83 protein-coding genes, 5 pseudogenes and 1 riboswitch are annotated in these 115,343 nt (G+C 46.7%); of the genes and pseudogenes, 25 read left to right on the forward strand and 63 right to left on the reverse strand.

Features of this window, described 5'->3' with window-relative positions; genetic code table 11:
* Nucleotides 1-172 precede the first annotated feature (172 nt).
* The 14 genes from DMB88_RS27230 to DMB88_RS27295 all read right to left on the reverse strand — a co-directional run bounded on the left by DMB88_RS27230 (nucleotide 173) and on the right by DMB88_RS27295 (nucleotide 15,468).
* On the reverse strand, nucleotides 173-766 hold the full coding sequence (locus DMB88_RS27230) for a TIGR01440 family protein (RefSeq protein ID WP_128103797.1): 594 nt from the start codon (nucleotides 764-766) through the stop codon (nucleotides 173-175).
* A 139-nt stretch (nucleotides 767-905) separates the two neighbouring features.
* A riboswitch (ZMP/ZTP riboswitch) is annotated at nucleotides 906-987 on the reverse strand.
* A 235-nt stretch (nucleotides 988-1,222) separates the two neighbouring features.
* On the reverse strand, nucleotides 1,223-1,795 hold the full coding sequence (locus tag DMB88_RS27235) for a low molecular weight protein arginine phosphatase (protein ID WP_128103798.1): 573 nt from the start codon (nucleotides 1,793-1,795) through the stop codon (nucleotides 1,223-1,225).
* A gap of 381 nt (nucleotides 1,796-2,176) precedes the next feature.
* The gene (locus tag DMB88_RS27240) at nucleotides 2,177-2,737 is read right to left on the reverse strand and encodes a manganese efflux pump MntP (RefSeq protein ID WP_128103799.1); all 561 of its coding nucleotides are present in this window, start codon (nucleotides 2,735-2,737) and stop codon (nucleotides 2,177-2,179) included.
* Between the two features lie 252 nt (nucleotides 2,738-2,989).
* A complete protein-coding gene (locus DMB88_RS27245; protein ID WP_368028227.1) occupies nucleotides 2,990-4,453 on the reverse strand; it encodes an L-threonylcarbamoyladenylate synthase in 1,464 nt (487 codons plus the stop codon).
* A gap of 384 nt (nucleotides 4,454-4,837) precedes the next feature.
* Nucleotides 4,838-5,494 carry a stage II sporulation protein R gene (gene spoIIR, locus DMB88_RS27250; protein WP_128103800.1) on the reverse strand — a complete coding sequence of 219 codons (657 nt, stop codon included), beginning with the start codon at nucleotides 5,492-5,494 and terminating at the stop codon, nucleotides 4,838-4,840.
* Between the two features lie 1,071 nt (nucleotides 5,495-6,565).
* Nucleotides 6,566-7,861, reverse strand: coding sequence for an FtsW/RodA/SpoVE family cell cycle protein (locus DMB88_RS27255; protein ID WP_128103801.1), 1,296 nt, complete (start codon nucleotides 7,859-7,861; stop codon nucleotides 6,566-6,568).
* Between the two features lie 250 nt (nucleotides 7,862-8,111).
* Nucleotides 8,112-9,335 (reverse strand): FtsW/RodA/SpoVE family cell cycle protein, encoded by a 1,224-nt coding sequence (locus DMB88_RS27260; RefSeq protein ID WP_128103802.1) that lies wholly within the window; start codon nucleotides 9,333-9,335, stop codon nucleotides 8,112-8,114.
* 91 nt (nucleotides 9,336-9,426) lie between these two features.
* Nucleotides 9,427-10,308: a peptide chain release factor N(5)-glutamine methyltransferase gene (gene prmC, locus DMB88_RS27265; RefSeq protein WP_128104628.1), complete on the reverse strand. Its 882-nt coding sequence runs from the start codon at nucleotides 10,306-10,308 to the stop codon at nucleotides 9,427-9,429.
* A gap of 24 nt (nucleotides 10,309-10,332) precedes the next feature.
* Nucleotides 10,333-11,400 carry a peptide chain release factor 1 gene (gene prfA, locus DMB88_RS27270; RefSeq protein WP_128103803.1) on the reverse strand — a complete coding sequence of 356 codons (1,068 nt, stop codon included), beginning with the start codon at nucleotides 11,398-11,400 and terminating at the stop codon, nucleotides 10,333-10,335.
* A 431-nt stretch (nucleotides 11,401-11,831) separates the two neighbouring features.
* Nucleotides 11,832-12,236 (reverse strand): VOC family protein, encoded by a 405-nt coding sequence (locus DMB88_RS27275; RefSeq protein ID WP_128103804.1) that lies wholly within the window; start codon nucleotides 12,234-12,236, stop codon nucleotides 11,832-11,834.
* 76 nt (nucleotides 12,237-12,312) lie between these two features.
* On the reverse strand, nucleotides 12,313-12,720 hold the full coding sequence (locus tag DMB88_RS27280; RefSeq protein ID WP_128103805.1) for a hypothetical protein: 408 nt from the start codon (nucleotides 12,718-12,720) through the stop codon (nucleotides 12,313-12,315).
* A gap of 285 nt (nucleotides 12,721-13,005) precedes the next feature.
* On the reverse strand, nucleotides 13,006-13,605 hold the full coding sequence (locus DMB88_RS27285; protein WP_128103806.1) for an SUKH-4 family immunity protein: 600 nt from the start codon (nucleotides 13,603-13,605) through the stop codon (nucleotides 13,006-13,008).
* Nucleotides 13,606-13,787: 182 nt separating this feature from the next.
* Complete coding sequence (ychF, locus tag DMB88_RS27290; protein ID WP_056702168.1) at nucleotides 13,788-14,888, reverse strand: redox-regulated ATPase YchF; 1,101 nt, start codon at nucleotides 14,886-14,888, stop codon at nucleotides 13,788-13,790.
* A gap of 109 nt (nucleotides 14,889-14,997) precedes the next feature.
* Nucleotides 14,998-15,468: a GNAT family N-acetyltransferase gene (locus DMB88_RS27295; protein WP_128103807.1), complete on the reverse strand. Its 471-nt coding sequence runs from the start codon at nucleotides 15,466-15,468 to the stop codon at nucleotides 14,998-15,000.
* A 190-nt stretch (nucleotides 15,469-15,658) separates the two neighbouring features.
* Here DMB88_RS27295 and DMB88_RS27300 point away from each other — a divergent pair, with 190 nt between their 5' ends.
* Nucleotides 15,659-16,087: a hypothetical protein gene (locus DMB88_RS27300; RefSeq protein WP_128103808.1), complete on the forward strand. Its 429-nt coding sequence runs from the start codon at nucleotides 15,659-15,661 to the stop codon at nucleotides 16,085-16,087.
* 118 nt (nucleotides 16,088-16,205) lie between these two features.
* On the opposite strand, the gene DMB88_RS27305 is transcribed toward DMB88_RS27300, so the two are convergent.
* The 4 genes from DMB88_RS27305 to DMB88_RS27320 all read right to left on the reverse strand — a co-directional run bounded on the left by DMB88_RS27305 (nucleotide 16,206) and on the right by DMB88_RS27320 (nucleotide 19,709).
* Nucleotides 16,206-16,376, reverse strand: coding sequence for an aspartyl-phosphate phosphatase Spo0E family protein (locus tag DMB88_RS27305; protein ID WP_128103809.1), 171 nt, complete (start codon nucleotides 16,374-16,376; stop codon nucleotides 16,206-16,208).
* Between the two features lie 236 nt (nucleotides 16,377-16,612).
* Nucleotides 16,613-16,954, reverse strand: coding sequence for a hypothetical protein (locus tag DMB88_RS27310; protein ID WP_128103810.1), 342 nt, complete (start codon nucleotides 16,952-16,954; stop codon nucleotides 16,613-16,615).
* A gap of 20 nt (nucleotides 16,955-16,974) precedes the next feature.
* Entirely contained in the window at nucleotides 16,975-17,976 is a 1,002-nt protein-coding gene (locus tag DMB88_RS27315; protein WP_128103811.1) for a transcriptional regulator, read from the reverse strand.
* Between the two features lie 389 nt (nucleotides 17,977-18,365).
* Nucleotides 18,366-19,709 (reverse strand): transcriptional regulator, encoded by a 1,344-nt coding sequence (locus DMB88_RS27320; protein ID WP_254438360.1) that lies wholly within the window; start codon nucleotides 19,707-19,709, stop codon nucleotides 18,366-18,368.
* A 336-nt stretch (nucleotides 19,710-20,045) separates the two neighbouring features.
* Between DMB88_RS27320 and DMB88_RS27325 the strand changes: the two genes are divergently transcribed.
* Nucleotides 20,046-22,064 carry a leucine-rich repeat protein gene (locus tag DMB88_RS27325; RefSeq protein ID WP_164848799.1) on the forward strand — a complete coding sequence of 673 codons (2,019 nt, stop codon included), beginning with the start codon at nucleotides 20,046-20,048 and terminating at the stop codon, nucleotides 22,062-22,064.
* A 257-nt stretch (nucleotides 22,065-22,321) separates the two neighbouring features.
* Here DMB88_RS27325 and fni read toward each other — a convergent pair whose 3' ends face one another.
* From fni to DMB88_RS27370, 9 genes and pseudogenes are all read right to left on the reverse strand, one after another.
* Nucleotides 22,322-23,389, reverse strand: coding sequence for a type 2 isopentenyl-diphosphate Delta-isomerase (gene fni, locus DMB88_RS27330; protein ID WP_128103813.1), 1,068 nt, complete (start codon nucleotides 23,387-23,389; stop codon nucleotides 22,322-22,324).
* 438 nt (nucleotides 23,390-23,827) lie between these two features.
* Nucleotides 23,828-25,312 (reverse strand): phytoene desaturase family protein, encoded by a 1,485-nt coding sequence (locus DMB88_RS27335; RefSeq protein ID WP_128103814.1) that lies wholly within the window; start codon nucleotides 25,310-25,312, stop codon nucleotides 23,828-23,830.
* Nucleotides 25,309-26,469, reverse strand: coding sequence for a glycosyltransferase family 2 protein (locus tag DMB88_RS27340; RefSeq protein WP_128103815.1), 1,161 nt, complete (start codon nucleotides 26,467-26,469; stop codon nucleotides 25,309-25,311). Before DMB88_RS27340 ends, DMB88_RS27335 begins: the two co-directional genes overlap by 4 nt.
* The gene (locus tag DMB88_RS27345) at nucleotides 26,466-27,233 is read right to left on the reverse strand and encodes a lysophospholipid acyltransferase family protein (RefSeq protein WP_128103816.1); all 768 of its coding nucleotides are present in this window, start codon (nucleotides 27,231-27,233) and stop codon (nucleotides 26,466-26,468) included. The genes DMB88_RS27340 and DMB88_RS27345 overlap by 4 nt, the downstream gene beginning before the upstream one ends.
* Nucleotides 27,202-27,969 carry a carotenoid biosynthesis protein gene (locus DMB88_RS27350; protein WP_128103817.1) on the reverse strand — a complete coding sequence of 256 codons (768 nt, stop codon included), beginning with the start codon at nucleotides 27,967-27,969 and terminating at the stop codon, nucleotides 27,202-27,204. Before DMB88_RS27350 ends, DMB88_RS27345 begins: the two co-directional genes overlap by 32 nt.
* Nucleotides 27,969-28,841, reverse strand: coding sequence for a phytoene/squalene synthase family protein (locus DMB88_RS27355; protein WP_128103818.1), 873 nt, complete (start codon nucleotides 28,839-28,841; stop codon nucleotides 27,969-27,971). Before DMB88_RS27355 ends, DMB88_RS27350 begins: the two co-directional genes overlap by 1 nt.
* Nucleotides 28,838-30,301, reverse strand: coding sequence for a phytoene desaturase family protein (locus tag DMB88_RS27360; RefSeq protein WP_128103819.1), 1,464 nt, complete (start codon nucleotides 30,299-30,301; stop codon nucleotides 28,838-28,840). The genes DMB88_RS27355 and DMB88_RS27360 overlap by 4 nt, the downstream gene beginning before the upstream one ends.
* Nucleotides 30,298-31,847, reverse strand: a pseudogene (locus DMB88_RS27365) (phytoene desaturase family protein). Before DMB88_RS27365 ends, DMB88_RS27360 begins: the two are co-directional and overlap by 4 nt.
* Nucleotides 31,848-32,177: 330 nt before the next feature.
* Entirely contained in the window at nucleotides 32,178-33,110 is a 933-nt protein-coding gene (locus DMB88_RS27370) for a MerR family transcriptional regulator (RefSeq protein ID WP_128103820.1), read from the reverse strand.
* Nucleotides 33,111-33,503: 393 nt separating this feature from the next.
* On the opposite strand from DMB88_RS27370, the gene DMB88_RS27375 reads away from it, so the two are divergent.
* The 8 genes from DMB88_RS27375 to DMB88_RS27410 all read left to right on the forward strand — a co-directional run bounded on the left by DMB88_RS27375 (nucleotide 33,504) and on the right by DMB88_RS27410 (nucleotide 43,015).
* A complete protein-coding gene (locus DMB88_RS27375) occupies nucleotides 33,504-34,898 on the forward strand; it encodes a phospholipase D family protein (RefSeq protein WP_254438673.1) in 1,395 nt (464 codons plus the stop codon).
* Between the two features lie 167 nt (nucleotides 34,899-35,065).
* Nucleotides 35,066-35,689, forward strand: a complete 624-nt coding sequence (locus tag DMB88_RS27380) for a TetR/AcrR family transcriptional regulator (RefSeq protein WP_128103822.1) — start codon at nucleotides 35,066-35,068, stop codon at nucleotides 35,687-35,689.
* The gene (locus tag DMB88_RS27385) at nucleotides 35,686-36,030 is read left to right on the forward strand and encodes a DMT family transporter (RefSeq protein ID WP_128103823.1); all 345 of its coding nucleotides are present in this window, start codon (nucleotides 35,686-35,688) and stop codon (nucleotides 36,028-36,030) included. The genes DMB88_RS27380 and DMB88_RS27385 overlap by 4 nt, the downstream gene beginning before the upstream one ends.
* Entirely contained in the window at nucleotides 36,030-36,344 is a 315-nt protein-coding gene (locus tag DMB88_RS27390) for a DMT family transporter (RefSeq protein ID WP_056702138.1), read from the forward strand. The genes DMB88_RS27385 and DMB88_RS27390 overlap by 1 nt, the downstream gene beginning before the upstream one ends.
* A 29-nt stretch (nucleotides 36,345-36,373) precedes the next feature.
* Nucleotides 36,374-36,559 (forward strand): hypothetical protein, encoded by a 186-nt coding sequence (locus tag DMB88_RS27395; protein WP_128103824.1) that lies wholly within the window; start codon nucleotides 36,374-36,376, stop codon nucleotides 36,557-36,559.
* Nucleotides 36,560-36,700: 141 nt separating this feature from the next.
* Entirely contained in the window at nucleotides 36,701-37,648 is a 948-nt protein-coding gene (locus tag DMB88_RS27400) for a TetR/AcrR family transcriptional regulator (protein WP_128103825.1), read from the forward strand.
* Between the two features lie 37 nt (nucleotides 37,649-37,685).
* Nucleotides 37,686-40,946 carry an efflux RND transporter permease subunit gene (locus tag DMB88_RS27405; protein ID WP_128103826.1) on the forward strand — a complete coding sequence of 1,087 codons (3,261 nt, stop codon included), beginning with the start codon at nucleotides 37,686-37,688 and terminating at the stop codon, nucleotides 40,944-40,946.
* Between the two features lie 374 nt (nucleotides 40,947-41,320).
* Nucleotides 41,321-43,015, forward strand: a complete 1,695-nt coding sequence (locus tag DMB88_RS27410; protein ID WP_164848800.1) for a PucR family transcriptional regulator — start codon at nucleotides 41,321-41,323, stop codon at nucleotides 43,013-43,015.
* A gap of 5 nt (nucleotides 43,016-43,020) precedes the next feature.
* Here the strand turns inward: DMB88_RS27410 and DMB88_RS27415 are convergent, their stop codons facing one another.
* The 11 genes and pseudogenes from DMB88_RS27415 to DMB88_RS27465 form a co-directional block, all read right to left on the reverse strand.
* Nucleotides 43,021-43,248: a hypothetical protein gene (locus tag DMB88_RS27415; RefSeq protein ID WP_128103828.1), complete on the reverse strand. Its 228-nt coding sequence runs from the start codon at nucleotides 43,246-43,248 to the stop codon at nucleotides 43,021-43,023.
* A 5-nt stretch (nucleotides 43,249-43,253) separates the two neighbouring features.
* Nucleotides 43,254-44,690 carry a dihydropyrimidinase gene (hydA, locus tag DMB88_RS27420; RefSeq protein ID WP_174715319.1) on the reverse strand — a complete coding sequence of 479 codons (1,437 nt, stop codon included), beginning with the start codon at nucleotides 44,688-44,690 and terminating at the stop codon, nucleotides 43,254-43,256.
* Nucleotides 44,687-45,982 carry an NAD-dependent dihydropyrimidine dehydrogenase subunit PreA gene (gene preA / locus DMB88_RS27425; RefSeq protein WP_128103829.1) on the reverse strand — a complete coding sequence of 432 codons (1,296 nt, stop codon included), beginning with the start codon at nucleotides 45,980-45,982 and terminating at the stop codon, nucleotides 44,687-44,689. The genes hydA and preA overlap by 4 nt, the downstream gene beginning before the upstream one ends.
* 200 nt (nucleotides 45,983-46,182) lie before the next feature.
* Nucleotides 46,183-47,528 (reverse strand): annotated as a pseudogene (locus tag DMB88_RS27430) (NAD(P)-dependent oxidoreductase).
* Between the two features lie 119 nt (nucleotides 47,529-47,647).
* Nucleotides 47,648-48,532, reverse strand: coding sequence for a nitrilase-related carbon-nitrogen hydrolase (locus tag DMB88_RS27435; RefSeq protein WP_128103830.1), 885 nt, complete (start codon nucleotides 48,530-48,532; stop codon nucleotides 47,648-47,650).
* A 14-nt stretch (nucleotides 48,533-48,546) separates the two neighbouring features.
* Nucleotides 48,547-49,824 carry a M20 family metallo-hydrolase gene (locus tag DMB88_RS27440; RefSeq protein WP_254438361.1) on the reverse strand — a complete coding sequence of 426 codons (1,278 nt, stop codon included), beginning with the start codon at nucleotides 49,822-49,824 and terminating at the stop codon, nucleotides 48,547-48,549.
* Nucleotides 49,811-51,244: an aspartate aminotransferase family protein gene (locus DMB88_RS27445; RefSeq protein WP_128103831.1), complete on the reverse strand. Its 1,434-nt coding sequence runs from the start codon at nucleotides 51,242-51,244 to the stop codon at nucleotides 49,811-49,813. The genes DMB88_RS27440 and DMB88_RS27445 overlap by 14 nt, the downstream gene beginning before the upstream one ends.
* Nucleotides 51,245-51,261: 17 nt before the next feature.
* The gene (locus DMB88_RS27450; RefSeq protein ID WP_128103832.1) at nucleotides 51,262-52,326 is read right to left on the reverse strand and encodes an ABC transporter substrate-binding protein; all 1,065 of its coding nucleotides are present in this window, start codon (nucleotides 52,324-52,326) and stop codon (nucleotides 51,262-51,264) included.
* A gap of 79 nt (nucleotides 52,327-52,405) precedes the next feature.
* A complete protein-coding gene (locus tag DMB88_RS27455; protein WP_254438362.1) occupies nucleotides 52,406-53,341 on the reverse strand; it encodes an ABC transporter permease in 936 nt (311 codons plus the stop codon).
* Nucleotides 53,338-54,150 (reverse strand): ABC transporter permease, encoded by an 813-nt coding sequence (locus DMB88_RS27460; RefSeq protein WP_128103833.1) that lies wholly within the window; start codon nucleotides 54,148-54,150, stop codon nucleotides 53,338-53,340. The genes DMB88_RS27455 and DMB88_RS27460 overlap by 4 nt, the downstream gene beginning before the upstream one ends.
* Nucleotides 54,131-54,952 carry an ABC transporter ATP-binding protein gene (locus tag DMB88_RS27465; RefSeq protein WP_128103834.1) on the reverse strand — a complete coding sequence of 274 codons (822 nt, stop codon included), beginning with the start codon at nucleotides 54,950-54,952 and terminating at the stop codon, nucleotides 54,131-54,133. The genes DMB88_RS27460 and DMB88_RS27465 overlap by 20 nt, the downstream gene beginning before the upstream one ends.
* 438 nt (nucleotides 54,953-55,390) lie before the next feature.
* On the opposite strand from DMB88_RS27465, the gene DMB88_RS27470 reads away from it, so the two are divergent.
* Entirely contained in the window at nucleotides 55,391-57,622 is a 2,232-nt protein-coding gene (locus DMB88_RS27470) for a methyl-accepting chemotaxis protein (RefSeq protein WP_128103835.1), read from the forward strand.
* Nucleotides 57,623-57,771: 149 nt separating this feature from the next.
* Here the strand turns inward: DMB88_RS27470 and DMB88_RS31815 are convergent, their stop codons facing one another.
* Nucleotides 57,772-60,483, reverse strand: a complete 2,712-nt coding sequence (locus DMB88_RS31815; protein WP_164848801.1) for an S-layer homology domain-containing protein — start codon at nucleotides 60,481-60,483, stop codon at nucleotides 57,772-57,774.
* A gap of 357 nt (nucleotides 60,484-60,840) precedes the next feature.
* Here DMB88_RS31815 and DMB88_RS27480 point away from each other — a divergent pair, with 357 nt between their 5' ends.
* From DMB88_RS27480 to DMB88_RS31820, 5 genes are all read left to right on the forward strand, one after another.
* Nucleotides 60,841-63,150 (forward strand): AraC family transcriptional regulator, encoded by a 2,310-nt coding sequence (locus DMB88_RS27480; RefSeq protein WP_128103837.1) that lies wholly within the window; start codon nucleotides 60,841-60,843, stop codon nucleotides 63,148-63,150.
* 75 nt (nucleotides 63,151-63,225) lie between these two features.
* On the forward strand, nucleotides 63,226-63,429 hold the full coding sequence (locus tag DMB88_RS32245; protein ID WP_368028228.1) for a hypothetical protein: 204 nt from the start codon (nucleotides 63,226-63,228) through the stop codon (nucleotides 63,427-63,429).
* 154 nt (nucleotides 63,430-63,583) lie between these two features.
* Nucleotides 63,584-64,828 carry an extracellular solute-binding protein gene (locus tag DMB88_RS27485; RefSeq protein WP_368028229.1) on the forward strand — a complete coding sequence of 415 codons (1,245 nt, stop codon included), beginning with the start codon at nucleotides 63,584-63,586 and terminating at the stop codon, nucleotides 64,826-64,828.
* 168 nt (nucleotides 64,829-64,996) lie between these two features.
* Entirely contained in the window at nucleotides 64,997-65,998 is a 1,002-nt protein-coding gene (moaA, locus tag DMB88_RS27490) for a GTP 3',8-cyclase MoaA (protein ID WP_128103838.1), read from the forward strand.
* A 426-nt stretch (nucleotides 65,999-66,424) separates the two neighbouring features.
* Nucleotides 66,425-67,261 carry a methyl-accepting chemotaxis protein gene (locus DMB88_RS31820; RefSeq protein ID WP_128103839.1) on the forward strand — a complete coding sequence of 279 codons (837 nt, stop codon included), beginning with the start codon at nucleotides 66,425-66,427 and terminating at the stop codon, nucleotides 67,259-67,261.
* A 153-nt stretch (nucleotides 67,262-67,414) separates the two neighbouring features.
* Here the strand turns inward: DMB88_RS31820 and DMB88_RS27500 are convergent.
* Nucleotides 67,415-68,025: pseudogene (locus DMB88_RS27500) on the reverse strand (LysE/ArgO family amino acid transporter).
* A 149-nt stretch (nucleotides 68,026-68,174) separates the two neighbouring features.
* Here DMB88_RS27500 and DMB88_RS27505 point away from each other — a divergent pair.
* Nucleotides 68,175-69,674, forward strand: coding sequence for an aminotransferase-like domain-containing protein (locus DMB88_RS27505; RefSeq protein ID WP_128103840.1), 1,500 nt, complete (start codon nucleotides 68,175-68,177; stop codon nucleotides 69,672-69,674).
* Nucleotides 69,675-69,828: 154 nt separating this feature from the next.
* Here DMB88_RS27505 and DMB88_RS27510 read toward each other — a convergent pair whose 3' ends face one another.
* The 6 genes and pseudogenes from DMB88_RS27510 to DMB88_RS27535 all read right to left on the reverse strand — a co-directional run bounded on the left by DMB88_RS27510 (nucleotide 69,829) and on the right by DMB88_RS27535 (nucleotide 78,386).
* Nucleotides 69,829-70,656: a carbohydrate ABC transporter permease gene (locus DMB88_RS27510; protein ID WP_128103841.1), complete on the reverse strand. Its 828-nt coding sequence runs from the start codon at nucleotides 70,654-70,656 to the stop codon at nucleotides 69,829-69,831.
* Complete coding sequence (locus DMB88_RS27515; protein ID WP_056702097.1) at nucleotides 70,653-71,537, reverse strand: carbohydrate ABC transporter permease; 885 nt, start codon at nucleotides 71,535-71,537, stop codon at nucleotides 70,653-70,655. The genes DMB88_RS27510 and DMB88_RS27515 overlap by 4 nt, the downstream gene beginning before the upstream one ends.
* Nucleotides 71,538-71,765: 228 nt before the next feature.
* Nucleotides 71,766-73,046, reverse strand: a complete 1,281-nt coding sequence (locus tag DMB88_RS27520; RefSeq protein ID WP_128103842.1) for an ABC transporter substrate-binding protein — start codon at nucleotides 73,044-73,046, stop codon at nucleotides 71,766-71,768.
* Between the two features lie 157 nt (nucleotides 73,047-73,203).
* On the reverse strand, nucleotides 73,204-74,301 hold the full coding sequence (locus DMB88_RS27525; protein ID WP_254438363.1) for a response regulator transcription factor: 1,098 nt from the start codon (nucleotides 74,299-74,301) through the stop codon (nucleotides 73,204-73,206).
* A complete protein-coding gene (locus DMB88_RS27530) occupies nucleotides 74,298-76,088 on the reverse strand; it encodes a sensor histidine kinase (protein WP_254438364.1) in 1,791 nt (596 codons plus the stop codon). The genes DMB88_RS27525 and DMB88_RS27530 overlap by 4 nt, the downstream gene beginning before the upstream one ends.
* A gap of 289 nt (nucleotides 76,089-76,377) precedes the next feature.
* Nucleotides 76,378-78,386, reverse strand: a pseudogene (locus tag DMB88_RS27535) (beta-galactosidase).
* A 309-nt stretch (nucleotides 78,387-78,695) separates the two neighbouring features.
* Between DMB88_RS27535 and DMB88_RS27540 the strand changes: the two are divergent.
* Nucleotides 78,696-79,679: an AraC family transcriptional regulator gene (locus tag DMB88_RS27540; RefSeq protein WP_128103843.1), complete on the forward strand. Its 984-nt coding sequence runs from the start codon at nucleotides 78,696-78,698 to the stop codon at nucleotides 79,677-79,679.
* A 206-nt stretch (nucleotides 79,680-79,885) separates the two neighbouring features.
* Here the strand turns inward: DMB88_RS27540 and DMB88_RS27545 are convergent, their stop codons facing one another.
* Nucleotides 79,886-80,497 carry a molybdenum cofactor guanylyltransferase gene (locus DMB88_RS27545; protein WP_164848802.1) on the reverse strand — a complete coding sequence of 204 codons (612 nt, stop codon included), beginning with the start codon at nucleotides 80,495-80,497 and terminating at the stop codon, nucleotides 79,886-79,888.
* Between the two features lie 116 nt (nucleotides 80,498-80,613).
* On the opposite strand from DMB88_RS27545, the gene DMB88_RS27550 reads away from it, so the two are divergent.
* Complete coding sequence (locus DMB88_RS27550; RefSeq protein WP_128104634.1) at nucleotides 80,614-81,840, forward strand: MFS transporter; 1,227 nt, start codon at nucleotides 80,614-80,616, stop codon at nucleotides 81,838-81,840.
* A 1,278-nt stretch (nucleotides 81,841-83,118) separates the two neighbouring features.
* Here the strand turns inward: DMB88_RS27550 and DMB88_RS27555 are convergent.
* The gene (locus tag DMB88_RS27555) at nucleotides 83,119-84,858 is read right to left on the reverse strand and encodes a glutamine--tRNA ligase/YqeY domain fusion protein (protein ID WP_128103845.1); all 1,740 of its coding nucleotides are present in this window, start codon (nucleotides 84,856-84,858) and stop codon (nucleotides 83,119-83,121) included.
* A gap of 262 nt (nucleotides 84,859-85,120) precedes the next feature.
* Here DMB88_RS27555 and DMB88_RS27560 point away from each other — a divergent pair, with 262 nt between their 5' ends.
* Together DMB88_RS27560 and DMB88_RS27565 are read left to right on the forward strand one after the other, a co-directional pair.
* Entirely contained in the window at nucleotides 85,121-85,378 is a 258-nt protein-coding gene (locus DMB88_RS27560) for a DUF2164 domain-containing protein (RefSeq protein ID WP_128103846.1), read from the forward strand.
* Nucleotides 85,379-85,411: 33 nt separating this feature from the next.
* Nucleotides 85,412-85,960, forward strand: coding sequence for a GNAT family N-acetyltransferase (locus tag DMB88_RS27565; RefSeq protein WP_056702081.1), 549 nt, complete (start codon nucleotides 85,412-85,414; stop codon nucleotides 85,958-85,960).
* Between the two features lie 212 nt (nucleotides 85,961-86,172).
* Here DMB88_RS27565 and DMB88_RS27570 read toward each other — a convergent pair whose 3' ends face one another.
* Together DMB88_RS27570 and DMB88_RS27575 are read right to left on the reverse strand one after the other, a co-directional pair.
* Nucleotides 86,173-86,961, reverse strand: a complete 789-nt coding sequence (locus DMB88_RS27570) for an SDR family oxidoreductase (RefSeq protein ID WP_128103847.1) — start codon at nucleotides 86,959-86,961, stop codon at nucleotides 86,173-86,175.
* 19 nt (nucleotides 86,962-86,980) lie between these two features.
* Nucleotides 86,981-87,478 (reverse strand): GNAT family N-acetyltransferase, encoded by a 498-nt coding sequence (locus DMB88_RS27575; RefSeq protein WP_128103848.1) that lies wholly within the window; start codon nucleotides 87,476-87,478, stop codon nucleotides 86,981-86,983.
* A gap of 336 nt (nucleotides 87,479-87,814) precedes the next feature.
* On the opposite strand from DMB88_RS27575, the gene DMB88_RS27580 reads away from it, so the two are divergent.
* Nucleotides 87,815-89,017, forward strand: coding sequence for a methyltransferase domain-containing protein (locus DMB88_RS27580; RefSeq protein WP_164848803.1), 1,203 nt, complete (start codon nucleotides 87,815-87,817; stop codon nucleotides 89,015-89,017).
* A 182-nt stretch (nucleotides 89,018-89,199) separates the two neighbouring features.
* On the opposite strand, the gene DMB88_RS27585 is transcribed toward DMB88_RS27580, so the two are convergent.
* Nucleotides 89,200-92,595, reverse strand: a complete 3,396-nt coding sequence (locus DMB88_RS27585) for a GH36-type glycosyl hydrolase domain-containing protein (protein ID WP_128103850.1) — start codon at nucleotides 92,593-92,595, stop codon at nucleotides 89,200-89,202.
* 207 nt (nucleotides 92,596-92,802) lie between these two features.
* A complete protein-coding gene (locus DMB88_RS27590; RefSeq protein ID WP_128103851.1) occupies nucleotides 92,803-93,828 on the reverse strand; it encodes a LacI family DNA-binding transcriptional regulator in 1,026 nt (341 codons plus the stop codon).
* A gap of 484 nt (nucleotides 93,829-94,312) precedes the next feature.
* Between DMB88_RS27590 and DMB88_RS27595 the strand changes: the two genes are divergently transcribed.
* Together DMB88_RS27595 and DMB88_RS27600 are read left to right on the forward strand one after the other, a co-directional pair.
* Nucleotides 94,313-95,968, forward strand: a complete 1,656-nt coding sequence (locus tag DMB88_RS27595) for an AraC family transcriptional regulator (RefSeq protein WP_128103852.1) — start codon at nucleotides 94,313-94,315, stop codon at nucleotides 95,966-95,968.
* Nucleotides 95,969-96,060: 92 nt separating this feature from the next.
* Nucleotides 96,061-97,095: an ABC transporter substrate-binding protein gene (locus DMB88_RS27600; RefSeq protein WP_128103853.1), complete on the forward strand. Its 1,035-nt coding sequence runs from the start codon at nucleotides 96,061-96,063 to the stop codon at nucleotides 97,093-97,095.
* A 121-nt stretch (nucleotides 97,096-97,216) separates the two neighbouring features.
* Here DMB88_RS27600 and DMB88_RS27605 read toward each other — a convergent pair whose 3' ends face one another.
* From DMB88_RS27605 to DMB88_RS27655, 11 genes and pseudogenes are all read right to left on the reverse strand, one after another.
* Complete coding sequence (locus DMB88_RS27605) at nucleotides 97,217-98,797, reverse strand: hypothetical protein (protein WP_128103854.1); 1,581 nt, start codon at nucleotides 98,795-98,797, stop codon at nucleotides 97,217-97,219.
* A 239-nt stretch (nucleotides 98,798-99,036) separates the two neighbouring features.
* Complete coding sequence (locus DMB88_RS27610; RefSeq protein ID WP_251383380.1) at nucleotides 99,037-100,332, reverse strand: ABC transporter substrate-binding protein; 1,296 nt, start codon at nucleotides 100,330-100,332, stop codon at nucleotides 99,037-99,039.
* The gene (locus DMB88_RS27615; RefSeq protein ID WP_128103855.1) at nucleotides 100,308-102,080 is read right to left on the reverse strand and encodes a sensor histidine kinase; all 1,773 of its coding nucleotides are present in this window, start codon (nucleotides 102,078-102,080) and stop codon (nucleotides 100,308-100,310) included. The genes DMB88_RS27610 and DMB88_RS27615 overlap by 25 nt, the downstream gene beginning before the upstream one ends.
* Nucleotides 102,081-102,487: 407 nt before the next feature.
* A complete protein-coding gene (locus DMB88_RS27620) occupies nucleotides 102,488-104,140 on the reverse strand; it encodes a type 2 periplasmic-binding domain-containing protein (protein ID WP_128103856.1) in 1,653 nt (550 codons plus the stop codon).
* 24 nt (nucleotides 104,141-104,164) lie between these two features.
* Nucleotides 104,165-105,034, reverse strand: coding sequence for a carbohydrate ABC transporter permease (locus DMB88_RS27625; RefSeq protein ID WP_056702053.1), 870 nt, complete (start codon nucleotides 105,032-105,034; stop codon nucleotides 104,165-104,167).
* 15 nt (nucleotides 105,035-105,049) lie between these two features.
* Nucleotides 105,050-105,991 (reverse strand): ABC transporter permease, encoded by a 942-nt coding sequence (locus DMB88_RS27630; protein WP_251383546.1) that lies wholly within the window; start codon nucleotides 105,989-105,991, stop codon nucleotides 105,050-105,052.
* A gap of 403 nt (nucleotides 105,992-106,394) precedes the next feature.
* Nucleotides 106,395-107,945, reverse strand: a complete 1,551-nt coding sequence (locus tag DMB88_RS27635) for a response regulator (protein WP_128103858.1) — start codon at nucleotides 107,943-107,945, stop codon at nucleotides 106,395-106,397.
* A gap of 486 nt (nucleotides 107,946-108,431) precedes the next feature.
* Complete coding sequence (locus DMB88_RS27640) at nucleotides 108,432-109,349, reverse strand: class I SAM-dependent methyltransferase (RefSeq protein ID WP_128103859.1); 918 nt, start codon at nucleotides 109,347-109,349, stop codon at nucleotides 108,432-108,434.
* Between the two features lie 117 nt (nucleotides 109,350-109,466).
* Nucleotides 109,467-110,689, reverse strand: a pseudogene (locus DMB88_RS27645) (MFS transporter).
* Between the two features lie 152 nt (nucleotides 110,690-110,841).
* On the reverse strand, nucleotides 110,842-112,905 hold the full coding sequence (locus DMB88_RS27650) for a molybdopterin-containing oxidoreductase family protein (RefSeq protein ID WP_128103860.1): 2,064 nt from the start codon (nucleotides 112,903-112,905) through the stop codon (nucleotides 110,842-110,844).
* Between the two features lie 663 nt (nucleotides 112,906-113,568).
* Nucleotides 113,569-114,411 (reverse strand): formate/nitrite transporter family protein, encoded by an 843-nt coding sequence (locus tag DMB88_RS27655; RefSeq protein ID WP_128103861.1) that lies wholly within the window; start codon nucleotides 114,409-114,411, stop codon nucleotides 113,569-113,571.
* Nucleotides 114,412-114,887: 476 nt separating this feature from the next.
* On the opposite strand from DMB88_RS27655, the gene DMB88_RS30380 reads away from it, so the two are divergent.
* Nucleotides 114,888-115,031 carry a hypothetical protein gene (locus DMB88_RS30380; RefSeq protein ID WP_164848804.1) on the forward strand — a complete coding sequence of 48 codons (144 nt, stop codon included), beginning with the start codon at nucleotides 114,888-114,890 and terminating at the stop codon, nucleotides 115,029-115,031.
* The last annotated feature ends 312 nt before the right edge of the window (nucleotides 115,032-115,343 follow it).

The raw sequence follows: 115,343 nt of genomic DNA on the forward strand, positions 1-115,343 counted from the left end.
AAGATTACACTCCAGACTTCGATTGCATCACCATCTTTCGATCGCTGTTATCCCCAGATTTCTTTGAATCCCTTTTACAAAGGGGAAATCCGGTGATAAACGCGAACGCTCTGCTTCTCCAGATTGGCGTTGCACTCTCCGTTTACGTGTAAACATAATTTCACTTTATACGTTAGTCACAAAATGTCGAATCAGGCTGTTCTTCCATACGATACACTGCACGTTCCCCACCAATCAACTTCGGACGCGTTAACGCTGTCGTCACGCGGGCATCTCCGATGTACCGAAGCGATGTACGGAAAGGAACTGCTACATGCCGCAAATGCATGCCAATCATCGTCTCTCCGATATCCAATCCTGCGTGTGCCTGCACATGTTCCGCCAGACATGCATCGGTAAGTGATCGATAAGCTGCAGATGCCATTGAACCACCCGCTGTAGGCACAGGTACTGCACCCACCTCGGTCAATCCCAGACGTAATAACACAGAACGTTCCATCACCAGCGCACGATTCAAATGCTCACAGCATTGAAAGACGGGTTCAAAACCGAATTCCTGCTGCACCTCACGAATACCCGCAAGAAGCTGCTGTGCCACTTCAATCGCACCACTCGTACCAATGCGTTTACCTGCCACCTCACTCGTGCTCGTACCAATGACAACGATCTGTCCTGGACCTAGCTTCCCTGCAATGGCCAGTTCACGCAAAATGGATGCGGTCTGTTCCTGCAATCCGGGTTGTTCCGAATCTAACTCAATAGTCATCCTATCGCCTCCCGATATCATCATGCCCAGCTTCCGATTGGTAGCCTTTCGTATTCCAACATGGCATTTCAGGTACTATTATAGCGAATAAACAGATGAAAGACGAAAAAAAGAGCAGTCTGCGGGTATCGCAGAATTGCTCTTTTGCCCAGGCGACCGGCCGTTTGTTCCGGTGCTCCATTGTGGTTGTGCCCACTTCGTCGCCAGTTACACCGGATCCCTGTTTTCCCCTTCATCATAAAACAACCTGCGCTTAAAATCAACGGGTAATTTACATCCCATGTTCTGTTTCTATATGGCATTTCAAGTACGTGAGGCATGTCTATCAATAATATTAAGGTTCAACCTTGGATGGCTAAGCTGCGCTATGATCGTATGATCAAGCTGATCACCGATCTCAGCTTCCCAGGTTTACATTATTGATACGTTGTTTACATTACCCCTGTGCACTCTGCTTTATTCCAATTTATCCAGAAGTCGATCAAGCGCGGTTCGAATCTCGGCAGCCGTTACGTTGTAATCATCTCGATTGCCGCCAAACGGATCGGAGATGTCGAAGCTTGGAATTCGTTGTCGAATCTCAATGACACGTTCCCGCTCGGATGCTAATATCTCTTGACCAAGTGCACGCTTCATCTCCAGTGTCGCGAATAGGCTGTCCAGTTCCTGCAGATCATTCATCACTTGCTCGTCATCTTCCACGTATTCTTTGAGTGTATAGGTTTTGTGGACGGAGTCTGGGAAAACTTGCAGCACATGCTGCTTATGACTGCGAGTAAGTGTTAGGATCAGATCAGCCCAACCAACAAGCCCTGCACTCAGCTGTGTGGAGTGTGGCGGCCCCTCTACACGATGATCTCTCAGTACCGCCTCGGCGTGACGTGAAATCGGCATTCCCTGTGTCGCAGCAACACCTGCTGAACGCACCTCTACTTGAATGCCACGCTCCGAAGCAAGCTTACGCAAAAGCCCCTCTGCCATGGGGCTGCGGCACGTATTACCTGTACATACAAACAAAATATGTTTCATTGTGGTAGCCTCCCCATTTTATATATGTTAATAAATGTATACATTATAGCTTAAGAAATCCAACCAGGATTACACAACGATTACACAACATTAGTTGCATGAAGTCCATGTTCAGAAAAAAGGGATAAAGCTAGAAATGGATGAACAGGGCGTAGGCTAAACTACGTGGACAACTATATTTTCCCCCGGAGGAAACCAGCTTCGTATGCTTCTATTTATTTCGGCTGAGAAGTTACTTAAGGCATCCACCGTAAACAAAGCGTACTGTCTGCACAATCTCTTTCATTCGATTATACTCGCACCAGAATGATATACAACCGTCCGGCTCTGAACCAGCCAAAAGTGGAGTCCAATGCGGTCATTGAAAACATCGATTACAGCTCAAAAGATAAACAACAACCCAAAGGCGAGCAGGATTGCTCCACCTACAGCTTCACCATAATCCCCAAGGTTATGACTCACTCGTCGTCCAAGCAACAGCCCCATCATGGACATCAAGCCGCCGCACACACCAAAAGCAAGCACAGTTAAGATCAGATCACTACTGAACATCCCCAGAGAAACCCCTACGGAAAACGAATCTATGCTGACACTTAGTGAAAATAAAGTCACACCCACCAGTGAGCGAGGATTCACGAGCTTCGTCTCTCCTTCACGGAACGCATTCAAAATCATATGCGCGCCTAAAAGAACAAGTAAACCACCCGCCGCATACGTGGTGATGTTGCCAAGCAATGAACTGACATACTTGCCTGTGTACATACCGATCAGTGGCATGATGATATGGAACAGGGCGGTGATTGTACTGATTCGCAGTACATCCCGTAAACGAATGCCTTTCATGCCCATCCCGATTCCTAGCGAGAAGGCGTCGAAACCCAGAGCCACAGCCATAATCAAAATGGTTACTAACTGCCCTACATGGGCAGATATATCCCACATTCCCATACCCCCATCACGTAAAGGTTCTTGTACACGATATGCGGACAAGGACCTAAACATGACCAGAGTATATGTTTGAACAATCGGATCACAGACAATTTAAGTGCTGCGAAATATCTTGGTTCGTCCAGGCACCCTGGTTTACCCGATTATATGGCGAGTTCTACTCGCCTGGATATAAGGGGAACAAGGGCGACTGGACATGTATATGTTACAGGTTGACCGACTTGGATGAGTCGGTGACTGTTGCGGCTAACCGACCTGGATGAGTCGGTGACCCGCCGCTTTGAGCAGCCGATTCATGACGGCTGCTCCTAGGCCTTCGCGCGAGCAGGCTTCAGCCACAATATATGTGGCGCCTTGCTCATCGCAGCTCCGCAGCGCGGCGTATAGCCGGCGCGCTGCTTCCTCCAGCTCGCTGGCATCGCCCAGCGAGAATACGGCATCGGCGCGGTATTGCTCCGCGTGCTCGGCGAACGCCAGCACCGCGGTGCGCTCTCCGCGCTGCGCCGCCTCTGCGAGGGCGGCGCTAACCCAGGCCGCCACCGCTGCGGGCGGCCCTTCCACCACGCACAGCGCACCTTCGGGCGCATAGTGCGTGTACTTCATGCCCGGCGAGCGCGGCGCCGGGCTGGCTTCGCCTGCGGACCCTTCGGCGAGGATCGCCGGGTCCGTGGCGACACGGGCGGCCACAGCGGACAATTGTTCCGCTGTGATGCCGCCAGGGCGCAGGATGGTGACGGTACCGTCGTCACCGACCTGCACGACCGTGGACTCGACGCCCACCCCGGTGGGGCCGCCGTCCACGATGCCGCCGATGCGGCCAGCCAAGTCCTCGCGCACATGTGCTGCGAGGGTTGGGCTTGGTCGCCCGGAGCGGTTAGCGCTCGGCGCAGCCACAGGGCATGCCGCCGCGGCAATCAACTGCAACGCCACAGGGTGATCCGGCATACGCACGGCCACCGTGTCTAGCCCGGCGGTGACCCGTGGAGACACCGCCCCAGGTCTAACCGGCAACACTAGCGTCAGCGGGCCCGGCCAGAAGGCCGCCATCAGCGCTTCCGCGGTGGCATTCACTTCCGTGACTAGTGCATCCAACTGGTCACGGTGGGCGATATGCACGATCAGCGGATTATCCGATGGGCGACCTTTAGCCGCAAACACAGCTTCCACCGCTGCTGTGCTTCGGGCATCTGCCCCTAAACCATAGACCGTCTCGGTCGGAAAGGCCACGGTTTGTCCTTGACGAATGCAGGCTGCGGCAGCCTGCAAGTCTGCGAGCGCCTGTTCATAGGCGCTCTCCCTTTTTACATCAGACTCATCATTCGGTGTGGTCACCTGCACAGAAACTTGTCCAGCGGATAAATTGTCCTCTTGTTCCTGTTGTTCATGCTCCACTTGATTCCCACCATCGTTGGCATTATTCATATCCGTTCCAGCGGTATGAAGCAGCACATTAACATCCCACATAAGGGTAACCATCTCCTGCGCCAATCCCTGCCCCTGTTCACCCAAACCCGGTTCGCCCTCCATACTTTGAAGGGATGACTGCTGGTCGAGTCGATGTGTATCCATGTTACCTTGAACCTTTGACGTCAAAAGCAACTCTTGGCTCCCCAATTGTCCATCACGCCCCATTTGCTCGCGATCTAAAGGTGTGTGTTCATGTTCATTCTGCTGCAATTTATTCTGTTTGGCCTCTTGTTCATTTCTCATATATCCATCATTCCTAAGCTTCAATAAGGTAGTAAACATTGGGTGTATCCTATATCTAACCTAAAGCATCTTTCGCTGTCTTCTCGCTCCCTGCTGTGTCACTTTCTCTTGACTCAACCTGGTACGTAAGCGAAAAACTTCCTGGTTTTGAACGAAAATTCAACCAAACCTGCTTCTTTCGAAGTTGTAAAACATGCGTAAACGTCTGATGAATGACTACCCGCATTGATTATGGTTTTGAATTCCTATAATTATAACATATCTCTTCGTTTCAAAGATGAAACTACGCACTCTCACCATTCACAACAAAGCTCACTACAACAAAGAGCAACCTCATCAATCTTGAAGTCGCCCTTACATCACATCAACCTATTCACGATCCGATTAAGCAAACAATCCCGTCACCCAACCACAAAACTTTACAACCATATCCCAGAGGAAGAAACGTGTTTCCGGTGTTCCGACTTGTACGGATGCTTCCACATCTCCTGGCGAAGCGGCGGCTGCAGCTGTATTCGTCTTCGTCACTGCGTCTCCTGTACCTGCATCAATGAAGCATAATGGAGGAAACAATACACACCACCAGTTTTGACCTTCACCTTTACCAAGTGTTATACGAACTGCTTCGTAATCTCCAGCCGGATATACAGTACCACCATATAGTTTGGTCGGAAAAGGAACCACCCCCAGCTCCACCTGGTAATCATAATCCAGACCACGACTGGCAAGCTCTTCTCCAACTTTCTCTTCAATCTCAGACAAATGCTGACGAATCACTCCACGGGCTTCCTCCAGATCTTGAGGATTGGCAAGCTCCGTCACCCATTGATCCATCTGAGCAACAACAGCATCACGAATCTCACGTTTCACCAACTGATCTCCTGCCGAATCCGAGTTGGCTAGAATACGGAGCCGAATGGATTGCTCTGGAATTGCCGCAGCTGCTACAGCCGCATCCGTTTTCTGGCCTTCCCACATCATAATAATCATCATAAGACATACCACAATTAGTCCAATTTGTTTCACGATTCGTCTACTCATGCCGTTCTCCCCCTTGGCTCTCATGATCATGATTTTATAAGTGCTTACGCTATGAACTCACTATAAATCTCTCATGTCTATCAGTATGCCCAGAGGAAGTAGGGTTAAACCTATTAAACTCCATAACTCTCAATTTTTTATCCAACATATGCTAGGATGTGTCTCTAAACAAATAAATCATGTCGTGTGTGTTGAAAGAAACGTATGAAATACAACGAATGAGGCAACGAGTAGGAATGCACAGATGGTAAAAAATAAATGATGATCGTGGAGCAGGTCTAGAGCAGGTGAAGGTTACGTTTGAAACGGAGCAGTTAAAGGGTGAAACTCTCTCCATACAACGTCGGCGTTAACGAATCTGAGAGACCTTATTTGGTCGTATCACGGCAAATGGAACTGGTAACGAATCTGAGAAACGTTATATTACAAAATAACACGGAATGAGTCTAAAACTCGCGCCCCAATGGAGTATTAGCGTGTCAACGATTCGTTAGCATTTCCTGAGTGCCATTTTCCCGCCAATAAGGCCAACTGAGTTCGTTAGAGATAACACATGATCAACTGTCGTAACTTCAAATCTCACGCTCACTTAGGGGGCATCGTCCACTGCCGACATCTTTTCGCGCCTGCTGTGTCACTTCTCATGACGGCCCAGCATACCTGCGGAAAACGTCCTTGCTTGAAACGAAAATTTCAAGTTCTGCCTTCCTTCAAAGAGTTCTCAGACACACCTTAGAGCAAAAAGAGCCGCTCCCACCTCTAATGGTGATAACCGACTCTACCGTTTAATGCCGCTATAACGAAGGGGAACACATCCTCAACATGCGGAGAACATTCACACGCTCATACTTCCCTTTCCTTTCTCCCCTACCCATCGACCTTTATATCCACTCTTTCTTCTCTTTGCACCTTTATGTCCACACCACCTGCGTATAACATACTTATGTTTATGTTTGTGTCTTTGTTAGTTCCTTTGTTAGTTCCTTCTCCTTTGTTTGTGCCTTTGTTTATGTCTTAGTCTCTGCTCTTGTTTAACTCTATATCGGTACTTCCGTTTAGTCCATGCTCCAATTACATCCCTGCTTGATCCTTTCCCTTTCCCGCCTCTCCCTTTATCTGTTCAAGTTCCTGTTCCTTCTTCTTGCTCTTGTTCAGCATATCCAGCCCCGCCACCCAACTCCGCACTCTTGCTGGCAAACTCGGTGGCTGCTCCTCCGACACGATGACATCTTCATCCTCGGGGCCATACAGTTTGATGCTCATAGCAATCGCGATGCAGGCCATATTGATAAGTAGTGACGTTCCTCCGTAGCTAATAAACGGCAAAGTAATACCCGTAAGCGGCATCAACCCCAGAAAAGCACCAATGTTCTCAAACACCTGATATAGCAGCATCCCTATAATCCCGACAATAATTACTGGCCCCGCTCGATCTTTACATTCCAGTGAAATAAGCACCATCCGATGGATCAAGACAAAATAAAGCAATAGCAGCACTGCACCGCCCACAAAGCCAAACTCTTCAGCAATCACGACGAAAATAGAATCTGAATATGTATAAGGCACTCGCCCGCTTTGCACCGATGTACCTTGTAAGTACCCTTTGCCAATAATGCCGCCTGATCCTATAGCTAGACCCGCATTTTTGGTATGCCAGGTTGCTTTGGCAGTCGCTTTCTCCGGTACAAGCCAAGGATCGATCCGTTCTGCCCAATGCTCTCGATCTACCTTCTCTAGAAAAGTGAAAATTTCTTCATGATACGTGACATATGATTTAACGAAGCCAAAAAAAGCCACACCAATAATGGTAATACCAATCAAGGCATGTTTCAGCTTAATATTACCGATCCAGAGCACTGCTGCCAAAATAACAACATACCCCAAGGCATTCCCCAAGTCATTCTGTATCATAACAAGTGCAAAGGGAATAAAGGTCCAGCACCCAATCGGCACGATGTCTCTCCAAAAACCGAGTTCTCTTCCTTTTCGCTTCATTATCAAATGGGCGAGAAATAGAATTAAGATCATTTTAAACAGTTCCGCAGGTTGAAATGAGAAAGTATCCCCTAGCTTTAGCCAGCCATTGGCATTGTTGACCGAGCCACCTACGAAATTGGCGAGGAGAAGCAAAATATTTCCGATGACATACAAATAAAAAGCATATTTCACAATGAGCTTATAATTGATAAGCCCCATTCCAATCACGACAATGAATCCGGCGATATAAAATTGTAAGGTTTTGATATGATGGTTGCTCAATGTAGAATCGGTCTGCGTCCCGCTATATACGGCAGCTATGCTTATTCCCATAAGCAACAGCAGTACAAACAGTATGATCCCATCCATCTTCTTCAACATTCTCAGCATGTACTCACTCTTCCCCCTAAGATGGTCTTGCCAATCTCTCCTCCCTTTATTGTATATAATTGGAATGAAAAATGGAAATCCTTACACTTATGGATAAGTTGGAGGCTCCCCTTCTTAGACAACTGATACAACCGATACCACAAAACCAATGCCGCAACAAAAAAAACCTGAAAACCGTAGATCCATGTTGCTCGAATCTATGGCTTTCAGGTTATATATCTTACACATTTTACACACCTTAAAACAAAAATCAGGATTGTTCTTGCTGTGACGGTTTGCGTTTAAACACTTTCATAATCAGTTCCGTAATGCTAAGTTGTTCTGACGAACCCAGAATATCCTCGTTCTCCTCCGTGTGCACCTTGATACTCATGACAACCCCCATACTCAGCATATTGAGCACAAGAGAGGTACCCCCGAAACTGATAAACGGCAGCGTAATTCCCGTCAGTGGCATCAGACCAATAAACGGACCAATGTTAACAAAAATCTGATAGAGTAACATCGATATGATACCCACAATCAGATACGGTCCGGCACGATCCTTACACTCCAATGCGATCAATACCAGCCGATGAATCAGAATGAAGTAGAGCAGTAACAGCACCGAAGCGCCTACAAAACCGAACTCTTCCCCGATCTGAACAAAAATGGAGTCGGCATACGCCAACGGTACCCGGTTGGACTGGATGGTTGTACCTTCCAAATATCCTTTACCACTAATACCCCCAGAACCAATGGCAAGCTTAGCGTTATATGTCTGCCATAGGACGTCACGGGAGGTCTGATCTGGTACAAGCCAAGGATCGAAACGATCTGCCCAGTGGGCACGCCCGATGTCCTGAAGGAACTTGGTGATCTGATCGTGATAGTGAACGTATGCTTGCGTTCCCGCAACAAAAGCAGCAACTGCGATGATAAAACCAATCAGGGCGTGGCTGAATTTCACATTACCAATCCACAGTAAACCAACAAGAATCACGACGTAACTGAGCGCATTCCCCAAGTCGTTTTGCAATAAAACGAGTAACAATGGCGGCAAAACACACAGAGCAATCGGGATGACATCTCGTCCAAATAACAGAGGTCTGTTCTTCTTTCGAGACAGCAATGCAGACAAAAAGACAATCAAACACAACTTAAACAGCTCTGCCGGCTGCAAACTTAGACCGAATATGGACAACCAGCCCTGTGCGCCGTAATAGGTCACACCAAAAAAGTTAACGATAACGAGCAGCAGTAGACCGCCACCGTAAATGTATAAATAGTTTTTGATAATCACTTTGTAGTTGATCATGGACATTCCGAAGAACACGATGAAACCTATAATATAGAATATCCCAGCCCGCTGGGGATAGGATTCCCACCTCGGACGACCAAACGTGGTGCTATAAATGGATAAAATACTGATAACCATCAAGATAACTAATATAAATACGATGTTGTAGTCAATTTTTTTGAATTTATGCAGCATGTAATTATGTTCCTCCAAGCATTCAGCAATCTTCGGTATATCTCATTGTAGAGGATTTCACGGCAAAAAGAAAACCTCCGCAATCTTACATTTATGTCACCTGTTCCGAAGTGCGAACACCTAGTACATGCCGCTCGATCCCAGCAAGGTCTGGTACGATGATAATCTCCGGCCAATGTCCGGCGGATTCCAGCAAGGCAGCAATGTCACGAGCCTGGCCTTGCCCCAGTTCAAAACCAACAATCTGCGGCGGCGCTGGCAACAGCGTAAGCTGCTCCAGCATCACCCGGTACGGCGCAAGCCCATCCGGGCCGCCGTCCAGTGCAGTGCGCGGCTCATGATCGCGCACCTCTGGCTGCAACCCGGCGATATCTGCCGCCGGGATGTATGGCGGGTTGGACACCAGGATGTCCACCCGTGCCCCAGCGAACGGAGCGAGCAGATCACCTTCACGGAAGTCGATCTGTACGCCGTTCGCAGCCGCGTTCCGCGCGGCTATTTGCAGGGCGGCCGCCGAGATATCCCCGGCGCCCACCTGCCACTGCGGGCGAAGCGAAGCCATCGTCACCGCGATGGCACCGCTGCCCGTGCCAATGTCGACGGCGTGCACTGCATCGCCGCTCGCAAACACGCGGTCCGCTTCGCGCAGCACAGCCTCGACCAGCAGCTCGGTCTCCGGCCGCGGGATTAGCACGGCCGGCGTGACCTCGAACGGCAGCCCGTAGAATTCCTGGCTGCCGATAATGTATTGCGCCGGCTCACCCGCAGCCTTGCGCGTGACGGCGTCTTCCCAGCGGCTGCGAAGCTCGCTTGGGAAGGGCTCCGGCTGCATCATATAGTACTGGGCGCCATAGACGCCAAGTACATGTTCCAGCAGCAGCCGTGCGTTATTGTGCGGCTCGTACACGCCGCACTTCTCCAAAAAAGAGGAAGCCTCTACGAAGGCTTCCCGACAGCTCTGTGCCTGCGTCATCACAAACTGGGCGCGGGTCACAGATTATTCTCCTCTATCCATCAACTCAGTCTGCTGAGCAATGGTCAGTGCAGACAAGATATCTTCAATTTCTCCGTTCATGATCTGATCCAGCTTGTGCATCGTCAAACCAATACGGTGATCCGTTACACGGCTTTGCGGGAAGTTGTACGTACGAATCCGTTCACTACGGTCACCCGTTCCCACTTTGCTCTTCCGTTCAACCGAAATTTTCGCTTCTTCTTCCATACGTTTCATATCGAAGATCCGTGTACGCAGAACCTGCAACGCTTTTTCTTTGTTGGAGTTCTGGGACTTACCATCCTGACACGTTGCTACAATACCCGTTGGCACGTGAGTTACACGTACAGCGGATTTCGTTGTATTTACCGATTGTCCACCAGCACCACTGGAACAGAACGTATCTACACGAATGTCTTTGTCATGAATTTCAATATCAAAATCTTCCGCTTCCGGCATAACCGCAACCGTTGACGTCGACGTGTGAATACGTCCACCAGATTCTGTTGTTGGAATACGTTGCACACGGTGTGCACCGCTCTCGTATTTCATTTTGCTGTAAGCGCCGCGGCCGTTAATCATGAAGACAACCTCTTTGAATCCGCCGAGATCGTTCGTGTTCACGTCCATCAGCTCAACACGCCAGCCCTGTGCGTCTGCATAGCGTGTGTACATCCGATATAGATCCGCTGCAAACAATGCTGCTTCATCTCCACCAGCCGCTCCGCGAATCTCCACAATAACGTTTTTGTCGTCATTTGGATCTTTCGGCAGCATAAGCACACGAATCAGTTCTTCCAATTCCTTCTGGCGGGTGCTCAGCTCTTCAATTTCCATTTTGACCATTTCACGCATCTCATCATCTAGCTTCTCGCCTTGCATTTCCTTCGCAGCATCAAGATCTTCACTTACCTGTTTGTACTCATTGTACGCATCGTAAGTTGGTTGCAGATCGGATTGTTCCTTAGAGTACTCACGCAGCTTCTTGTTATCACTTGCTACATCCGGGTCACACAACAGCTCGCTGAGCTTGTCGTAACGGTCGGCCAAAGCCTGTAATTTATCCAACATTATATCGTCACCTCACGTATTATTTTCATTCGTTTCTTGCATACCGGTATTCGTACTATTTATAATTCTCAGTCGCACAGGATTTCCGTGAAATCCCCTGACCTTAGCATGGATTAAATATTCATATATGATCGACGATCGACGTATAACATCGCTACAACGTCATCAAATCCTTTACTTTTAAAGTGATATAAAGAAATCGCGTACCCTGTACAGAACCCGCTTCCGTTCATCGAGTTAAGCAACACATTCAACCAAGGTATACGACTCTTAATTATAGCATATTCTTATGAATCTGAATAGCAACCATTCTGCTACCGGATGAACTAAATTTTCTATATCTAAGTGGAGTAGGAAAAACGCCGATAACCTTCATGAGGCAACCGACGTTTCACATTCATACATGTTCATACTTTTGGATGGAACGACTTCTATTGACGTTTTGGCATTTGACTCTCATCCATGTACAGTAAGTTCCATCGGTGACCATCCAGATCGGCAAAGCCTGCACCGTACATCCAGCCATCCGTTTCACTGGGCTTACCAAAGACGCTGCCTCCAGCGCGCTCTACTTTTTGAATAAAGACATCTACTTCTTCCCGACTCTCCGCACCAATGGAGAATATCACTTCTGCGCTATGGGAAGTATCTGCAATTTGGGAACCTGTAAATTTCTCAAACGTCGCATTTGGGAACAGCAGAATCGTCGTTTGACCTATCGTAAGCTTGGCTCTTTCGTGACCAACGTTCGCCGCATGGAATCCAATCTCATTGTAAAAGCTTGTTGACTTCACAACATCTTTGACCGGTAGGTTCATCCAGATATCCTGTGACATGGTCGTAGCCTCCTATAAATTAAGTTCAACTATGCCCACTATACTGTATTTCTGACACCAGAAGCGAATCTCGCTCCTAACTTTCTCTCTCCGTAACATAACCGGAAATTTCCCACTGTCCTTCTTGATACGCTAATATCATTTCCAAAGCAATTGCACCTTCATTCGCACGATACTTACTGACCTCAAGCGTCATCTCATTCGTATCGTCTGACTGTTTATACCTTTCCATAGTCAGGAGTATGCCTTTAAGCCTGGTTCCATCCTGCTCGCCAAGCTTCTGCTCGATCAATTGTTCATGGGTATAGTTATAGATGGGAACGTTATATTTATGTTGTAGGTAGGATTCAATCACTTCTCGCTCAGAATCTTCAATAGGGACTGCTTCGTTCAGCACCAGAGAAATGTACTCCATATTCGCATTAAGGGCGGTATCTATCGATATCAATTCTTCTAGCGCAACACGGTAAGGTTCAATTCGCATATTCGGAGAGAACTCGTTAGTTGTATCATTTGCACAAGCCGATATTAGGAACACAACCACCATACTGAATGCAACATACAACAACTTTGATCTAATTAAAATGACAATCTCCCCTTATGTTTATTGTAACGTTACTACCTGAACGTTATTCAATACATAAGAGTTGCACATTCCTAGAAATTGTAATGGGCAATGATGAATCGGAAACTGAAAAACATCCTTCATCTATTCATGAAACTAAGTCATAGTATCTTCATTAGCATACTTGTTTCGGTTATGAGCAACCTACAGAAGGTCATCCTCTAATTGTTCGAGCACAACACTCCACCAACTCTCTTCATCCGAGACACTCACCGGGTCTTTCTCCGTATAGAACTGTCGGAGCTGGTGAAGAGCATTTTTTCTAAGTGATTTAGAAGGCTGCTGTACTGTAGGCTTAATCTCACCTCGCCTGAAAGCTTCTAGTTTCGCCTGTACTTGTTCCAGTGTCATCACACTCGGCTCAGAGGTTCTGGAATGCTCATGGATGAACACAATGTATTGATGTAGGAACGCCAGAAATAGGCTTAGATTGGTGTTAATGATGCTATATTCACCCGTCTGCCCATCCAGCCTGTAGAGTGTGCCGATCTCCGTTTCCAGAGCAAATATGATCGAATTATCCTCCCACTCATACCCGATTGGAAACAACGTTTTGTGTCCATCTGAGGTCTGAATCAGTCCTTGATCCGTTAGGGGTGTAAAATGAACGCCGAGCACATGCTCATCTGCCAAACGAAGCTGCGGTAACCCCAATTGCAGTAACAGTTCCTGCGTCTCCTTCGGTAACTTTGCATCTTCAACTAGAGCCTTGTCGTATCTAACATTGGTTAGCTGTTGTTCCATAGGCCACCTCCAGAAAACTCTTTCTTATATTATATCCACACGTTTCGGATAATCCAGTAAGTTCCAGTGTTTATCATCGTTAAAAAAAGCCCTGCCACCTTCCTAAGAAGGTAACAGAGCCATTTTCAATAGACCTACGTTGGTAGGTTCAGTTTTTTAAAGTTTGATACGAGTTCAGAGGTTTATACGTTGAAACGGAAGTGCATAACATCGCCGTCGTTAACAACATACTCTTTACCTTCCAGACGAAGCTGTCCGCGTTCTTTGGCACCATTCATGGAACCAGCCGCAACCAGATCTTCATAGGAAACAACCTCTGCACGGATGAATCCACGCTCAAAGTCAGTATGGATTACACCAGCTGCGCCAGGAGCTTTGGTCCCCTTACGGATTGTCCATGCACGAACTTCCTGTACCCCTGCTGTGAAGTACGTGTACAGTCCCAGCAATTTGTAAGCTGCTTTGATAAGCAGGTTCAGACCGGAATCCTCGATGCCGAGTTCCTCCAGGAACATTTGTTTATCTTCGCCTTCCAGCTCGGAGATCTCTTCTTCGACCTTCGCACTGATTGGCACCACTTCTGCATTCTCAGCAGCAGCGAATTCTCTTACTTTTTGCACATAAGCATTGTTCGCTACATCGCCGATTTCGTCCTCAGCTACATTGGCTGCATACAGAACAGGCTTGAGGGTAAGCAAGTGCAGATCGCGTACAATCAGACGCTCTTCATCGGTAAGCTCCATACTGCGTGCTGGCTTGTCTTCATACAGAACAGCCTTCACTTTCTCCAGTACTTCCACTTCTTGAGCAGCCGTTTTGTTACCGCCCTTCATGTTTTTCTTAGAACGGTCGATTTTTTTCTCAACACTCTCGATATCAGCCAGGATCAGCTCCAGATTAATCGTCTGAATGTCGCTTACCGGATCAATTTTGCCATCTACGTGAGTGATGTTCTCATCGACAAAGCAACGTACCACGTGTACAATAGCGTCTACTTCACGGATGTGAGCAAGGAACTTGTTACCAAGACCTTCACCTTTACTTGCACCACGAACCAGACCCGCGATATCTACGAATTCAAACGCCGTTGGTACTGTCTTTTTTGGTACAACGAGTTCTGTCAATTTGTCCAAACGCTCATCAGGTACTTCAACAATCCCTACGTTAGGGTCAATTGTACAGAACGGATAGTTAGCAGACTCCGCACCAGCTTGTGTAATTGCATTAAACAATGTAGATTTACCAACGTTAGGCAAGCCTACGATTCCAGCTTTCAAAGCCATGTATATGACAACTCCTCATTCATTACTTGTTCGGTTCGAATAATCCTATTCATTATATATGACAACCCCCAGTGCATCAAGGAAGTTCGCTAATTCGATATGAACGGAATTATTTCCGCAATTCCTTATACATCGTTAGATCTGTGACTTCATATCCCATCTTCTTATACAAGTTGCTTGCACGACCATTATGTCCAAACACATGCAGACCGATTCGATCTACCCCCAGACCTATAGCAGCCTGTTCCAGTGCCTTCATGGTCTCCGTACCATAACCTTTGCCTTGATGTGCTTCTTCAACCAAAATATCCAGCAGGAACGCCTCCCTGCCCCGAAGGTTATCCGTAATATTAAACCAGATATAACCTACATTTCCGTCCATCTCATGCACGAGGTTATACACATAAGCACCAGGGGTGTTCAGGCCTTCTGGTAAGTATTTGTCATACACTGCTTCTGCGAGTTGTTGTGCTTCTTCTGATGCCCACGTCCCTGCCTCTACCTTCTCTCGTGCAAAATCTTGAATGGAGCGAACGCGAAAACTCGCGAACTCTTGCTCACTCATAGGTACTAGTTTCATTCAATTCTCCTTCTTTCTACTTCATTAATCATGCTATAACTTCCTATTTCACAGCATACGTAGATGCTCTGTAATTCACAAGTTGTTTATCTTAGATATGTATATCTATCTTTATATTAAAATGGGGTACAACCTTTACGCCCTAATTTGCGTTTAATACCATAATGTTAAGAGAAAGGAGAGAATTAGAATGGACAAAGGTCACAGGCGGTTCACGCCCAGATTTGTTATTCTCCTTGTTGTAACGTTGTTCGTTGGAATCATCTTATATCTTAGTTATCAGAATGCAATAGATCGATTCAAAGACTTCCGCATCACCATAGACAATCAATCCGCATACGAACTTACTGGCATCCAATCAGGACTGATCGGCCCTGACAACGCAAATGTTATGGGTAAGTCCCTCTTCATCCCCGGCCAAGATTTGCCTAGTGGGCATAAGATTCAGTTCACTCCACAGCTCAAGCTCTCTGGAGAGGGAAGTATATATCTGAAATTTAGCGATAGCCGTGGGAATAATTACACTAAGACGGTCTGCGGCTATACCGAATATTTAGCTGGTCATACCCGTGTAACGGTGACTAACGATACGATATCTGTTAACGAAGAATGCTCCTAAGCGAGTAAGTACGTAGCATTCATCCAACGGATGAATAGCTTGTCCACACTGTAACTCATGCTGAAATTAAATGATAGGAAGAGCGACTCGCCAAGAGCTCAGCCACAGTCAATGGGGTTTACTTGATCGGCTTTTCTGTTTTGGCCTGGTTATATTCATTGATTAACTCATCCAGAATCATGGATTGCTTAATGACATCAGGATGCAGAAGATCTACATATTTCAGCTTCGTCTGATACAGCTTCTGCCTTGCTAATTCAATTCGTCTTATCAAGTCACTACGTTCCATATTCATCCTCCCCTGATGTGATATTCTAGAGCATTCTGCTATTTAGTGGGAAAGGATATATACTCCAACTTGATTTTAATTTTACATGTCGTTCTACCCCATTTCGTAAAACCTTACACGCTAATTTGTAAAAATCAACACAAAAAGGCGTCCCGTATGATCCAGCTTCCTCATTAAAGGAAGTCATCCACATAGGGAACACCCGTATATCTGTTCTAGATACTAACCTCAAGGGATTAACTAGGGTGCGAGAATCGTTCACTAATCTTCTCCAAAAGAACAGCCGCTTTGGTGCTACTGCCTTCCCCATTAGGATAATCACGAAGTTCACCAAATAACCCAAGACAGTCCAGCATCGCATCCTTGTTACCATTATTCATGGCAAAATCCAAGCCTCGTTGAAGGTATTCCATGCCTTTATCAAAGTTTTTATTTGTTAAATAATACGTTCCTAATCCAGCCAATAGCGACCCATACTGGTCACTTGTTAAATACTTACTAACTTTTCCAATTCTATTTTCCTGCTCCTGGTAGGTGAAATAGGATTCATACTGTTCCAATACCGAATCAATATTCATATTATACCGATTCGCTGCACTTACAATTGCACATAGCGCTGGGAAGATTTCATTCTTTTTTCAGATATATATTCAAGATAATCCTCAAGAACATCAACATTACCTGACTTCAGTTCATATAGATACCGATTGGCTTCCGCCCATTCATTAAATTGATTCATAACTACCAATTCAGCTTCATTAGGAGACTTTATCCACGTATAATTGCTATATTGTTCAACATACTTCAGGGCGTTCTTGTAGTCTCCAAGATAAGAGTACGCACTCCCTTTTGCTAGGTGGGCATACAACACATAAAAAACAATCTCCTTTTTCACCCACTCATCTTTACGTCTTCCATACAACTTATAGTGAATTTCTGCTCTCATCCTCAATTTGTCACTCAGTTCTAACAACTTACTCCAATTTCGTAATGAACTATATACATTGATTAGATCATTCAATCCATCTAGTTGATACATCTCATCCAGACGATCTACAAACAGCTCAAATTGAGTTGCAAGTGACTGATTATTTTGTTGATTGTTAGAAAGTCCAATTGTGAATAGACGATACTGACTCAAAGCCAGTCGTTCCGAATGCTGCATCTTCTCACTCTCAGCGACACTGTAATACAGAGGACGAGCTGCCTCCAGCTTTCCTTCAGAAAATAACTGTTCCGCCAGATCAAACAAATGAGGGGCATACGTGAGGTTATCCATCACTAAACTGATCGTTTCTTTTATATTTTCAATTTGATTTAATTCAGCACAGCGGTACAAAAAAGGGCCTAGTCTGCGCCAATCCGGACTCGCATTTACAAAACTTTCATTTATGTATAATCCATAAAAGTACCCTTCAGGTAACCCCATACCCGCAGTGAGCCGATCTAACTGTTGCACACCTATAGGACGCTGCCCACTTAGGGTACTGCTTAAAGTGCCTGAATTAATACCAGATACCTCTGAAAACTGATGAAGTGTCATACATTTGTTTTTTAAATAGTCCTCGAAATAATCACGAATGGTCGCTGCTGAGTTCAAGAAAACACCACCTTATCTGAGGTATACGACTGAGTAGTAATAAATAAGAATTATACAGCACCCCTTCAATTTATATCAATTTTATATTTTATTTGGTAATAAGGTCTTTTTAATTAACTTTAAGGTTATCCCAAACCCCAGGCTTGGTTTCACCAATTTATAATAGCCCTATGCTCATCCGCATAGGGCTTCTTTGCTGTATAAATAAAAACCTCAATAGTGTCACTCTTCAAGTCATATCAACCGTTAGCTTCCCATTCCATGACCATTCGTTGTCATGATCACAGGAGGTGTTGTTTCCGGAGGTGTTGGTTGAGTAGTCGGGATTAATATAGATACTGCCACACTACATGTAATTGCTATTAAAGCTAATTTTGATTTCATTTCCATCACACCTCACAAATCAAATTTTTGTATTTCACTTTATCCTCTTCAGATGCATTATATCGAAATTCTTCAAACGTTTTGATGCAACTCAACATACCGTCTTTATTCTTAATTGTAATAGCGAGTTCTAGACCTCTAAGGATAAAATGTATTCCTCTATTATATTCTCGATGAGTTAAATAATATGTTCCCAAATCTGCTAATAAAGTTACATACTGGTCACTCGTGTATTGTTCATTAATTTTCCCGATATGACTGACTTGCTCTCGGTATGCGAAATAAGAGTCATACTGTTCAAGGATGGAATGAATATTCATCTCAAATTGATTAGCTGCGGATACTATTGCGCACAATGCCGGGAAAACTTCATTTTCTCTTGCTGAAATGTAGTTTAGATATCTTGGCAACACTTCTGTCTTACCAGACATTAACTCATACAAATAGTAGTTACCCTCAGCCCATTCCTCAAACTGACGAATGACTCTTATTTCATTATCACTCGGGTCATTAACCCAACTATGATCCTTGTATAAAAGGATATACTCCAGTCCATCTTGATATTCTTTTTTATTGAAACAAACTTCACCAAGCGCCAAATAGGCGTATAGAACATAAAATATAACCTGCTTTTTAGTTCTGGTCTCTGTCGCTCTAGATATCTTCTTGAATTCATACTGAATAATTGCCTTTACTTTCAATTGTTCAGCCAGAATCTCCACCTTGTCCCAGCGACGTAATGAAGCATAAGCATTGATCAAATCATTCAACCCATCCAACTGATAGGGCTCGTCGAGACGATCCACAAAAAATTCGAATTGGGTAGCTAGCGACAAGTTTTTTTGCTGATCTTTACCAAGTCCGATAGAGAACAAACGATACTGACTCAGAGCCAATCGTTCGGAGTGCTGCATCTTCTCACTCTCGGCCACACAGAAATAAAGGGGTTTAGCAGCTTCTAGCCTCCCTTCTGCATATAGTTGTTCAGCCAACTCAAATAAGAGAGGGGCATAGGAAAGATTATCCATTAATAGTTTAACCGTCGCTTCGATACACTCCACTCTACCGAGTTCGGCACAACGTTTAAGAAAAGGGCCTATTCTCCGCCAGTCAGGATTCGTATTAACAAAACACTCATTTATGTATAAATCGTAGAAATATCCCTCGGGTAAACCCATCCCCGCGGTGAGTCGATCTAGTTGCTGAACTCCTATGGGACGTTGCCCACTCAACGTACTACTGAGTGTGCCTGAATTAATACCTGATAATTCGGAAAAAGAGTTTAATGTCATATGTTTACTCTTAAGATAACCTTCGAAATGATCGCGAATTGTGGTAATTGAATTCAAGAGAACACCACCTTTCAATAAGAAATTAGGCAACGGTCAATAAAATTATACATTATTTTTACATTTAATATCAATATTTTACTTGTAAATTATTACCTATCGTTAAAATTAAAATATACCATTGCTTATTCTTGATCATTTGAAATTGGTTCAATTCGTTACTACTGAACTGAATAATCCAGATTTTAATTACAAAGATTTCTTTACACTCAGAGCATGTAAAGTGAAGTGTGCTATATTTCAAGTGATTGTAACAAGACACAACCAATATGTTTATATGTTTCATTCTAAAATTAGTTTTAACTTAGAATTTTAATAATTAGAAGGAGAATGATTATGAAAAAAATAGTGGGATTGATGTTAGCAGTAGCATTGTTAGTTTCACCGATCAGTATTAATAAGGTATATGCTGATATGCCAAGCGAATTTACATATACAGAGTCTAATTCAATGGCGACAATAACCGGATATACGGGTAGTTCAAGCGATATTATTATCCCTGATGAAATAAATGGGTATCCCGTAACTACCATAGGAAATGAAGCGTTTCGTTCTAAAAGATTAACTAGTGTAACGATTCCTGAAGGTGTACTATCCATTGGTAGTAGCGCATTTCATAGTAACAATCTAACAAGCGTAACGATTCCGAACAGTGTCACTTCTATTTCAGATCGTGCTTTTGGTTTTAATAATATCGTTGATCTTGTTATCCCTGATGGTGTGACAAGTATAGGAGATTATGCATTCTCTTCTAATAATCTAAGTAATGTGACACTTTCAAACCATGTTGCGCTTATTGGCACTGGTGCATTTTTCTATAATAATTTAACAAGTATCAATTTACCTAGTAGCTTGACAAGTCTAAGTCCTTCGGTATTTATGAGTAATAAATTAACCAATGTAGTTATACCTGATGGTGTGACGAGTATTGGTAATGGTGCCTTTCATAGTAATGAATTAATCAGTGTGACTATCCCTGACAGTGTAACTACCATTAAAGAAGATGCTTTTTCTCAAAATAAGCTAGTGAATGTTAGTATTCCAAATAGTGTAACCTCTATTGAAAGAGATGCATTTTCTTATAATAAACTAGTGAATGTAACGATTCCAAATGGTGTAACTTCTATTGCAAGTGGCGTTTTTAGCAGTAATGAATTAACGAGTATAACTCTTCCAGATCACTTAACTGTGATAGGGTACAATGCCTTTAATAGCAATAAATTAACCAACGTAACAATTCCTGCTAGCGTTACAAGTATCGATTCATACGCTTTTGCTTCTAACAGTCTTAATACGATTACGTTTGAAGGTAGCTTATCGTCATTGGACGCGTCAGTTGTTGCTTCGCAAACAAAACCAAATTATACATTTGAAAATTGGTATAGCGACGAAACATTGCAAGCAGCTTGGGACTTTACTAATTCAATAGATCCTAATACAACATTTTATTCAAAATATATTCCCGATAAATTAACGGTATCCTTTAATAGCAATGGTGGTAGTCAGGTGGCGGATCTAGCTGATATAACCTATGATACGACGATTACAGCACCAGTGGCTCCCACAAGGTCAGGTTATGTATTCGGAGGATGGTATGTAGATCAAGTTCTTACAACAACTTGGAATTTCGATACTGACAAAGTCACAGAAAATAAAACATTATTTGCAAAGTGGAATGCTATTAATAACCCACCGGTTGTTCCACCAGTTACGTCACCAGCTCCAGTTACATCACCGGTTGTACCATCAGTTACAACATCAGTTACGCCAGCAGTTGTCGAACAAGAAATAGAAGATACAGAAAACATTGAATCAGAACAAGAACCTGAAGCACCAGTAGAAAAATATTTTACTGATATAGATGGACATTGGGCTGAAAATAGTATTAATAAATTAGCACAAAAAGGGATATTGAAGGGATATGAAAATGGTCAATTCGGTCCAAATGACTTCATCCAAAGACATCATCTTGCATTGTTGATCAATCGTTTAGTAAAGCTTGATGCAGTAAGGGAAGCTGTAAACTTTGAAGATGTGCCGACGAAGCATCCCAGCTACAGTGCAATATTGAACCTACAGCAAGGTGGAGTTATTGATGGTTATAAAAATTCATTTAATCCATCAGGACAGTTAACACTAGGTGAGCTTGCCAAAATATTAGTACAAGCGTTTAATATAGAGCAAGCTAAAATTAAAGGAGAAAATCAACATTGGAGTTATATCTACACTCAAACTTTATCAGAATTAGAGATTATGAAGGCAGAGGACATAGAAAACGGTGTAAATAAACCCGTAACAAGAGCCTTGTTGGCTGATATTTTATATCAATTGTTACAGTATAAGCAGTTAATATAACGGTTTGAATAATATATTAGGTTAATTGACAAGGATTTTGATGTAGATACGACCTATCGTTAACTGCTAAACAACCTTTCTTTTATTTGACTAACCATCAAGTAAAAGAAAGGTTGTTTGTATTATTGGAAAGGGTATTGCTGAGGGGCGAATCTCCTGGGAAACTCATTGTGAGCTTGGGGTTCGCACCTGTCAGAATAGAAAACTCCCCCTTACTGGGGACAGCAACAAACCCCATACCCTACCTATAAATTATCCTATCGCCTCTCCATAAGCCTCGGCGTACCACGCAACTCATCCACAGTCCCAGCACCAATACCGAACATCACGGTGCGTAGCTCGAACTCGACCTGCTCTAGCCGCTGGCTTAACGCTTCATCAGAAGCAACAGCCGATTCGAGCAGCGAGCGTCCGAACCCGGCAAGGTCAGCGCCAAGCGCAATCGCTTTAGCGGCATCGACTCCGCTATGCAGCCCGCCGCTGCCGATGAGCGCGCCTGCTGGATTCAGCGTACGCACCTCACGGATGCAATCCGCTGTTGGAATACCCCAGTCTGCGAAGGCTTCTGCTGCCGCACGTCGTACCGGATTCGTATTTCGATATTTCTCGACCTGCACCCAACTCGTACCGCCAGCACCTGCTACATCCACGAAGGCTGCACCTGCTGCATATAACCGCTGTGCCATCTCTCCATCCATGCCGAAGCCTACTTCCTTCACACCAACGGGGACATCTAGCTTCGCACACAGCTCCTCGATCCGATGTAACAGTCCACTGAAGTCGGTGTTGCCCTCAGGCTGGAAAATCTCCTGCAAGCTGTTCAGATGCAGCACAAGCATGTCGGCACCTGCAATGTCCACAGCACGCTGGAAGTCAGCGGTTGTGAAGCCATAATTCAGTTGCACTGCACCAAGGTTGGCAATGACCGGGATGTCCGGTGCCCAGCGTCGTACATCGAAGGTATGTGCGAGTTCGGGCTGTTCCACCGCAGCCCGGATTGAACCTACCCCGAGCGCCCAGCCTCGGGCGTTCGCTACTCGCGCCAGCCGTTCGTTGATGGCGCCAGTTGTTTCACTTCCGCCCGTCATCGAACTGATGAGCAAGGGCGTACGTACTTTTTTTCCAATAAAGGCCGTCTCTAGACTTACCTCGTCAAAGTTCAATTCAGGCAGTGGATTATGACGAAACGCATAACGCTCCATCCCACTGGTTATCCCTTCCCCTGCCACATTCTCCTCAAGACAGAGGCGCACATGTTCCAGCTTCCGTTCGCCTGTAGCCACGTCAGGAAGCAGTCTTTGGCCAGCTCGCTCTTGTTCGTTCATGATGAGACCCCCTTATGTGAGAATTGCGCTGATCGACAGGATAACCTGCCCACTTTCCTACTTCTATATAAATTAAACTATCGTTATTTACACTGACCACTACGATGACAGAACAACCCTCCGATCGCTGTTATCCCCAGATTTTTCTGATTCCTTTTTCCAAAGGGAAAATCCGGGGATAAAGGCGAACGCTTCGCTTCTTCACGTTATTTCTGTCCTCTCCGCTCTTGTGTAAATGTCTAGTTCAATCTATAAACTCATTGTTCCATTGTATTTATATGTACCGTACAAACGCTCTCGTTTGCAACGTATCGGTTCAGCGGTTGTAGACGCTATTTGGCATCAACTCTACCAGTATACCGTTCCATACTAACGAATGAAAGGTTGCCCCGAAACACAATTTATTCTACGTATGAATTCCGGGGAGTTCTTCCGTCTTTATCTTACGCTCATCTCAGAAGCAATCTGTTCCCCAACCAACTGACCGGACAGGGTTACGATAGGTGTTCCACCACCCGGATGTGTTGTTCCGCCAACGTACCACAGTCCGCGCACATCCTTGCTCCGATTGCCTGGTCTTGCAAAGGTCTGCTTCACCGAGTTGGACGAAATGCCATAGATAGAACCTTGATGCGCAAGTGTATCCTGTTCAATCTGCTTAGGCGTATAACGGATGAGGACGTCCGATTGTCTCAGTCCCGTGATGCCCCGCGCTTCCAGTTGATCTAACACAAACTCGCCATACCGATCCATCTGCTCATCCCAGTTCCACGCATCCGACAAGTAGGGAGCATTCACGAGAATGAACAGATTACTTGCACCTACAGGCGCTCTACTCGCTTCCGAATAACCGGAGTAACAGATGTAGATCGTTGGATCGGTTGGCATCGTACGATCACGGAAAATGTCCTTAAACTCCGGCTCATACTGCTCTGGGAAAAAAACGGTGTGATGCAGCAATGCATCATACTGCCTACGTACACCTGCCAGTGTAACAAAACCGGATATGGACGGCTCATATTTGGCTATACGGGTGTCCGTCATTTGTTTACGATGTTTAGGTTCAATCAGCAACCGATTAACGCTAAGTACATCTCCATTGGCAACCACCTGATCTGCTTCCCGGAAGCCTTGATCCGTATCTACCCCAACTACTTGGCCGTTTCGAACAACAATCTGCCGCACCTCAACCCCGGTAACGATCTGAACGCCTTTTTCCTGTGCCAGCTTCACCATACCTGCAATTAATTGATAGGTTCCACCTTCGACGCCGTAGATCCCTACATCTGCTTCGACATATCCCATCATCGCAAAGATTGAGGGTGCCTGATAGGGTGATGATCCAACATAGGTGGCGTAACGACCAATCATCGCTAGCGTATGCGGATGCTTGAAGTAGGATCGAAGCAGCGTATCCAGCTTAACCATTGGACGTACCCTTAACAGACTGCGCAGCATTTGTAGGTTATATTTTTCTTTGGGGGAGATCAGCAATTTACCGAGAAAATGTTGATTCGCTTCTGCATAGAGTGCAGCCGACTCATTCATAAAAGCATCATACTGGAGCGCATCTTCCGGGCTATATACCGCAATCTGCTCCTTCATCCACTGCCGATCCCGAGACAGATCCACTACCGTGCCATCTGCAAAAACATTACGTGTACGCGGCTCTAACTCATACAACCGCACATAATCCTCCATCTCAACACCTGCATGTTCAAAGACCGAACGAAATGTGGATGGCATCGTGATCGTACTTGGGCCGCGGTCAAAATGGTATCCGTCCTTCTCAATCTGCTGCAGCTTGCCTCCCGCCTGCTGTTGACGTTCCAGAATGGTCACCTGCACGCCTTGTGAAGCCAGTCGAATAGCACAGGATAAACCACCGAACCCTGCGCCGATAATGATGATGCTTCTCTTCAATTATACCGCCTGCCTTTCCATACATACCCTTTACCGGATCGTCCTGCCCGCCACGAGGCAATGCCAATCGCTATAACGCAGGCCATGCTAATCGGTTGCAGGAGTGCAAGCCACCAAGGCTGTCCCCCGGCATAGTCCGCAACTCTTTTTACCGCCATGCCAAGTACGGTTCCTACGAGCCCATACGTAAGAGCGGTCATATCACCAGTGAACACACCGAAGATCAACCCGAGTGGCGGCACAAGATACATCAGCGTATACATCAACAGCGTACCCAGCAGGAGCGCATCCTTGCGCCCTAAGCCTTCATACATATTTTTCTTATACCCATTCCACACTTCCGTGCCATTCTGATACATCCGGGTTGTCGTCACGTCATGCACATCAGCCAGCGTAACAGGATGACCTGCACGTTTTACCGCCTTGGCGAGGCTCATATCATCTACCAGATGCGCTTGAATGGCAGCATGTCCTCCGGATGCTTCATAGCTGGAACGATGGATCAGCAGGAAGGCTCCTGTAGCAGCAACGAAGAGTGGGCTGGACGACCTGCGTATCATAAAAATAGGCAGATGACTAATGATGGTGAACACCATCATAGGTACGACAAGCTTCTCCATCCATGTCTTCGTGACCTGATAAGGGAAACCTGTTACTAAGCCTCCACCTTGCTCTACGCCTGCGGCAAGGGTTTGCCGAATGGCTGTAGGCTTAAGTCTTACATCCGCATCGACAAACATATACCACTGCCCCGCCGCCTCTTGCACTAGCCGGTGACAGGCATGAGATTTCCCCATCCACCCTGGAGGCAGATCAACGCCCTGTAATAGACGTACACGTGAATCCTGACTCACTATACGTTGAATGATCTCAGCTGTATCATCCTCAGAACGATCATCCAGAACCAACACTTCCATGCGGAAACCAGACGTATCACTTGCAAGCACACTTTCCAGACAACCTTGAATATGTAGTGTTTCATTGCGTGCAGGAATCAGCACAGAGACGAGAAGTTCATCGTCTGAGCGAGAACGTAGTATACGCTGGGCATCCAATGCACGGACTTTAGGCAAGCAGGATAGATTCCATATCGCAAACAGCAATTGAACACCTAATACACCAGTAAGAACGATCCAACCTATTTCAGATGCATTCATCGCTTACGGTTCACCTGCTTCTGTGCGGCATCGTATTTTTCACTCGTGGAAGAACGATGACGAATCAACGGAGTCGCGTCTTGCAACTGGCCTTGTGCGCTATTCATCAGTTCTGCCTTGTGATCATCTAGCTGCTGTTCTAACACCAATCGAAGTTTGGCGGCAATCTCTTCACTCTTCCAAGCATGCCAGTTTTCCAGGATCGGCAGACCTGCACGCATAGAGATTTCGGGTAAATCATGCTGCACCATGCCATGACACAGGGTCACGGGTACAGCAATCGCCTCTGGCGAGCGCCGAAGCAGCAGCCCGATTCCCGGACGGAATTGGATCGGTCTTACATCTTGATGCAGAATCTCGCCTTGCGGAAAGATCCATACCCTTTTGCCTGCGTTCAGCAGTTCTGACGTGTATTGCAGAGACTCGCGGATCGCCGACGCACTCTCCCTGTTGATCGAATAAGCCCCTAACTTACGAAAAAAAGCAAACCGCTGTAGCTGCTGTTCCTCCATCATCACGTAATGATCTCCTACCGAGGTCTGCTGCGTTGCATGATAGAGCAACAGACCATCCCACCAGGAACTGTGATTCATGAAATAGATCACGGGTCTCTTCGGCTCGACCTTCATCTCATAGCCGGGAATCCGGTGCGGATCGAGCGAGCCTGAGAGTGTAAACGAACGAAAACGCCGACGCAGCAAATAATAGTGGTTATACCGTGAGAACACGTGGTTAAACGATTTGGACTTTGCGGCGCGAATCATACAGCCAGCTCCCTTCTGCCAGAAGCACGCCAGCAAGTGCAATCACGAAGCTACCTGTAATGCCTTCCTTCAGTGCAAGCACACCGAACAGAAGGATGAACAATTGATATAACCATTTGGCACGTAGCAGTGTACTTCGATCTCCAGGCATAGCCGGCAGGAATAACGAAAGAAAAGCCCCCATAATGAACCAGCTTACGTAGTTACTCCACGGAACGCCGTAGAATCCACCCCCAGCTCCCCAATGCCAGAATCCGCGAGCATGAGCTACCGGGTCTAGCACCAAATCCAGCACAATCGCCCAGAATCCGGTTTTGACTGCACGAATGAGCTTGCCAGACCACGTTGAACCACCACCACTCAGGATCGCCGAGTTGCCAACAACAGCAATCCAAGCGAAACCTAAGGTCACAGGTACGCTGAATAGGTGGATGCCGAAGTAGTCCGAATACGCATACTCACCGAACGGCCATTGGGTGTGAACGCCCAGCCATTCAATGCCCATTCCGCCAAGCCATATGATGAATGAAGCCAGCCAGAGACTGGGTTCTTTCCAAATGACTGACCGGTCGGACATTCCAGTTCGGTACCGTCCCTTGTAGATTAGGTCTAGCACATATAGCGCATAGAAGATTAAGAAAAGCCCATTAGAAAAGGATAAGACATCCGGCACACCAATCGTAAGCATCAGTACGGCGCCGATCGTATACCATACCCAATATAAACCTTGAATCATTAGGAAACCGCCGTTCGGGAAGCCTGAAATGCCAGCATTGGATAACGCTTCACAATCGCACCCAGCATCTCCAGTTTCAGTTCATCGGTAACATAAGCACGCTTGGAATATACATCATATTCATTGCGCTCCACCGCATGTAAGATCGTTGAATAAAATGCAGCAGCCAGTTCAATCGCAAATGCACTATCCTCCGGATAGGTATCCAGACGATCCATTCCTACACGGAACCAGTCCAGTGCAGCGACCTTCAATTCATGAACGATCGCGATCCAGCGTTCGTCAATGACTCCATTTTGCCAATCAAGCTCCGTATATCCATGCTTCTCCATTACTTCGAGCGGTACATAACGCCGTGCTCTTGCCCGATCTTCGCCCACATCGCGAATAATATTCACAATCTGCATGCCTTTGCCCAGAGCAATGCCGTTGACAGCCACTTCTGCACCATTATCATCACGCAGTACAGGCAGTAACATCTCGCCTACCGTTCCAGCAACCAGATAACAATAATGCTCCAATTCCTTCATCGTGGTGTAATGCGTCACTTCCAGATCCGTGAGCTGCCCTTCCATTTGACGGAAAAACGGTCCTTTATCCAGATGTGGAAAGCTTGCAAATAACCATCTCAGCGCTGGCCATATGAAATGTCCTTCGGCTTCGTCCAGTTGTGTAAACAAATCACGAATCTCATGGATGGTATATGCCGATTGTTCCGGCTCATCCACGCTATCATCAATCATGCGACAGAATGCATAAATGACATACACTGCTTCACGACGTGGACTGGGAAGGCCTTTAAAGGCTTGATAAAAAGAAGTCGAACCTTTCTTCATCAACTCTTCGCACCTGCTCAAAATTGCTTCGTTCATGTTCCCATCTCCTTCATGAGTTGATTTACAGCCATACGCGCACCCTGCATCACGATTGGCACTCCGCCACCTGGATGTACGGATGCTCCCGCAGCATATAGCCCCTTAATTGCAGGAAACGGCTTAGGTTGTGGTCGATATACCCCGGATTGAAACAGAACCGGCGCAATACCGAAGCTTCCACCGCCATATAGTCCATCGCGCTCTGCATCTGCTGGCGTTCTTATTTTTTTCCATTGGATCGCAGCACGCAGTCCCGGGAACCCACGTTGTTCTGCTTCTTCAAGCACACGCTCTACGAGCAGCTCACCTTGCTGTGACCAGTCCACGCCTTCTGCATCCGGTACTGGAATGAGGAAATACAATACGCTCTGACCTGGAGGTGCAGCCGTCTCATCTAACGCAGCCGGGTTAAACACGTAGAATGAGGACTTATCTGGAATTCGGCGTCGGTCGAACACTTCACGTAAACTCCCATCAAGGCTTGGAGGTAAGAAAAATTGATGTGTCGTAGCATCCTCCCATTTTTTGTCTACTCCTAGATAGATTAACACACATCCAGAAGAAGGACGATACGGCTTGCGTTTTCGTGGTGCTTCAGGGATCTCTCCAAGTAAACCCGATAAGTGAGGAAAATCGCCATTATAGATTACAGCGTCCATAGGCTCGAAGCCGTTTGCAGTCTCAATGCCTTCACATTTTCCTTGGTTAATCTGGAGTCCAGTCACTTCGGTATTCAATACAACGCGTCCACCGCGCGCAATCAGTTCCTTTTCCAATATACCCGGTAGTGCCGCATAACCACCTTTGACCATCCATATTCCATATTCATGTTCCGCATAAGGCAACAACGAATAGATTCCAGGGGTACCGAACGGTGATCCACCGATATACAAGCTTTGTAGCGAATAGGCATCGAGTAATTCCTCGTGCTCAAAATAATCGCCTACAGCCTTCCGCACACTTTTGTGTGCACGCAGTCTGCCCATGAGCGACATCAGGGACGGGGTGAAGAAATCCCTTTTCCGAGGAAAATCCCGCTCTAGAAACGCTGCACGTCCTGCTGGAAACAGGGTGTCCATATCCGACATAAATCGGTTAAATCCTTTACTCTCGCCGGGGAACAGACGCTCAATCTCTTCTGCCTGAAGTGAACGGCTGGTCATTTTGGTCATGACTCGACCACTGCTGTAATGAACCCTGTACAGGGGGTCACAGCGTAACAACTCCACTTTGGAACGGTCTACACCTGCTTCTTCCAAAATGCCTAATAACATCTCTGGTAAAAGTACAATCGTTGGTCCTTGATCGATCCGGTATTCTCCCTCTTGCTCGAATCCTATACGTCCACCAACACGTGAACCTCGCTCATATACCGTAACATCCCAACCTTGGCGATTCAGCAATAACGCTGACGTCAATCCTCCAATGCCTGCACCTATAATCGCCGCTCGTTTCATGAATGGCCTCCGGCTTCTGCCGACTGTTGCACATAAGGAGTCGGGCGGGACTGTGTGCGTGCATCTTCTTCTTGAATGAGTCTCACGCTAATTCGTGCGGATTCAAAAATCGTAGGCAATCCGCTACCCGGATGCGTTCCACCACCAACGAGCCACACTTGTTTCAGCTCTTCGAATTGATTATGCGGCCGCAGATACATCATTTGACCCAGATTGTGAGCCATATTAAACGTTGCTCCGTTATATACATCCAGTTCATTTGCCCAATCAAGCGGCGTAAACAGCATCGATTCTTCAATGCGACTACGAATGTCTGCCAGTTGAGGAATCGCCTCCATCCGCTTCATCATCGCTTCGCGAACATTCTCCCGTTCCTTCTCCCAATCGATGTCTCCTGTAAGGTTCGGAGTGGGCATAAGAACATAAATTGCAGATTTTCCTGCAGGAGCTAGCGTCGAATCCAGCTTAGAGGGGTTATGAATATATAGAGATGGATCAGCGGACATCACTTTGTGCTTCGTAATCTCGTCTACGTTCACTCGGTAATCGTCCGGGAAGTACACCGAATGGTGCGGCAGATCGATCTCGCCATCTACACCGAGATAGAGCATAGCTGTAGAACAGGAGTACTTCTTCCGTTTCATCTTCTCAGGTGTGTATTTCTTGAGTACACCAGGCTCAAACAGATTACTTACGGCATGTGCGAAGTCTGCATTTACAACAACATGGTCTGCTTCTATACGTTCACCATTCTCAAGCAACACACCTTCTGCGCGACCATTGCGGACAATGACCTGATCTACGGGGCAGGATGTATGTATTCTTCCGCCGAACTCTGTGATCACATCAGCCATTGCATGGAACACACGGTTCACACCACCAATTGGATGATACAGTCCATACTGATGCTCTATAAACGATAGTATCGTGAACGTGCCAGGACAATCCCAGGCAGACATGCCCAAGTATTTCGATTGAAAAGTAAACGCCCAACGAAGCCGCTCATCTGTAAAGTAACGTGATAAAATCCCGTACACCGTATTGTTGATATCTAGCTTCGGAAGAGCGGTTATCGCATCCTTGCGTAGATAGTCCGTCAATTTGCCAAAGGGTCTACGAAGTAATGGCATCACTTTACCGAATTTCACTTCTTCATCTTGCATGAACCGCAGATAATTATCTTCATTACCGGGAAACAGTTCCTTAATCTGTGCGGCTGTGTGCTCGCGATCGCGAGAAGGCGTGAATACTGTGTCACCAAAGTTCAGTGCATATAGCGGTGTCAGTTCCTTCATGTCCACGTAGTCAGAAAGCTTGCGTCCAACGACATCAAACATTTCCTCAAGTAATTGCGGCATCATCAGAAATGTTGCACCTCGGTCAAACTTATATTCGCCGAGTTCGAGTCTAGAAGAGCGTCCACCAATTACCGGTTGTTTCTCATAAACATCCACTTCGTATCCTTGACCGGATAACAACATGGCTGCTGCAAGCCCCCTGGGCCTGCGCCAATAACAGCGGCTCGTTTACGTTGCTGATTGGGCATTAAGCCACTCACCTTTCTTCATCTCGCTACGCTATTCTTATAGCTTCTAACCTACTATTAAACCATTCAACAACATTCTAAGCGGATAAAATGATAAACGTTATACAAATATAATACAAATATTATACGACCTTGTAAACCGTACAATCTGCACGTCCTGTTTGATGCATATAACATCGAATTAAATACAAAAAACATCCCTGCTATACTGCGTACAAGGATGCTTATTATTGATTCTATTTATGCAAAATTTAAACAAATGATGCTAGTTCACAGAAATTGACTAGTAGGCTATACAATAACCTGTCTCTTACGTTTCACTCTACAACATTAGTACTGTGACCCTGGTGGCATATCAACCAAGTACTCCCGCTCTAACCAACCTTGCCATTCGGACGAATGCTCCGGCATAATCCAGTCTGGATAAGCTGCATGCTCTGCACGCTCATATCCTTTTCCTCCAAGGACAAAACGCATATGTGGAAATTCACCCTTGATTCGATTCACCAATTGGTCACAGCGCTCCATCAAACCCGGGCTCGTAATGGAGAGACAGACCAGCTTGATCTTCTGCTCACGAATGATCGGAAAGATGCCCTCTTCAGGCGTGTTGGCTCCGAGGTACAGTACCTCAGCTCCATTTTTACGCATAAACAGGGAAAACAGCAGTAACCCCACCTGATGATGCTCCCCTTCCGGACACAACGCCAGGACTTTGGGTAAGTGCGGATAGATCGGGAACAGATGGAAAAACTGATAAAACCGCTGTGAGATCAGCTGGGTCATGAAATGCTCCTGCGCCACAGACGCCCTACCCTGCTCCCAAGCATCACCAACCCGTACCAGAATGGGCACAAGTACATGATAGAACATGGAGTCATATCCATACATCGTAAAGCCAAAATCAATCAGACCATTGGCTCGTTCCCCCTGGAACTGATATAGGGAGTCGTAAATTTGATCCGCAATCCGTTGGTACGATTCTTCCATGGTGGGAACAGGAGTCGTAACCGGGGTGGGAATGAACGGTTCGACTGGCTTGGCTTTGTTCGCCTTTAACATTCGCACCGCTTCTGAAATATTGGTCTGATGTTGCTCAACCTGCTGTTTCAACCAGCGCAGATCTTCAACATTTTCATCTGTATACAACCGATAACCCGATTCCGTTCGCTCAGGAGTGACCGCGCTGTAACGATTTTCCCAAGCTCGGAGCGTTACCGTTGGAATGTCCAGCATGGCAGCGACCTGTTTGATGGAATACACTTTAGTCCCCACTCTCTTTCTTGAAATATCCAATAAAACACGCTCTGAAATACTTACCGTGGCCTTGTCCGTTTCCGCCAGGTTCGCATTTCGAGAATAGTTGAAATTTAAAACATTCTACAAAAATAATACACTCATTATACACAACAGCTACACCCCTGTCGATTCATCAAAACAATTTAGTGGCGTCCTGCTTGCCCAATTTTTCTTCTATATTTCGCGGGATGCGTCAACCTTCAGTCGAAGGTGGTAATAGTAGTCAGTCAACATATGAAAGGGGGTCATTGCTTGTTTTCTTCTCGTCATACCTCAACTAAATCCAAGGCATCCGGGCGCCGCTTCCCATACATACGCATAGCTCTAGGTCTACTTATTCTATGGCTCGTCGCAGTCATGCTCTATCAGACGTATAAACCGTTACCACCAGGCATTTCCTATGAAAGTCCTGAGTATCGCACGGATCAAGTACAGTTTCTTCATGATCTGACGTACCCTTCCGAAGATGGACTGATGGAGCATGAGCAGCAGATTTACCAACGTATGCTTCAGGTGGTTGAAGATGCTGAACAATTCGTGCTCGTGGATATGTTCTTATTTAATGATTATCAGCACGAAGGGCAACGCTTCCCGCCAATCAGTGCCGAATTCACAGATGCGATGATAGCCAAAAAAAATCAATATCCGGATATGGACATCTGGTTTATTACCGACGAAGTCAATACGAACTATAATTCAGCACCGAATCCGCTGTTGCAACAAATGAAACAAGCGGGAATTCACGTGGTCATCACTAATGTTGATCCACTCCGCGACTCAACGCCGGTATACTCGGCAGTGTGGCGCACCTTCTTCCAATGGTTTGGACAGTCCGGTAAAGGCTGGATTCCCAACCTGATGGCAAGCGACGGCCCAGATGTTACCTTGCGGTCTTACTTAAAATTATTAAATGTAAAAGCCAATCATCGCAAAGTGGTCGTCAGTGAGAAGACAGCGATTGTTTCCTCTGGCAATATCCATGACGCGAGTGCCTATCACTCCAACATTGCCTTTGAAGTCTCTGGCCCAATAATTGAGGATATCCTTCGCTCAGAACAGGCGGTGTTAGACATTTCCGGTGGTGGCACTGTACCAGCATATTCTCCCTCTGCCAACGATTCGTCCGTGGATTCGAGCAATAACTCGAACGAGGGTGACCTGCGTATCCGCTACTTAACCGAAGGCAAAGTAAATGATGCAACCTTGCATGAGATTAACGCAGCCGAAAAGGGTGACGTGTTATGGATGGGCATGTTTTACATCGCTTCACCTAAAGTGATTGATGCGCTTCTCGCAGCGGCAGAGCGCGGAACAGAGATTCGACTTGTACTCGATCCAAACGAGAATGCGTTTGGTCAGGAGAAAATCGGCATTCCGAATCGACCAGTAGCCGCTGAGCTACATGGCAAGTCAGACGGCAAAATCCAGATTCGTTGGTATAACACAACCAAGGAACAGTACCATACCAAGATGATGTACATCGCCAAAGCAAGCGGGGATCACATCGTGATTGGCGGGTCGACCAATTTTACACCGCGGAATATGAATGATTACAATTTGGAAAACGACCTTTGGGTAGCTGCCCCTGCGGATAACGAATTCACTCAAAATATTGCGAATTATTTTGACCGTATATGGAATAATGATGATGCCGAATTCACATTAAATCTCGATGAGTTCCAGGAGAAAACAACGTTCTTGAAAGGAATATTGTATAAGCTTCAGCTCATATTGGGCTTTACGACCTTCTGATTGCTTTTCTTGTCCAAAACGAAACTCGTGTGTAAATGATCCATTTAATTTCATATTTCTATAGATCATCCGCCTGTGCGCTATCGTGCAGGCGGATTTTCACATCTTGACACGGGATGTAAAATGTGAAAATATTATTACCTAACGCCCGTTAGGAAGGTGATATTATGACTGCACATTCGATTCGGGATGCCGCGCTTTTTCATTTTGCTAGAGATGGATATGAGGGAGCCTCACTGAGAGCCATCGCAGATGAAGTCGGGATTAAGAAACCGTCGATATATGCACATTTCAGCAACAAGGATGACTTATTCTTGCACACTCTGGCCTTCGCATTTCAGGAGGTACGGCGGCACACACTCGAATACTTCCGTGACCATGCGGATATACCGCTGGAGCAACGGCTGAAGGGTTTACTATTCTGGTTTGAGGAAGAGTACCACGCCCATGCATCAGCACGTTTTATGCTGCGCAATTGTTATTATCCACCACTGAATCTATATAGCGAAGTGATGGATCTCGTGTATCCGTTTCTAGACGGCATGGAACGCATATTGATCCGGCTATTCGAGCGTGCAATACGTCACGGAGAACTACCGTCTGTTCCAGCAGAACAAGCAGCTATTGCGTTTATGACGTTCCTGGACGGCATTACGGTGGAGATTATTTATGGAAGCTCACGTCGATACAAACGACGCCTTGAAGCGTCCTGGCCTGTCTTTTGGCATGGCATACATCATATGAACGAAGAAGCACGAGCTATCGTGCTGGAAGGAGATTCACCATCATGAACCGCAACTGGTTATATGTTTTTATCGGAGGAATTATAGAAATTGTATGGGTGAGTGGGCTAAAGCACGCTTCCAATGTCTTGGAGTGGTCTTTGACAGCGATCGCCATCGTGATTAGTTTCGGATTAATCATTGCCGCTTCCAAAAGACTGCCTGTCGGTACCGTATACGCCGTCTTCACGGGAATAGGTACAGCGGGTACCGTCCTGACGGAAATGGTATTGTTCGGCGAGGAATTCCGCCTCGCTAAAATATTGTTGATTGGCTTACTGCTCTGCGGTGTCATTGGACTGAAGCTTGTCACAGACCAGCAGCAATCAACGAAAGAAGGTGCGGCATAATGGCATGGTTAGCAATTGTCGGTGCAGGCATCTGTGAAATTTTTGGCGTTATCGGTATTAATGGTGCTTCCTCCAAAAAAGGCTGGCCTTATATCGTGCTGATGCTGGTTTCATTTGTATTCAGCTTCTCTCTTCTGTCCTACGCAATGACCTCTATTCCTATGGGCACAGCCTACGCTGTGTGGACAGGAATCGGTACAGTTGGCAGCACGCTGACAGGTATGTTCCTGTTCGGTGAACGCAAAGAAGCGAAGCGGCTCCTGTTTATTGCAATGATTCTGGTTGCAGCCGTTGGTTTGAAATTAATTACGTAACGTATGCAGCAAGATAAAGCAATATCGTAATGATAAACGATAATAATGCTGATACGACGGTAGACAAATTTATATTTCACGTAAAAAAACAGGCGACTTCATCAGGAAGTCGTCTGTTTGAGTACAACTTCCTGATTCTATTAGCTGCGTTCTTCCTGTTCTCCCTCGTAGCGGTGATCCTGCTCGCAATTTATGATTTTCAAGGTGGGATGTAGTCCCATTCTATAAGTATCCCCTTTTCGTTTCTTCCAATTTCCTCCCATTTGAATTCCACCTTCCGAATCGTTTATACTTGTTTTGACCTTGAAGTCAATCTGAGAACTCACAAGTTCCGCAACGAGGTGAATGTATCGTTAATGAACCCTATCCATGAAATGAATGAAAAGAAAAAGCTCATTATTACCACAGCTCTTAAACTATTTTCAGCCAAAGGCAGTGCCGCAACGTCTATGCAGGAGATTGCTGAACTGTGCGGAATGTCGAAGGGCAGTCTCTACCTCATGTTCAAATCCAAGGAGGAATTAGAGTCCAGCACATTGGAATACTGCATGTTCACTCTCATTGATGAAATGACTCAGATTGAACAAGAAGCTGGCCTCACATCAAGAGAACGTCTGCACAAGCAGATCGAAACACTTCTCATCCATGTATCTGAGCTGAGGGAATTTTTGCGTGTACAGCTACGCAGCATGATGATGGACGATGAACAGAAGCACCATGACCAATGCAACCCGCAGCATAGAGAACTGGAGGTTCGCATCTTACATTGGTTCAAGGATAAGCTTGAGGCCATGTATGGACCCGAGATTGAACCTTATACCATTGATTTGATGCTGCTTACGCAAGGTCTGTTTCTCTCCTACGTCAAAATATGGTTCACCGAAATGCCGTCCCTCACCGTTGCCAAAATGGCTTCCAACTTGCTGCGAACGATGGATTACGCAGCACAAGGACTGTTGCAGAACAAGCCTGCGCCCTTAATTATGTTAGACCACTGGCCAGCATGGACGCGTGAATTCAATGCAGATTCTACCGTCATGCGGCATCCGGTTCACATTATCAAACAGATGCAGGATATCATCACTTCTGATCTGCAACCAGGACAATTACGAACCGATGCGCTGGAGACCATCGCCATTCTAAAACGAGAGATGATGGAATTCACGCCAAGGCGCGCGATTATCCTGGGTATGATGCACAATCTGAATCACATTCCTGCCATTCAGCCATTGCACTCCGAGCTTCAGCATATTATGGATGCCATGTATAGCCGGTTTATCCAAGCTGACTCGTCAAACCAATAAAAAAACAGGGAGAACAGAGAGGAGAAGAAACCAACGTATGAAAGGGATTATTAACTTTTCACTGAACAACAAGTTTGCGATCTGGATTCTGACCATCATCGTTTCCGCTACCGGTCTATACAGTGGACTAACGATGAAGCAGGAGACGATTCCAAACATCAACGTTCCATTTCTGGCGGTTACTGCTATTGATCCTGGTGCTGCACCAGAGGGAATTGTTGAGGATGTCACCAAACCACTAGAACAAACATTGAGGAACGTCGAGGGCATTAAAACACTCACCTCTACCTCCATGGAAAATGCCTCCTCCATTACACTTGAATTTGATTATGGAACCGATCTGGATAATGCCACCGCAGCAGTTCGTGAAGCTTTAAACGAAGTGCAATTGCCAGAAGGCGTACAGAAACCGACCATTTCCAAATTCAGCATCAACTCATTCCCAGTTGTATCCCTGAGCTTGTCCGATAAGGATGGCGGCGATCTGGAGCAACTGACAAGACTCGCACAGAACGATATTCAGGCCGCACTTGAAGACATTGATGGTGTCGCTCAGGTACAAGTTTCCGGTCAATACGTTAGAGAGGTTCAACTGAAATTTGACGAGGACAAAATGAACGAACTCGGTCTGACGGAAGATACAGTCAAAGGCATCGTTCAAGGTTCGTCTGTCCGTGTACCTCTTGGATTGTTTGAACTGGATAAAGCACAAAAGGCTGTCGTTGTTGATGGTAACATCATTGATATTGATGACCTGAACAATCTGGCCATTCCGGTTATCCCAAGCGGTGCAGGCGCATCAGCAGGTAATGGTGCAGCTACTGCCCCACAAGGCACGGGAGCACCAACAGATGGTTCATCGGCTCAAGCTGGTGAAGCGGGTCAAGGTACAGCACCAGGGGCTGCACAAGGATCTGACCAAGCTGCAGGGCAAGCGGGTAGCGGTAACGCTGGCGCTGGTAATCCTGCAGGCGCAGCTAACGCAGCACCTGGTATTCCAACCGTTAAATTAAGTGAGATCGCGAAGATCGAAGTTATTGGTCAAGCAGAATCCATCTCTCGGACAGATGGTAAAGAATCCATCGGGATCTCTATCGTTAAGTCCAATGATGCCAATACTGTTGATGTAGTCAATGCCGTTAAGAAAAAAGCAGAAGAATTGCAATCCCAATTCAAAAATGCGGAGCTAACGGTCTTACTTGACCAAGGTAAACCGATACAAGATTCCGTAAATACAATGTTGTTCAAAGCGATGTTTGGTGCTTTGTTCGCCATTTTGATTATTCTGTTGTTCTTGCGTGATATCCGCTCTACCATCATTTCGGTTATTTCCATTCCGCTCTCCTTGCTCATTGCACTGACGGCGCTGAATGTAATGGACATTACGTTGAATATGATGACGCTCGGCGCCATGACGGTTGCTATTGGGCGGGTCGTAGATGACTCCATCGTTGTTATCGAGAACATCTATCGCCGTTTAACACTCAAAGGAGAGAAATTAAAAGGCCGTGAACTGATCCGGGAAGCAACCCGCGAGATGTTTGTACCGATCCTTTCCTCCACCATTGTTACCATCGCCGTGTTCCTTCCACTCGCACTTGTGAGCGGTATGGTCGGTGAGTTGTTCTTACCATTTGCCTTGACGATGGTCTTTGCCCTACTGGCATCCCTTATTGTTGCGATCACAATCGTACCAATGCTGGCACATAGCCTGTTCCGCAAAGGGATTAAGAACAAACAAAATCATGACGAAAAACCGGGCAAGCTTGCGGAAACATACAAACGACTCTTGAACTGGACGTTGTCTCATAAACTCATTACTGTAAGTGTCGCTGTACTCGTATTGGTCGGTAGTTTATTCCTGTATCCGTTCATCGGCGCAAGCTTCCTGCCAGAGCAACAGGATAAATATGTAATGGTTACGTACAGTCCGGAAACGGGAGCTCTGCGTGAAGATGTGGAAAAAGAAGCCCTTGTCGCTGAGAAATGGTTGTTGCAGCAACCAGGTCTGGAGAAAATGCAATACTCCATCGGTGGCAGTAACCCGCTGAGCAGCATGGGTGGAGGAAGCTCCAACTCTGCACTCTTCTATATTCAATACAACGAAGATACCAAAGAATTTACCCAAGTGAAGAAAGATCTTGTGGAAGGTCTGAAGAACCAAGTTACCGTAGGAACCTGGAGTGAGCTTGATATGTCTGGGGGTCTGGGAGGAAGCAGTCTGAGCCTTTCCATCTATGGCGACAGTGTAGAACAGATCAAACCAGTCTCCGATGAAATTCTGAAGCTGGTTCAAGCAGATACGGAATCATTCGAAAAAGCAGATACAACACTCTCAGATACCTACGGACAGTACACGCTGGTTGCAGATCAGGAGAAACTAAGCTCGCTTGGTTTGACTGCAGGTCAACTGGCTATGACGCTGAGTCCAGTGCGGGAACGCCCGGTGCTTACCGAAGTAGATATCGAGAACAAAACGTATAAAGTATATGTTGAAACGGACAAAAAGACATTCAATAGCCTTTCGGAGATTGAAAATGAAACAGTCACTTCACCACTCGGCATCGAAGTACCCATTAAAGATGTCGCAAAAGTAGAAGAAGGTACTTCGCCGAACTCCATCATGCGTATTGATGGTAAGGTCGTTGTTCAGGTATCAGCTAACATTCTCGCCTCTAATGTAGCGAAGGCTTCGCAGGATCTGCAGGCTAATATCGACAAAATCGATCTGCCAGATGGTGTTGAAGTGAAGTTCGGTGGTACGACTGAACAAATTAATGACACATTTACACAGCTTGGTCTTGCCATGCTGGCAGCCATCGCTATCGTATACTTCGTGCTCGTTGTTACGTTTGGCGGCGGACTTGCGCCATTTGCCATCCTGTTCTCTCTACCGTTCACCGTTATTGGTATTATGGTAGGTCTGTTCGTAGCAGGTGGTACAATCGACGTATCTGCCATGATGGGTGGACTCATGCTAATCGGAATCGTGGTCACGAATGCCATCGTCCTAATCGACCGCGTCATTCACAAGGAAAACGAGGGATTGTCTACTCGTGAAGCCTTGCTGGAAGCCGGAGCAACACGTCTTCGTCCAATTCTGATGACCGCTCTTGCTACCATTGGTGCTTTGCTTCCACTCGTTACAGGGCTGGAAGAGAGCGCTGGTATTATCTCGAAAGGTCTGGGAATTACCGTTATCGGTGGTCTGATCAGCTCCACGCTGCTCACACTGGTCATCGTACCGATTGTGTATGAATTCCTGATGAAGTTCAAAAAGAAAAGAATCGAAGATTAATTAAGCACAAGGATCGACTCATGATCTGAGCTAGATTAACAATTCACACCCCTTGGTATGTATTGGAATGATTTTATATTCCAGCATCACATCAAGGGGTGTTTTTTTGCAGTCAGGGCTTGTTTTGTAGTCAACGCGATGGCAACTTTGAAATAAATGACAAAACAAACTATCCATTTTGGGAAATTACACAAATGGGTGTGAGAGATCATCTCATCTCTATGAAATGGTTCTATACTAAGGTTTACGGATATGTTGCACGAGTAGGGTCTATAGATATGAAATACGTACATGGCTTACAGAACGCTCTTCTAGAACTCCGCAGCTTGGGTTGGGTATTGCCTAGGACATACCATGGGAAGGACGGTGAGGATATGGGGGAAACGACGCTCCATATTCAGATGAGGGATATGTTGAAACGTCCGGTATTTCGCAAAGCAGAGGTGCTCGCCAGTGAACGTGCGCTGACAAGGTACGTCAGATGGGTACATATCATGGAAGTGCCTGAAGTGGGGAACCTGCTAAACGGTGGTGAACTGGTGTTAACTACAGGCATCGGATGGCAGGATAATGCGCAGCAGGGGCTTTCTTTTCTACGGCAGTTAATTGCACATGGGGCTGCGGGGTTATGTATTGAGCTTGGAGCACATACCCAATCCCAGCTTGGGGCGATGAAAGAAATCGCTTCTGCCGAGGATTTTCCATTAATCTGGTTCCACGAACAAGTTCGCTATATTGATATTACACAGGACCTGCATTTCACTTTGCTCCGCAGTCACCAGCGGTTAATCGCTGAACTTGATACCCTGACTACCTCATTCAACCAACTTCTGCTCAATGGCGATGGTGTGCAGCCACTACTTCGATTGTTGTCACGTACGACGGGTTATGATGTAGCTCTCTATCCACTTGAGGGTGAGGCAAGTGCGGTGCCTTATTGTGCACCAGAGCATCTGGAAGCGCGCCGCCAGTCCTGGTTCATGCATCGGGAGTCTGGTACAACGAGAATGGAAAGTCATACGGAGAACACTACGCCAACCGATCATGGTTCCTCACCAGGTACGCTCTCGCTGTCTGTGCAAGCGCTAGAGTATACCTTTGCCGATCTCGTACTCACCACAGCCAAATCATCTAATCATGATCTGGATCTAGAGCACCCGCATCAACCTTCGAGCGAATTCGTCCTTCAAGCCATGGAGCGTTGTGCCGCTGCCATTGCCCAGGACTGGATGCGTACCAAATACATGGAGGAGAAGCGCCGATACAAGGAAGATATGTGGGTCATTGATTGGCTCAACGGCCATCATTCTGCCAAAGAAATACACGACTATCTATCCACCGCTAGCCCCCTTCTTGCAGCAGGCACAGGCACCGTCATGTTGTTCGACCGTATTCCGGGTTATTCAGATAGCCTCAAGCTACAGAAGCTCCTCATTCAGCGCAACATCGTCTCCCGCTCCATTTTCTCAAGAGAAGGATTCACCCTCTACAGTACCGTGCTTAACCATCAGATCATTCTTATCATCATCGACCCTCAGCCTGGAGTTCAACGCAAAAGCCAGCTATGGAACTGCATTCAACAGCTCCAGCAGCACGAAGCAGATCAAACGCATCGTCTATTCTCAGGTCTACTAGGCATTGGTCAGAGCTGCGCTAACCTCTCTCGTATCAAGGACAGCCTGGATTCAGCCAAGGAGACACTGTCCATTCAAAAGGATATCGGAGCCATGCAACAGCCCTTCTACAGCAACCTTCACTGTTACCGTATTATTGCAGGCATGAAGCAGAGTGGTAGTCTGGAGGATTTTATCGAGGAGTATTTGGGGCCAATCATCCGATATGATGCAGAAAAAGGTGGACAGCTCCTGCATACACTTAAGCAATATTTAGTGCTCTGCTGTTCCAAACAAGAGACCGCTACCCGCCTGTTCATCGTTAGGCAAACGCTCTATCACCGATTACACAAAATCGAGACTCTTCTAGGCGAAGACTATGTTCTTCCTGAGAAAAGGGTTGCGATCGAGCTTGCCATCTATGGTTATGAATATGTCAACGGCCCGATCGCGTAGCTTCATTATGCCCCCTGCTGTTCTCGCAGTTGCTGCACGAGAAAGTGTCCAAACCACTTTCGGCCGGAGGCAGTACCGACGTGTTGCTGCTTCCACTCCCCCGGCTGTTCCGGGTGTTCCCAGACGACATCCGCTCCCTCCAGATGCTCTTGCACCGTATAGATCCGGTAGCCCAGTGCGACCATACGTTCAATCGCTATTTTTTCTGCTTCAAAATCCGCTGTCTCGGACATCCCTCTCACCCCCTCATTGTTGTCGCAACTTTCTTCGCTGGAACGGGCGCGCCAGCATCGTATTTGGCACGTTTCACGTATTGACCTGCACCCGGCTTGCCTGCAAACTGCCGATCACGAACCACATATTCTCCCCGGCACAGCACCGTAACGGGACATCCCTGAACCTGCATTCCTTCAAAAGCACTGTAATCTACGTTCATATGATGCGTCGCAGCAGAAAGTTCTCTCTCCATCGCTGGGTCAAAAATAACGATATCTGCATCGGTTCCAACAGCCAGCGTGCCTTTCTGCGGAAAGAGCCCAAACAGTTTGCTCGCCCGTGTAGAGCACAGATCCACCCACTGGTTCAAGGATATGCGACCTTTGGCAACACCTTCTGAATACAGGATGCTGAGTCGATCCTCGATCACAGGCCCGCCATTCGGAATTTTGCTAAAGTCATCCTTTCCCAGATCCTTCTGTCCCTTAAAGTTAAACGAACAGTGATCCGAGCCAATCGTCTGCAGCTGACCATTCTTGAGCGCATTCCATAATGCATCCTGATGAGACACTTCCCGCAAAGGTGGGGACCAGACATACTTAGCACCTTCAAAATTCGGCTGATCCATGATCGATTGATCCAATGTTAAATACTGTGGACATGTCTCGCCCCAGATTCGATAACCCAACTCCCGCATACGGGCAATCTGCTCAACCGCTTCAGCGCATGTCACATGCACAACATAAAGCTGAGAATCGGCAAGCGCCGCCAGTCGAGCCGCCCGACCTGTTGCCTCTCCCTCCAAGATCGATGGACGAGTTAGCGCATGGTGAATCGGTTCAGTTCGACCAGCCGCGAGTGCTTCACGCACCAAGAGGTCGATCACATCACCATTCTCGGCATGCACCATGACGAGAGCGCCATACTCCTTCGCCTTTTGCAGCGTCTGATACAGGATGGCATCATCGGCTTGGAATTGATTTTTGTATGCCATGAATACCTTAAAGGAAGACACACCTTCTTCTTCAATCATCTGAGGTAACTCTTCGAGCACTTGGTCATTCATCTCACCAATCATCAGATGGAAACCATAATCAATGGCTGCTTTACCCTCTGCTTTGTCATGCCATTGCTGGAGAGATTCCAGCAGCGGTCGCCCTTTTTGCGTTAAACAAAAATCTATGATTGTGGTTGTGCCGCCAAATGCTGCTGCTGCCGTACCTGTCGCGAAGTCATCCGCAGTAACGGTTCCGCCAAACGGCATATCCAGATGAGTATGTGGATCGATACCGCCCGGAATCACATAACAACCCGCAGCATCGATGACCTCTGTCCGTTCGTCCGGCAGTAGCCCTATGCCGATCTGCGTGATTTTGCCATGCTCGATTAGAATATCTGCCTCGAATGTATCTGACGCTGTAACCAACACACCATTACGAATCAATTTACGGATACTCATGATATCGCCTCTTTCGTTGATTGATCTCGTGTCCACTGTAGCGTCGCTATTGCCGATTGGCGTTCATTCCAGGTGAGTGGTGCTTGTTCATGCTCGACCTCCACCATCTGGATTGCACCGTCTACTGGACAAACGATGGAACAAAGGTTACAGCCTACACAATCCTCCTCAACCACCTCAAGATAGGAGCCCGAAGGGTCTGTCAGCATATCGATACATTGATGTGAAGTGTCTTCACAGGCGATATGGCATTTGTTGCAATTGATACAGACATCGCGGTCAATACGAGCGACCACTTTGTAATTCAGATCAAGATTGCCCCAATCCGAGTATTTAGGAACCGTCTGACCGATTAACTCGGTTACACTTTGCAAGCCTTTCTCATCCAAGTAATCATTCAGCCCGTCGATCATTTCCTCCACAATCCGAAAACCATGATGCATTGCAGCCGTACATATCTGAACGCCGGTGGCTCCCATTAATAGAAACTCAGCTGTATCCCTCCAATTGGATATGCCTCCAATACCTGATATCGGTACGCCTACCTCAGGATTACGTGCACACTCCGCAACCATGTTCAGAGCGATCGGCTTCACGGCCGGGCCACAATACCCCCCATGCGCTCCTTGACCGCCTACATGCGGAACGGTATTCCACGAATCCAGATCTACACCCGCAAGAGAGTTGATGGTGTTAATCATGGAGATCGCATCGGCTCCACCACGCACGGCAGCTTTGGCGGTCATCGTAATATCCGTAATATTGGGCGTAAGCTTCACGATAACCGGGGTTGTAGCCACTTCCTTCACCCACATCGTCTGCAATTCAACTAGATCGGGTTGTTGTCCCGAGGCGGCTCCCATACCACGTTCAGCCATGCCATGAGGACATCCGAAGTTCAGCTCCAGTCCATCGACACCAACCGCCTCTACCTTCTTCACAATCTCATGCCACTTCTCCCGCTTCGGCTCAACCATTAGAGAAGCAATCACCGCTCGATCCGGAAAACGCTTCTTGGTCTCGGCAATTTCTCGCAGATTCACTTCTAATGGACGATCCGATATCAACTCAATGTTGTTAAAACCGGCAACACGCTGTCCACCAAAATGAATTGCTGCAAAGCGCGACGATGTATTGATAATCGGCTCGCCCAGCGTCTTCCACACTGCACCACCCCAGCCTGCCTCAAAGGCTCGTTGAACCTGATATCCCGTGTTCGTTGGGGGTGCAGATGCCAGCCAGAACGGATTCGGCGATCGAATACCTGCCAGATTAATAGATAAGTCAGCCATAACGATCCCTCCTAGATGTGGATTAATGTCTCTTAATTAATATTGATTAGCGTTTGGTTTGGTATTGAAAGTATGCTGTCTGATATCAGTCTTGAGATTGCATGATCTCCCTATATGCTCCAAATAATGATCCCGTCAAAACCTTTCACTTATAGATTAGTGCTGGTGTCATTAAACCGAGCATGGCATGATTCCGAAACTTATGCCGTCTCTTCCACCTGTCCAGGCCATTCCTTCATGACGGCTGCCGCAGCCATCTTCCCCTGTTGGGCTGCTGATACGACCATGGCTTCGCCCTGCCCCTGACCGAAGATAACATCTCCTGCCGCATAGACCTGAGGGCGGGATGTGCGATATGTGTGCGCCTCCACCTCCACTACACCACCTTGGTGCTTCAAGCCAAAGGCTTCAATGAGCAGCAACAACCGATTCTGCCCAATGGCACGCACGACGGTATCACATTCAATCGTGAACTCTGATCCCTCCACCGGTACAGGCCATGCACGCCCCCGCCGGGCGGTGTCTCGAGCCGCATCTTCACACATTCAATGGCGCGAACTCGGCCGTTCTCATCTCCGATAATGCGCCTCGGCATCGTAAACCAACGGAATTCGACTCCCTCCTGTTTCGCAAATGTATATTCAAACGCATACGCTGTCATCTGACCCTCTCCGCGTCGATAGAGCATCTGTACTCGCTCAGCACCCAAACGCACCGAACACGTAGCTGCATCCACGGCTGTATTGCCTGCACCAATCACGGCAACATTCAATCCATGGAGCGCCGGTGGCACACCCTGCTTCGTCGATTCGACCAGCTCAATGGCATCATAGACTCCTTCTAGTGTCTCGCCTTCAATGCCTAGCATCGGCACTGCGCCCATGCCACAAGCGAGAATTACCGAATCGTATTGCTCCATAATCTCATCTGCCGAGAGGTCTACCCCAATGCGAACTCCATAGCGAATCTGTACGCCCAGTGCTTCCACTTGCTGTACTTCCCACAATGCGACGGATTCAGGTAAACGGAACGATACAATACCATAGGTGTTCAGTCCGCCACCTTTTGCCTTCGCTTCATAGATTGTCACCTCATACCCTGCACGCCCCAGCTCTCTGGCTGCGGACAACCCTGCCGGGCCGGCTCCCACAATTGCAACAGTACGTCCATTCGAAGGGGTCGGATGGAACAAAGGTTCATTCTTCGTTCTTGCCCAATCGGTTGCATATCGTTGCAGGTCACCGATGCGAATAGGCTTTGACGAATCATTCAGAACACAGGCACCTTCACATAACTCTTCTGTTGGACAGACCCTCGCACAACTGGCTCCCACCGGATTCGCATCCATAATAGTTCGAGCAGAACCCTTAAGGTGACCTGTGGAGATTTTACGTATAAACGAAGGAATATTAATATCTGTTGGACACGCCTTAATGCAAGGTGCATCGTAACAATATAGACAGCGGTTGGATTCCTCCATCGCTTCTGCACCTGACATCGCAGGCTTCATCTCCGTGAAACGACTCTCCCATCCATAATCGGACATGGGGCTTCCATGGCTGTTCATCATGCGTATGCACCTCCGAGAATTATTCATTGGACTCTGTATCCTATCTGCGCCTTAGGGCATCCTTTGTAATCAAAAGTGGACTTTTTGAACAACCTCTACAAATGAACGAGATGTTCATACGTTTCAGGCCGCCGATCCCGGTAAAATTGCCATACATTGCGCACCTCCCGGATTACCTCGGTATCCATCTCACCAATAATCACTTCATCCCGATCCCTGCTGCCGATGGCGACCATCTTCCCACGCGGATCAACGAGATAGGACTGACCGTAGAACTCTCCCATATTCCAAGGTGATTCCACCCCTACACGATTGATCGCAGCAACATAATAACCGTTGGCTACCGCATGTGCTGGTTGCTCCAGCTTCCACAGGTATTCCGATGTGCCTGCCACCGTTGCCGAAGGATTAAATACAATCTCAGCACCTGCTAATCCGAGCAGACGCGCTCCCTCCGGGAAATGACGGTCATAACAGATGTACACGCCCACTCTGGCGTAAGCCGTATCAAACACCGGGTATCCAAGATTTCCAGGTTTGAAATAATACTTCTCCCAGAATCCATTCGTACCCTCACCTGCTTCCACATGCGGGATGTGATGTTTGCGATATTTCCCCAGGTACGATCCATCCGCATCGATCACGGCTGCCGTGTTGTAATACGAAGCAATGCCCTCCACCTCATACACCGGCAAAATAATGACTACCCCAAGCTCCTTCGCCAATGCTTGGAAACGTTGTGTCGTTGGTCCCTCGGGTACCTGCTCCGCAGAGGCATACCACTTCGGACTCTGCTCCGTGCAGAAGTACGGACCGTAGAATACTTCCTGTAAGCCAATAATCTGCGCTCCCTTGGCGGCAGCTTCCCGCACCATGGCGATATGCTTCTGTATTGCCGCTTCTTTATGAACATCAACGGAAGCCGTGCCTTCAATGGCGTGTGAAGCTTGGATCAAAGCAATCTTGATTTTGCCCATAATATTGGAACGCCTCCTTATGAAAATGTGTCGATAATCGTGTGACCATTACACATCTGCCGAACGGTTCGATATAGCACTTCGGTGCCCAGTGCGATATCTTCTGGCGAAGAGTATTCACTCGGATGGTGACTGATGCCGTCCTTACTGCGGACAAAGATCATGCCGTAATCACATACATGTGATAATGCCAGTGCATCATGGAAAGGCCCACTCATCAGCTCGGGTAATGTCATTCCCATCGCTTCTGCCGATGAGTGAATCGCAGATTTAATTCGTTCCGCGCAATATCGTGGCTCACTGTTGGTATCGACCGTGAGCGAATAGCTCAGCCCATGCTGCTTGCTTATATCCTCCAGCAGCTGCATGAACCGGGCTTCCAGCCGATCTCTGCGTGACATCTCCATATCCCGCAAATCTACGGTAAAGCTAACTTCCTCCGGAATAATGTTGCGCGAATCGGGGAATACCCTCAGGCTCCCTACTGTTCCTACCGTAGGCGCACTAGGATCTTCACGTACCATCTCATCAAACGCAGCAATGACTTTGGCGCTGCCAACAAGCGCATCATGCCGCATTCCCATCGGAACCGATCCAGCATGACCTGCCATTCCCTTCATAGTCACCGTGAGCCACAGTGGTCCAGAAATCCCGGTCACTACACCCACGGGGGCGTCTATCGATTCCAGTACAGGTCCCTGTTCAATGTGCAGCTCCAGATATGCACCAATCGCTCCAGGCGGGTATACCGATTCGGCAAATTGTGCTGGGGAGCAGCCGAAGGATTCAAGCGCTTCTCGCCGCGTCACCCCATGCTTATCCTGTCGCTCCAGTTCACCTTCCTCCAACTGCCCGGTTATCCCACGGGAGCCGAACAGGCCTTTATTAAACCGCGAACCCTCTTCATCACAAAAGGCAACGATATCAATGGACATCAGTGGCTGAATCCCTTGCTCTATTAGACATTGAACCGCTTCGAGCGCGCCGAGCACTCCAATCGCTCCATCATAGCGACCACCATATGGCTGGGAATCGATGTGTGAGCCCAGCATAAGTAGCGGAAGCGATGGGTCTGTACCTTCCAAGCGACCAATCAGATTACCAAAGGCATCGAGCCGAGTAGTAAGCCCTGCCTCCTCCATCCAGAGACGAACCTGAATGATGCCTTCCATATCTTCCGGTGTTAGGGCTAAGCGACAGACACCAGTATCTACGATGCGTCCAATACGAGATAATTGTTCAATGCGCTCATCCAATCGAACCTGATTAATGGTGATTCCCTCAGTCGTCTGCACTTCGAATTCCTCCTTGTACAGTTATGGCTTCACCGTTCATGTCTAATGAACTTGCATCCAGATTACGTAGTGCAGTCAGTAGGCTGCCTGCAATGAGATCCAGCTCTGCTTCCGTTGTGACGAATGGCGGTGAAATCGTCAGAATATTTGCAAACCCTGGTACGGTATCCCCATTTTTACCGATGAGAATGCCATCCTTTTTACAGCTAGCGAGTACCTTCATCACCCGATCAGCTCTGGCCGGAGCGCCATCCGCCTCAATCAATTCGATGCCACAGGCGAATCCAAAGGAACGAATGTCACCGACCACCGAAAGCGACAAGAGCGGTTCGAGCTTCTCACGGAGCAATCGCCCCAGCCATTCTGCTTGGCTGACTAGATTTTCGCGTTCAATAATCTCCAGATTCGCCAGCGCTACCCGGCAAGACACCGGATTGCCCCCGAAGGTGTTCACATGACGAAAGTGTGTATCCGCGCCAGGTTCCTTAAACGAATCGTACATGTCCGCTCTTACGGCGGTAGCCGATAATGGAGAGTACGCACTGGTCATGCCTTTCGCCATCGTCACGATATCAGGCTTCACACCATAATTGTGATGCCCGAACTTTTGCCCGGAGCGACCAAAACCACAGATGACCTCATCAACGATCAACAGCACGCCATAGCGCTCACAGATCTCCTGTACCGTGCGCATGTAATCCGGAGGAGGCACAATCATGCCGCCCCCTGTAATAACCGGCTCCATAATAACTGCGGCTACGGTCTCTGGCCCTTCCCAGCGAATGACCTCTTCATAGATCGTCGCGCACTCGAGCCCGCATCCGTCCTTACTCTTACCGAATGGGCAACGGTAACAATACGGCGGAGGTACATGAGTGAAACCAACGCCGAGGGGTTCATATTTGATCTTGCGAGCCGCTTGCCCTGTAGCGCCAAGTGCCCCCATAGAGTTCCCGTGATATGCACGGTGACGAGAGATGAACTTGTGCCGCGTAGGCTCACCATTCTGGTGATGATACTGACGGGCTATTTTGAAAGCTACCTCATTGGCATCCGAACCTGAGTTGGAGAAAAAGATCCGATACTCCCCCTCCAGCCAGTCATTCAGCTTCTCTGCAAGCAGGATTGCCGGCTCATGACTCTGGGTCATCGGTACATAGGCGAGTGCTTTCATCTGCTCATAGGCACTTCTAGCAATTTCCTCCCGCCCATGACCTACGTTCACACACCATAATCCAGACATTGCATCCAGATAACGTGAGCCATCCTGATCCATAATCCAGCTTCCTTCACCGCTGACGGCAATCATCGGATGATCGTTATGCGGGGAGATGTGATGCCACACATATTGACGATCCTTCTCCAGCCATTCTTCCTTCGTACCTCCAACTGGCTGAGGCTGCTGATCCACAGAGTTCATGCGTCATCCTCCTCCATCTATTTCACTGCGTCTTCATAGATACTCTTCTCTAGTGCTTCATCCAGATTGGCGGCTTTTTTGATCAAACCATAACTTAAGGCGATATCCGCCGTCCGGGTGAAGGACTCATCGACGAAGCTACCTACCTGTGGTTCGGTAAAACCTTCTGGACGAATCAGCTTCGCAATCTCCTCTAGCATGGTCACTTGGTGCTCACGGGTGGTACTGCCCTCGGTTACATTTTTCATTACGGTATCTACCGTCTCGTCCTGGTTGTCGATTGCGTAGTTCCAGCCTTTCAGAATGGCACGCGTGACTTTGACCGCCAGATCCCGATTACCATCAACCCAGTCCTTCTTCGCAATAAGGGTATCCTCCAGCATGCCAACACCCGCATCCTCGATGTTGAATACATCCAAATCGGATTCCTTCACACCACTCTCCAATACCACATGAAACTCGTTATAGATTGTTGCCGTCGCCACATCCACCTGATCATTGAAGAATTGATCCATCGTGAAGCCTTGTTTGACCAGCTCAATATCCTTCTTCGGATCAAGACCATTCTTCTCCATGAAGGCAAGCACTTGGAATTGCTGGCTGCCAAACCATGTACTAACCTTCTTGCCCTTCATCTGAGCAGGATCAGTGATCTCCGCAGACTTCTTGGCAATTAATCGATAGCTGCTCTTTTGCGAAATTTGGGCGAGTGATACCAATGGAAGTCCGTTATCCCGGCTTACAAGTAAGCTGTCTACCCCGGTTACACCCACATCCGCAGCACCATTGACAACTTGTTGTTCAATGACGATATCCGGACCTCCGGGAATAATCTCGGCATCGATGCCCTCATCGGCGAAGAAACCCTGCTCCTTGGCAGCATATATCCCTGCAAACTGAGCCTGCGGTACCCATTTGAGTTGGATCTTCACTTTCGTTAAAGACTGACCCTCACCTTCCGCTTCCCCTGCACCCGCAGCAGCAGGAGTCGCAGCCGGCTTAGAATCCGTCGAACACGCACCTAACATAGCAACAACCAGCAGCATCAACACTAGAAAACCAGGTTTTAAGGATCGGTACATGTGAAGAACAACCCCCTATTTATATGGATTTTGGGTCATGCCGATTGCATGTAATATCAGGACTCTACTTAATGCTCAATCAGTGATCTGTGCGAACACGGCTCCAAGGAATCAGGCGTTTCTCCGCCAGCACCACAGCCTCATAGAGCACAATGCCAAGGACAGCGGCGATAACAATGCAAGACCAGGCAAGTGGCATATTCGCCAGGCGAATCTGATCAGAGAGCAGGTAACCTAGTCCCTGAGAAGCGATGAAAAACTCCCCTACGATGGCTCCAATAATGCTGGTCGACATATTAATCTTCAATCCAGCGAACAGTGCAGGCAGGGCATGAGGTAAGCGCAGCTTGATAAAAATTTGCATTTTGCTCGCTGCAAGCCCCCCAAGCAATTCATGGTACTGTGGCTGGATGGACGTCAGCCCTTTGAATAAACTGACAGCCATAGCAGCCATCGTAATGACCGCTACCACCGCAATGCGCGACCAGATTCCATCGCCAAACCAGTTGTTCATGATCGGTGCCAGCGCAACGATTGGTATTGCGTTCAGAGCAGACATCACGGCCACTGCCGCCTTTCCACTCGTTGGAAAGAAACAAGCGACTATAGCAGCAAGTGCACCTAGCGAAGAACCTAGCAAGAAACCACCTAACATTTCAGTGCCGCTATACATCGCATAACGGAAGAGCATTTCTGCATTTTCTTTGATCGAGATTGCAATGGAAGAGGGAACAGGCAATTGATAGATTTCCAGGGAGAACATGAAGTGGAATACCCCAAGCAGCCATAGAAGAAGAAATACAAGTCCTGCAACCGCTGGAAGCAGACGTCCAACAATGGAGCCTCCTCGCAAACGACGAGTCGATTGTTTTTCTTCAGCTTGTCCTTGTTGTTCCTGTATTCGTGAAGCAGAAGTAGGTGTAATCATGGCAGAGCTGGACATGGATGTTCCTCCAGATACGGCCGCTGTCACTCGATCTTCCTTATTCCGATGTTTCCATACATGATCATTCATGCAGCCCCTCCTCTCTTGCTTCTGAATTCAGGCTGCCAAGGTGTTAACCAACGTTCAGCAAGGCTGATAACCAAATACGAGATCAATCCGATGCCCATACTTAGCATGATCGTTGCCCAGAACATGCCGACTTGGGCGTTACCATAGTACAGGGAGCTCACCATAAGCACGCCTAACCCATCGGGAGCACCCATTAGCTCCACTACAATGGAAGAAGTTACTGCGAGCGGAGCGGCGATTTTCATTCCTGAGAACAAACCAGGCAGCGCAGAAGGTAACAAACACTTGATATATTGGGCGGGTAACGAGGCTCCGCAGGAGCGCATAAGCTCCAGATGCTCCGGGGCGGTGCTTTTTAAACCTTTCAAGGTGTGGATGATAATCGGGAAAAAGGTAACGTAAGCAGCCATCACGATCCGTGCCCACTCGGCGTTATGGATAATGCCGTACACAATCGGGGCAAGACCGATGACCGGAACCATCTGTGATGAAATTACATAGGGCGATAATGTACGCTCCAGCCAGACAGCTATACTCATCAGGAGTGCAAGCGCCAGACCCAGAAGCGTACCTCCTGCGAAGCCGATTGCCGCATTACCAAACGTCACACTTCCTTGTTCAGCAAGCGTGCCTGCATGCCGGAATAGTGCCATAACCACATCATGTAGATAAGGTAGGCGAGATGAAGCCTGTTGAGAAGTCATGGACGCATGGAGTATCCAGGCAATGCCTTCCCATAATAGGAGTAGAAGAATGATCCAGATCGCTACCCAGGAACGATAGCCAGGTTTATAAGAGCGCAGAGGCATCAGATGGATCACGCTCCTCGTAAAAACAATTGCGAATCGTCGTAATCATCTGATAGAAGGCTTCCGTTTCCCTCAGTTCGCGATGACGCTCTAAGGGTAGTTCAACGGGATGTATGGAATGTACCTGACCCGGATGTGCAGAGAGAACAATAATCCGGTCTGATAGGAATACAGCTTCAGGGATACTGTGTGTAACGAAGAGGAAGGTCTTGCCTGTGGAACGCTTAATATCAAGCAATTCTAATTGCAATTTTTCTTTGGTGAATTCATCGAGGGCGGAGAACGGTTCATCCATGAGCAATAATGGTGGATCAAGAGCAAGTGCTCTGGCGATTGATACCCGCTGCTGCATCCCCCCACTGAGTTGCCATGGAAAATGGTCAGCGAAGCGGGTGAGACCAACCAGCTCAAGCAGCTCAGCACTCATGCGCCTGCATTCCTTCTTACTCGTGCCGAGCAGCTCCAGCGGTAATTCCACATTGTGACGTACCGTGCGCCAGTCGAACAGAGCAGGTGTCTGAAATACGATGCCGAACTGTCGTCGTAACCTTGCTTTTTCTGGCTCATCCCCGGCAATACGGACAGAACCGGACGTGGGCTGGAGCAGATCGGCAACCAATCGCAGTAAGGTGGATTTGCCACAGCCGGACGGTCCAAGCAGAGAGACAAATTCATTGGAACCAATGTGAAATGAAACATCAGACAGTGCCGTTACCTGCTGTGTTCCAGTTCCAAATACAACGGACACATGATCCACTTCAATATGGCTGACATCAGGAACAGGAACGTTTATGGAGGACATAGGCATTCTCCTTTTCGCGGAAGTGGTCTTCTGATCGCACTCAGGGTGAATGGGAGGTTATTGAACCGAGTCGTGTTCACGAACATAACAGATTTAACTGGTTAGGTAATACTATATAACATTGAGCGAGGATTACATTATACAGACTGTTTTTAGAATAGGCTTGTTCATGTTACAGAGTGTAAAGTGAGGCAAGTATGGAGGAGAGGTTACCTAACAAGAATATAACTACATCATGAATATCAATTGTTAGAGGATCATTCATGCCGTAGGTAACCATTATCTCATTTTTCAAAAACGTATATTATTTGTATTTTTTGAATGAATATTCGGAAAATATAGCATATACCCTCGTATTCTTGGTGATTTTCTTGTATAAGACTTATATAGAGAGAAAGAGAGAGAAGCATTCACATTCAACAATCGGGGGTGTTTGGCGTGTTTGACTGGCTCGGGTGGAAAAAGGGTTGGCCGCTGTGGCGGTCGTATCGGTTAAACGTACATATCAAGGAAGACGTAGAACAGATTTTTGAGGGGATCGCCGAAACACGACGTCAGCTTCTCATGGACTGGGCGGATGAACAATGGGATCATCTGGATCGATTATTGCAGCAAGTTCAGTCGCATAAGCCCCAAGATGTATTACAAGGTTCACAGTCTCTAAGCAAACTAAGCGTGTGGTTCCAAGGAAGTTATACAAGAGCAAAAGAATGTACAGAGCTTTTTATGATGAATGAGCAAAACGAGGTTGTATTCTCTACTTATCCGAAGCATATTGGGAAGGTTTACAACAACACGGATGAAGGGTTTGAACCAGGTATACGGTATGCCAGAGCAGATATCAAGGGCAAAAAGTGCCTCTATGGACCTTACTCTGATCCACTCACCTTGGAGATTGGCGCGCGTTCGTCTTCTTTTCATGATGATGTCACACTGATGTTTGTTGCCCCCATCGTACACGAGGGTCGCTATGTTGGAGCGCTATGCAGCCGTATTCCGAATGATGTATTAGGCGATTTAATTCAAAGAGAGTCAGGCCATATTTACCCCGATTCGGGTGATAACTACATTTTCATGGCGGAATCCACGATCAGACCGCATCTACTGCCCGGAACGGCTCTATCCCGTAGCCGTTTCGAGGATCGAACCTTCACTCACGGAGAAAATCTAAAAGACGGTGTCACAACCGAATGGGGTACTGTTTCTGTTAAGGAACATACTGAGCTTGAGCTATTGTTCACCGATCCTTCTACTGGAAAATTACATCCCGGAGTGGAGAATACGATTCAAAATGGCTCCAATCTATTTGTTGCCTTTCCCGGCTACTCCGATTACCGTCATATCTCTGTCATAGGGAAGGGGATTACTTTTCAGCTTCCTCACTGTCCAGACCGCTGGGGCATGATGTGTGAAGGCGATTTGGAAGAAGTGTATCAGGTGCGTAACATGGGCTGGCGCCAGTTCAAACTGCACACCCGTTGGATTGTGTTGTCGGCGATCCTTGGAGCAGGTCTAGTATATATTCTCTCCGGCAGTGGATGGAGCGCAGGAGCCATCGCAGCTTTCAATCTCATTTGCGGTTTCTTCACCGCAAGTCAATTGCAACGGAAGCAGTATAGTCGTGTTCATGAGGACATGCGACGCATTAGTCGTTTTATTCGAATCAATGCCGAGGGCAAAGGTGATCTGACTCAACGTCTGGATACCTCCACTTTTGCTCAAGACGAAAGCGGCGAATTAGCAAAATGGATCAATAATATGATCGATTCACTTGAAGCCATCATGCTCAAAGTTCAGTTGGCTACCGTGGATGTTATGGACAATCAATATCAGATGCGGACTTCAACAGAGACGACACAAGGCACGACAGAGCGTGTCAATCGCAAGTTAAGCTTCATGATTCAAGGCATACGTACACAGCTTGAAGACCTGGATCAGGCCAAGATCGCCGCAGATCATATGCGTCATACACTGCATCAGCTTGAATCCACTGCGACATCGCAGATTGAAGTTGCCCAGCAGGAAGTAGAACGGATCGGTGACAAAATGATTCAGATCTCTGGAGCCGTATCCGATACCAATCGCACCATCCTGTCTTTCATGGATACGATGCAGGATATCTACCGTGCACTGGCTGTCATTAATGAGATCTCGGCTCAGACCAATCTGCTGGCATTGAACGCTTCTATTGAAGCAGCTCATGTTGGTGAACATGGACGCGGCTTCGCTGTCGTCGCTGGGGAGATACGTAAACTCGCTGAGTTATCTCGTTCCTCAACGGAAGATATCCATCACATTCTGAGCAAAATCTCTACCGCAGCTAATACAGCATCCCAATCCATTCGAGAAGGCGATCAGGTTCTTACGGAAGGAACCACGCTTGTGCAGGCAGCCTCACAGTTACTGCAAAGTGCTACTGCTGAGGATGCTCAACGCACACAAGTGGTTGATGAGGTTGTCATGCTCATGGAGAACATTGCAGCGATCAGCCATCAAAACCGCTCTACTTCTGCCGAGGTTGAGACGGAGATGCGGGAGCTTCTGAACGATATGTTACAGGTACAGAGCTCTTCACGTAATGTAGAAGTCATCACTTTATTTTTGCAGCAGGTTGTGGGACAGTTCCAGCTAACCCATCCTCAAACGAATACGGGTATCCTTGAAAGCTGACGAGTAAACATACGAGCACATAGGAAAAAGCACCTGCACCTCCTTCGTTGTTGTGAATCATACCTAACAACAATGAAGGCAATGGCAGATGCTTTTTGTATACATAATGCGTTACTTAGATTAGCAAGTTTTCAGACACGACTTAAATTTTATTTAGCCACAACATGTGCAACGACACGATTATCTTGGTATGAAACAGTCAAATCGTACCCATCAGCAGTTACACGATCGAATTGACCTTGAATTGCATTTGCACTAATCAGGGTAATGTCTTTGGAGCCCTCAATTTTGTAGTTAGACAGATCGAGATTGAGCGTTCCTCCATCCAGATACAACTTCTTGCCGACATTAATCGCATTGAGATTGTTCTTCACAACAATGTCGAGCGTTCCATTATCCACAGTAAAGTTTCTATTCAGGTTGATTGCCCCATCGGCATCAACGACAATCGAGCCATTTTCCAAATACAGATCACCTGTACCAAATGCGGTTGTGGATTCAGCCTTCAGTGTTCCTGCTTGTACTAGAGTTCCACCTGTATAGCTGTTGTTCCCCGTCAATGTAAGTGTTCCTGTACCCTTTTTGGTTAACATACCAATGCCAGAGATATTATTTCTCCACCAGTCCTCTGCATTGAAACGTCCTTTGGAAGCGTCCATATCTACAGTGACATTGCTTAAGAATGCACCATAACCATCCGATGCTGTCACCAGATCCAATCTACCCCAGCCTTTGGACTCGTCTAGCACAGGGTAACCGGAATCAATGGATGTTGTATACAATACTTCTCTACGTTGCTCATCCGTTAAATAAGGTTGGCGAGTCTCCAAGAGCGCTTCTGCTCCCAGCGGCACAACAGGCGCTAGACCTTTTGTTCCTGTCTGTGGCAGACCATACGTCATCTTCTCTCTATAGAAGGCTTTGTTCGCGTCATGATCTTCCCATTTATTCTCGTCATATGCACTCTTAAAGTTGTAATCCTCTGTTACCGTGTGCGCATATTCATACAGACTCATATTTTTTTCTTTGGCTAATGCACCAAATACTTCTCCTGCATTCTCATAAGCCTTATCCAGCACTTCTTGATTCTCTTTTTTATTGAACGCATATGCCGTCATCGCTGTAGCTTGGATACGTGCACCAATTACATCAAGTGGGGAGTGCATGCCCGTGACAACACGGTTCTCACCCATCTGTGCTGCTCTCGTCAACAATTCGGAGAATCGTTCAGGCGTAGCGTAAGCAAACGGAAGTACGGACAAGTATGACGCACTTGTATGTCCACTTGGATATCCTCCGTCTTTTCCTTGTCCATCCTCAGCGATTCTTCTCACATAACTTAATGCAGGAATAAGCTTCACATTGCTCTCATACTGCTGAACATGCTTCTCTCCTGATGCTTTCGTTCCTCCGGATGGCAGCGGCTCTTCTTTCGATTCACCTTCACCCAGTGTTTCCCATACAGGCAATCCCTTGCTATCTACAACCTCTTTCATTTCTCCGTTCGAATTCATTCTCCACGGTCTTGGGGAAGAGAAGAAGTATTTCGCCGGATTGGATGAAGCAGGTGTTTTGAAACGAACCAGATCCACTAGAGCTGCCATGTCAGCAAGTTCTGTTTTGGACCAATCACTTCCAAGACCTTGGCTTTCATCTTCTACCGTTTCTTCTTTCAGATCAACATTCATCTCATCCACGCTTCGTTCAATACTTGTCACCGGCTTAATGATGTCCACATATGTGTTAGCCAGCGGGCCAAAACCTTCCATCATACTGTAGATTTTATCGCGCTGGTCATCGTAATAGGCCGCTAAAGCCTCTTCATCCGTACGATTTTGAGTTACATCTTCAACGTATTTGATATTCGCAACCCACGTTGCTTCGTTACGAATCTCTACATTTGCAAATGTTTTCTGGTCTGCAACAGGTACGGTTGGATCATTTTTGAACCCGTCATAGTAAGGAGTCGGTCCATCACCATACTTCGCTACTTTATCACCCGCACCAGGTTTCGTCGCTGCTGTTCCATCTCTCCACTCCGGTTGGTTGATGGACCATACTTGTTCAAAACCGTCCAAGATATCGATAAATGGATTGGTTGCCACAACGTTTTTGAGTGTACCATCATCGGCATTGGCACCATCCTCTACTGCGGATAAACGAGCTTCATCCGCGGGAGGAGCTACATTCAACACGTTCGCTGTTCCCTTAGGCTTAGCTGGTTTGATCGCTGTGTTCGAATCGATGTCCAGCGCATTTACAAGCGCACTTACGGCTTCTGCACGAGTGATGGAACGAAGTGGTTTGAAGCTTCCGTCCTCATATCCAGCAATAATTTTGGCTGCTGCCGCTCCACCTACAGCCCCTTTGCTCCAGTCTGCAATAGCGGATGAATCGTTAAACGTATTAGCTGACTCCTCATCTAGCTCTAGATTCAGAATTCCTGTAATAATTTTCGCTGCTTCTTGACGTGTAATTGGATCTTGCGGCTTCATCGTACCATCCGTATAACCCTCTATATATCCAGCAGCATTAGCAATAGAAATCGCTTCGTAATACCATGCCTGGTTAGAAACATCATTATAGTTAATTGCCGCTTGTCCTGTGTATCCAAAAGCCTTGTTCACCAGATTCATAAATTCCGCTCTAGTAATGTACGCATTCGGTTTGAATGAATGATCCAGGTAACCTCGAATTAAACCTTCATCACCCCAAGCCTGGATACTCGCTTCTGCCCAGTGTCCTTTAATATCAGAGAATTGAAGTTTCTGGTCAGCTGCATAACCCCGATCCGCAAACGTCGGACTTACCATAGACAACATTAGAAGTAATGCGAGTGATTTTTTTAGTGGTTTTCTCATGGCCTGCAATACACGCTCCCATAATCGTAATTATTTTTTGGTACCGCACCAGCAAATGATGAGTGGCTTCCATCTAGATGTCTGATATGCCGTTACCTTAGCATTTGGGGCGCCCCAGCATCTATAGAACAAATTCCGCTTTATATCAAATTCGTACGTTTTGGAGATATTTTTTCAAAAAAATAGAGAGAATCCTACAAACGTCATCTATACTGTAGTTGTTTGTAAAATCTTTTTAAATTGTAGGTAAATTTTCTGAGGTGAGTTTGTTAAATTTTGATCAACATGATCTCTCGTCCGGCGGCTATTATATAATGATAGAGTTATGTAGAAACCAATTGTGAAGGAGGAACATGGATGCGCGAGCTGTTTCAATCTGTGAGATCAAGGATGGTTTTTTCCTATATCGCTGTCGTCCTTGTCATTGCGCTTCTGTTTGGCTCGATCCTATACCTCTTCTTCTCCCATCAATACAGCAAAGAGATTCGGAGTAACAAACAATTGCTGCTCAAAAATACGGTCAATTATATGGAAAGTTCCGTCATTCAGAAGGTGAATCAGGTCTATCTGTCTTTAGCGCTAGGTAGTCCTGTAAGTATTGATATAGATAGCTTAAAAGGAAACCATGGCAAGATTCTAGACATCGAACAGTTGCTCAAAAATCAGGTGCAAAACTATTCGGATCTTATTGAAGCTATCCATATATATGATACGAAGAATCAATTCATCATCTCCTCTGCACATGGGCTGATGCTCTATAAGGATGCGCCCGAACGGGTGGATCAGATTGCTGATTGGGCTGCCACGATGAGAGCAACGGAAGAGAGCTCTTTGTGGACGCAGGCGCGTATGGTTCCTCAGGATGCGTATATTGAACAATCCATAGAGAACAACATGACGCCGTTAATTACCTATGTCCGCAGTTACCCGTTTCAATCGTCTGGGCAGAACAGTAAGGTCATGATTGCGATTGATATCAAAGAATCTACGATCAGTCAGATCATCGAAAATATGATTCCTGCCGACTATGCGAGTACATTTATCGTAGATCAGCAAGGAACCGTTATTTCGGCCGCCGACAAAACCCTGTTAGGCAGCACCACGAAGGAGAACTTGTTACAGTCCCTGCTATCCACTTCTTCTTCGGATGAGAGCTTTACGCATATATTTGACCATGATTCATATGTCATTTCACAGGATCAATTTAAAGGGAATGGCTGGAGGATTTACACGACTACGCCTAATAAAAGTTTCTATTACAAATTGGATAGTTTGAAGGAAGTTTCGCTTCTCCTTGGCTTGCTCGCTGTCGCTGTTGGAATTGCAATGTCTTCCCTATTTACAGTAGCCAACTATAGCCCAGTCAAGCGAATTTTGAATAATATTAAGGGACGGGTGGATCATCCCACTGGCTTGCGGCAGAATGAGTATCGCTTAATCGATACCGCTATTAACAGCCTGTCTAGCAAAGTAGATAGTCTGGAAGAAACGTTACAGGCCAATCACAAAATGATTAAGCATAGCATTATGCTCAACATGATTCATAATCGATTTACACCAGAGGAGCTCACGGAGCAACTGCAATCTATTCACGTTTCAACGGCCTACTCTCGCTTCCGTTGTATCGTTATTGATCCTGTCAGTGAGAAGTGGAAAGAAATGCAGCCACGACAATTGCAGCATACGTTGTACACGATGATTCAGCAGCTAGAAACAGCCGAGATTGAAGGAACAAGGCTGCTCGCTGAAGAATTGCAGGATCACAAAGTGGTGGTCATCATCTGTACCAATCAACCTGAGGAGCCTCTCTCGGATCAAATTATTGAATTTATTCATTCTGAGGCGAGAAATCGATTCGGTCTAGCATTTGCACTATCATTAGGCGGCTGGGTGGATCACTATACAAGCATCTACCAGAGCTACCATCAGGCAAATACACTGATTCAATATAGCTATTTCTTCCCCGAGCAGTCTGCCATACAAGACCTTGAGCTTCTTCACAGAGAAAGCAGCAGCTTGGAAATTCCAGACTCTTACCTGATGAACTTTGAAAAGAAATTGCAGCTACGTGACGTGGATGGTACGGCTAATGCCATTCATGAGTTGGTTTCGACCATAAAGGAAGGAACGTATTCTGCCGAGTATAGCCGGGTTTTTTTATTGAAAGCGGTATCAATTTATTCGAACTGCATTAATCAGGTGCGCTGGCAGCCCACTGATGCAAATGCTCAAAATTTGTACAAGCAATTTGCTTCACTCTACAATATCAACACCTATGCGGAATGGATGGTTCATCTAATCACCGAATTTATTACGCATGTCGAGAAGCGAAGTGAAGTCAGAAGCCCAGATACCATCTCGGCTGTCAAAGCCTATATTAGTGATAATATCTCAGGCGATCTCACGCTAGACCATGTCTCTGAGCAAGTGTTCATTAGCCCCAAGTATCTCAGCAAAATTTTCAAAGAAGAAACCGGAATCGTATATTCCGAATATGTCACGAATCAGCGGATGGAGCGCGCGCGTGAACTTATTGCAAGGCGGGAATTTACTATTGAGCAAGTGGCGAGCACAGTCGGTTACCGCACCCCTGCTTATTTCATTAAGAAGTTCAAAGAAATTCACGGCTGCACCCCGAAGAACTTCATGCGCAGCCTGACGAACTAACCTATAGCTAGAATTCAAAAAAATTGTGAAGGAGCTACTATGAACCTCAACCTTTCAAGAGCTCTCTGTCTATCCATGACAACACTTATGCTTATCGTACTCTTGAGTGGCTGTACTGTGTCAGGAAGAGAAAGTGCACAAGTGCAGCAGCAGAACCATCTCGCAAGCGCTGAGAAGGATGCCGCCCCACAATATAACATTTCTTGGACTATGCATCAGAATACGCCAGTGCCTGAGGATGCAGAGATGATCGTATATCTGAAAAGTTATTTAATGTGAATCTGAATGTGTGGAACCTGGAGAACAAGCGTTACGAGGATCTGCTAGACTTGGAGCTTGCTCAAGGGAACATACCGGATCTATTCCGAATTAGGCAGCCACATGATCTGCTTAAATATCAGTCACAAGGAGTGTTGGCGAAATCCCCCAAGATGTGCTTGAGCAACATGCGCCTAATCTTGTGAAGCGTATCCGGGATTATGATCCCCGGTACTTCGAGTACGGGAAAATAGATAACAGCTTATACGGTATTCCCGTTATCAATGAGACCAATATTTACCGAACCCCTATCGTTTATCGAGCAGACTGGCTGGAGCGGCTCGGACTAGACACGCCCACAACATTGGATGAGTTAGAAACCGTTCTGTATGCCTTCGCCAAAGGTGATCCCGATGGAAATGGTAAACAGGATACGTATGGTTTGTCCAAGGAAGGTATGAATGTGGTGTTTGGCGCTTTTGGGCAGACTGTTTTTACCGAGCAGCTATATTTTAATCTGAAAGATAATCAACTGGTCATCGGCGCTTTGGAGCCTGAGATGAAGCAAGCCTTAACTTACTTGCAACAATGGTACCGGGACGGCATTATCGACCCAGAGTTTATCACCGGCGAAAATAAGGGCGGCTACAAGCATCTATCTCATGCTTTTATTAACGGTAAAATTGGAATGACCTCCATGGGCAACTATTATCATTGGACTCAAGCGGGCGATTACAACATCCTGAACGAAAAAGGCGAAGAAACCCCGATGGCAGCTTCGTTCAATGTCTATGAGCTTCAACAAAAGAACGCAGATGCCAAGGTGGTATTTGGTGCTCCTGTCGTTGGCCCTGATGGACTTAGCGGCTCGAAAGGCAACAACCTGCTCATGAACTTTATTGCGATTGGAGCTGAGGCGGTCAACGAGCCAGGCAAACTTGAAAAAATTCTGGAAATTCTAGACTACGTCAGTGCCAATCCTGATCCACATGAGCAGATCAGAATGGAGTATGGCGTTCAAGGCAAGCACTGGGACTGGGATGGTACATCCACAAATACATTCCACCTTCTCCCTCCGTATAACCGAATGGAGAACTATATTAATATGATCGGCTCCAGTATCGGCATGACGGTTCCCGGTGGCTCCATAGGGGAACGTGAACAGTGGGCGGCATCTGTAGGACTGGAAAAGGGCGGCATCTATAACCATTTAGAGGTGGCCACCCCTGCCCTAATTCAATATTCATCTGACTTAATCAGCATGAGGGACAAAGCGTACATCTCCATCATCACCGGCGATCAGCCTGTGGAGAGTTTCGATACCTTTGTGAAGGAATTCATGGAAGCTGGCGGAGAACAGGTGCTTCGCGAAGCCAATGAATGGTATAAGAAGCATCCGGAAACAAGTTCCGCGCAATAGATTAGCCCCCTTTTACCGTCGCAAAACGAATGCTATCATCCGACGTCATCATTGACGCGGATTGGAGAAATAGCTAAAATTTGATGCAACTGTTCTTTTTGAATTTGTCGCATTTATTTTGGTTAGCATGTTGTAACTCCAATCTGAGAGGATGAAAGGGTGGTCTGCATGGAAATGCTCCAGGACTCATTTGGCAGAATACATGACTATATCCGTATTTCTGTTACGGACCGCTGTAATTTGCGTTGTGTATACTGCATGCCAGCCGAGGGCATGGAATTCGCCCCCCATGATGAAATAATGAGCTATGAAGAAATTGCTCAGGTACTTCGAGTGCTGGCTCCTATGGGTATGCGCAAAGTGCGCTTAACCGGCGGTGAACCATTAGTACGCAAAGACCTGCACAAGCTCGTCGCTATGATCTCCGCTATTGACGGAATTGAAGATATTGCTTTGACTACCAATGCATTGCTGCTGGACAAGCAGGCTCAGGCGCTGAAGGATGCTGGACTGAACCGAATTAATATCAGTCTGGATTCCTTGCGAGCTGACCGCTTCTCCATGATTACCCGTGGCGGCGATGTGAACAAGGTGCTGAAAGGAATTGAGGCAGCCACGAACGTTGGGCTCGAACCGATTAAGCTGAATGTGGTACTCATGAAAGGTATTAATGATGATGAAATCAAAGACTTCATCGCACTGACCCTTGACCAGCCACTTCATGTTCGATTCATCGAATACATGCCGATCGGACATGCTTCGGACTCGTGGCGCAAATCCTATTTGCCGCTCGAAGCTGTCACGGATGTCTGCGCAGAGGCTGGATGGACGGTGGATCAAACCGAAGGCCCTGCCGGGAACGGACCCTCACGGAATATGAAAATTTCAGGCTCACAAGGTACTTTCGGATTGATTCATCCGGTAAGTGACCATTTCTGTGATAACTGCAATCGTCTGCGTCTGACCGCAGATGGGCATATCAAAGCCTGCTTATATTGGTCAGATGAATATAATGTGCGGCGCTTTGTCGATGACCCTGCGGCGATGGCTGCTCTTTTCCTCAAAGCACTCGGCACCAAACCCAAGAACCATGAGATGGCTATGGCACTGGAACGCAAAATGCAAAGTCATACGCCAACAGCGAGACGGATGTCTCAGATTGGTGGGTAAGGGCTATAGATCGGGATCTGGAACACAGGGAGTTTAACCTGCTCCAAACATCTACAGCGAGTACAGTGAGTACATTGCGTCCATCGAGTAGATCGAGCACATTGAGTATACTGAGCACATCGAGAGTGTATAACGTATGTACTCGCTCTTGTCATTTGCACTGCTTAACTATATCGGAATATGTAAATTAACACGATTACACTGCCCAGAGAAAATCTCTGGGCTTTTTTTAGTACATATACTCTCATTAAGGCATGTATCTCTTATTTGTAGGTAACTTTTCTTTCTCACCAATATCGGCCCTGTTTCAAATCTTTATGATAAAGTTAATTATACGTTTAGCCTATTTACATAGCTTCATGATCTAAGGTGATAACGTAGCAACGCGAACCAAACATATCAGACATCATGTAGGAGTTGACCAAATTGAATATTGTTGATGCCCTTGTAGCAGCCTGTCCTTATTTTAAAGTTATGTTTCTCAAAGACGATCTGATGCTCGCCGTAACGGATACCGAGAAATTTGTGTATTACGTTGCGAGTGAAGATTGTGACCTGGGCATTCGAGCGGGTGATCCGATCTCATTAGAAGACCCCACTCTCCGCCGCGCATTGATCCATGGGGAAACGTCAGCTAACCGAATTCCCGAGGAATTCTATGGCACAACGATTAACTCTTCAGCTACACCACTTCGAGACGAGAACGGGACAATTGTAGGCTCCTTTGCCATCGGTTTCTCGCTCAAAAACGAAGAAAAGCTGGAGCACTTCACCCAACTGATTACGGACATCAGCGGCAGACTTCAAGATATGGTGCAGACCGTAGCTGCCCAGTCCCAGCAATTATCAGCATCCTCTTCTCAAATATTGGACAACACCCGGCAGGCGGTACAGAATTCGGGCGAGGTTACTAAGGTAGCATCATTCATCCGAGAAATTTCTGAACAAACAAATCTGCTTGGTCTCAATGCCGCTATTGAAGCCGCACGAGCAGGTCATATGGGCGCAGGATTCGGTGTGGTTGCATCCGAAGTACGTAAACTATCTGCCGGAACCAAAGAAGCAACGGTCAACATCGAACGTTCGCTACGTGAGGTACAGCAATCCATGAAGAACATGGAAAATGAGATTACATCTATCGCACAATCCAGCAGCAACCAAGCGGAAGTTGTGACGGAATTTAGTGATGTTATTGAACGATTGAATCATACAAGCTATGAGTTGAAGGTATTTATTGAATCCATGCTGTTAAAAGCAGATTAAGTTCCATCTAGCGGCGGCAACCTCTTTGAGTGGATGTTAGTACGCCAAAAGGGCTGTCCCCGTCATATTCATGACTTACGGGACAGCTTCTTCGTATTATTAGGTTGAATAACATTTCAAGCCTGACATGTTGAACAATGAAAGATGTTATTTTTATAACAATTGAAGCAGCTTCCACAGCATCATACCCGCCACACCAACCAGGATGACAGCTGAGATTCGATTGAACATCACACTCATGCGTCCTGTGCGATCTAAGCGCCCTATGCCTCTGCCTGCCCCGCTAATCCCAAAAACCATACCCAGGATACCACTGCTGTCGTTAAGGCAAAATAAAATCGCTCCATGCCGTCATACTGAAGTGAACTCGTGCCGATAACAGCCACCGTATCTAATAAAGCATGTGGGTTCAACAGGGATACCGAGGCTGCAAATGCAATTTGCTGACCTGCGGACAACACACTCCCTGATTCATGCGCAGTGCTCGCTGACTTCCACATGCCCCACGCCATATACAACAGAAATAAACTGCCGCCCGCATACAATACACTCGTCAGCAAAGGCCATTGCAACAAAATAAGGGATACACCCCCAACCGCTGCGCCAATTAATAAGGTATCACTAATGGCTGCAGTTATGATGGCGGGTAAAGCGTTCGAAAACTTACGTTGCAGCATCCCCTGGTTAAAAATAAATACATTCTGAACGCCCAGCGGCAAAATCAATCCAAATGCCAATATAATCGCGTGTATAAAAACCCCCATATGTTCTCCCCTTAGTCTGTTTATCTATAGTAAAGGAGGATGAACTAGACGTAACCAACCACTTGGATGGCATGCATACCAACCAAATGTTATAGTGTCCTTAAAGATGCGAGCGATGAATTCATGCACATAATGGAGGTTACAACGAAGTGAAACGTTCTGATTCGTGGTCAAGCATAGACTGGAAGCCCGATCCCTCACAACCCTTGCCACTGTATCAACAAATCGAACTGTACATCCGCCAGAAAATTACGAGTGGCGAGTGGGCTCCAGGAACCCGCTTGCCTTCCCAGCGAACCTTAGCTGAATCTATGGGGATTAATCGCAGCACACTTGTCAGTGCGCTGGATAATCTCACGGCCGCAGGTATGATTGAGGGTAGGCATGGCGGTGGTACGTATGTATGCAGCTTGGACTGGAACGCTCTACCTACTCGGGAAATGCCCAATTGGGAAGAAGCCTCCGAGGAGGGCTCTTATTATCCTAACCTCCCAGAAGTGCAGCAGATCAACCGATCGGAATTTGAGCCAGGCATCATCCGCCTCGGTACAGGTGAGCTGGCTCCAGAGCTTATGCCACATGACGAATTCAATGAAATTTTGCTCACCTTATCCCGTCGTTCCCATAGCCTGAATTATTTGGAGCCACAGGGTAGTTTGGAGCTACGTATTGCGCTGGCTGCGTATTTACAGAAGGTTCATGACATTCAAGCATCACCTGCATCCATTTTGATCGTATCCGGTTCCATTCAGGCGCTGAATCTCGTATCTGTAGGTCTGCTTCCAAGGGGAGCAACGGTCTTACTGGAGAAACCCTCGTATCTGTATTCGATCCATGCTTTTCAGTCTGCCGGACTGAAGATGGGCGGCATTCCTTTAGACGACGAAGGCATACAGCTTGTTGAATTGAGCCAAGCGTCCAATCGAGCTTTCAAGCAAGGTAATTTTCCGCTCCTCTATACGATTCCTAGCTTCCACAACCCAACAGGCAATCTGATGAGCGCACAGCGCCGTGAAGAGCTGCTGGCTACGGCATACACGACCGGGTTCTCCATTCTGGAAGATGCCGCATACACGGATCTATGGCTGGATGAGCCTGTCCCTAAGCCACTGAAGGCGTTAGATCGAGGGGGACGCGTACTGCATATGGGCACGCTGTCAAAAGCAGTCAGTCCCGGTCTGCGGCTTGGCTGGTTGGTCGGCCCGGAACCTGTCATTCGCCGGCTCGCAGATATTAAGATGCAGACCGATTATGGGACAAGCTCGCTGGCACAAGAAGCTGCTGCGCTATGGTTCGCTGACGGATATCACGAGCGGCACATGGATCGTCTAAGACCTGAGCTACGTAGCCGACGTGACTATATGTTGGAGCTGCTGCAACGATATTTAGGTGAACTTGCTCAGTGGAATATACCTCGTGGTGGGTTCTATATTTGGCTGAAGTTGACTTGTGCTCCCCTCTCCATTAGACGCCTCTTCCAGATCTGCTTGGATCGTGGTGTACTTATCCACCCGGGATACCTGTACAACCGTCTAGATCAAGAGCATATTCGCCTGTCTTATGCGTATTGCACGCCAGAGCAGATGGAACAGGGACTGAGCATTCTTGCAGAAACTGTACGTGAGTTGCTCACTTCTCTTGAAAAGTAAATTCAAAAGCCGCCAAGAACGGAGCGAGAATTCGCTCTCAATCTTGGCGGCTTGTTAATATATTTTAGAATCTCTGCTTTATATCCTTTGCTCTGTATTCTGCACTCTCTCTTCCTTGCCCCTTACATCTGCTCCTCGTTTAGTCTTCTCTCGCTTATCCTTTTACTGCACCCTCAGCAATCCCTTCCATGATGAACTTCTGGAAGAAAGCATAGATCAGAATGACGGGAATTGCGGTTAACACCAAGGAAGATAGAATTAGCGGCCATTCCTTGTTGTATTCGCCAAACAGCATATTCGTGGACAAAATGAGCGTGTAGTTATTCACATCGGTGAGCATCAACAAAGGTAACAAGAAATCATTCCATATCCAGAGGAAATCCAAAATCGCAATAGTTACCGTGATCGGTAATAATAACGGGAAAATGATCTGAAAAAATGTCTGGAACTCATTACATCCATCCATCTGTGCAGACTCCTCTAATTCCCGCGGAATTGACTTCACAAACCCGTGATAGAGGAAGATTGCCATGTTAACGCCAAGTCCAATGTAGATCAGAGCCAATCCATACGTGCTGCCCTGAACTGAAAGTCCTCTTGCCATCCGTGTCAGCGGGATCATAATCGAGTGAAACGGAACCAGCATGGATGCTACAAACAGGAAGAAGATCATGTTACTGAGTCGGCCTGATGTTCGTGACAGCTTGTATCCAGCCATGGAGGCTGTGAGTACAATGCCGCCGATGCCAAGAAATGAGACAATTGCCGAGTTCATGGAGCTGTGCAGCAGATTGATTTTGGTAAATGCGTCCGCATAATTCTCCCAGTGCAGCTTGGTCGGCAGTGCGATAAAGGATTGGAACATCTCGCCTTGTGTCTTGAACGAGTTCACCACAGCCATATAGATCGGCAGCATCGCGAAGAGAGAACCTATGATAAGCAGCAGTCGGATGAGATAGCTGTTCAGTCGTTGTATCCTCATGCTTCCACCTCTTTCTTCTTCATCACCGTAATCTGAATCAATGTGAAGATCAGAACGATGATGAATAGCACAACCGATTTGGCACTTGCATATCCATACCTGAAGTTATTGGAGAATGCCTCTTCATAGATGTTCATCGTAATAACCTGTGTGGCTCTACCCGGGCCGCCACCTGTCAGACCATATACCACTTCAAACACTTTGAAAGCACCGTTCAATGTCAGGAAGAAACAGATCGTTATCGCATGAGTAATCATCGGCATGACCACATTACGCAACACCTGGAATGCATTCGCTCCATCGATCGTGGCAGCTTCCTTCAGACTCTTCGGCACACCTTGCAATGCTGCAAGATAGATGATCATCATGTACCCCACACCATTCCAGAGCGACACGATAATGATGGAGTAAAAGGAGACCTTGGGATCACCCAGCCATTGCTGATCCAGTAGAGAGAACGCAAGTTTCTCAGCAAGCTGGGGAAGCACTTGGGAGAATATGAATGTCCACATAAATGCACTGATGATTGTACTAATCATATTGGGCATGAAAAACAACGTTCGAAACAATCCTTTGCTACGTGTCCGTGTCTCAATGAACACGGCGAGCAGCAAAGCGATCCCATTTTGCAGAATAAGCATAAACACCACATACTTCATCGTGAACCACAAGGAATTCAGAAAGTCTGGGTCTTCCTTAAACAGTTCGATAAAATTACTTAGACCAATGAAGCTATAATCCCGATTAAGTCCGTTCCAGTCCGTCAAGCTATAAAACATACCGCTAAATGTCGGGATCAGCAGGAATATCGCATAAATGACAAAGGCAGGCGCAGTGAACGCGAGCAATGACAGATACTTCTTGAACACATTCGTAGCCATAGAATCTCCCCCTTTTACTATAAGTGCGTGTTCAAAAAGGCGGTTTTCAGCTTTTGAACAACCTCTATAAACAGACTTAGTATGAACGGGGGAACGAAGTGCGTTCTGCCAGCCGTTTCATCTGCTTAGAGACTTCGAGGAAATATAGTGCCGCTAAGTTTGTTGACAAAATCCTAGTACAGCAGGGATTTTGTCAACCATAGCGGGTACTAAGTTACTCGCAGCTCCTTACTTGTTGACTTTGTTGTATGACTTCCATGCCTTGTCGAGTGCATCAATAACCTGCTGCTGATTCAACTGACCGGAGTAGTAACCTTGCAGTACTTTACCAGACTCATCTTTGACCGCTTGAGGAACAGCCGGATCTTGATAAGCTTTGCCTTCATTCACATATTTCAGCGCATCGTCAACCCAAGGGAAGCTCTTGAAGTCATGAATCTTAGCCACAGGGTTGAACTTCAAGGCTTCATAGAAGCCGCTGGAATCCTTGTCATCGAGCACATAGTTTACAAAATCGAGCGCCACTTCTTTGTTCTTACTTGAAGAGGATACCGCTAGTGAAGTGGATGTACTCAGGTTAATCTTTGTATTGTCCGGGTTGTCGTCAATCGGCATTGGTGCCACACCAAAGTTCATGTCCGGGTTAGATTTCAAGATTGTCTCTGCATACCATGGCCCTTGAACCCACATTGCCGCTTTGCCTGTTGCAAAGGCTGCCGCTGCATCGTCTGGTCCTACTTCCAGCGCTCTTTCCGTACCATTGGCTGTAACCAGATCGAAGATATCGAAGATCGCCTTCATGTCCGAGAATGAGCCTTGATCCTGATTCATTTTATCTAAGAAATCCTTGTGATCCGTCTGTGACAGCGCGCCTACCGTAAGTGGCAGGAAGAGCTGAGGAACCCAGGCCTCTTTGTAGGAAAGTTCAAATGGTGTAATACCTGCTGAATTCAGCTTCTCTACCACTGCTTTCATCTCGGTTAAAGTCGTTGGTACCTCCAACCCTTGCTCTTCGAAAATATCCTTGTTATAGAGGTATCCCCAAGATAGCGTTTCCAAAGGTACGGCTACGACTTTTCCACTTGAATCAGTAACCGATGGCTTAACTGAATCGAGCAGTTTATCCACGAATGGTTGCCCGGATAGATCCTCCAAGTACCCTGCCTTACTGAACGGTGGAATCTCGTTCACAGCATGAAGGGCGAATACGTCTGGTGCATCATTGGAGGCAAGACGTGTTTTGAGAATTTGAGCTGCATTATCTGCTGGCGGCATCTCCAGTTGCACGTTCACTTCAATATTTTTCTCGGCTTTTTCCTTGGCTTTGAACTGTTCTATATATTTATCGTAATGTTCTTTCAGCCGTGGTTGTGCGACGAATATTTTGAGTGAAACGGTGCTTCCTGCTGCAGTGCCTCCCTCCGAACTATCTGTACCCGCATTGGAGCCGCAACCTGCCAGCAGAACGCTTACCAGAACCGCACTCGCTACGCTTTTCCATATCTTCATCTCTTATGACCTCCCGGTGTGACTGGTTTGTCTTTCATGGGATTATTATATACCACTAAATGAAAGCGCTTCATTGGACAAAATTAGACTCATGGATTGTATTATTTTAAACCTTAATCCAAGTCACGATTCTAGAAACGCGAGTGTACGGCATGTATTAGTCGAATGAGTTCGTATGACTCTTACGCATCTCACCAGGCGATAACCCAAAGTGTTTTTTGAATACACGGTAAAAGTATGATACGTCCTCATATCCCGTCATTTCTGCGATATGTTTGAACGGAATCTGGTCATCTAGCACCCACTCTTTGGCTCTCGCCATACGCAGCTGTACGATATAATCACTCACATTCACGCCATATTCCCGCTTGAACACCTTACTCATATATTCCTTGCTGACAAAAAAGATCTGTGCAAGCTGCTCCAATGTAATGAGCTCCATGCAATGCTGCTCAATGTATTGCTTCACTTCGTCCAGATTCAACCGATTCTTGAATTTGCGCTGTGCAATCAATTGCTCCAACGCCTGCTCATAAGAAGCAGCCACCCATTCCACAGCAGTCGAAATGGAGGATAGAATATGGGCAGGTGGCAACACAGCTGAGGATGAATGCTGCTCACACAACGCATTGGTTACACAAAGCTCTGTATGCAACGTCTGCAATTCGTATACGATTCTCCCTAGTTGCTGAGGTCTGTGAATCCCTGTAACCTCCAATGTGTTCTCCAACTGCTGGAACAATTCTTGAAGCCCTGCAGCATTCAGATCGTTGAAGCGCAGCCGGAGCTGATGTTGAAATACCGAAAACTCACTAGCAAAGGCCGACGAATACGCCTCCCAGGATTCAGGCCCGTATGCTGTCTTTTCCAGTTCGCGTAGGCACTTGGCTAATACCGCATTTAACTCTTCTGGATTCACAGGCTTCAATAAATAATCTGCCGCACGGTGACGGATCGCATGCTTCGCATAATTGAAATCGTCATACCCACTGACCACAATCACTTTAATCATCGGATACTGTGCACTTAACGTCTGTAGCAGCTCTACACCGTCTGTACCGGGCATTCGCATGTCCGTAATGATAATATGAGGCTGAAGCTGTCCAATTAACTGTAGCGCCTCCTGACCGTCCTCCGCCTCACCGGCTACGATCATGCCAAGCTCTGCCCACGCCCCCAGGTTACGTAAAATATCTCGATTCCACGGCTCGTCGTCCACGAGCAACACTTTATACTGCATTTGCCCCTTACTCATAAGCGTTCGCCTCCTGTTGAACAGGGAATACGGATCATCACTCTCGTGCCCTGTCCTTGTTCACTTTCAATTCTCATGCCATACGCAGGCCCGAAATTCATTACGATTCGTGACGCAGCATTCACAAGACCAATGCTTGTACCTGTGCTCCAGACACGATCCCCCTGTTGAGACATCTTCGACAGTCTTGATTGCATCTCGCTTAATTTGTCCTGATCGATCCCAACACCATTGTCACTTATTCGGATAAGCACTTCATCTTGCTCACGAATCACCTCTACGCTCAGTTTCCACTCTCCTTGCTTCTTCTCCAAACCATGGACAAAAGCATTCTCCACGATAGGCTGTAGGGATAGCTTAGGAATGTAACAGTCACCAATGACGCCATCGATCTCCAGACTGTATTCCAGCTTGCTCGCGAATCGTTGTTTCTGAATCAACATATAGTGCTCCAATTGATCTAATTCGGATTGTAGCGGCACAAGACCATCCGGGGCTCTGACGATATAACGGAACATCTCGCTTAATGCCCGAATGACTCTGTAGCTGTCCTCCGGTTTCTGTGAATAAATCATGCCGCCGATCATCTGTAATGTATTTTGGAGAAAATGAGGATGGATCTGTGATTGCAACGCTTTGAGCTCCGCGGTCTGTTTCTCTAAATTCATTAAATAATTATCCCGAATGTGCTCACGGATGCGGCTCGCCATGCCATGGAGATTTTTCTCCAGCAGCCCAATCTCATCCACCCTTCCACTGCGAACCACCTCTTTATCCTTAATGAGTCGAATGCCCTTCATGGCATTGGCCAATCTAACAATCGGTTTCGAGGTGCGCCATGCTACTAAAACTGCAATCCCAATAGAAAATGCAGCCGCCAGTCCGCCCACCACAAGCCCGTATTTCATCGTTTCTAGCGCGCTCTCATTAATGACATGGGCAGGCACAACTTTAATAAGACGTAGCCCCGATGGCTCAATGGAGTTATAAAATACGTACGCGTTGGCTGTGCGAATTAAACCCGACTCATTGGTAGACTTCGTTACTTGTTGCAGCGCTTCCGTATATGGCGGTTGCGTGCGGTCAGGCTGATAGAGAATTGCCCCTGATCGATCTGCAATGTACACCGAATAATCTCCCCGAGTGTCGAGTAGCTCCAGTGTTTGATTGAATTCAGCCCATTTCACTTCAAGACTGATTGCCCCAATCTGTTCCTGATCTTCAAACCGGTTCATGCTACGAGTCATATGAAACTTATCCGGGTCACTCTCATCATTGATGATAGTAAAGTCCTTATGCTGATCAAAAAGCTCACGATACCCCTTCGGAATTTGTGTAACGGTTTTGATTCGGCTCTCCATCGAGTTGAAGGTGAACAACGTATCTAATTCCTTCAAATACAGCTCCACACCAAATACATAATTTCCAGCGGAGTAATAGACACTGTTTAACATATTGAACATGGATTTTTGCTCATCAAACCGACTTGCCGCCGAAGCATCCTTATTCAATGCAAGGTATTGGTGAACCTCATCACTGATCTGGATGGAGTAGACGATATTATTCATGCGGGCGAATTGCTCGCCCAGATAGATCGAAGCCCAGTTCATATTAGCGCGGTTCGTTTGCATAATCTCTTCTTCCATGGAAGAACGAGTATTCTCCGCAGCCATCGCCGTCATGACAATGACAGGCAGCACGGCAAGCAGAGCCATCGTGAGAATCAATTTGTTGCGAATGCTACGTTTAAACGGATCTGTAAGCTTGCGATAAAGTTCGGTTAACACGGCGCCCACTCCCAAGCAAAAATAAGACAAACGCCCCAGCATATTGCCGAGGGCGTCTTGGTCTTTTGTTTTCAATTATTATGCGGCGTGCTTATCTGTATAGATTGAACTAATTTTTTACACTGACCACTGCGATGACAGAACAACATTCCGATCGCTGTTATCCCCAGATTTTTTTGATTCCCCTTTATGAAGGGGAAAATCCGGGGATAAAGGCGAACGCTCCGCTTCTCCATGTTATTTCTGTCCTCTCCGTTCTTGTGTAAATGTGTAGTTCGATCTATATGATCTACCCTTGTTGCTCGATAATCTGAATTCCCCACCGCTCCAGTTCAATCGTCTGACCTTTCTCTACCGCAGTTCCAGTCAGAAGCTCGGTTCCGCCTTCCTGTGTGTGTACGAAGGAAACAGGCTGATCGGAATAATTGAAATAATAACGGATGGTGTTGCCTTGCTCATTCACACCTGTCTTCACGATGATTGGGAAAGCTAACTCTTGATCCGCCCCCATACGCCCGCTTCTTTCATCACACGCTCCAGCACCTTCTGGATGACCGCCGAGCTAGTGAAGCATCCCACATAGGTTGCTTTTCCTTGACCATAGCTGTTCTGAGTAATTGCAGCGTATTGTCCCCAGTGCGGGTGATCGTACCATGCCAGCACCTCTGCTGTGGTCGGTGTAATGAGTTCCATCCAGGTGTGGATCTGGTTCTGCTCTTCTCCTACGGCAAAAGGATCATCTCGCAACGCAACATTTTTCGGCTCAACGAAGAGACTGTAGTTAATCCCGCACGCTTCGCTGATGATTCCCGGCTGACGTGTCGAGCGAACCTTCACATGTTCATTCGTGAACCCACTCTTGAAGGAATAGACGACGTGGCCTCCATCCTGAACGAATTGATTCAGCTTCTCCAGCAGAGCATCGGATGCAGCATATAGTGCAGGCACGATGATGACATCATATCCTTCATAACTTTCCACGGATGGATCGATGAGATCGCACCCAATATTCATTTTGTACAGTTCATCGTACATCCAGCGCACAACGTCGTTATAGTTCTTATCACTGGTAAAGTTGAATCCGAACCACTTGATCGCGGTATATGCCTCATTGCTAAACAGAACAGCCACACGGTTGGTCTTCTTCATATTCACGAGCTGTGGACTGAGTCTGGCAAAATCACTGCCTATCGATTTGGCCTCGTCGTATACCGGATTAGGTTCAAAATCGTGGCTAAGCAATCCTTTCCAGTACGTCTCGAATGAATTGTGTATAGAATGCCAATGCCAGTAAGCGACCATATTCGCACCAGAAGCCAGGTGGCTGAACGCCTGAAGGCGGAGTTGCCCCGGAAATGGAACCCAGTGCCAGAATGCCTGAGCTTCCGTCTCCAACACCAGATAATTAGATTGTTTCGTTGAACGTGCAACATCGCCGCCGAACGAGATTTCAATTCCGGTCAGATCATCCTGAGACGGATGATAGATATCTACACTGGTGATGTCGAAAGCCTTCGATGCGGCAAAATGATCCACATCTCCTTGAATACCGTAAGAGTATCCACGCCATTCAAAATCAAAGTTTTGAGTAACGAACTGCCCCTCCTGCTTGTATTCATTCACAATGCCAACCTGCCAGGCCAAGAAGTCTGTCACGAGCTTACGCTGGAACTTCGCAAACTCAGCACCGAGACTACCATTAATCGTGCCTACAACCGAAGGGAAGTCCTCCCAGCTATTAATCCGGTTACTCCAATAGTCGAGTCCAAACTCTTTATTAAGCTCGTCCAAGGAGCTGAATTGGCCTCGCATATATTTGACGAACTGCAACTGTACGTTATCCCCAGCTGTATTGTAGTGTTTGGTCTCATTATCGGTCTGATATCCAATAACAGCTGGATGTTTGCTCACTCTGGAGATCAACTTGCGGATGATCCGCTCAGCATAGAACAGATAGGTTGGATTCGTAATATCCATGATCTGACGTGCGCCGTATCTTCCCTGTCCTTGCACCGTTGTTGCGAGCACATTCGGATGTTCCTTAACCATCCACGTCGGAACCGCATACGTTGGCGTGCCTACAATAACCTGAATCCCGGCCTGATGCATTGCATCCAGAACACGGTCTACCGATGAGAAATCGAATACTCCGTTCTGTGGTTCATGCGTGCTCCAGGTAGATTCTGCAATACGGACCACGTTAATTCCTGCATCCTTCATCATCTGAATGTCTTGGTCTAATCGCTCATAAGGCATATATTCATCGTAGTAAGCTACACCGTATAATAACTTGTCCATTGTAAGTTCTCCTTCTGATGGGAAAAGTATGTTACTTCCGTTAAAGATGTCGTTCAAAAAGTCCGCTTTTGAACATGCACTTAAAGCAATTAAGGCAATGCTCCACATATCCAACAGGCAATTCGTGATTCTGAGAATGATAACGTTTACATATCTAGTAATAACCGTGTACTATATATGCAGGCTATCCCTACTTCTTACCAGAATCCAATGATTATGAATATCTGGGTTAAACTGATTATAATGAAGTATACTAAGGGTGCCGATTGTACAAAGCGAGTTGTTTTTACCCTTTTCCGAGGTGACGTTATGGAAACTAAATTACAGCTTCGAGAAATGCCGCAACACCTGATGGCACACTGGCTGCCGATTATCGATTGCAACATCAAGCTTTACGGCGCACATAGCCAGCAGGTGCAGATGGGCTGGATGATGCCAGAGGAGTCACACCCAGGCTTTGAGCTTCTGCTCATACTGGAAGGCACCCAAGAGAGTATCATTCATGGATATAGACATCTGGTAGAAGAAGGCGACATTCTCTTAATTCCTCCGGGATACAAACATACGAATCAATGTGTCTCTACCACAGGCATGACTTATTTTAGCGCTCACTTTAATGTGGACGATCCTGTATTTATATTAAAATTGATGTCCAGACACAGTCGAATCTACGAGGCAGGCACACCGGACAATCTGAAAATGCGCGCTATCCTGGAGAGCTGGATGGGCATGATTAAACAAACGGAGGCTTATACTTCGACAGATAAGTTTATGATGCAGGCACGGATGTTTGAGTTATTTGCACTCTTGTCCCAGACAGCCGATCGTGAACCCGTCTCTACGATGTCTGGATCTGCGCCCAATACACCCGCACCGACGGCTATGCACTATGCAGGGGCGATTGCAGAAGCGATTAAGCAGGCTTTTCACGCTCAGCTAAGAAATAAGGATGGCAACGTATCTACGATAAAGGTGGAGCAAATTATCGCTTCGTTCGGGATCAGCCCAGGATATGGTCTGCAGATCTTCCGTAAAGTATACGGACGAGCACCGCGCGCATATCTATCAAGCCTTAAATTACAGGAAGCCAAAGTTCTCATCGAACAACCGGAGCTATCCCTAGGGGAAATTGCATGGAAGCTTGGGTATACCCATCTGTCTCATTTCAGCAGGCAGTTCAAACGTTGGACAGGTGAAAGCCCACTCCAATATCGCAACTCTACCTTGAAAAAAAACCGCAGTGCTCCGCTCGATTCTTCCAGCGCGATTTCAAGCGTGAACGGAATCGATTAGGGCGTGCCTGAAAACTCCGAAGAACGCAGATTTTGAAAATTTTCCGTTCCAAGCCAAGAAGTTTTCCGCAGGCGTACCGGGGTACGTCAAGGGAAAGTGACGAAGCAGGGGGCGATAAGGCGGTAAAGATGCACTTCGTAATCAAAAGCGGACTTTTTGAACAACCCCTAAAAGATCACAGGTTATGTCGGAGCTAAGTGGTACAATTAACGTTCATGATTCCGAATAGACTGGTACTCTTCTGGTGTGTTCACATTGCTTAGCTGCACTACCGCATCGTGAACACCTACGCTTTCCAGTTCTTGCACGTCGATATAGAGGGGGTTCATTTCCTCCAACCAACCTGTGACTCGTAACCGATCTTGGTCTAAGCACTGCGTAAGTTCTGTAAGCACACGCCTGTGATATACACCGGCAAGCGGATGAACACGTCCCGATATTCGTGGCACAATGACTGAATGTGGATCGCTGGATTCAGCCAATTGCTTCATGCCTGCGAAAAAGGAAGGTTTAAGCAATGGCATATCACAAGCGCATACGAGATTCCAATTCGTGTCCGAAGCTTGCAGTGCTGCGTGCAATCCAGCGAGTGGTCCTTTGCCGGGATATTGATCCTGAACACATTCATAGCCCAGTTCTGCATATGTGGCGACATGAGAGCCACCCGCAACTATGATGCGGGCGACTTCCGGTATCATTGAACTAGCGATTTGGCTAAGCAACGTCGAACCCTTCACTGATAATAGTGCCTTGTTCGATCCCATACGCCTAGATTGCCCACCTGCCAAAATGATACCTGTCCAATCCGTTGTATTCACGACGATCTCCTCCAGTGCTATTATTTTCGAAGCTTGATAAGGAAAAGTAGCTTTTAGTCTATACATTGAAACCCCATACAACAAATGATACATTGAACAATATGATTCTGAAAGGAATGGCTCTATTGGATAAATATGCACCCGGAAGAGGCAATCCCTCTTTGGTCTCGCTGAAACTATATAATTTCTTCATCTATGGAGCAATCTCCATCTTCGCCGGATTTCTGCAATTATACTTGCAAGAGATTGGTATGACCAAATTAGAGATTGGTAGCCTCATGGCGATCGGCCCGTTTGTCTCCTTGTTTGCCAATCCGTTCTGGGGATTCTGGAGCGATAAATCGCGTAATATCCGTATTATTCTGATGATTATGATGGGAGGCACATTTGTGTTCTCTCAAGCTGTCTTTCATGCACCTACCTATGCCTGGATCTATACAGCTATGATCGTTTTTTATTTTTTTCAAAGTCCGTTATTCGCTCAAACCAATAGTTTGATCCTTGGATACATTGACGGTACCTCGCAAAAGTTCGGTTCCTTCCGTCTCTGGGGCTCCTTAGGGTGGGCTCTGACTGCGGTGGCGGCCGGGCCGTTAATTGACCGACTTGGCATAGGCAGTGTATCCATCGTCTTCGCGTGTATGATCATCGTTGCCTTTGCATTTTCCGTATTTCTGCCCAGACAACCAATCGCCTCGGATACGCCTGTGGTCACATTCCGCAGATTCGGTAAGGTGATGTTCAATCCCTATTTCATGGCATTCATTGGACTTGGCGTTCTTGTATCCGTGCCTAACGCGATGAATAGCACTTTCATGTCGCTCTATATTACGGAGATGGGCGGCAACAAACAGATGGTCGGCTGGGCGATCTTCACGTCTTCCATTCTGGAAGTCGGGGTCTTCTTACTGCTGGATCGATATCTGAAAAGAAAGATGAGCTTCCTGCTCGCCTCGCTTGTCCTGGTTAGTCTGCTGTTCGCCATCCGTTGGCAGTTGATGGCTGAGTCTACCCTTCCAATTGAGGTGGTGCTCATTCAACTGATGCACTCCATTACCTTCGGTGGATACTTCTATGTAGGCACACAGCTCACGATGCTATTTATTCCTAGACCGTATCGATCCTCTGGTCAAGCTGTCTACACGATGGCGTGGGGCGGTCTGTCCGGCGTTATCGCAGGTTTGTTTGGCGGCTGGTTGTTCCAGAGCTTCGGTGCTGAACTTATGTACAACATCGGAGTATTCTTCTCGCTGATTGGTGCCGCTGGCTTCGCCATCATGTGGCTGATTAATCGGCGGAATGGATATCAGCCTGTTGTGTTGACGGAAATGGGTGATGGTTAATCTTTTGTTGGCAAAGGTTGAATAAGCTCGAAAGTTACACTGGATCACTCAGATGACAGAACAATCTTCCGATCGCTGTTACCCCCAGATTTTTTGAAATCCCCTTTTCAAAGGGTAAAATCCGGGGATAAAGGCGAGCGCTACGCTTCTCCAGCTTTATTCTGCCCTCTCCGTTATGGTGTAAATAAAACTTCAAACATTCAAACAAAAGATTAAGGGCGGGGAGTAAGGTTAAACTCTTCGTTACTGGTGCAGAACTAACATTATAAGAAACGAAAGATTAGGACATGTAGTAAGGCTAAACTCTTCGTTACGGTGTAACATTATCGTCCCTTACCTTTATTAGTCATGCAGCAGGGCACCACGTGCTGAGAGCTGCACGTGGTGCAAATTACGATTTATAAGTCATCTAAGTGTATCCTTCCTCCCAACCCAGCCTTGCTTTTAATTCTGACGAACCTTAGACGTCTTATTTGCCACAATTTCAGAGTATTCCAAAGCTAAGGAATCTCAGCAACCTTATTGCGCGAAAAAGACCTTCAAATTACTAAAAAGATAGGTCATACGACGAAATAAAGTGTCTACGATTCGTTACATTGTTGGAACGTTCAAATACACTTAAATAGCGCGTCCTCGATTCGTTAGGCTCTTACCTCATACGCAAGTTTTATGTTTGTGCTGATGCGCATGGGCATGCTCATGTTTCTGATTGCGCTTATACTGAGACTCATATAGTCATGGATATGTTCGGCTTGTGCTCATGCTCATGGTCATGACCACATTCTGCTTATACTCAAGCTGGAGCACTTGGTCGTGCTTGTGCCTATTATTGTGCTTGTTTCTGAAAGTCATGGTCAGCCGTGTTCTGTTTGTGCTGGCGCTCATACTGATTGGTCATACTTATGCTTGGCTAATACTCATGGTCATGCATCTGCTTCTATTTGTACTGATGGTCATGTTCATTTTTCTGTTCCCGCTTGTACTAACGCTAATTCCCATACTCATACTTAGCTTGTACTGACAGTCATGCTCATACACCTATTTCTGCTTCTTATGCTCATTGCCATACCCGTGCTTATTTTTACACTTGTGCTGACGCTAAAAGTCTCGCCTATACCTATGCTCAGACTATTCCTAAACTAGTCCCCTCCCCCCTTAAAAAACTAAAAAGGCACCCTTCATCATGATTGACCATGACATAGGATGCCCCTTCTCTATCTTATAACTTGTCTGCTCACCAACATGCTGATGAACAGACACTTATTTCATCCACTAACCTTATGCTTTTGGCAGTTGGAATGAGCTTTTGAGTGATACCACGCGGTTAAATACCGGGCGACCTGGCTCGGAATGCTTCGGATCTACGCTGAAGTAGCCGTGACGGAAGAACTGGAATTTATCTTGAGGCTGCGCCTCTTTCATCTCCTGTTCTACGTATCCGTGAACAATCTCAAGCGAATTCGGGTTCAGTTGATCCAGGAATGTTTTCTCCGGTTGCTCTTCCACAACCTCAGCTTCAGCCCCAGCTACGACTACTTCTGGTTCGCTGTCTGCTTCCGGTGCTTCAGCCGAGATCAATGGCTCGTACAGACGGAATTCCGCAGGTACAGCTTGGCTCGCTTCCACCCAGTGGATCGTTCCTTTTACTTTACGACCTGTAAATCCGCTGCCGCTCTTCGTCTCCACATCATACGTACAATGGATCTCCACTACATTACCTTCTGCATCTTTGATCACATCGTTACATTTGATAAAGTAAGCGTGCTTCAGACGAACCTCGTTGCCAGGGAACAAACGGAAATATTTATTCGGCGGATTCTCCATAAAGTCATCTTGCTCAATATAAATCTCACGGGAGAACGGAATTTGACGGTTACCCATCTCTGGATTCTCCACATTGTTCTCAGCCTCAAGCCACTCCACTTGACCCTCAGGGTAGTTCGTAATCACGACCTTGAGTGGGTGTAGAACTGCCATCGTACGCGGAGCTTTCAGTTTCAAATCTTCCCGTACAAAGTGCTCTAGCGTTTGAATATCGATAACCCCTTGGCTCTTGGAAATGCCTGTCTCAAATACGAAATCACGAATGGCTTCTGGCGTATAGCCTCGGCGGCGTAGGCCGGAGATTGTTGGCATACGTGGATCATCCCATCCATCTACATGACCTTCGTCGACGAGCAGCTTCAGCTTCCGTTTACTAGTCACCATCTGAGACAGATTCAAGCGACCGAACTCGTATTGATGTGGTTTACTCTCCATCTCGCACTCCGCGATGACCCAATCATAGAATGGACGTTGATCCTCAAACTCCAGGGAACAGAGGGAGTGCGTCACACCTTCAATAGCGTCTTCGAACGGGTGTGCAAAAGCATACATCGGGTAGATGCACCATTTGTCACCTGTGTTGTGATGGTGTGCATGTGAAATCCGGTAGATTACTGGATCACGCAAGTTGATGTTTGGCGAAGCCATATCAATCTTGGCGCGCAGCACTTTCTCTCCGTTCTTGAATTCGCCTGCACGCATACGTGTGAATAGATCAAGATTCTCTTCTACCGAACGATCACGGTACGGACTGTTCTTGCCTGGCTCCGTCAGCGTTCCGCGCATTTGACGAATTTCGTCGGCGCTTTGGTCGTCAACGTAAGCTTTTCCTTTTTGGATCAACAAGACCGCACGATTGTACATCTCATCGAAATAATCCGAGGCAAAACGTTTCTCGTTCCACTCATATCCGAGCCATTTCACGTCTTCCTGGATAGATTGTACATATTCTACGTCTTCCTTAACCGGGTTCGTGTCATCAAAGCGCAGATTCGTCTTGCCGCCAAACTCGCCGCCCAGCGCAAAGTTAATCCAAATTGCTTTGGCATGTCCGATATGCAGATAACCGTTCGGTTCCGGAGGAAAACGGGTAATAACTTCCTGGACTTTTCCAGACCGGAGATCTTCGGTGATGATATTTTTGATAAAGTTAGGTGGGGTGGTACGATTGTCCACAGCTATCAAACCTTTCATAAATGGATTGGAGCTTCAGGAATTGCAGCAATTCCGCTATCATCCTTTGGATATACGAAGACAGAAACCAGAGCATGTTGCTTTCTGGAAAGTTTCGTACGCGTTTCATTTAAATATACCTTTAACGGAGGATGAGTTCAATAAAGAACGGCACCAAAGTCAGGATCAAACGCATTCAAGATAGGCCTATAACCATTTTGACGGGTGCGCACGAATCATGTAGCATGATAATAAAACCAAATTTTAAGGGAGGGTTTCCCAATTGAACACGCTAAAACTGACCAAAGAACAGCAGGATGACGCCATACGCACCATCCAGTCGTATTTCGAAGAGGAACGCGGCGAAGAACTGGGCGATTTGGCAGCTTGGGGTGTACTGGATCTATTCATGACCCAGCTCGCTCCCTACATATATAATCAGGCCATCTCTGATGCACGCACCACCGCGAATCAACGTATGGCCTCGCTGGAAGAGGATCTGTTTGCGTTAGAACGCAAATTGCCCCCTAAGTCCCGTTAAACCCTAAATTGACTAAGAAAGAAGGTTGCACTCATGTTTACCTATTCATTGGATGAATATACTGAACTACGCCCTCTCTCGATGGAGCACACGAAACCATTATTTGAACTTACAGATCGTTCACGGGATCAATTAAGACACTGGCTACCATGGGTGGATCATGTGACCGAAATCGAGCATACCTCAAATTTTATTACCAATGCCTTGAAGCAAGGTGCTGAAAATGGTGGATTTACCGCAGGTGTATGGTTAAAAGGTGAGCTTGCAGGCATCATTGGCTTCCATGAAATTAATTGGACGAATCGCTCCGTAAGTATTGGATACTGGCTTGGAAAAGGTTACGAGGGGCAAGGATTGATGACCAGTGCGTGCCGGGTGCTCGTAGATTATGCGCTAGTAACATTGGACCTGAACCGAGTGGAGATTCGTTCGGCAACCAATAACAAACGCAGCCGAGCTATTCCAGAGCGGCTTGGATTCGTGCTGGAGGGCGTCATTCGCCAAGCAGAGAAGCTGCCTAAAGGCTACGTGAACCACGCTGTATATGGCATGTTACAGCATGAGTGGGAACTTCTGCGCTAAATTAGTACATACGAATCCATTTCATAGTTCCTCTGCTTCTATACAAAATTATGACATGGATGAAACCAACATTTAAACTACACCTAGACTGCAAAATATGATCTACAACTCAATGAACCCCCTCTATTCGACATATCGACTATAGAGGGGTTTCACTATTAAACTTTTGATTATGCATTCCCATTATATCTAACGTCTGACTCAGACCTATACTAGAGTGCTCGTACCATACCTCCGTCAACCACGAGGGAAGCTCCTGTAATATACGTATTGGCACCAGATAGAAGGAACACGACGGCCTTAGCAAACTCCTCCGGTTGTCCGTAGCGCCCCAATGGTATTTCCTTACGGAATTGCTCGCCCACTTCTTCAATACTGATTCCGTTCTGCTCTGCCCGCGCAGCATCCAGATCACGTATTCGATCCGTGCCAATTCGTCCCGGGGATACGGTGTTAATTAAAATGCCATACGGCGCTAATTCCTGTGATAACGACTTCGCCATACCAAATACACCTGTACGGAAGGTGTTCGATAGAATTAGCCCTGGAATCGGCTGCTTCACTGAGGTAGAGGCGATGTTTACGATATGGCCGCCGCTCTCCTTCATATAGGGAAGAACGCCACGGATTACCCTTACATAGCTGAGTACATTTAATTCAAATGCATGCTCCCAATCTTCATCTGTCAGCGATTCAAACGTACCTGAGGGCGGCCCGCCTGAGTTATTCACCAGAATATCGATCCGACCAAATAACTCACCTGTCTTGCGGATCAGAGCTTCGATATCTTCCTTACGCGTCACGTCGGTTACACAAAATTCAACTCGTCCGCCGCCGCCAGCCGCAAGCAGTTCTTCCTTAACTGCCATCAGCTTCTCCTCGTTCCGGCTTGCAAGCATCACATCCGCGCCTTCTGCTGCCAATTGAGCTGCCACCGCTTTGCCTAGTCCTTGACTCGACGCGAGTACAAGTGCCTTCTTCCCTTGAAGTCCCATATCCATCGTTATTCCTCCTTCACGCTTATGCTTCGATAAAATAACTCATCAGAATGTCGTCTACATATTTCCCGTCAATATAAAATTCAGACACTAATCTACCTTCTGTTAAGAAGCCACATTGTGTATAAAAAGCGATAGCCCCCGGATTACTCGATAACACGCGTAACCGCAGCTTCCTAATTCCCTGCTCACGCGCATGCTGCTTCATCGCATCCATCAACGCTGTCGCAATCCCACAGCGGCGATCATGGGGATGAACTGCAATATTAATCTCATACACATGTTGATTAACAGGCATTGCTGTCGCTGGGTGGAAACCAACGTAACCACATACGCGTTCTCCCTGTACGGCGAGTAACTGAGACCCCGGAGGACAGTGCTGTAGATATTGCTGTCTGGATCGCCATTGAAACGGTGCAGGTGAAGTGTTTTTGTCCCACACCAGCGCATCCAAATCCATCAGTTGACGCGTATCTTGGATCTCGGATGGTCGAATCGTATAGGTATGGCTTGTTAACATAATCGCGCAACCTTTCATGCAATAATATATCGCTGCGAATTGCAGCGTTCCCATAGAGATAAGTTTGTTCGTTTCACGGTCTAGTCTTGCAACTCATCCCATACGGCGATGTCCCACGAATAGATAGAGGAATGTTGAAGACTACGTTGTTCTATATTGTAGCATAGCCTCAGACTGGACTAAAATTTTGCAAATGCACAAAACTACTGAACTGGAACGAAAAGTCGCCGCACTCTACTCCCTCCAGAGTTAGATGACATACCCTAATCTAAAAGTAACGCTTAACCTTAACGTAACGTCATGGTTTATACTGAAAGTACAAGGAGGTGCAGCAGGATGAACATCAAGGAGGCAGCAGACAGGCTTGGTATATCTGCGAGGGCGATTCGTTTTTATGAGGAAAAAGGATTGATATCTCCTGTGAAACAAACAGACAACGGATACCGAAGTTACACAGAGAATGATATATGGCGCTTACAGACCATTGTCGCGCTCCGTGAGATCGGCATGTCGCTTGAGGACATCGCGCACGCCATCGGAGAGATCGACCAAGGTAATCAACAACGGCTGGAAGAATACTTGGAGCTGCAACAAGCCGTCATGTACGCTCAGTGGATCGAACTCAAACGTATGCTGGATACCACCCAGCGCATGATTGATCTGAATCGTCAGGAGGGGCCACTGGATGTCAGTCACCTGCATGTGCTTGCAGACAGCTCACGCCGCTTGCGTGAAGCGAGGCAGAACTGGCATGACCGCTGGAACTACGACACGCAGGCCGCCATCCATGACGAGAGAGTGCAGGTGGCGGACAGCGTCAGTAATGGACAAGCCAATTCAGAGGGCAAGCATCATTCGAATTATGCCCCGCCTATAAGCGATGAGCATGAAGTTCCACACCCACATCATAATGCAGATACAGATCATTCCATGTTAAGCGACTCCAATAATACGGTACAGTCTTCCTTTTATCTGTATCACAACTATGACGAAGCGCTCGAACAGACGGCTCGTTGGATTTCTCCCGCCCTTGGAGAGAAAGGACTTGATATTGGTACAGGAACGGGTAATCTGGCTGGGAAACTGCTACAGCACGGCACTGACATGACAGCCATCGATCAATCACGGGAGATGCTGCGTACCTGTCGTAACAAGTATCCGGAGATGCATGTGAAGCTCGGCAATTTTCTGGCACTGCCTTTTGAGGGAGATTCCTTTGATTTTGTTGTATCCAGCTTCGCCTTTCACCATCTAAGCCCCGACCAGCAGCTACTGGCACTGGAGGAAATGCAGCGGGTGTTAACCTCGCGGGGACGTATCTGCCTTACTGACCTTATGTTCACAGATGTTGACCACCGGAATGCATTTACGGATCAAGTTAAGCACACTGGACAGGAAGAATGGCTACGCGCTGTTCGAGAGCGGCACTTCCCCCTACTGGGTGAACTGTGCGGTTGGCTGGAGAGCCATGGGTATGTGACGAAGCATATCCGGTACAATGAGCTGTTGCACACTGTGCTGGCCGTCCCACTGCGATAGGCAGCGGAAAATCTCATTAAGTTCGATTGGATTTCCATCCTCATATATAAAGAAAAGAAGCCCCCCTTGTAAATGGACAAACTTACTTCCACTGATCAAGGTAGAGCTTCTTTTTAGTGTATAGGGGACAGAAGAGAGTACCAACAAGATTGTGTATTATTTGCCTCTCTCCTGATTACACATTACATATAAATATCAATAACTGTACGCTCAGCAGCACCACGTGCTTGTTTGAACGTCTCCTGCGAGATGCAGACACCGCCCTGACGATAACGGTTAATCGTGCTTTCCGCATGGATCTCCTGGCCATTCACCGTCACACGGTTAACTGCACCTGTACTCAAGTGGTAGATAAATGTCACCGACTCACCCGCATACTCGAATTCGAACTGCATACCATCCAGCTCTGCTGGCAATACAGGGTCAATGACCAGATCTCCACCCTCCTGACGGATGCCAAGTGCGTTCGAGATCAGTTGGTTCATGTAGATTCCAGGGCCGCTGGAGTAGATTCTCCATCCACCCTTCACCTGTACAGTTCCTTTACGCAACTGGTCAAAATGTTCCTGCGCTTCATAGCGTGTGTTGAATTTACCGTCAGAACTACTGAAGTAGGCGTTCGCTTGGCGGATCTCCGCATTTGGCACAACCTCATTGATACCGATCGGGTTGATCATCGCCAGACCATTCCATACCTGATCCGTCTTGCCCAGCTTCGCCATGGCTTCCACGTAACGGATATGCGCATGCACATACTGCAGACCAATCTCACGTCCGAAGTTGGACGCCTGCTCGGCCCGTTTGAAGTGACTGCTCACACCGCCAGCATATTGAGCCGGACGATTCATCAGACGTACGCCATCCGGGCATAGGAATTGCTCACGGATCAGGGCATAGTGTGATTCAGCCTGCTCCGCATTCAGCAATTCACCAATCATGCTGCGCGTCATAGGCAACAGACGATACTGAATACCTGTTTCTGTATCTGTTGGATGCAGCATCAACTTCGCTTGATCCGCTTCCTCCATGTACACAAACCCCGGAATTACATCTGTACCTAACATGTAACGGTTAAAGTCCTCACGAATGCCTTGTGCCAGCACTTCAAGCTCCTGTGCAAATTCCGCATCCTTAGATTGCAGCGCTTGGGAGAGCACGTTCACGGATTGATAAGTTAGGGCAACTGTCCAGCTGCTCACCATATATTGCTTGAGCTGTGCATTCGCCGGCTGGAGCGTATCATCCCAGTCGCCATCCCCGTAGGAAGATAAAAATGTATCGTGCAGGAAGTTGGCACGGATATATTCAATTTCTTTTTTGGCATGATCCAGCACCGTTGCTGTCTTTTCTGTAAATCCGAAGCTATGCTTAACGGTATACGGCACCTTCTCATCCAGAATCCCATAATCGCGAGTCGCTGTCAGATAGTCTGCAAGTACTTTGAGCGGCCATACGATAATATCACCATGACTCTCTTCCTGTTGAATGGCAAAATATTTATCAAACATGAACCACTGAGGCCAGTTACCATCATCTTCATATTGGTGGGTATAGACCATTTTGATGATATCGGCTACCTGCTCATATTTTTGCGTTGCCATGAAATACTCAACAGGTCCTTGGCATACATCCCGCGTACCCCATGCTGCTCCGCCGTATTGCTCCAATCCGTGAGGCACAGAGTAGTGAACTAGCATATTGTGCGTGTACCACCATGCCAGTGCATTAACTTTAAATAGATCCTCTGCATTCTGACCTTCACCGCGTGATAAGCGGAACCCATTCATAACACCCGCGAAAAATTCACGATACGCCTGAACTTCTTCTTCAAACGTCAGGCTTGAATCAAGCGTTGCTGCCGAATCCTCTGCTTGACCTTCAAGTATTCCTTGGATCGTTAGCGTCCACTCAGCACTTTCCTCCAGACTGAGTGTAACTAGAGATGCACTACCACTACGTACACCGCTTGCCAGCAAGGATTCGTCGTCCACCTTAAAAGCAGTTCCTTCCACCGTCATTCGATATTGCAAGTCAGGATATGTTCCTGCACTAATCGCCTGGGAGTCTGCTATGAAGATCAACGTATTGCCATCCTGCTCCATATGTAGCGGATACTCATATTCATTCACATTCATCGTCACTTGGCTCGTTACCAGATAGCGGTATGCCTGACCACTCGTTGAACGCACATCCATACGTACTTCGGTTGTATTTGTACCCGTGTAGTTTGTAATGATGAATGTGTCCGATTCGGTTTTGTACATCCAGCGTACATAGTTGAAACCTATTTCGAAGAGCGATGGCATGGTCAGCAAACGATAGACTCCATCCAGCTCCACGTAGATTCGTTGTCCTGCTGTCTTAGGTACGTTCAGGGCGTTGCGGGCATTGCTTATCATTTTATTAAAATTCGTATTCCCAATGACAAGCTGGGAGTTGAAAATACCGTACATGTATGATGTTGTCGTGATCACCTGTGCTCCGAGCTTCACATTGCCACCGCTCATCAGAATATGACCATGCGGACGTTCTACGAGCAACTCTTTTGCCTTCAAGACAATATGCTCGTAACTACCTGTGAAGAAGGATAACAGGGAGTCTCCGCTGCGCTCTTCCTGATGCCGTTCAGGGAACAAGTGATTAATCTCTTCTTCCGTCAGATCAACCGTCACCAGCGGCTCACCAAGGCGTGCAGACCGTTTCACTTGCTCCAACGTTTCGCCATGCTGAACAGAATCTGCTTGAACTTTATTCCAAGCTGCCGCTACTTCATCCCCAAATTCCAGGGCAGAGATGCCTGTGGGATGATCTGGCTTCGCGAGTCCGTAGAAAACAACTTGTGCTTCTCCATCCAGTTTCAAGGCTTCCGACTGTAGCGCCGTGTAGGCGAATTCGTACTGATATGTCTCATTAGCGAGCATTGGGTGACTCAAGCCCTCAGGCTTATTGGTTTCTTTGTAAGACAGACCGAAGAACTGGAATCCGTCCGTAGAGTAGCCTACCGCTTTGGTTAGTGATCCTTGCTGCATATAGGGAAATGCGCCGCCTTGAGGCTGATTCTGACGGGAACATACAACATACCCTTTGGTTGCATCTTCAAATACGGTGTGATCGATATATTGTGACAGATACGCCTCATTGCTCCGTACTGCACCTGGATCGGCAAGACCTACGTCTTGTCCGTACACGACATCCACATGATCGTGTTGTCCGTGAAGCTTCACATCCCAGAACCAGATCCCTTGCGCAGTAGCCGTAAACACAACCTGATAACCAATCTCTTGCTCTTTGCCATCCAATGTTACTGTACCTTCCCAGATTAGCTGGTTGCTTGGCAAGGACTTACTTTTTACGACTTTGCTATTGGAGTGTGCTCCGAGCAATGGAACAGCATGAATGTTGCTACCCTCAAACACCCGTAGGTACAGGTTATTCAGTGACCCATCAATCGGGTTGCTAAGCAACTGGTTCAGCATCGTTGTGCCAGAAGTCGCCTGATACAGATCTCCACTATTCAAAAAGGTAAATGTCAGTTCCCCGGCAGTCAGCCGGATCGATTCATTAGTCATCGTTGTCATCTAATCCACTCCTTGATGTAATATAAACTCAAATTCGAAACGTTTCGAATTGTCTGAAAAAGAATAGGGATTCCCTAAGGATCGAGCATGTTAAGCCTAATCCCGACGATGAACCCCTTTATTCACTGCGCACTTGTGAATCATTTTTAGCCATATCTTGCTTATATGTTCCAAAGCCACGCCATTACGAGCATTTACCGCCGATTGTTAGGCAGGCTTTATGGGTTGTGTGTCATTACTTGATTGAACAGACCGCACGGAACGTCGTACCACCATATCAATTGTTAACGTATATGATGGATTCACAGCTTCACCGTTCAGCATCTGGAATAACAGATGTCCTGCCAATGATCCCGCTTCATGCTTAGGCTGACGGATTGTTGTAAGCGGAGGATGCACGTATTCCGACAGCTGAATATCATCGAAACCAACAACTGAAATGTCATTCGGAACGGATATGCCGCTTTCCTCGAATGCCTTCAAACCACCAATCGCCATCTCATCATTACCATAAAAAACAGCCGATGGAAGCTCGCCTTGTAGCATCATCATTTTGGTTGCACTATATCCACCTTCACGCACAAAACTACCACTCAGCTTCCACTTCGAACGTTCCTCAAGCCCAGCTTCCTGGATAGCTCTAAGATATCCTTGATATCTCAGGGCATTGTCATACGAGTTGGACGGTCCACTGATGTAGGCAATGGTGCGATGCCCTTCCTGGATCAGATGGCGCGTAGCAAGATAGCCACCCTGTTCCCCGTCCACCAGGACATTCACCAGATGATCCCCTGAAAGGTGGCGATCCATCACAATGATCGGAAAACGTGATCCTGCTGATTCTACCAAAATATCATCATGGATGTTATGTGCAAGTATAATCGCACCATCTACCCTTTTTTCACGCAAAAATCGAACGGCCGTGGAATCACGCTCACCCATAGAGCTGCACGCAATCAGATCATATCCGTTAGCGAGCGCTACATCTTGCACACTCCGAATCAGTTCCGAATAATACGGACCAGACAAGTCCGTCAAAATCAAAGCGATCGTATTCGTCCGGCTCCGCTTCAGGTCCATGGCAAAGCCATTTTTGCGGTAATTCAGTTCACGTGCTGCTTCAAGCACCTTACTCTTCGTTTTCGCACTCACCTTGCTATCCCCATTTAACGCATAGGAAGCTGTCGAGAGCGCTACGCCTGCTAGCTTTGCCACATCCTTAATCGTCGCCATTCTACGTTCGCTCCTTCTACCTTGACCAAGTTTCTCTTATTAGCTACATTTTATACTGTAATGGGTTGTGACAACCACTATAACTAATATAATTCTACGGTTGTGGGGTACTTTGGCACTAATAGGATGTGCTTCAATATCAATTCGAAACGTTTCGAACACTCTCCAAAAAAATGCCACATCATTGCTTCAAAAACCCTCTACTACTAAGCTTAACAAGATATTTATTATCATTCTATCAACATTATATTATACGTATAAATATCATTTATCTTGCTTTTCCAAATACAGAAAACCGTTAATTACGCTTATAAACAGCAGATTGAAACGTTTCGACATTTTCATTATAGTCTGAGTTGGTAGCGATTTCAACCTCTTTTTCCAATTTTAATTGAATTAAATGTTTCCACATGTTGCCGTCCACTTCGCTTCGTTATAGGTTATACTGCTTATTAACTCAGACGATCAAAGGAGATCATTGTTTATGCGCAATTCGGAGCACGGCTTCTATAGCAAGACGCCACCTGCATCTGTTCCTCTGCATGAAATCTGTTCCATACCCTCTGCTATGTACAAATTTCGGTATCTTGTAAAGATCCACGATCAAGAAGCTCTCTCTCGAACGGATCAATTATGGAGCGAGCTGCACACCATCTATGTTGTGACTGCCGGCCAAGCCAGACTAAGCACTGCGAACGAACATTTTACAGTAGATACAGGCTCAGTCATTGTTCGGCGAGCAGGAACTAACCTTCAACATGAGCGTAAACGTGGCTCATTATCTCCGCTACAGGGTTTTGCTATCGCCTTTGAACCGCTGGAACAAGAAGTAGATACCTGGCCGTTTGGTTCGGTCACGTCCTTAACAAGCCATAGTATGACTGACTTCATATATGATTTGGCTCAAACCTGCATGACTCCAGAGGCTCACAATTCTTTTAAAGTACATATGTTGTTCTATCAATTACTCGCAACATTACAGGAACAAGTCGGGCACATTTCACAGGAGAATCATTCTTGGCTGGATCTTACGATCAAACGTATTCATGACATGTATACACACCCTCTCTCCCGGGAGCAATTAGCACGAGAGTTCAGTATCAGCCCAGAGCATTTCTCCCGAGAGTTCAAAAAAAGGACGGGACTTACGTTTGTCGAGTATATTACTCGACTTCGCATTCGGATTGCGCAAGAACATCTTCTGCTCTCGAATCCTTCTCTACAGGAGCTGGCAGAACTGACAGGATATCGCGATACGTTTTATTTGAGCCGCAAATTCAAACAGATCGTTGGTTCTGCGCCGACACTTTACCGGAAAAAGCCGAAGAAAATTATCTCACTTACGTTCAATTATACCGCGTCGTTGATTGCATTAGGTCAGATCCCCCATATGGGTGCTGTTGCTAGCTGGATGAAGGATCGCTTACAAGAACAAGGGATGGATCAATTTGAACAGCGGGGCGAGCATGAATTTATTCACAATCTGGAGCTCATAGCAGATGCCGATCCGGATCTCATTGTCGGTTATGCACCACATGCCAATCTAGACAAGCTACGGCAGATTGCACCTACAATCCTGCTGCCTTTTGAGGAACTCGACTGGCAAGAACAATTGCTAAGACTCGGACGAATAACCGGGCTTGAGGCTAACGCCAGACAATGGTTAACCCATTACGATACACTTCAACAAGAAGCCAACCTTACGTTAGATCGTTGCCTGGGGACTGCACGTGGAACAGCCGTATGCATCTTCTGGAATGAGGAGAGCGGAGCCTATATCTACGGTCAAGGCTGGGGAAGAGCTTCATATGTGCTGTATCAATCGCTTGGTTTCTCTCCTCCTGCTCACATGAAAAGAGAGGGGCACTTACTCACGGGATATGCACATGTCCCTTTATCCGAGGTTCATCTGTATGCGGCAGATTATATCTTCATGTCGTATCCCTCCGAACTAACCCAGCGTGAAGCCGTCGATCACTTACTTCATCAGGCGTGTTGGAGCAATCTGGAGGCCCTTCGGAACAATCGAGTCTACACCATTAGTGATGACATGTTCTATGGATTCGATCCGATCTCTATGATTGAGCAACTGAAACATATCACGCATCAGTTAACATCACATTTGTCCATGGATCAATGATCATAGCCGTCCATGTACAAATGAGAACTCTTCCTCTATCTTATTAATGAGAATAATAATCATTATTGATTATAAACAGGGGGATATAGACTATGTTTGTCGCAAAAAAACGCTTTGCTGCACTATTCATCATGCTTGCCATCTTAATGGTGTTAGCTGCCTGTGGTAGCAGTACAGATACATCCAGCACCACGGAACAAACAACCGCCGGGGTTGAAGCAACGGATGGCTCCGCACAAACAAAAGCAGCAGATACGTCATCCAATTCCGAGGGTACATCCAATGCTACACGCATATATGCGTCCGCAGAGGGGGATGTCGAAATCCCTGCTGAGCCCCAGCGGATTGTTACCGATATATACGTAAGTGATCTCCTTGCATTAGGAATGAAGCCTGTGGGTGCCGTGAAATACTATCTGGAGAATCCTTATTACGCCGATCAGGTTCAAGGAATTGCCGATATTGGTGATCGTGGAACGGTATCATTGGAGAAGATTATTGCGCTTAATCCAGATCTGATTATCACTGCTTCTAAACAACCAGAAGAGGTTGAGAAATTTAAGAAGATCGCCACGACTGTCGTGATCACCCATGGCACGTTCGCTGATGTACATGAAGAGATTCGTGGATTCGGTGAGCTGCTGGACAGAGCAGATGAAGCCGAAGCTTGGCTGAAAACATACGACGAACGTATTACAGCTGCGCGCGACAAAGTTAAACAGGTGATAAAACCGGAAGAAACCTTCTCCATCCTGGAAGCAACAGAAAAAGGGTATTATGGTTACGGGGATAACTTTGGCCGAGGTGGACAAGCAATCTATCGTGCCCTAGCGCTAGCACCGCTTGAGATCACCAAGCAGGAACTTATGGGGGACACACAGTGGAAAGAAATCTCGCGTGAAGTCATCGGTGAGTATGCAGGAGACCATATCCTGCTGACGGTAGATGAGAGCAATGCGGGTTATGAAGGAGATGCCATCTGGAAGTCCCTTCCGGCGGTAAAAAACAATCAAGTCTATGAATTGCAAGAAGACCGCTACTGGTACTTTGATCCGATTGCGATCCAAGGCCAAGCCGAGGAATTCGCCGACATGATCGTGGAGCGGGCAGAGCAGAACCGCAAATAATACGTATTTGCCTACTGCCTACCTCTCTCTCGCTACTCTTCAATACAAATGAACAAACAAGACGCTCCAGGCAGGTTCAACCTGCTTGGGCGTCTTGTTTTATAGCATAGCCTTTTTTATTTCATTTCAGGTATCCTTTGGATTTCCAATATCGCTTCGCAAAGGATTCAACACCGTAGGGCAGTTCCCCAGTCAATAAATCCTCATTGGCCTGAATGAGCTCTTTGCGTCCACGTTCCAGCAATTGAACGGCATGCAGTAATTGGGAGCCACCCGCATAATGAAGTTCAAGCAACACCGGCTCATCCTCATCCTCGTCCTCCTGAGCCGAGTATTCAATCAGCACAATTTCCGTGCCGTCCGCATGCTGATGCAGCGTAAAGAAGTATTTCTCGACCTGCGTCTCCCCTTGTGCATCCGTATACTCTCTACCAATCCGCAGCATAGCTGGCTGGGGAACATCATCACACAATTGACCTGCTTGTCGAAATGCAAAGTAGAAGTCTCCAATCCACAGCCCGTGCCGATCATCATCATAATAATCGTCATAGGGCTCCACGATCGGCAGAGCTAATAAATCACGAATAAGCTGCGGCGAAATCAAGGTGCGAGCATACTGATAATTCGATACAGACTGCAACAACGTGTTCCATCCATTTATGCTCAACTGTTGAATATCCGCAGGTGAGTTCTCTGAGAATTCGCTCCATTCAGAGTTCTCTCCGTTCACATAACGATATGCGCCTGAGAGCATCCAGACAGAATTACCCGCATGTTCAGCATCTTCATCAGGAGTGCCCGAGGCTTGGTCTGCTGGTTCTACTTTAAGCAACAATGCACAGCCATGTTCGCCCTGAAAATACAAGCTTCGGAAGTAACCCTCCGTATACTCATCCCCATAGACGGATGCTCGGCAAAACTGTTCACCAAGCCAAAACTCATAGCTGTTCAGCAACTCATCATCCTCCCTTACAGGCAATAATGAAGGATGCGTAAGACATTGTATGTTTGCAGCGCTAACTCGATGATCTTCGAACCAATCCGGTACATTCGGCTCTATTCCAGCGGCCTGAATATACTCTCGATGGATGATAGGTTGTCCTTGCTGCAGCCGCTTTAACATCTCTTCTCGCCATGGAAACGGCTCTTCTGTATCTTCGTCAATGACACACTCAGGAACAAATAACTCCAACATGTTGAAGCCCTGCCATGGTCCGAGATCCTCCCACTCTTCAACCTGACGCTTCACCTTCCGTTGTCCCTGAACCTGTATTCCATATTGCTCTGTACTTACCAGCAACCCACCTTCTACGTTGCCTTTCACCGTCAATTCTCCATGGCTATAATCTCCCCAGAACATATCCTCCACAACAAGATTACCTGTAATATATATTTCCTGCCCTCCCACGAGCATATAAGGCGTTGTAAGATCACCAAGCACAACCAGGTTGGAAGCGGCCGCGTCGGATTCTGTGTTTCCAATATAACGATCAACTGTCAGATTTCCCTCAACCATAATTAAAAAAGGCCCCTCATCGAGTAACAGCTCACTGAGATGAAGATCACCCGAATGCAGCCATACTTCCTCGGCATCGAATTCACCGTCATGCGATTCATTCTGTGTATACATCCAGCTTTCGTGAGGCAACCTCGTTTTGATATCTGCAAATGTAACCTTTTGACCCATGTGATGTATGGACATGTCCTGACACTCCTCATCGGTTGATATATGGATAACATCTTCCAAACTTCTAATCTTCGAAACTCCGAATCTATTGGCAGCATGACTACCCAGTTTAATTATACTAGAGGAAATATCCACCATTCCATAACAAAAACCCTCATCCATGCAGAATGAGGGTTAAACTATATAAATTGAAAGATAAAGAGTAGTAACACTCGCCACTCTGATGACAGAATGACCTTATCATTATTAGAATGCTAGGTCTCACTTCTCGTCAAAATGGCGTTGGCACGTTCACGAAATTGCTGCGCTGCATCGTCCGCCGTTAACTTGCCAAATAACAGCAGATCATACAGCTCACGCAGCACGGCAGTGACTTCGGAGCTACCTACAGGATCAGGAGCATCCATTGGACTGCTATGGTCTGCGACCCAATCTATATAATCGAATACTTGTGCTTGCTCCGGTTCAACGATCCTTCTCATCTGCTCCCGCACACTGGAAGAAACCGGCACACCACGCTCCCCTTTGAGCAGCAGATTGGCATCTAGATCATTGACGAAAAAGCTAATAAACTTCGCTGCCTCTTCCTTCTGTCTGGAATTACCCGCGATGGAGAAGAACATGCCTGGCTTCAGAAACAGCCCATCTGAGTTATTAGGCCCCGGCATTGGGGCAATAGACAACGGCTTCCCATAACGCTCTGTTGTACTGATGAATTGGTTGGAGTACCCCCAGCTAAACAGCGCCTCACCTAAATAAAACGGATCATTGTCCGGCTTACCGATATCTGAGGTCCAGATGTCTGGGGCAAAGATGAGTTTATCCTGCGCGAGTCGTTGCATCAGTCCAAAATATTCCACAAATAATTCGTCATTCTCATAACCGAGACGTGTCCCATCCTCCGCGTACAGCTTAGCACCATGCTGCCTCAAATAATACGCGAAAAACTGCTCTGGAGTAAGATAGGTGCCCAGATAGATGCCCCGTCCTTGGATGTGCTTGCCCATCTGATCAAAATCGTCCCAAGTCCATGCATCTGTCGGGAATTCAATGCCGTTCGCCTGCAACACTTCCGGATCATAGATACTCATCAGCGCATTAACGCCTAGGCTCAGTCCATAAACTTTGCCGTCTATACTGCCACTATCCAACTGCTGTTTGTCCACGTCCTTCGTATCCAGTAATCCACGTTGCGCATACGGAGATAGATCCTCCAATAGCTGTAGTGAGCTATATTGAGCCAAATACGAAATGTCCATCTGGATAATATCTGGAAGTGCGTTTCCCGCGGCCAGTGGGGCCATCTTCCTCCAATATTCGTTGAAGCTGCTGTATTCGTACTCAATGTTCACATGCGGATTCAATTGTTCGTATTGATGGATGACCTCAATCGTGGCATTGTTACGGAATTCTCCGCCCCACCAGGCAATACGTAGCGTAATAGGTTCTTCTTCAATCACCATACCAGGCCTTTGAGCAAATTGGGGCACACAACCGAGCAGAGCTGCCGTCAGGCAGATGATGCCTATTGTTCGCAGTAATCTTCCCACAGCTTCTCCTCCTTCGGCAGCGGTAAGGGAACCGTGACCTTGGTTCCGCACCCCGGCTTGCTCTCCAGCCTGATGTCATGATCGTCGCCGAAGGCTAGACGCAGCCGCTCTCTGATGTTCATCAGACCAATTCCTGTACCTCGGGTCTCCACTTCACCGCGAAGCACCTTCTCCACGAATTCCGGTTCCATGCCTGGCCCGTGATCTTCAACGACAAGCAACAGCTTCCCTTCCGACAGCTCCGCATACACACGAATCTGACAGGCGCCCACTTGCGGCTCCAGCCCGTATTGGATCGCGTTCTCCAATATCGGCTGTAACGTCAACTTGGGAATAGCGCACCCTAGGTAAGGCTGTGGTACATGCAGGTGGAAATCCAGTCGATGCTGAAAACGATACTTCTGAATCGTAACGTAATGATTGACGATCTCCAGCTCTTCTGCCAAGGTGATGACATTCTGCTTGAAGCTGATCGATGTGCGTAGTAAATAGCCGAGTGACAGCACCATACTGGAGATCTGTTCCTGCTTATGCTTTTTGGCAAGCCAATGGATAGAATCCAAGGCATTATACAGAAAATGCGGATTAATCTGAGCCTGCAACGCCTTGAACTCCGTTTCCTTAATGACCAGTTGGCTTGCATAATTTTCTTTAATCAGTGTATTGATGTGGGTGATCATCAACCGATATGTACGGTGCAATAACCCGATCTCATCCATGTGATGATGCGTTGGCACGGTTAGATTGGCATGATCGATATTGTCGAGATCGCCATACTGGACCTCTTTCATCTGTCCGATGAGCTGTCTAATCGGCCTCGTTAAGCTGCGTGCAAATACCATCCCAAGCGTTAGTACGATGACAATGGCTATGACATAAACGACGATTAACGCATTTTTCAGCCATATGATTCGCTCAAAAATCTCGTGATAGGAGGCCATGTTATAGTAGACCCAGCCGGTGTAGGACGATTTCTTTTGCGCTAGAAATACTGCCCTTCCATCCAGGTTTTTGATCTCATATCCCCCACTGCCCGGTAAAGGCTTCAGCCCTTCGGATACCGTGTTCTGGAGCTGTCGATATGGATAAACGACGTCGTCCCCTGCCTTCAGCACAATATCGCTATTCTGGCTGTCCAATCCTGCGTATTCCTTCACGAGACGTTCGATGTTAATCCGCAGAAACAAAATGCCGACAGGCTTGAGCGTCATCGGATCGTAGGCTCGTACCTGTCGAACCATAACCAGCATCGGGTCATCATCGTCTGGATACAGCCACCTGACAGCACCATTTGCATGCTCAGCAGCTGCAATCATACGATCGTACTTTTCCTCAGATACGGTTATTGTCTCGCCATACTTATTCACTCTTCCCTGCGAATCAATTAAATGAACGGACTGCACGTAACGTGCAGCCCCGCTAATGTGTTCCCATAGTCGATCTGTAATCTTTTTACGCTCAATAAAACTGGAATATGCCGTGTCATCCTCTAACAGAGATTTTAGCGCCCGCTGGATTTGCATATCGGAAATCATATTCAGTGATAACGCTTCCAACTTCTGCAATTCAAGATCAACCGTAGAGGACGAGAGATTCAGCAGCCGAGAGGATTTATCGAATAACTGTTTATCATAAACGGAATACGTATAATACAAGGAACTGAAAGCCAGCGTGATAATAAATGCCATCATGAACATGATCATCAGGAACATTTTCATTTTGATACTTAGTTTGCGGTAGGCTATCATGACACAAGCGCTCCTTTGATCCACGTGATTTTACTAGTGCGTGTTGAAGAACCTCTACTAGATATATCACATGCAGGAAAATTCTCCTATATCTTTTTAGCGCCCCGCTCATTTAGCAGCATTCAACGCTTGGATGATCCATGATCCTTCCGTTTTGTTCGCGCACAAATGTTGATTCGTCTATATAGCTTCAACTAAAGAAGGTTTACACTTACCACTCCGATGACAGAATAACCTTCCGATCGCTGTTATCCCCAGATTTTTTTGATTCCCTTCTCCAAAGGGAAAATCCGGTGATAAAGGCGAACGCTCCGCTTCTTCACGTTATTTCTGTCCTCTCCGTTCTCGTGTAAAAAGTTTAGTTGAACTTATATAACATATGAGGCGTAACCAACATTTCTTGCCTATTATTTCGCCTTATACCGATCATACGCAGCTTGATGAATCTCGATGGCGCGGTCAATGCCCATGCTTTTGATCGTTTCAGCCATCGTGTCAAATTCCGTGATTGGCTTCTGTCCGCTAATGATTGCGGTCATCGTCTCATTCAGATACGTATTCACCTGGCTCATAATGGACGTGCTTGTGCTGACCTCATCGGAGGACAAACGAATTGGCGGAAGTGTCAGTGCCGAGCTTGCTTTCATCCATTCCTCATTCGCTGCACGTTGCCCTTCATCAAACAAGAGTGCATCCAGATAGCGGCTGTCTTGGTTGATCGGGCCATCCATAATGGATAGTGCATATGAAGCCAGCGCCTGGTCATACGTCAAACCTTTTGGATTATCTACAATGACATCCGTGAATTTGACGCCATCTCCTTCTTTTACATAACTGTCATTCTCAATCCCGAAGTTGAACAGATCACTGCCCTCTTCACTGTAGTTATAGTCCATCCACTGAACGATATATTTCAGTTTATCTTCATCTGCCGAAGACGTAATGGCTTCACCATAACTGAGCACCTTCGCTTCCATGTTAAACGTCGCATAAGAGGTACCATCTGGCGACTGCGGCCATGGTGCACCTGTCACATCGAAGTTCGGATCAGTATCTCTCATGAGGTTAAAATATTTCCCCATACCGCTGAATACCCCGCCCTGATAAGCACCTGCCAAATTATTCGTAACTTTGTAGTCGAACGCTTTACCATCATTCGTCATAATCTCAGGGTCAATCAGACCTTCCTTATACCACTTCGCCATAGTCTCCAGGAAATCGCGGTATCCCGGTTGGATCGGGCCAAACTCGACCTTGTCTCCATTCATCTGGAAGCCGCCAATCACACCAAAGGCTGGAGAAAAGTCATGCAGCTTGGTCAGGTTACCTGGTCCCCAGTTACCTGTGAAGGGTAATTCATCCTGTTTCCCGTTGCCATTCGGATCTTGCTCCTTGAATGCCTTAAGCACGGTATACCACTCATCAATATTCGTCGGGGCTTGCAGGTTCAACTTATCGAGCCAGTCTTGGCGGATAATCAAACCAGAAGTTGCGTTCAGCTTGAGTGCATCCAGCTTGAGCAGTGGGAACATATAGATGGTTCCATCATCCAGGGCAATCTGCTTCTTCACATCCGGATCAGATTCGATGATGCGTTTCAGGTTAGGTGCATAGCTATCGATCAGCTCGTTCAAACGGATGATCCGGCCATCCTTGATCATTTTCTCCGGTCCGCCAACGGCGTCAGCCCAGTTGTAATAGATCACGTCAGGTAATTCTTTGGTAGAGATGAGCAGGTTAAATTGATCCCGCTGTTGTCCGAGTGGAGGATGCGTGAACTTCGCCTCGATCCCCGTTCTCTTCGCCTTTTCCTTGTAGGATGCCATATCTGCAAAATTGTTCAGTGAAGCCGTGAGCTTCGCATCATTGGCGCGCCAATAATCAATCGTGAAGGGTTCGCTCGTAATTGGTAGCGGAATCTCAGTCAAGGCTTGAACCGCAGGCTTCGTCCCTTCTTCAGGCTCTGTAGCACTTGGCTCACTAGCTCCTCCAGTACATCCGGCCAATAAAGACATGGTGAGCAGAGATGACAGTAGAATAGACCCCATTCTTTTTTTCACGTAATTCGCCTCCAAGATTTTAATTTATTGTTTCACAGCGCCGATTAAGGCACCCTGAACAAAATAGCGTTGGATAAACGGATACACCAGCATAATCGGAAGTGTCGAGATAATAATGGTGGCATATTTAATGTTCTCACCTATTGCAAAGCCTGTGTCCACGCCTGCCCCCATCGCTTCCGTGCTGCTGCTAATTAAGATATCGCGCATAATAATCTGGATCGGGTACAGTTCTTGACTCCGTAGATAGAGCATCGGCCCAACGTAGTCATTCCAGTGATCCACGGCGTAGTACAGCATCATGACCGCTAGAATCGGCTTCGATAAAGGAAGCACAATGCGGAATAAAATCAAGAAATCATTGGCGCCATCCAGCTTCGCGGATTCGATCAGGCTGATCGGGATGCCTTCGAAGTTTGTTTTCATAATGAGAAAATAGAATGTGCTGATCGCTCCAGGGATAATCAGGGCAAAGCGCGTGTCCACCATCCCCAGATTCTGAATGAGCAGGAAGGTCGGAATCATACCTCCACCAAAAAACATCGTGAATGTAATCAGCTTCATCAGCGTTTTTCTACCCAGCAGATCACTACGAGATAACCCATATGCCGCGAGTGAGGTCATCAGCAAGTTGATTGCTGTTCCCACCACCACGTAGAAGAGTGTATTCATATAGCCTGTGTAGATACGGGTATCCTGAAATACCGCTTTGTACGCTTCCAACTGAAAGCCTTCCGGCCAGAGCATGAGTGAGCGGGAACGTAACATCTGATCCGGGTCACTAATCGAAGAGTTGAACACGTACAGCATCGGGTAGAAACACAGGATCATGACCACCAAGAGCAGCAGCGTATTAAATGCATCAAAGATATGTTCACCTGTAGACCTCTTCATCGCTTCACCTTCCAATTACCAGAGACTGGTTGAGTTGAGCTTTCTGCTGATTGCATTTGCAGCGATAAGCAGCGCAAAGTTAATGACTCCGTTAAACAGCCCTATAGCTGTTGAATACGTATAATTGCCTTCCAAAATACCGGAGCGGTACACAAAGGTTGATATGACATCCGATGTCTCATAGGTTGGTGCGGTTTGCATGAGCAATATTTTCTGGAAATCGGCATTCATCACTGCACCCATCCGTAGAATAAGCATGATCACGATGGTTGGCATGATGCCAGGTAGTGTAATATGGAGCAATTGGCGCCAGCGATTCGCACCGTCGATCTTGGCGGCTTCATACAACTGGGGATCAATGCCGCTAAGTGCTGCCAAGAAGATGATGGACGCCCAGCCTGCTCCCTGCCAGATATTCGATAGAATGTACAGCGGACGGAACATATCCTTCTCTGCCAGGAACATCAGCGGCTGTAGATCGAAGAATCCACGAATGACGTTGAACAACCCGCCGTCCAAGGATGAGAACGTTTTCAACATTCCGACCACGACAACGACCGAAATAAAATGCGGCATGTAGCTGACCGTTTGCACCGTGCTTCTGAACCATTTCTTACGTACTTCATTCAAGAGTAAGGCAAGTATAATTGGAGCTGGAAAGCCGAATACAATACTGTAAAAACTCAAGATCAATGTGTTCTTAATGAGTCTCCAGAAGTAATAACTTTCGAAGAACATGGTAAAATTGTCAAAACCAACCCATTCCCCTGCCAATATGCCTTTGACCGGACTATACGATTCCTGAAATGCCATCAGGAGCCCATACATTGGCCCATAGCTAAAAATCAGATAATAGGCGACGACAGGAAGCAGCATGAGATATACATACCTGTTACGAACAAGTTCCTTTTTCACAAAGCCCCATTTGCCAGCTGGCTTCAAATGTCCCGGCTCCATCACCGGACTTCGCTTCAGCTCCATCCACTGTACCTCCAATTCTGATGTGGAAATCCTCTATAGGTTCGTGTTCAAAAAGAACGGTTTTCAGTACCGAGAAGATGGGATGAAGATAGAAATGGAGTAGCGGAGCGTAGGCAAACCTACGTGAGCAGCGGACATTTCGGCTGAATCCCATATTCGATGCTGAGATGCCTTCAGGCATCCTTCGTAATCAAAAGCGGACTTTTTGAGCAACCTCTACAGGTATAATGATAGGCCTTGGGTGGGTCTTCTTCCCATGCTCATTTCCGAGATATGGATGTTCAAAACCGTGTTCTACAAGTTCGTATGTAAAAAGTACGGTTTTCAGCAGCCAGAAACTAAGGACGGACAACAAAAAACCTGCTGTCAATGAAGACAGTCAGGGTATGGCTTTCTTATATTCGGATGGAGAGAAGCCTGTATATTTCTTGAACACTTTGCTGAAGTAAGGCCAGTTCGATCCAAAGCCTGTATACTCTGCGAGCAAGGACACTGTATAATTGCCATCCTGCTCCAGTAGCTCTAATGCTTTTTGTATCCGGTAGGTGAGGACGTAATTGGTGAATTTCTCGCCCGTCTCTTTCTTAAACATCTTGCCAATGTAATCGGGATTCATGTAGATCTCTCCGGCAATGGACTGGAGTGTTAACGTTTCATCCTGATAGCGTTTCTGTACAAGCTGCTTCACCTGGTGCACCATCTGAGACTGCCTGGAACGCTGCTGTTCATAACGGCGAAGGGTAATCTGTTTGGCGACGGTCAGCAGAAATTGCTGGAAGGAATGTAACGTACTCGTCTCGATCATATAGGGCAGTCGGTCCATATAATGTTTCATATCTGTGGCTCCGCTAAGCCGAATAATCTCCATAAATATTTGGATAAGGTATGATTTGGTCTGGGAAATATCGTAACGAAGATCAACGAGCAGTTGGAATATCCGATTCAGTTCCGCTCCCGCATCCTGCCAGTGTCCTGCTTGAATTGCGGTGACAAGCCTTCCCTGATCATATTCAAACTCAGGCACATCCCGCTCCTCTATTGCGGCAACATCCCGTTCCATAATAAGGCTGCCCTCTCCAAGGTAAAAGCGATGATTCAGGTACGCAATCGTTCGCATGTATAATTGACGCGTCTGTGGTAGTTCACCCGGCTCACTCAGCGCCATCGTCAGATCATAGCGATAATATCGGGTAAAGGTAGCTCGAATCTCATCAATATTCCGAAATAGCTGCACTTCTGACATCGTATCTTCCATCATGACAAGCAGATGCCCTCTAACCGTTGTACTTAATATGGGATTATGAAAAATATCCTCTGCGATGTTCTTAACAGCGAACAAGTGCAGATACTCATGCTCGCCCTCAATCTCGACCAGTAACAGGCGTACACGCTGACCGAGAAATTGCACACTAAATAGCTCGCCAAAATACTTCCATTCCTTCACGCCATACGTCTTGTTGGTGACTAATTCCTTCAGAAAATACTCCTTCGCATGTGGCAGCACTCGCTCTAAATTGTATTGAATGGCCTGCACAAAGTGCTCATGATCTGTAAGCTCCCGTTTCTCACTGACCAGCTCGCCAATTGCCTGTACCAGACTCTCCTCACTGCAAGGTTTAAGCAGGTAATGCTTCACCCCATATTGCATGGCAGTCTTCGCATACTCAAATTCGGTAAAGCCTGTGAGCATAATAAACGAGATATCCCGATACTTCTCCGCCACCGCTTCAACAAGTTGCAGCCCATCCATACCTGGCATACGAATATCCGAAATAATAATGTCAGGCCGTTGCCGTTCGATTGAAGCAAGCGCTTCCAATCCATCGTGAGCAATACCGATGAGCTCAGTACCCAGTAGGGACCAATTCACGACACTGGAAATTCCGTCAGAGATCAGAAATTCATCATCAACCAACAAGACCTTGTACATGTAGAATATCCCCCTGATTGTTAACTGCTTTTTTTATTCTATTATATGAGCATTATGCATAAATATGGGGGTTCGTTCCGAATGACAGTGTTCGTGTTATATGAGCCTGTGTTGTGAACAGTTCTGGATGATGTGATTTTACATGAAGATTACAGAGACACTATCAAGCTCTTAATGTACTGATATAAAATGGATTAATTGTTATGAATGGATGTGAGGTTAATCAAAGTGAAATTAAAAGTTTTTCTGAAATACTTTCTGGGCTTTTTTGTTTTATGGAATGTGTCAATGGCGGTTCTGAGTATAATCCTACTGGGCAAGTCATTGGATGAAATTGATTATATGCTTAACGTGTTTGGAGCAATGATTTATAGTACACTCGTCGCAATTTCAAAGGCACGAAATGAATGAAGAAACAGCCTTCCCTCGTTAGAAGAGGAGAGGCTGTTTATGTTCATTCGAATATGCCCTTTTGTCTGACTACACTTATAGTTTTACCGCATGGATATAATGTACCGACTCAAATGCCGATAGATCATCCGTCCGATTTGAGAAAAATCGCTCTTGAATACCCACTGGAGAGAGATGCTCATAAATGAGTAGACCTGCCTCAGCCAGCAGCTTCTCCATCTCCGCATATGTGTAGCACGCTTGGATCGGCTCCCCGCCTACTGCAGCCATATGAATCATATTTTGCACACGATTAGAGATCCCCTTCTCTTCAAACAGATGCTCATCTGGATAATCAAATACAATAGAGCTTCCCGAAGGTACGACAGCGAATATACGCCGAAGCAAGTTAGACAAGTTCTCTTTGGTCAAGTAATAGGATACGCCAAGCAAGCTGAAGAAGGTTTTATGATGATCCCTAAATCCAGCATTTATCATAGCCTGAACAGACAGTGGAAGCGTGAAATCCATAGGTATAAAAGTGAGATTACCGGGAACATTCCAATTCGCTTGTGCCAACCGACTCTGCTTAGATTCCTGTGTGGCTGGGGTATCCAACTCAAAGATGCGAAGCGTGTTACTTAGCTCCCTATGCCTAAACGCAAACGTGTCCAAACCAGCCCCAAGAATAACATACTGCGTAGCTCCGAGTGTCACCTCATGAAGTAGAACCTGCTCACAATAGGCTGCACGAGCCAGTGGTGTAGGGGCAAGCTGTACATGAACAATCCATTTCAAGATCGCATCTGGATCATCCTTCATTTTAGATGCCTTTCCTGCATCAAAAAATGACATCCCTTGAATCATATTATTCCGGATCTCTGAATGCTCCTGAGGTGATATCAATTCCTTAGCCAGACTATCATTGAAAATGTAAGGTACATCATACTGACTGTGATACGCTCGACTAAACGCTGACACTAATGAAGTTATACTTGCCTGTCCGTGCTTCATCTCGTGTTCCTCCCACAAAAAAATAAGATTCCCCCTGGCCAGGAGAATCTTATTATATACGGGATATTTATATATGTAAATTATAGCATATAAATAAATTTTTGTCAATCATTTATTTTAGCCGTCAATTCCATATTCCTTCGCCTCACGGTGCCGATTCAGTGCCGCATGCAGTAGGAAACCAACGATCGCTACACCTGCCATCGCAGTCGCAAGCCAGGCTACAGGAATCAATCCCTGCTTGTCATACATGACTCCCATCGCATACGGGCCAATGACCCGACCAATTGCACCGATACCACCGGATACCCCAATATAGAAGGGCGCTGCTCGTCCAGCGTGCTCGGATATAAATGCCGGCGTTGCCGGAGAGATCAGCATTTCCCGAAGGTTGCGAGTACCATCGCCAGAACCATGCCGGGATAGTTATACATCGTGATCATCACCAGATATGCCATACCGTAGAATACGGCACTAGCCGTCATCTGCGCATTGGAGGTACGAGCCATTGTACGTTTAATCCACGTTGTGAAGGGCTGCCCTACAAAGATCAGCACCCCGTTCAGGGTCCAGAGCAGACCATACATTCTTTTCTCCATACCTTCTGAAATAATGTACGGCGATACCCCTGTATTCCAGATTGAGTTACCGAATAACAAGAACAGCACACCTAGGCTCATAAACAGATACAGCCTCGTATTGCCCAGCAGTGCCCATACACTTGCACCACCAGTTTCTGTCTGGCGTTTGGTCAGATGTACTTCCCCTTGCTCAGGTTCAAGCCGCGACAGATAATACCAGAAAAATATCGCAAAGCCTGCCGAGGTGACCCCGTTCAATATGAAGCTGAGGTGATACGAAAAGTCAGCCAGAAATCCACTAAGCGCTGTACCAATCGCTACACCGATGTTGTTCGCCACATAGATAATGTTGAACAGTTCACCACGCCGCTCTGCAAACCGGAAACCGATAAACGCTTGAATCGCCGGCAGCGACAAGGAACTGAATAAACCAATCCAGCCCATCGCGCAGATAAACACAACCCAGTATGCACTGATCCACGGTAGAGCAAACAGCCCTAAGGCGTTCAGTGCCAGCGATCCGATAATCAACTTTTTGACACCAACTCTGTGATACAGTGCGCCGCCAAGCAATTGCCCAAAAATACCGCCCAGAGATTGAATTAAAATGACAAATCCCGCGTTAGCCATCGTCCGACCTAATTCGTCAAACACATACATCGTGGTCAGCGGCCACATCAAGGCACTGCCTGTCGCGTTGACCAGACTTGCCAGCAAAAATACTTTTACTTCCTTAGGATAGGAATCCAGCCATCTCATAATCTTCGTTCATGCTCCTTCGTACACCAACCTGCTTCCGTAGAAAAAGCTCCCACAACGACTGGCATGACCAGCCGAAGCGAAAGCCTGTATGGTAAAGTTTATATAATATGAATCTATATTACCTCAAAAAAACGAGCTTGCAAGCACACTCACTGACGCTTCACTTCAACAGTGGCAGAGAAGAATGTTGCGCCATTCCCCATATCAGACAGACGATTGGACGTCAGCGTATTGACGCGCTGTTTCTTCCCTTCGCCATCCCACCACAAACCTTGGCTAATTACCGTTCCAGGGAGCATCGCTTCAGTGATTTTCGCTGTAAGCTCAATCTGTCCACGTTCGTTCCACACGAGCACTGGGTCGCCCTCTTCCACGTTCCGACGTGCGGCATCCTCTGGATGAATCTGTAGCATAGGCAGTTTCTCCAGACGTTGATGCTTCTGCGTATTCGCAAATGACGAGTTCAAGAAGTTATGATTCGGCGGAGATACAAACATCAGCGGATACTCATCCGTAACACTGGCTGGTCGTTCTCCATCATAACCTTCCAAGGAAGCGCGGTACGTAGGCAGGGGTGGTAATCCACGCTGCTTCATCGTTTCGGAGTACAGTTCAATCTTCCCAGATGGCGTTGGCAATCGATCCAGATAAGAATCATATGGCGTCATATCCAGCTTCACAAACCGCTGCTCCTGAAGTGCCTCCAGCGTTACTCCATTCATATACGGATTATCTGTATTCTGGAGTGCTGCTTCAATCATCTGTTCCGGCGTCTCGCCAAAGATCTCAGGATCATATCCCATCGCCTGACCAAGTAAAGAGAACAACTCTACATTGCTCTTACTCTCCCCAATCGGCGCGATAACAGGCTCCTGCAAATGAACGTACTGATGCCAGTAGGACGTGTATAGATCGGTTGCTTCAAATGAGGACTTGGCAGGCAGCACAATATCTGCGTATTTGGCCGTATCTGTCATGAATAGATCATGTACAACCGTGAATAAATCTTCTCTTGCAAAACCTCGCTGCACCCGCTCGGAATCTGGTGCAACAACCAATGGGTTGCTGCAATACACTAACATCGCTCGGATTGGCTGCTCTGCTTCGAGCAGCGCTTCACCAATCCGGTTCATGTTCACCACTCTCGGCTCTGGATTATGCCGCAGATCCGGACGCTCCAATGCATCGCTATTGGTGCTCGCATAGCTATTCGTGCGCACGGCACCGCCGCCGCGCTGCAACCAGTGGCCTGTAATCGCAGGCAGACAAGATATGCTTCGCACACTCATCCCACCATGATCATGATGCTGGAGGCCATTGCCGATATGAATATGCGCTGCGTTCGCCTTGCCGTACAGCTCAGCCAGCTTCACGATGTCAGCTTCCGGCACGCCGGTAATGCGTGCTACACGCTCTGGAGTATAACTTTGAACATGATCACGCAGTGCCTCATGTCCTACGGTATACTTTTGCATAAAGGCTTCATTCGCCATCCCACGTTCAAACAACACATGCATGACTCCCAGTGCTAGCGCACTGTCTGTACCCGGGTAGAGCGGGATAAACCAGTCTCCCCATTGAGCGGTACGGTTGCGGTGTACGTCGATGACAACGATCTGAGCGCCCTGCTTGCGGGCTTTCTCTGCGAGTACAACCTGATGCATATTCGTGCTGACAATATTGCCTCCCCATACGATGATGAGGTCCGCATGCTCGGTATCCTCTGGGATCGTCCCTTGATTAGCACCCATGGTATATTTCCAGCCGGTATTGCCCGCCGCATTACAGATCGTCTGCTCCAGCATGCTCGCTCCAAGTGCGTTGAAGAAACGCCGATCCATACCGTCAACGCCGAGAATGCCCATATTGCCATAGAAACTGTACGGCAGAATACTCTCTGAACCATACGTCTCCGCAATGGAACTGAATTTGGAAGTAATCTCACCAATCGCTTCGTCCCAACTGATCCGTTCGAACTTCCCTTCGCCCTTGGCACCAACCCGTCGCATCGGATATTGAAGCCGCTCAGGGTGATATACACGCTCTGTCATATTTCTGACTTTATTGCAGATGGCTCCCTTAGTAATTGGATGATCGGGGTTCCCCACGACCTTTACAATTTTTCCGTTCTCTTTATGTAACAGCAGACCGCATGTATCCGGGCAATCAAGTGGACAAACCGCCGGAAATACACCATTCTCCTGATTAATCATGTTGAAGTTCCTCCCCTGTAAAAGCTATCTCTCTATCATATCTTCTCTAATGCATTAACGTAAAGAGAACAGTTCATTTTCCCGTCTACACAAGACGCCATTTTTTTGCAAAAAAAGTTTTTTGCTTATGATTCATTCTCCAGATTCAGGGGTAAATAAAAAACAAGGCATTAGGCTAGTGTTTCCCCACTTCCTCCTCATGCCATATCATGGACCACTCCCGAAATTCGCCATGAACAGGTTTCGTTCCCCCGAACCTTGTCATGGCGAATTTATTTTGTGTATTTATATAAATTAAACTAAAGAGCATTTACACTCGACACTCCGATGGCAGAATAACCTTCCGATCGCTGTTATCCCCAGATTTTTTTGATTCCCTTTTACAAAGGGAAAATCCGGGGATAAAGGCGAACGCTCCGCTTCTTCTTGTTATTTCTGCCCTCTACGTTTGGTGTAGATGTTTAATTCAATTTATATATTATATAAAACTAAACACATGATTATTTACAGCTGTCACTTCGATAGCAAAAAAACCTTAACTCTGCCTCACCGACAAAATTAAATATAAAAAACGATCTCGTTTCCGCTCTGCCACGGGGTTGCTCACCGTGATCTAGAACGTGACAAGATCGTCTGCACTGTCATACTTCCTGGATATAATCGTTACGCCTGTTTGCTCAGCATCGGTCTAGCTTCAGGCTCGGTTGCCATTTTCAACTCCGGCTTCACCTCCGACTCGCTTTTACGTAGATACACCATATAGTAGGCTGCCGCGACAAACAGAGCACCGCCCGTCAGATTACCAAGCCATACCGGAATGAAGTTCATGATGTATTGCGCCCACGAATAATGCCCTTCGAAGATCGCTGCAGGAATCAAGAACATATTCGCGACAACGTGCTGGAATCCAATCGCGACAAAGGCCATCGTAGGAAACCATATGCCGAGCACTTTACCACTCATCGTATCTGCTGCATAGCACAACCACACTGCCAGAGCGACTAGCCAGTTACAGCCAACACCGGAGATGAAGGCTTGCAGGAATCCGTCATGCAGCTTGTGCCCCGCCATATCCACAACCTTCGCTAAGTAGACGCCCTCACTCGTTAGCCCTAATACATGACCGAACGCATAAGCCACGAAGATCGCGCCTAGAAAGTTCCCAATCGTCACCAAAGTCAGGTTCTTGAGCATACTTCTCACCGATAGTTTACGTGCGATTGTAGCTAGAGGTACAGCCATCATATTGCCAGTTAGTAGTTCTCCACCGCCGATAAGCACAAGAATAAGACCTAATGGAAAGACAGACGCACCGATTAGGTTCACCAGGCTTCCCCACTCCGCTGGAGCAGAGGCAACTACCCGAATATTTAACAGAAATCCTAGAGATATAAACGCCCCTGCCATAAAACCAAGGATAAGTACAGATAACACAGGATTGTGAGCCTTCTTAATCCCGCTCTGCACCGTGTATTGTGCAACCTCAAGAGGTGTTTTGACCGCCATCGCCATTCTCTCCTTTGCTTCTCATATTGAATGGAACGTTCTTCAGTTCATGCCTAAGTTGTTACAGCTTCACTGTCTGAACTGTCTGATCTAATTGTATCTTGGCTGGAGATAAAACTTTGTGCAAATAATCACAAAGAATAGATGCATTTTTAGTTATTGATCGTTTTCATAAAGAAGACTCTCATTGCGTAACCTGCTTATATTCGCAGTGATCATACTTATAAATGAATAATGCATATCGAAATAAATTGCTACCGAAAACAGGATCAAAATTAATTTTTCCAGAATATATGAATATAAAATTAGGAGACCCGTATCAGCCGAGGCTTCTTTTTAGAATTAGGGTTCGAAACATCACATCAGTGAGACAAGCAAGAAGTTCCATGGTACAATAATCCAAACGAGGGTTCAATTAAAATTGGTGGAGTTGTGGTCCGGTGTTTTTGCCTCCTAAGCAAAGGAGGTGATTGCCTGTGACCACAATATTGTTGGTTTTTGCATGGATCAGAGGATTGTCTGCATTAGCACGATTGGTATTAGACGTGAGGCGAGTCTATATTTTGATCAAGCGTCGGAGACGACAAGCCAAAACGAAAAAAACCACCATTCAAGGTTAGCCTCCTGACAGTGGTTTTTTATCGAATATTTAATTTCTGGAGACACTTGCCGTGATTGTAACACCACCACAACAATTTGATACTCGTCGGTCTTCACTGTTCCCGCAGTGAAGGCTTTTTTATTTACATTTTATATCGGCTGAGCTATCAGACATAATACAAAATGTAAATCATGATTTACATCTTCATTATACTACCCATGTCAGCCCCAATTCAATCTAAAAAGTATACAAAACACTGAGTGTCCAGCGGAATCGGAATATTATGTGTATACATAATGAGGCGATTTTTTATTAATATTAAACATTTCTG

This window comes from Paenibacillus sp. DCT19 (genome assembly GCF_003268635.1).
Lineage (GTDB): Bacteria > Bacillota > Bacilli > Paenibacillales > Paenibacillaceae > Paenibacillus.

Bases quoted from the DNA above. Each gene is read 5' to 3' on its own strand.
- DMB88_RS27230 (WP_128103797.1), bottom strand. From the start codon at position 766: ATGACTATTGAGTTAGATTCGGAACAACCCGGATTGCAGGAACAGACC.
- DMB88_RS27235 (WP_128103798.1), bottom strand. From the start codon at position 1,795: ATGAAACATATTTTGTTTGTATGTACAGGTAATACGTGCCGCAGCCCC.
- DMB88_RS27240 (WP_128103799.1), bottom strand. From the start codon at position 2,737: ATGTGGGATATATCTGCCCATGTAGGGCAGTTAGTAACCATTTTGATT.
- DMB88_RS27245 (WP_368028227.1), bottom strand. From the start codon at position 4,453: ATGAGAAATGAACAAGAGGCCAAACAGAATAAATTGCAGCAGAATGAA.
- spoIIR (WP_128103800.1), bottom strand. From the start codon at position 5,494: ATGAGTAGACGAATCGTGAAACAAATTGGACTAATTGTGGTATGTCTT.
- DMB88_RS27255 (WP_128103801.1), bottom strand. From the start codon at position 7,861: ATGCTGAGAATGTTGAAGAAGATGGATGGGATCATACTGTTTGTACTG.
- DMB88_RS27260 (WP_128103802.1), bottom strand. From the start codon at position 9,335: ATGCTGCATAAATTCAAAAAAATTGACTACAACATCGTATTTATATTA.
- prmC (WP_128104628.1), bottom strand. From the start codon at position 10,308: ATGACGCAGGCACAGAGCTGTCGGGAAGCCTTCGTAGAGGCTTCCTCT.
- prfA (WP_128103803.1), bottom strand. From the start codon at position 11,400: ATGTTGGATAAATTACAGGCTTTGGCCGACCGTTACGACAAGCTCAGC.
- DMB88_RS27275 (WP_128103804.1), bottom strand. From the start codon at position 12,236: ATGTCACAGGATATCTGGATGAACCTACCGGTCAAAGATGTTGTGAAG.
- DMB88_RS27280 (WP_128103805.1), bottom strand. From the start codon at position 12,720: ATGCGAATTGAACCTTACCGTGTTGCGCTAGAAGAATTGATATCGATA.
- DMB88_RS27285 (WP_128103806.1), bottom strand. From the start codon at position 13,605: ATGGAACAACAGCTAACCAATGTTAGATACGACAAGGCTCTAGTTGAA.
- ychF (WP_056702168.1), bottom strand. From the start codon at position 14,888: ATGGCTTTGAAAGCTGGAATCGTAGGCTTGCCTAACGTTGGTAAATCT.
- DMB88_RS27295 (WP_128103807.1), bottom strand. From the start codon at position 15,468: ATGAAACTAGTACCTATGAGTGAGCAAGAGTTCGCGAGTTTTCGCGTT.
- DMB88_RS27300 (WP_128103808.1), top strand. From the start codon at position 15,659: ATGGACAAAGGTCACAGGCGGTTCACGCCCAGATTTGTTATTCTCCTT.
- DMB88_RS27305 (WP_128103809.1), bottom strand. From the start codon at position 16,376: ATGGAACGTAGTGACTTGATAAGACGAATTGAATTAGCAAGGCAGAAG.
- DMB88_RS27310 (WP_128103810.1), bottom strand. From the start codon at position 16,954: ATGAATATTGATTCGGTATTGGAACAGTATGAATCCTATTTCACCTAC.
- DMB88_RS27325 (WP_164848799.1), top strand. From the start codon at position 20,046: ATGAAAAAAATAGTGGGATTGATGTTAGCAGTAGCATTGTTAGTTTCA.
- fni (WP_128103813.1), bottom strand. From the start codon at position 23,389: ATGAACGAACAAGAGCGAGCTGGCCAAAGACTGCTTCCTGACGTGGCT.
- DMB88_RS27340 (WP_128103815.1), bottom strand. From the start codon at position 26,469: ATGAATGCATCTGAAATAGGTTGGATCGTTCTTACTGGTGTATTAGGT.
- DMB88_RS27345 (WP_128103816.1), bottom strand. From the start codon at position 27,233: ATGATTCGCGCCGCAAAGTCCAAATCGTTTAACCACGTGTTCTCACGG.
- DMB88_RS27350 (WP_128103817.1), bottom strand. From the start codon at position 27,969: ATGATTCAAGGTTTATATTGGGTATGGTATACGATCGGCGCCGTACTG.
- DMB88_RS27355 (WP_128103818.1), bottom strand. From the start codon at position 28,841: ATGAACGAAGCAATTTTGAGCAGGTGCGAAGAGTTGATGAAGAAAGGT.
- DMB88_RS27360 (WP_128103819.1), bottom strand. From the start codon at position 30,301: ATGAAACGAGCGGCGATTATAGGTGCAGGCATTGGAGGATTGACGTCA.
- DMB88_RS27375 (WP_254438673.1), top strand. From the start codon at position 33,504: ATGCTCTATCAGACGTATAAACCGTTACCACCAGGCATTTCCTATGAA.
- DMB88_RS27380 (WP_128103822.1), top strand. From the start codon at position 35,066: ATGACTGCACATTCGATTCGGGATGCCGCGCTTTTTCATTTTGCTAGA.
- DMB88_RS27385 (WP_128103823.1), top strand. From the start codon at position 35,686: ATGAACCGCAACTGGTTATATGTTTTTATCGGAGGAATTATAGAAATT.
- DMB88_RS27390 (WP_056702138.1), top strand. From the start codon at position 36,030: ATGGCATGGTTAGCAATTGTCGGTGCAGGCATCTGTGAAATTTTTGGC.
- DMB88_RS27395 (WP_128103824.1), top strand. From the start codon at position 36,374: ATGATAAACGATAATAATGCTGATACGACGGTAGACAAATTTATATTT.
- DMB88_RS27400 (WP_128103825.1), top strand. From the start codon at position 36,701: ATGAACCCTATCCATGAAATGAATGAAAAGAAAAAGCTCATTATTACC.
- DMB88_RS27405 (WP_128103826.1), top strand. From the start codon at position 37,686: ATGAAAGGGATTATTAACTTTTCACTGAACAACAAGTTTGCGATCTGG.
- DMB88_RS27410 (WP_164848800.1), top strand. From the start codon at position 41,321: ATGGGGGAAACGACGCTCCATATTCAGATGAGGGATATGTTGAAACGT.
- DMB88_RS27415 (WP_128103828.1), bottom strand. From the start codon at position 43,248: ATGTCCGAGACAGCGGATTTTGAAGCAGAAAAAATAGCGATTGAACGT.
- hydA (WP_174715319.1), bottom strand. From the start codon at position 44,690: ATGAGTATCCGTAAATTGATTCGTAATGGTGTGTTGGTTACAGCGTCA.
- preA (WP_128103829.1), bottom strand. From the start codon at position 45,982: ATGGCTGACTTATCTATTAATCTGGCAGGTATTCGATCGCCGAATCCG.
- DMB88_RS27445 (WP_128103831.1), bottom strand. From the start codon at position 51,244: ATGAACTCTGTGGATCAGCAGCCTCAGCCAGTTGGAGGTACGAAGGAA.
- DMB88_RS27450 (WP_128103832.1), bottom strand. From the start codon at position 52,326: ATGTACCGATCCTTAAAACCTGGTTTTCTAGTGTTGATGCTGCTGGTT.
- DMB88_RS27455 (WP_254438362.1), bottom strand. From the start codon at position 53,341: ATGAATGATCATGTATGGAAACATCGGAATAAGGAAGATCGAGTGACA.
- DMB88_RS27460 (WP_128103833.1), bottom strand. From the start codon at position 54,150: ATGCCTCTGCGCTCTTATAAACCTGGCTATCGTTCCTGGGTAGCGATC.
- DMB88_RS27465 (WP_128103834.1), bottom strand. From the start codon at position 54,952: ATGTCCTCCATAAACGTTCCTGTTCCTGATGTCAGCCATATTGAAGTG.
- DMB88_RS31815 (WP_164848801.1), bottom strand. From the start codon at position 60,483: ATGAGAAAACCACTAAAAAAATCACTCGCATTACTTCTAATGTTGTCT.
- DMB88_RS27480 (WP_128103837.1), top strand. From the start codon at position 60,841: ATGCGCGAGCTGTTTCAATCTGTGAGATCAAGGATGGTTTTTTCCTAT.
- DMB88_RS32245 (WP_368028228.1), top strand. From the start codon at position 63,226: ATGACAACACTTATGCTTATCGTACTCTTGAGTGGCTGTACTGTGTCA.
- moaA (WP_128103838.1), top strand. From the start codon at position 64,997: ATGGAAATGCTCCAGGACTCATTTGGCAGAATACATGACTATATCCGT.
- DMB88_RS27510 (WP_128103841.1), bottom strand. From the start codon at position 70,656: ATGAGGATACAACGACTGAACAGCTATCTCATCCGACTGCTGCTTATC.
- DMB88_RS27515 (WP_056702097.1), bottom strand. From the start codon at position 71,537: ATGGCTACGAATGTGTTCAAGAAGTATCTGTCATTGCTCGCGTTCACT.
- DMB88_RS27520 (WP_128103842.1), bottom strand. From the start codon at position 73,046: ATGAAGATATGGAAAAGCGTAGCGAGTGCGGTTCTGGTAAGCGTTCTG.
- DMB88_RS27525 (WP_254438363.1), bottom strand. From the start codon at position 74,301: ATGAGTAAGGGGCAAATGCAGTATAAAGTGTTGCTCGTGGACGACGAG.
- DMB88_RS27540 (WP_128103843.1), top strand. From the start codon at position 78,696: ATGGAAACTAAATTACAGCTTCGAGAAATGCCGCAACACCTGATGGCA.
- DMB88_RS27550 (WP_128104634.1), top strand. From the start codon at position 80,614: ATGGCTCTATTGGATAAATATGCACCCGGAAGAGGCAATCCCTCTTTG.
- DMB88_RS27555 (WP_128103845.1), bottom strand. From the start codon at position 84,858: ATGAAAGGTTTGATAGCTGTGGACAATCGTACCACCCCACCTAACTTT.
- DMB88_RS27565 (WP_056702081.1), top strand. From the start codon at position 85,412: ATGTTTACCTATTCATTGGATGAATATACTGAACTACGCCCTCTCTCG.
- DMB88_RS27570 (WP_128103847.1), bottom strand. From the start codon at position 86,961: ATGGATATGGGACTTCAAGGGAAGAAGGCACTTGTACTCGCGTCGAGT.
- DMB88_RS27575 (WP_128103848.1), bottom strand. From the start codon at position 87,478: ATGTTAACAAGCCATACCTATACGATTCGACCATCCGAGATCCAAGAT.
- DMB88_RS27580 (WP_164848803.1), top strand. From the start codon at position 87,815: ATGAACATCAAGGAGGCAGCAGACAGGCTTGGTATATCTGCGAGGGCG.
- DMB88_RS27585 (WP_128103850.1), bottom strand. From the start codon at position 92,595: ATGACAACGATGACTAATGAATCGATCCGGCTGACTGCCGGGGAACTG.
- DMB88_RS27590 (WP_128103851.1), bottom strand. From the start codon at position 93,828: ATGGCGACGATTAAGGATGTGGCAAAGCTAGCAGGCGTAGCGCTCTCG.
- DMB88_RS27595 (WP_128103852.1), top strand. From the start codon at position 94,313: ATGCGCAATTCGGAGCACGGCTTCTATAGCAAGACGCCACCTGCATCT.
- DMB88_RS27600 (WP_128103853.1), top strand. From the start codon at position 96,061: ATGTTTGTCGCAAAAAAACGCTTTGCTGCACTATTCATCATGCTTGCC.
- DMB88_RS27605 (WP_128103854.1), bottom strand. From the start codon at position 98,797: ATGTCCATACATCACATGGGTCAAAAGGTTACATTTGCAGATATCAAA.
- DMB88_RS27615 (WP_128103855.1), bottom strand. From the start codon at position 102,080: ATGATAGCCTACCGCAAACTAAGTATCAAAATGAAAATGTTCCTGATG.
- DMB88_RS27625 (WP_056702053.1), bottom strand. From the start codon at position 105,034: ATGAAGAGGTCTACAGGTGAACATATCTTTGATGCATTTAATACGCTG.
- DMB88_RS27630 (WP_251383546.1), bottom strand. From the start codon at position 105,991: ATGGAGCCGGGACATTTGAAGCCAGCTGGCAAATGGGGCTTTGTGAAA.
- DMB88_RS27635 (WP_128103858.1), bottom strand. From the start codon at position 107,945: ATGTACAAGGTCTTGTTGGTTGATGATGAATTTCTGATCTCTGACGGA.
- DMB88_RS27640 (WP_128103859.1), bottom strand. From the start codon at position 109,349: ATGAAGCACGGACAGGCAAGTATAACTTCATTAGTGTCAGCGTTTAGT.
- DMB88_RS27650 (WP_128103860.1), bottom strand. From the start codon at position 112,905: ATGATTAATCAGGAGAATGGTGTATTTCCGGCGGTTTGTCCACTTGAT.
- DMB88_RS27655 (WP_128103861.1), bottom strand. From the start codon at position 114,411: ATGGCGGTCAAAACACCTCTTGAGGTTGCACAATACACGGTGCAGAGC.